The sequence below is a fragment of the Falsiroseomonas sp. genome (genome assembly GCF_041690465.1).
In the GTDB taxonomy this organism is placed as follows: domain Bacteria; phylum Pseudomonadota; class Alphaproteobacteria; order Acetobacterales; family Acetobacteraceae; genus Falsiroseomonas.
Genome location: NZ_JAWLHG010000006.1, coordinates 1 through 110,496 on the forward strand (window position 1 = coordinate 1; position 110,496 = coordinate 110,496).

The 110,496-nt window shown below is 71.4% G+C and carries 104 protein-coding genes and 2 tRNA genes (1 of these 106 only partly in view); 57 read left to right on the forward strand and 49 right to left on the reverse strand.

Going from position 1 to position 110,496, the window contains the following annotated elements:
• Positions 1-103: 103 nt before the first annotated feature.
• A complete protein-coding gene (locus ACESM1_RS08400; protein ID WP_372619259.1) occupies positions 104-361 on the reverse strand; it encodes a sulfurtransferase TusA family protein in 258 nt (85 codons plus the stop codon).
• A gap of 157 nt (positions 362-518) precedes the next feature.
• On the opposite strand from ACESM1_RS08400, the gene ACESM1_RS08405 reads away from it, so the two are divergent.
• The 5 genes from ACESM1_RS08405 to ACESM1_RS08425 all read left to right on the forward strand — a co-directional run bounded on the left by ACESM1_RS08405 (position 519) and on the right by ACESM1_RS08425 (position 3,526).
• The gene (locus ACESM1_RS08405; RefSeq protein ID WP_372619260.1) at positions 519-965 is read left to right on the forward strand and encodes a MucR family transcriptional regulator; all 447 of its coding nucleotides are present in this window, start codon (positions 519-521) and stop codon (positions 963-965) included.
• A 134-nt stretch (positions 966-1,099) separates the two neighbouring features.
• Positions 1,100-1,588, forward strand: coding sequence for a Fur family transcriptional regulator (locus tag ACESM1_RS08410; protein WP_372619261.1), 489 nt, complete (start codon positions 1,100-1,102; stop codon positions 1,586-1,588).
• 1 nt (position 1,589) lies between these two features.
• Entirely contained in the window at positions 1,590-2,438 is an 849-nt protein-coding gene (locus ACESM1_RS08415) for a GNAT family N-acetyltransferase (RefSeq protein WP_372619262.1), read from the forward strand.
• Positions 2,439-2,519: 81 nt separating this feature from the next.
• Positions 2,520-3,077, forward strand: a complete 558-nt coding sequence (locus ACESM1_RS08420) for an NUDIX domain-containing protein (RefSeq protein ID WP_372619263.1) — start codon at positions 2,520-2,522, stop codon at positions 3,075-3,077.
• Positions 3,074-3,526 (forward strand): hypothetical protein, encoded by a 453-nt coding sequence (locus ACESM1_RS08425; protein ID WP_372619264.1) that lies wholly within the window; start codon positions 3,074-3,076, stop codon positions 3,524-3,526. The genes ACESM1_RS08420 and ACESM1_RS08425 overlap by 4 nt, the downstream gene beginning before the upstream one ends.
• A 6-nt stretch (positions 3,527-3,532) precedes the next feature.
• Here ACESM1_RS08425 and ACESM1_RS08430 read toward each other — a convergent pair whose 3' ends face one another.
• Positions 3,533-4,255, reverse strand: a complete 723-nt coding sequence (locus ACESM1_RS08430) for a DUF5765 domain-containing protein (RefSeq protein WP_372619265.1) — start codon at positions 4,253-4,255, stop codon at positions 3,533-3,535.
• A gap of 63 nt (positions 4,256-4,318) precedes the next feature.
• Positions 4,319-5,161: a squalene/phytoene synthase family protein gene (locus tag ACESM1_RS08435; protein ID WP_372619266.1), complete on the reverse strand. Its 843-nt coding sequence runs from the start codon at positions 5,159-5,161 to the stop codon at positions 4,319-4,321.
• 106 nt (positions 5,162-5,267) lie between these two features.
• Here ACESM1_RS08435 and ACESM1_RS08440 point away from each other — a divergent pair, with 106 nt between their 5' ends.
• The 6 genes from ACESM1_RS08440 (at position 5,268) to ACESM1_RS08465 (ending at position 11,875) form a co-directional block, all read left to right on the forward strand.
• The gene (locus tag ACESM1_RS08440) at positions 5,268-5,906 is read left to right on the forward strand and encodes a superoxide dismutase (RefSeq protein ID WP_372619267.1); all 639 of its coding nucleotides are present in this window, start codon (positions 5,268-5,270) and stop codon (positions 5,904-5,906) included.
• Between the two features lie 282 nt (positions 5,907-6,188).
• Positions 6,189-7,175: an extracellular solute-binding protein gene (locus tag ACESM1_RS08445; RefSeq protein ID WP_372619268.1), complete on the forward strand. Its 987-nt coding sequence runs from the start codon at positions 6,189-6,191 to the stop codon at positions 7,173-7,175.
• On the forward strand, positions 7,162-8,274 hold the full coding sequence (locus ACESM1_RS08450) for an ABC transporter ATP-binding protein (protein ID WP_372619269.1): 1,113 nt from the start codon (positions 7,162-7,164) through the stop codon (positions 8,272-8,274). The genes ACESM1_RS08445 and ACESM1_RS08450 overlap by 14 nt, the downstream gene beginning before the upstream one ends.
• A complete protein-coding gene (locus ACESM1_RS08455; protein ID WP_372619270.1) occupies positions 8,271-9,977 on the forward strand; it encodes an ABC transporter permease in 1,707 nt (568 codons plus the stop codon). The genes ACESM1_RS08450 and ACESM1_RS08455 overlap by 4 nt, the downstream gene beginning before the upstream one ends.
• Positions 9,978-10,026: 49 nt before the next feature.
• Positions 10,027-10,467 (forward strand): PadR family transcriptional regulator, encoded by a 441-nt coding sequence (locus ACESM1_RS08460; protein ID WP_372619271.1) that lies wholly within the window; start codon positions 10,027-10,029, stop codon positions 10,465-10,467.
• Between the two features lie 61 nt (positions 10,468-10,528).
• Entirely contained in the window at positions 10,529-11,875 is a 1,347-nt protein-coding gene (locus ACESM1_RS08465; protein ID WP_372619272.1) for an FAD-dependent oxidoreductase, read from the forward strand.
• 90 nt (positions 11,876-11,965) lie between these two features.
• Here ACESM1_RS08465 and yajC read toward each other — a convergent pair whose 3' ends face one another.
• A complete protein-coding gene (yajC, locus tag ACESM1_RS08470; RefSeq protein WP_372619273.1) occupies positions 11,966-12,322 on the reverse strand; it encodes a preprotein translocase subunit YajC in 357 nt (118 codons plus the stop codon).
• A 112-nt stretch (positions 12,323-12,434) separates the two neighbouring features.
• Here yajC and ACESM1_RS08475 point away from each other — a divergent pair, with 112 nt between their 5' ends.
• Positions 12,435-13,307 (forward strand): ATP-binding protein, encoded by an 873-nt coding sequence (locus ACESM1_RS08475; protein WP_372619274.1) that lies wholly within the window; start codon positions 12,435-12,437, stop codon positions 13,305-13,307.
• A gap of 24 nt (positions 13,308-13,331) precedes the next feature.
• Here the strand turns inward: ACESM1_RS08475 and ACESM1_RS08480 are convergent, their stop codons facing one another.
• The 12 genes from ACESM1_RS08480 to argS form a co-directional block, all read right to left on the reverse strand.
• On the reverse strand, positions 13,332-15,131 hold the full coding sequence (locus tag ACESM1_RS08480) for a hypothetical protein (protein ID WP_372619275.1): 1,800 nt from the start codon (positions 15,129-15,131) through the stop codon (positions 13,332-13,334).
• A 139-nt stretch (positions 15,132-15,270) separates the two neighbouring features.
• Positions 15,271-16,551, reverse strand: coding sequence for a serine--tRNA ligase (gene serS / locus ACESM1_RS08485; RefSeq protein ID WP_372619276.1), 1,281 nt, complete (start codon positions 16,549-16,551; stop codon positions 15,271-15,273).
• Positions 16,552-16,601: 50 nt separating this feature from the next.
• Positions 16,602-16,823: a hypothetical protein gene (locus ACESM1_RS08490; RefSeq protein ID WP_372619277.1), complete on the reverse strand. Its 222-nt coding sequence runs from the start codon at positions 16,821-16,823 to the stop codon at positions 16,602-16,604.
• Positions 16,820-17,569: a twin-arginine translocase subunit TatC gene (gene tatC, locus ACESM1_RS08495; protein ID WP_372619504.1), complete on the reverse strand. Its 750-nt coding sequence runs from the start codon at positions 17,567-17,569 to the stop codon at positions 16,820-16,822. Before tatC ends, ACESM1_RS08490 begins: the two co-directional genes overlap by 4 nt.
• A gap of 57 nt (positions 17,570-17,626) precedes the next feature.
• Positions 17,627-18,250 carry a Sec-independent protein translocase protein TatB gene (gene tatB, locus ACESM1_RS08500; RefSeq protein ID WP_372619278.1) on the reverse strand — a complete coding sequence of 208 codons (624 nt, stop codon included), beginning with the start codon at positions 18,248-18,250 and terminating at the stop codon, positions 17,627-17,629.
• Between the two features lie 116 nt (positions 18,251-18,366).
• Positions 18,367-19,488, reverse strand: a complete 1,122-nt coding sequence (locus ACESM1_RS08505; RefSeq protein ID WP_372619279.1) for an ABC transporter ATP-binding protein — start codon at positions 19,486-19,488, stop codon at positions 18,367-18,369.
• Between the two features lie 147 nt (positions 19,489-19,635).
• The gene (gene scpB, locus ACESM1_RS08510; RefSeq protein ID WP_372619280.1) at positions 19,636-20,310 is read right to left on the reverse strand and encodes an SMC-Scp complex subunit ScpB; all 675 of its coding nucleotides are present in this window, start codon (positions 20,308-20,310) and stop codon (positions 19,636-19,638) included.
• A complete protein-coding gene (locus tag ACESM1_RS08515) occupies positions 20,294-21,112 on the reverse strand; it encodes a segregation and condensation protein A (protein ID WP_372619281.1) in 819 nt (272 codons plus the stop codon). Before ACESM1_RS08515 ends, scpB begins: the two co-directional genes overlap by 17 nt.
• Positions 21,109-21,807 (reverse strand): site-2 protease family protein, encoded by a 699-nt coding sequence (locus ACESM1_RS08520; RefSeq protein WP_372619282.1) that lies wholly within the window; start codon positions 21,805-21,807, stop codon positions 21,109-21,111. Before ACESM1_RS08520 ends, ACESM1_RS08515 begins: the two co-directional genes overlap by 4 nt.
• Positions 21,808-21,814: 7 nt before the next feature.
• A complete protein-coding gene (gene nagZ, locus ACESM1_RS08525) occupies positions 21,815-22,843 on the reverse strand; it encodes a beta-N-acetylhexosaminidase (RefSeq protein ID WP_372619506.1) in 1,029 nt (342 codons plus the stop codon).
• Positions 22,792-23,541: an SPOR domain-containing protein gene (locus ACESM1_RS08530; RefSeq protein WP_372619283.1), complete on the reverse strand. Its 750-nt coding sequence runs from the start codon at positions 23,539-23,541 to the stop codon at positions 22,792-22,794. Before ACESM1_RS08530 ends, nagZ begins: the two co-directional genes overlap by 52 nt.
• Positions 23,538-25,322, reverse strand: a complete 1,785-nt coding sequence (argS, locus tag ACESM1_RS08535; protein ID WP_372619284.1) for an arginine--tRNA ligase — start codon at positions 25,320-25,322, stop codon at positions 23,538-23,540. Before argS ends, ACESM1_RS08530 begins: the two co-directional genes overlap by 4 nt.
• A 90-nt stretch (positions 25,323-25,412) precedes the next feature.
• Between argS and ACESM1_RS08540 the strand changes: the two genes are divergently transcribed.
• From ACESM1_RS08540 to ACESM1_RS08550, 3 genes are all read left to right on the forward strand, one after another.
• Positions 25,413-26,546, forward strand: a complete 1,134-nt coding sequence (locus ACESM1_RS08540; RefSeq protein WP_372619285.1) for an FAD-dependent monooxygenase — start codon at positions 25,413-25,415, stop codon at positions 26,544-26,546.
• Positions 26,543-28,171: a benzoate-CoA ligase family protein gene (locus tag ACESM1_RS08545; protein ID WP_372619286.1), complete on the forward strand. Its 1,629-nt coding sequence runs from the start codon at positions 26,543-26,545 to the stop codon at positions 28,169-28,171. The genes ACESM1_RS08540 and ACESM1_RS08545 overlap by 4 nt, the downstream gene beginning before the upstream one ends.
• 259 nt (positions 28,172-28,430) lie before the next feature.
• Complete coding sequence (locus ACESM1_RS08550; protein ID WP_372619287.1) at positions 28,431-29,324, forward strand: P63C domain-containing protein; 894 nt, start codon at positions 28,431-28,433, stop codon at positions 29,322-29,324.
• Between the two features lie 15 nt (positions 29,325-29,339).
• Here the strand turns inward: ACESM1_RS08550 and ACESM1_RS08555 are convergent, their stop codons facing one another.
• Positions 29,340-30,500, reverse strand: a complete 1,161-nt coding sequence (locus tag ACESM1_RS08555; protein ID WP_372619288.1) for a deoxyguanosinetriphosphate triphosphohydrolase — start codon at positions 30,498-30,500, stop codon at positions 29,340-29,342.
• Positions 30,501-30,609: 109 nt separating this feature from the next.
• Here ACESM1_RS08555 and ACESM1_RS08560 point away from each other — a divergent pair, with 109 nt between their 5' ends.
• Both ACESM1_RS08560 and xth read left to right on the forward strand, forming a co-directional pair.
• On the forward strand, positions 30,610-30,966 hold the full coding sequence (locus tag ACESM1_RS08560) for a HesB/IscA family protein (RefSeq protein ID WP_372619289.1): 357 nt from the start codon (positions 30,610-30,612) through the stop codon (positions 30,964-30,966).
• A gap of 37 nt (positions 30,967-31,003) precedes the next feature.
• On the forward strand, positions 31,004-31,774 hold the full coding sequence (xth, locus tag ACESM1_RS08565) for an exodeoxyribonuclease III (protein WP_372619507.1): 771 nt from the start codon (positions 31,004-31,006) through the stop codon (positions 31,772-31,774).
• A 598-nt stretch (positions 31,775-32,372) separates the two neighbouring features.
• Here the strand turns inward: xth and ilvD are convergent.
• The gene (ilvD, locus tag ACESM1_RS08570) at positions 32,373-34,091 is read right to left on the reverse strand and encodes a dihydroxy-acid dehydratase (RefSeq protein ID WP_372619290.1); all 1,719 of its coding nucleotides are present in this window, start codon (positions 34,089-34,091) and stop codon (positions 32,373-32,375) included.
• Positions 34,092-34,146: 55 nt separating this feature from the next.
• A complete protein-coding gene (locus tag ACESM1_RS08575; RefSeq protein WP_372619291.1) occupies positions 34,147-35,055 on the reverse strand; it encodes a LysR family transcriptional regulator in 909 nt (302 codons plus the stop codon).
• 96 nt (positions 35,056-35,151) lie between these two features.
• Between ACESM1_RS08575 and ACESM1_RS08580 the strand changes: the two genes are divergently transcribed.
• Positions 35,152-35,754: a pyridoxamine 5'-phosphate oxidase family protein gene (locus tag ACESM1_RS08580; protein ID WP_372619292.1), complete on the forward strand. Its 603-nt coding sequence runs from the start codon at positions 35,152-35,154 to the stop codon at positions 35,752-35,754.
• A gap of 71 nt (positions 35,755-35,825) precedes the next feature.
• Here ACESM1_RS08580 and ACESM1_RS08585 read toward each other — a convergent pair whose 3' ends face one another.
• From ACESM1_RS08585 to ACESM1_RS08600, 4 genes are all read right to left on the reverse strand, one after another.
• Positions 35,826-38,516 (reverse strand): valine--tRNA ligase, encoded by a 2,691-nt coding sequence (locus ACESM1_RS08585; RefSeq protein ID WP_372619293.1) that lies wholly within the window; start codon positions 38,514-38,516, stop codon positions 35,826-35,828.
• 97 nt (positions 38,517-38,613) lie between these two features.
• Positions 38,614-39,186, reverse strand: a complete 573-nt coding sequence (locus ACESM1_RS08590; protein WP_372619294.1) for a DUF2497 domain-containing protein — start codon at positions 39,184-39,186, stop codon at positions 38,614-38,616.
• Between the two features lie 3 nt (positions 39,187-39,189).
• Complete coding sequence (locus ACESM1_RS08595) at positions 39,190-40,605, reverse strand: TolC family outer membrane protein (RefSeq protein WP_372619295.1); 1,416 nt, start codon at positions 40,603-40,605, stop codon at positions 39,190-39,192.
• A gap of 116 nt (positions 40,606-40,721) precedes the next feature.
• Positions 40,722-41,414 (reverse strand): protein-L-isoaspartate O-methyltransferase family protein, encoded by a 693-nt coding sequence (locus ACESM1_RS08600; RefSeq protein WP_372619296.1) that lies wholly within the window; start codon positions 41,412-41,414, stop codon positions 40,722-40,724.
• Between the two features lie 107 nt (positions 41,415-41,521).
• Here ACESM1_RS08600 and ACESM1_RS08605 point away from each other — a divergent pair.
• Positions 41,522-41,592 (forward strand) — tRNA-Cys (locus ACESM1_RS08605).
• A 226-nt stretch (positions 41,593-41,818) separates the two neighbouring features.
• Positions 41,819-41,893 (forward strand) — tRNA-Asn (locus ACESM1_RS08610).
• Here the strand turns inward: ACESM1_RS08610 and ACESM1_RS08615 are convergent.
• Positions 41,894-43,273, reverse strand: a complete 1,380-nt coding sequence (locus ACESM1_RS08615; protein WP_372619297.1) for a glycosyltransferase family 4 protein — start codon at positions 43,271-43,273, stop codon at positions 41,894-41,896. It abuts the tRNA gene before it with no gap.
• A gap of 210 nt (positions 43,274-43,483) precedes the next feature.
• Here ACESM1_RS08615 and ACESM1_RS08620 point away from each other — a divergent pair, with 210 nt between their 5' ends.
• The 8 genes from ACESM1_RS08620 to gmhA all read left to right on the forward strand — a co-directional run bounded on the left by ACESM1_RS08620 (position 43,484) and on the right by gmhA (position 53,971).
• Positions 43,484-44,797 (forward strand): hypothetical protein, encoded by a 1,314-nt coding sequence (locus tag ACESM1_RS08620; RefSeq protein WP_372619298.1) that lies wholly within the window; start codon positions 43,484-43,486, stop codon positions 44,795-44,797.
• The gene (locus tag ACESM1_RS08625) at positions 44,794-46,386 is read left to right on the forward strand and encodes an ABC transporter permease (protein WP_372619299.1); all 1,593 of its coding nucleotides are present in this window, start codon (positions 44,794-44,796) and stop codon (positions 46,384-46,386) included. The genes ACESM1_RS08620 and ACESM1_RS08625 overlap by 4 nt, the downstream gene beginning before the upstream one ends.
• Positions 46,379-47,059: an ABC transporter ATP-binding protein gene (locus tag ACESM1_RS08630; RefSeq protein ID WP_372619300.1), complete on the forward strand. Its 681-nt coding sequence runs from the start codon at positions 46,379-46,381 to the stop codon at positions 47,057-47,059. The genes ACESM1_RS08625 and ACESM1_RS08630 overlap by 8 nt, the downstream gene beginning before the upstream one ends.
• Positions 47,052-48,236 (forward strand): hypothetical protein, encoded by a 1,185-nt coding sequence (locus ACESM1_RS08635; RefSeq protein WP_372619301.1) that lies wholly within the window; start codon positions 47,052-47,054, stop codon positions 48,234-48,236. Before ACESM1_RS08630 ends, ACESM1_RS08635 begins: the two co-directional genes overlap by 8 nt.
• The gene (locus ACESM1_RS08640) at positions 48,233-49,186 is read left to right on the forward strand and encodes an FkbM family methyltransferase (RefSeq protein ID WP_372619302.1); all 954 of its coding nucleotides are present in this window, start codon (positions 48,233-48,235) and stop codon (positions 49,184-49,186) included. Before ACESM1_RS08635 ends, ACESM1_RS08640 begins: the two co-directional genes overlap by 4 nt.
• Positions 49,183-52,212: a methyltransferase domain-containing protein gene (locus tag ACESM1_RS08645; RefSeq protein WP_372619303.1), complete on the forward strand. Its 3,030-nt coding sequence runs from the start codon at positions 49,183-49,185 to the stop codon at positions 52,210-52,212. The genes ACESM1_RS08640 and ACESM1_RS08645 overlap by 4 nt, the downstream gene beginning before the upstream one ends.
• Before the next feature lie 62 nt (positions 52,213-52,274).
• On the forward strand, positions 52,275-53,291 hold the full coding sequence (locus tag ACESM1_RS08650; RefSeq protein WP_372619304.1) for a glycosyltransferase family 2 protein: 1,017 nt from the start codon (positions 52,275-52,277) through the stop codon (positions 53,289-53,291).
• 89 nt (positions 53,292-53,380) lie between these two features.
• Positions 53,381-53,971, forward strand: a complete 591-nt coding sequence (gene gmhA / locus ACESM1_RS08655; protein ID WP_372619305.1) for a D-sedoheptulose 7-phosphate isomerase — start codon at positions 53,381-53,383, stop codon at positions 53,969-53,971.
• A gap of 29 nt (positions 53,972-54,000) precedes the next feature.
• Here gmhA and ACESM1_RS08660 read toward each other — a convergent pair whose 3' ends face one another.
• Positions 54,001-55,167, reverse strand: a complete 1,167-nt coding sequence (locus tag ACESM1_RS08660) for an alpha-D-ribose 1-methylphosphonate 5-triphosphate diphosphatase (protein ID WP_372619306.1) — start codon at positions 55,165-55,167, stop codon at positions 54,001-54,003.
• 7 nt (positions 55,168-55,174) lie between these two features.
• The gene (gene phnF / locus ACESM1_RS08665) at positions 55,175-55,933 is read right to left on the reverse strand and encodes a phosphonate metabolism transcriptional regulator PhnF (protein WP_372619307.1); all 759 of its coding nucleotides are present in this window, start codon (positions 55,931-55,933) and stop codon (positions 55,175-55,177) included.
• Between the two features lie 92 nt (positions 55,934-56,025).
• Here phnF and phnG point away from each other — a divergent pair, with 92 nt between their 5' ends.
• The 8 genes from phnG to ACESM1_RS08705 are packed head-to-tail and all read left to right on the forward strand — an operon-like array spanning position 56,026 to position 62,329.
• On the forward strand, positions 56,026-56,484 hold the full coding sequence (phnG, locus tag ACESM1_RS08670) for a phosphonate C-P lyase system protein PhnG (protein ID WP_411278363.1): 459 nt from the start codon (positions 56,026-56,028) through the stop codon (positions 56,482-56,484).
• Positions 56,484-57,047, forward strand: a complete 564-nt coding sequence (gene phnH / locus ACESM1_RS08675) for a phosphonate C-P lyase system protein PhnH (RefSeq protein WP_372619308.1) — start codon at positions 56,484-56,486, stop codon at positions 57,045-57,047. Before phnG ends, phnH begins: the two co-directional genes overlap by 1 nt.
• A 3-nt stretch (positions 57,048-57,050) precedes the next feature.
• Positions 57,051-58,136, forward strand: a complete 1,086-nt coding sequence (locus ACESM1_RS08680; RefSeq protein ID WP_372619309.1) for a carbon-phosphorus lyase complex subunit PhnI — start codon at positions 57,051-57,053, stop codon at positions 58,134-58,136.
• A complete protein-coding gene (locus ACESM1_RS08685; protein ID WP_372619310.1) occupies positions 58,133-58,984 on the forward strand; it encodes an alpha-D-ribose 1-methylphosphonate 5-phosphate C-P-lyase PhnJ in 852 nt (283 codons plus the stop codon). The genes ACESM1_RS08680 and ACESM1_RS08685 overlap by 4 nt, the downstream gene beginning before the upstream one ends.
• Positions 58,981-59,739, forward strand: coding sequence for a phosphonate C-P lyase system protein PhnK (phnK, locus tag ACESM1_RS08690; protein ID WP_372619311.1), 759 nt, complete (start codon positions 58,981-58,983; stop codon positions 59,737-59,739). Before ACESM1_RS08685 ends, phnK begins: the two co-directional genes overlap by 4 nt.
• Entirely contained in the window at positions 59,736-60,434 is a 699-nt protein-coding gene (gene phnL / locus ACESM1_RS08695) for a phosphonate C-P lyase system protein PhnL (RefSeq protein WP_372619312.1), read from the forward strand. The genes phnK and phnL overlap by 4 nt, the downstream gene beginning before the upstream one ends.
• A 55-nt stretch (positions 60,435-60,489) precedes the next feature.
• Positions 60,490-61,632, forward strand: coding sequence for an alpha-D-ribose 1-methylphosphonate 5-triphosphate diphosphatase (locus ACESM1_RS08700; RefSeq protein WP_372619313.1), 1,143 nt, complete (start codon positions 60,490-60,492; stop codon positions 61,630-61,632).
• 25 nt (positions 61,633-61,657) lie between these two features.
• Positions 61,658-62,329, forward strand: coding sequence for a DUF1045 domain-containing protein (locus ACESM1_RS08705; RefSeq protein WP_372619314.1), 672 nt, complete (start codon positions 61,658-61,660; stop codon positions 62,327-62,329).
• Here the strand turns inward: ACESM1_RS08705 and phnN are convergent.
• The gene (gene phnN / locus ACESM1_RS08710) at positions 62,268-62,846 is read right to left on the reverse strand and encodes a phosphonate metabolism protein/1,5-bisphosphokinase (PRPP-forming) PhnN (RefSeq protein ID WP_372619315.1); all 579 of its coding nucleotides are present in this window, start codon (positions 62,844-62,846) and stop codon (positions 62,268-62,270) included. The two genes, ACESM1_RS08705 and phnN, sit on opposite strands and share 62 nt — an antisense overlap.
• Before the next feature lie 80 nt (positions 62,847-62,926).
• Between phnN and ACESM1_RS08715 the strand changes: the two genes are divergently transcribed.
• The 3 genes from ACESM1_RS08715 (at position 62,927) to ACESM1_RS08725 (ending at position 65,642) form a co-directional block, all read left to right on the forward strand.
• A complete protein-coding gene (locus ACESM1_RS08715) occupies positions 62,927-64,717 on the forward strand; it encodes a gamma-glutamyltransferase family protein (protein WP_372619316.1) in 1,791 nt (596 codons plus the stop codon).
• 154 nt (positions 64,718-64,871) lie between these two features.
• On the forward strand, positions 64,872-65,090 hold the full coding sequence (locus tag ACESM1_RS08720; RefSeq protein ID WP_372619317.1) for a hypothetical protein: 219 nt from the start codon (positions 64,872-64,874) through the stop codon (positions 65,088-65,090).
• A 129-nt stretch (positions 65,091-65,219) separates the two neighbouring features.
• The gene (locus tag ACESM1_RS08725; RefSeq protein ID WP_372619318.1) at positions 65,220-65,642 is read left to right on the forward strand and encodes a hypothetical protein; all 423 of its coding nucleotides are present in this window, start codon (positions 65,220-65,222) and stop codon (positions 65,640-65,642) included.
• Here ACESM1_RS08725 and ACESM1_RS08730 read toward each other — a convergent pair.
• From ACESM1_RS08730 to ACESM1_RS08745, 4 genes are all read right to left on the reverse strand, one after another.
• Entirely contained in the window at positions 65,557-67,242 is a 1,686-nt protein-coding gene (locus ACESM1_RS08730) for a thiamine pyrophosphate-dependent enzyme (protein WP_372619319.1), read from the reverse strand. The two genes, ACESM1_RS08725 and ACESM1_RS08730, sit on opposite strands and share 86 nt — an antisense overlap.
• A 73-nt stretch (positions 67,243-67,315) precedes the next feature.
• Complete coding sequence (locus tag ACESM1_RS08735) at positions 67,316-67,519, reverse strand: hypothetical protein (RefSeq protein ID WP_372619320.1); 204 nt, start codon at positions 67,517-67,519, stop codon at positions 67,316-67,318.
• Between the two features lie 115 nt (positions 67,520-67,634).
• Positions 67,635-70,799 carry an efflux RND transporter permease subunit gene (locus ACESM1_RS08740; protein ID WP_372619321.1) on the reverse strand — a complete coding sequence of 1,055 codons (3,165 nt, stop codon included), beginning with the start codon at positions 70,797-70,799 and terminating at the stop codon, positions 67,635-67,637.
• A gap of 24 nt (positions 70,800-70,823) precedes the next feature.
• The gene (locus ACESM1_RS08745; RefSeq protein ID WP_372619322.1) at positions 70,824-71,945 is read right to left on the reverse strand and encodes an efflux RND transporter periplasmic adaptor subunit; all 1,122 of its coding nucleotides are present in this window, start codon (positions 71,943-71,945) and stop codon (positions 70,824-70,826) included.
• Between the two features lie 328 nt (positions 71,946-72,273).
• On the opposite strand from ACESM1_RS08745, the gene ACESM1_RS08750 reads away from it, so the two are divergent.
• Both ACESM1_RS08750 and ACESM1_RS08755 read left to right on the forward strand, forming a co-directional pair.
• Positions 72,274-72,528: an Lrp/AsnC ligand binding domain-containing protein gene (locus tag ACESM1_RS08750; RefSeq protein WP_372619323.1), complete on the forward strand. Its 255-nt coding sequence runs from the start codon at positions 72,274-72,276 to the stop codon at positions 72,526-72,528.
• A 118-nt stretch (positions 72,529-72,646) separates the two neighbouring features.
• A complete protein-coding gene (locus tag ACESM1_RS08755; protein WP_372619324.1) occupies positions 72,647-72,916 on the forward strand; it encodes a hypothetical protein in 270 nt (89 codons plus the stop codon).
• Positions 72,917-72,920: 4 nt separating this feature from the next.
• Here ACESM1_RS08755 and ACESM1_RS08760 read toward each other — a convergent pair whose 3' ends face one another.
• The 3 genes from ACESM1_RS08760 to ACESM1_RS08770 all read right to left on the reverse strand — a co-directional run bounded on the left by ACESM1_RS08760 (position 72,921) and on the right by ACESM1_RS08770 (position 77,013).
• A complete protein-coding gene (locus ACESM1_RS08760) occupies positions 72,921-74,417 on the reverse strand; it encodes an amidase (protein WP_372619325.1) in 1,497 nt (498 codons plus the stop codon).
• A 49-nt stretch (positions 74,418-74,466) separates the two neighbouring features.
• Entirely contained in the window at positions 74,467-76,074 is a 1,608-nt protein-coding gene (gene ggt / locus ACESM1_RS08765; protein ID WP_372619326.1) for a gamma-glutamyltransferase, read from the reverse strand.
• Between the two features lie 174 nt (positions 76,075-76,248).
• Complete coding sequence (locus tag ACESM1_RS08770) at positions 76,249-77,013, reverse strand: SDR family NAD(P)-dependent oxidoreductase (protein ID WP_372619327.1); 765 nt, start codon at positions 77,011-77,013, stop codon at positions 76,249-76,251.
• Between the two features lie 113 nt (positions 77,014-77,126).
• On the opposite strand from ACESM1_RS08770, the gene ACESM1_RS08775 reads away from it, so the two are divergent.
• Both ACESM1_RS08775 and gpt read left to right on the forward strand, forming a co-directional pair.
• Positions 77,127-77,465: a tRNA-binding protein gene (locus tag ACESM1_RS08775; protein WP_372619328.1), complete on the forward strand. Its 339-nt coding sequence runs from the start codon at positions 77,127-77,129 to the stop codon at positions 77,463-77,465.
• A gap of 22 nt (positions 77,466-77,487) precedes the next feature.
• Positions 77,488-77,976 (forward strand): xanthine phosphoribosyltransferase, encoded by a 489-nt coding sequence (gene gpt, locus ACESM1_RS08780; RefSeq protein WP_372619329.1) that lies wholly within the window; start codon positions 77,488-77,490, stop codon positions 77,974-77,976.
• Positions 77,977-77,997: 21 nt separating this feature from the next.
• Here the strand turns inward: gpt and ACESM1_RS08785 are convergent, their stop codons facing one another.
• Together ACESM1_RS08785 and ACESM1_RS08790 are read right to left on the reverse strand one after the other, a co-directional pair.
• Positions 77,998-78,552, reverse strand: coding sequence for a DUF4142 domain-containing protein (locus ACESM1_RS08785; RefSeq protein ID WP_372619330.1), 555 nt, complete (start codon positions 78,550-78,552; stop codon positions 77,998-78,000).
• A gap of 77 nt (positions 78,553-78,629) precedes the next feature.
• Complete coding sequence (locus tag ACESM1_RS08790; protein ID WP_372619331.1) at positions 78,630-79,952, reverse strand: hemolysin family protein; 1,323 nt, start codon at positions 79,950-79,952, stop codon at positions 78,630-78,632.
• A gap of 120 nt (positions 79,953-80,072) precedes the next feature.
• On the opposite strand from ACESM1_RS08790, the gene ACESM1_RS08795 reads away from it, so the two are divergent.
• The 5 genes from ACESM1_RS08795 (at position 80,073) to ACESM1_RS08815 (ending at position 83,333) form a co-directional block, all read left to right on the forward strand.
• Positions 80,073-80,504 carry a DUF3429 domain-containing protein gene (locus ACESM1_RS08795; RefSeq protein WP_372619332.1) on the forward strand — a complete coding sequence of 144 codons (432 nt, stop codon included), beginning with the start codon at positions 80,073-80,075 and terminating at the stop codon, positions 80,502-80,504.
• A 67-nt stretch (positions 80,505-80,571) separates the two neighbouring features.
• Positions 80,572-80,877: a hypothetical protein gene (locus ACESM1_RS08800; protein ID WP_372619333.1), complete on the forward strand. Its 306-nt coding sequence runs from the start codon at positions 80,572-80,574 to the stop codon at positions 80,875-80,877.
• 49 nt (positions 80,878-80,926) lie between these two features.
• The gene (locus tag ACESM1_RS08805; RefSeq protein WP_372619334.1) at positions 80,927-81,772 is read left to right on the forward strand and encodes a MurR/RpiR family transcriptional regulator; all 846 of its coding nucleotides are present in this window, start codon (positions 80,927-80,929) and stop codon (positions 81,770-81,772) included.
• An 11-nt stretch (positions 81,773-81,783) separates the two neighbouring features.
• On the forward strand, positions 81,784-82,410 hold the full coding sequence (locus ACESM1_RS08810; protein ID WP_372619335.1) for a bifunctional 4-hydroxy-2-oxoglutarate aldolase/2-dehydro-3-deoxy-phosphogluconate aldolase: 627 nt from the start codon (positions 81,784-81,786) through the stop codon (positions 82,408-82,410).
• A complete protein-coding gene (locus ACESM1_RS08815; RefSeq protein ID WP_372619336.1) occupies positions 82,407-83,333 on the forward strand; it encodes a sugar kinase in 927 nt (308 codons plus the stop codon). The genes ACESM1_RS08810 and ACESM1_RS08815 overlap by 4 nt, the downstream gene beginning before the upstream one ends.
• On the opposite strand, the gene ACESM1_RS08820 is transcribed toward ACESM1_RS08815, so the two are convergent.
• The 4 genes from ACESM1_RS08820 to ACESM1_RS08835 form a co-directional block, all read right to left on the reverse strand.
• On the reverse strand, positions 83,305-83,808 hold the full coding sequence (locus tag ACESM1_RS08820) for a GNAT family N-acetyltransferase (RefSeq protein WP_372619337.1): 504 nt from the start codon (positions 83,806-83,808) through the stop codon (positions 83,305-83,307). The two genes, ACESM1_RS08815 and ACESM1_RS08820, sit on opposite strands and share 29 nt — an antisense overlap.
• On the reverse strand, positions 83,801-85,300 hold the full coding sequence (locus tag ACESM1_RS08825) for a M81 family metallopeptidase (RefSeq protein WP_372619338.1): 1,500 nt from the start codon (positions 85,298-85,300) through the stop codon (positions 83,801-83,803). The genes ACESM1_RS08820 and ACESM1_RS08825 overlap by 8 nt, the downstream gene beginning before the upstream one ends.
• A gap of 4 nt (positions 85,301-85,304) precedes the next feature.
• Positions 85,305-86,543, reverse strand: coding sequence for a Zn-dependent hydrolase (locus ACESM1_RS08830; protein ID WP_372619339.1), 1,239 nt, complete (start codon positions 86,541-86,543; stop codon positions 85,305-85,307).
• Between the two features lie 67 nt (positions 86,544-86,610).
• On the reverse strand, positions 86,611-87,906 hold the full coding sequence (locus ACESM1_RS08835; RefSeq protein WP_372619340.1) for an ArgE/DapE family deacylase: 1,296 nt from the start codon (positions 87,904-87,906) through the stop codon (positions 86,611-86,613).
• A 102-nt stretch (positions 87,907-88,008) separates the two neighbouring features.
• Between ACESM1_RS08835 and ACESM1_RS08840 the strand changes: the two genes are divergently transcribed.
• Positions 88,009-89,040: a histone deacetylase family protein gene (locus ACESM1_RS08840; protein ID WP_372619341.1), complete on the forward strand. Its 1,032-nt coding sequence runs from the start codon at positions 88,009-88,011 to the stop codon at positions 89,038-89,040.
• Here ACESM1_RS08840 and ACESM1_RS08845 read toward each other — a convergent pair.
• Together ACESM1_RS08845 and ACESM1_RS08850 are read right to left on the reverse strand one after the other, a co-directional pair.
• Positions 88,980-89,828 carry a sterol desaturase family protein gene (locus ACESM1_RS08845; protein WP_372619342.1) on the reverse strand — a complete coding sequence of 283 codons (849 nt, stop codon included), beginning with the start codon at positions 89,826-89,828 and terminating at the stop codon, positions 88,980-88,982. The two genes, ACESM1_RS08840 and ACESM1_RS08845, sit on opposite strands and share 61 nt — an antisense overlap.
• Before the next feature lie 17 nt (positions 89,829-89,845).
• The gene (locus ACESM1_RS08850; protein ID WP_372619343.1) at positions 89,846-90,484 is read right to left on the reverse strand and encodes a methyltransferase family protein; all 639 of its coding nucleotides are present in this window, start codon (positions 90,482-90,484) and stop codon (positions 89,846-89,848) included.
• A gap of 196 nt (positions 90,485-90,680) precedes the next feature.
• On the opposite strand from ACESM1_RS08850, the gene ACESM1_RS08855 reads away from it, so the two are divergent.
• A complete protein-coding gene (locus ACESM1_RS08855; protein ID WP_372619511.1) occupies positions 90,681-92,186 on the forward strand; it encodes a YifB family Mg chelatase-like AAA ATPase in 1,506 nt (501 codons plus the stop codon).
• Positions 92,187-92,192: 6 nt separating this feature from the next.
• Here ACESM1_RS08855 and ACESM1_RS08860 read toward each other — a convergent pair whose 3' ends face one another.
• The 7 genes from ACESM1_RS08860 to ACESM1_RS08890 form a co-directional block, all read right to left on the reverse strand.
• On the reverse strand, positions 92,193-93,857 hold the full coding sequence (locus ACESM1_RS08860) for a thiamine pyrophosphate-dependent enzyme (protein ID WP_372619344.1): 1,665 nt from the start codon (positions 93,855-93,857) through the stop codon (positions 92,193-92,195).
• 5 nt (positions 93,858-93,862) lie between these two features.
• Positions 93,863-94,816, reverse strand: coding sequence for a branched-chain amino acid transaminase (locus ACESM1_RS08865; RefSeq protein WP_372619345.1), 954 nt, complete (start codon positions 94,814-94,816; stop codon positions 93,863-93,865).
• Between the two features lie 5 nt (positions 94,817-94,821).
• Positions 94,822-96,897 carry a hydantoinase/oxoprolinase family protein gene (locus ACESM1_RS08870; protein WP_372619346.1) on the reverse strand — a complete coding sequence of 692 codons (2,076 nt, stop codon included), beginning with the start codon at positions 96,895-96,897 and terminating at the stop codon, positions 94,822-94,824.
• A complete protein-coding gene (locus tag ACESM1_RS08875; protein WP_372619347.1) occupies positions 96,894-97,859 on the reverse strand; it encodes a Bug family tripartite tricarboxylate transporter substrate binding protein in 966 nt (321 codons plus the stop codon). The genes ACESM1_RS08870 and ACESM1_RS08875 overlap by 4 nt, the downstream gene beginning before the upstream one ends.
• A 1-nt stretch (position 97,860) precedes the next feature.
• Entirely contained in the window at positions 97,861-99,510 is a 1,650-nt protein-coding gene (locus tag ACESM1_RS08880) for a hydantoinase B/oxoprolinase family protein (RefSeq protein ID WP_372619348.1), read from the reverse strand.
• Between the two features lie 82 nt (positions 99,511-99,592).
• Positions 99,593-101,197, reverse strand: coding sequence for a GMC family oxidoreductase (locus ACESM1_RS08885; RefSeq protein WP_372619349.1), 1,605 nt, complete (start codon positions 101,195-101,197; stop codon positions 99,593-99,595).
• Positions 101,197-103,215: an FAD-dependent oxidoreductase gene (locus ACESM1_RS08890; RefSeq protein WP_372619350.1), complete on the reverse strand. Its 2,019-nt coding sequence runs from the start codon at positions 103,213-103,215 to the stop codon at positions 101,197-101,199. Before ACESM1_RS08890 ends, ACESM1_RS08885 begins: the two co-directional genes overlap by 1 nt.
• Before the next feature lie 113 nt (positions 103,216-103,328).
• Here ACESM1_RS08890 and ACESM1_RS08895 point away from each other — a divergent pair, with 113 nt between their 5' ends.
• The 7 genes in view from ACESM1_RS08895 to ACESM1_RS08925 are tightly spaced (at most 44 nt apart) and all read left to right on the forward strand, a layout consistent with a single transcriptional unit that may run on beyond the window.
• On the forward strand, positions 103,329-104,915 hold the full coding sequence (locus tag ACESM1_RS08895; RefSeq protein WP_372619351.1) for an ABC transporter substrate-binding protein: 1,587 nt from the start codon (positions 103,329-103,331) through the stop codon (positions 104,913-104,915).
• A gap of 16 nt (positions 104,916-104,931) precedes the next feature.
• Positions 104,932-105,957, forward strand: coding sequence for an ABC transporter permease (locus tag ACESM1_RS08900; protein ID WP_372619352.1), 1,026 nt, complete (start codon positions 104,932-104,934; stop codon positions 105,955-105,957).
• Positions 105,954-106,856, forward strand: coding sequence for an ABC transporter permease (locus ACESM1_RS08905; protein WP_372619353.1), 903 nt, complete (start codon positions 105,954-105,956; stop codon positions 106,854-106,856). The genes ACESM1_RS08900 and ACESM1_RS08905 overlap by 4 nt, the downstream gene beginning before the upstream one ends.
• Entirely contained in the window at positions 106,853-107,866 is a 1,014-nt protein-coding gene (locus ACESM1_RS08910) for an ABC transporter ATP-binding protein (RefSeq protein ID WP_372619354.1), read from the forward strand. The genes ACESM1_RS08905 and ACESM1_RS08910 overlap by 4 nt, the downstream gene beginning before the upstream one ends.
• Positions 107,863-108,843, forward strand: coding sequence for an ABC transporter ATP-binding protein (locus tag ACESM1_RS08915; RefSeq protein WP_372619355.1), 981 nt, complete (start codon positions 107,863-107,865; stop codon positions 108,841-108,843). The genes ACESM1_RS08910 and ACESM1_RS08915 overlap by 4 nt, the downstream gene beginning before the upstream one ends.
• 18 nt (positions 108,844-108,861) lie before the next feature.
• Complete coding sequence (locus ACESM1_RS08920; RefSeq protein ID WP_372619356.1) at positions 108,862-109,299, forward strand: carboxymuconolactone decarboxylase family protein; 438 nt, start codon at positions 108,862-108,864, stop codon at positions 109,297-109,299.
• Between the two features lie 44 nt (positions 109,300-109,343).
• On the forward strand, positions 109,344-110,496 hold the 5' portion of the coding sequence (locus ACESM1_RS08925; RefSeq protein ID WP_372619357.1) for a GMC oxidoreductase. It continues 386 nt past the right edge of the window; 1,153 of the gene's 1,539 nt are visible here — the first part of the coding sequence; the start codon lies at positions 109,344-109,346; its stop codon lies beyond the right edge, outside the window.

The window sequence follows — 110,496 nt, forward strand, 5'->3', positions numbered from 1 at the left end:
ATCTCCGCCTCCAGCCAAAGCTGGACGCCTACGAATCACACCCTGCCGCGCCGCATCCAATCACAAGCCGATTCCAGCCTGGGCTACTCGGGTCTAGCGCCCCTCAGCCGCCCTTGCGGATCCAGAGCCGAACGGTGCCATCCGCGGCTGCGTCCTGCCGCAGCACGGCATGCCCCTGCTCCGCCGCCGTGCGCGGCACGTTGCGGCGTGGCTCCTCGCCTTTCAGCCTGACCAGCAACACTTGCCCCGGCGCCATGCGGTCCAGCGCCAGGCGCGTGCGCACGAAGGTCATCGGGCAAGTCTCGGCAGTGATGTCCAGCTCATGATCGGCGGTCTGTTCTTCGGCATCGTAGGATACCATACGATCAATCTCCGTAGCGTGACGTAACGGCCGTTGCGGCTTAACGCCACCTGATAGTATATGTCCCCGCGCGACACGGTGCGGAGCCCTTTCCCGCCGCTCGCATCGCGGCGCCGGGAATTCCAAGCGGCCTCGACCACAAGCGGAAAGCACAGCCATGGCCGAAAACGCGGCAAACCAGGACCTCCTCGGCCTTACGGCGGAGATCGTCTCCGCGCATGTGTCGAACAACCCGGTCTCGATCTCCGATCTGCCCTCGCTGATCCAGGAGGTCTACCGGACGCTCTCCACGATGGGGCAGCCGGTGGTGGTGCCCGCGGAAAAACCGCAGCCTGCGGTGCCGATCAAGAAGTCCATCACGCCGGAATACCTGATCTGCCTGGAAGATGGCCGCAAGCTGAAGATGTTGAAGCGTCACCTCAAGACCGCCTTCAACCTCACACCGGACCAGTACCGGGAGAAGTGGGGCCTCGGCTCCGACTATCCGATGGTGGCGCCCAACTACACCAAGCACCGCTCCTCGCTGGCCAAGCGCATCGGCCTCGGCACCAAGCCACGCCTCGGCAAGCCGGCTGGTCGCGGCCGCTCCTCCGCCAGCGCCTGAGCGAGGCACCGCCGCCCCGTGCCGGCCGCTGGCCCGGCCGGATGGTGGTGGTCGGCCATGGACGGGGCTATTGAGGACTGCGCGCCGGGACATGTGCCCGGCCGGAGGACGCACTGCCCCGTATGCCGCACGACATGCCGATAAGCGCCGCCGTACCGCCCGAAGCAGCCGCACGCCCCGATCCCTCGCGGATCGAGCGGCTCTGCGTTGAGCGCGGGCTGAAGATGACCGGCCAGCGCCGCCTCATCGCACGCGTGCTGAGCGAGGCGGAGGACCATCCGGATGTCGAGGAACTCTACCGCCGGGCCAGCGCGCTGGATGCGCGCATCTCCGTGGCAACGGTCTATCGCACCGTCCGCCTGCTGGAGGAGAAGGGCATCGTCGAGCGGCGAGATTTCGGCGGCGGTCGCGCCCGCTTTGACCCCACGGACCGCGGCCATCACCATCATCTGATCGACGTGGACACCGGCAAGGTGATCGAATTCGAGGATGCCGAATTCGAACGTGTCGCGCGCGCCATCGCCGAGCGGCTGGGCTTCGGTCTCATCGGCCAGCGGCTGGAACTCTTCGGCCGCCGCAGCGAAACCTCCCCGGCACGGCCAGGCCGCAAGGCGGGCAAGTGAGATGAGCGTCGATGGGCCGCTGCCCGACGACCCGCCCCCGCCGCTGGAACCTCCCCCGCCGGGCGCCTTCGAGGAGCTGCGCGCCGGCAACCTCGGACTGCGCCTTGCCGAGGGCGCGGGCGAGCTGGATGCCGCCCAGGAGCTGCGCTTCCGCGTCTTCTACGAGGAGATGGGCGCACGCGCCGACCCCGCCACCGCCGCCGCCCGCCGGGACGCCGACGCCTTCGATGCGGTGGCCGACCACCTGCTGGTGCTGGATCACGACCTCGGCTCCGGGCCGCAGGCGGTGGTCGGAACCTACCGGCTGATCCGCCGCGCCGGCGCAGCCCGCCTCGGCCGCTTCTACTCCGAGAGCGAATACGACATCTCCCGCCTGCTCGACTGGCCCGGTGAGGTGCTGGAGCTCGGCCGGTCCTGCGTCGCGCCGCCCTACCGCACGCGCGGCACGCTGCAGTTGCTCTGGCGCGGCATCGCAGCCTACGTCTTTCGTCACCGCATCGACCTGATGTTCGGCTGCGCTTCGCTGCACGGCACCGACCTCGACGCGCTGGCGCCACAACTGACTTACCTCCACGCGAATCACCTGGCGCCGCCGGCGCTCTGCCCGCGCGCGGTGCCTGGGCGCTACGTGGCGATGGACCGTCTCCCGCTCGGCGCCGTGGACATGAAGGCCGCGCTCGTCGCGCTGCCGCCGCTGATCAAGGGCTATCTCCGCCTCGGCGGCTTCATCGGCGATGGCGCGGTGCTCGACGAGCAGTTCAACACCACCGATGTCTGCGTGGTGGTGAAGACCGACCTGATCACCGACAAATACTTCCGCCACTACGAGCGTACCGCCGGCGGCGGGTGAGCTGCGCGCACGAAGGGGACGGATCGTTCCCACGCCACGGCGCGGCTTGCCGCCAGCCGCCGGCCGGCCCACTTTCCCCCCATGTCTGCTGGCGCCCTGAACTTCGTCCGCCGCATTCCCGAAGGCGAGGACCGCGAGCGGCTCACCTGCGCCGATTGCGGATTCGTCGCCTACGAGAACCCGAAGATCGTCACCGGCTCGGTCGTGGTTCAGGATGGCAAGGTGCTGCTCTGCCGCCGCGCCATCGAGCCGCGCCGCGGCTTCTGGACCATCCCCGCCGGCTACATGGAGCTGAATGAGACGGTGGAGGAAGCCGCCCGCCGCGAGGCGCGCGAGGAAGCCTGCGCCGAGATCGCGATCGAGGGAATTCTGGCGCTCTATTCCATCGCGCGGATCGGCCAGGTGCAGGTGCTGTTCCGCGCGCATCTGGCCATGCCGGGCTTTGCCGCCGGGCCGGAAAGCCTGGAGGTGCGGCTGTTCGACTGGGACGAGATCCCCTGGCCGGACCTCGCCTTTCCCTCGGTGCACTGGGTGCTGAAGGCATGGCGCGAGCTGGGCGACCGTCCGCTCGGCGCGCCGGTCACCAACCCGCCCGAGGATCCACGCGGCACCAGCCGGATGCGGGAGCAGGGCGCATGAGGCGCGTGCCCGCGGTCCTGCCGTTGCTGGTGATCCCCGTGCTGGCGCTCGCAGCCTGTGCGCATCCCGAGCCGGAAGCGCCCCCCCGGGTGGCGGCAGCCCGCCCCGCGGTCGTCCTGCCGGCCAGCACCGCCGCCGCGGCAGCGACCGGCAAGCCGACGCGCATCCGCCCGACGCTCGACACGCCACTTGGACTGCTGCCGCTCTCCGGCGCGCCGCGGGCAGCCGAGCCGGCGCCCGTGCCGGATCGCAGCATCGAGCCGCCACGCGACGACTTCGCCTCGAGCCTCGACCCGAGCATCGAGCCGATGATGCTGCCGCCCGAGCGGCGCCTGGGCGCGACCTTCGGCCGCGAGCACCTGCGCGAGACCGGGCCGGACCGCCCGTTGGACAACATCCTGCCCGGCGCGCGGCTGCGGATCCCGTTCGAGAGCGAGGTGCGGCGCTGACCGGCCTCAGGCCAGCACCGGCCGCGCCGGTCGTCCGAAGATCAGCCGCCGCAGCGGCGGGACCACGCCCGAGGCGACGAGCCCGATCGAGAACAGGCACCAGATGGCGGGGATCTCGTTCGGGTTGCCGGTCAGCAACGAGGCGAGGATCGGCCCGGCCAGCGCGTGGAACACCACGAAGCGCCAGGCGCCGTAGAACAGCGGCACGATGAACACCGCGACCATGTAGGTCGGGAACGTCCAGACCGTGCCCGGCAGCAGGTCAATCGCCGGCACCAGCGCATTGTAGGGGATGTTCCAGGCGATGTGCCAATCGCCCGAGACGGTGCACAGCGCCGCCGCGCAGAGCGCCGTGCCCTCGCGGCAGGTGCCGGCCCAGTCGAAGGGGTAGAGTTGCAGCAGCATGGTCGTGGCCGAGGCACCGCCGGCCAGGTGGACGCCCGTGCGCATCCAGGCGGAGACGCCGCCGGCCAGCAGGGTCATGGCAAAGGCGTTGATGAACAGCGGCTGGAAGGCGATGTGCAGGTAGGAGAGCAGGGTGATCGCCTGGTTCGCCCCGCTGCCGCACTGGTCCACCACGCCGTAGCCGGCGACCTGCAGCCCCTCCATGAAGGTGAACCAGGCCACGGCGGCGGGCACGGCCGGCGGGTCGCCGCGACGCAAGGTCAGGACTGTCGCCGCGCTGCCGAGCGCAACCATTCCCGCCGAAACACCCATGGACCAGCACATGGCTGACCCTCCCCCCAATGCCCGACGACGCTAGAGGGAAAGGCCCCGGGCCGGAAGGCAGGCTCAGGCGCGCCCGCGCAGCCCAGCGAGCGTCACCGCCATCCGGTCGCCGAGGCCGCGCGGCGCCGGCACCTCCCGCCCCGCCGCGAGCCGCCGCAGGTCACGCGCCGCCAGCACCGCCGGCAACGCGGCTGCCACCGCGCCGCGCGGCACGCCGCCCGCGGCGGCACGTGCGGCCGCCAGGTCGCCGAGCCCCGCCTCGGCCAACCGGCGGATCACCGGCGCGGCCGACTCGGGCGCCTGGATCACCGCCGCGGCATCCAGCCCGGCTTCGGCCAGCGCGTCGCCGGGCAGCAGGCAGCGGCCCTGCGCGGCATGGGCCGCGACGCTGCGCAGCACGCCGGCCAGCCCATACGCCGCGCCAAGGGCCTGCAGCGCCACCAGTGCCTCGCCGGCCGCGCCGAGCAGCCGGCCCGCCGCCACCGCCACGCCGCCCGCCGTGCCGCGCAGATGCGCGGCGAAGGCGACGCGGGTCGGCAGGCCCTCCTCGGCGGCCTCGGCCTCCCGCGCATCGGCCAGCGCCGAGAGGTCGGCGGGATCGAGCAGCCCTGCCGCGATCGCGGCATGCAGCGGCGTTGCCACCTCGTGCCGGCGCGCCGGCCGGCCCTCCGCCGCCTCAGCCACCGCCTCGCGCCACCACTGCAGGCGGATCAGCGCCGCGATCGGGTTGCTCGCCGCCTCCCGTGCGCGGGCGAGTTCGTGATTGTAGGCCAGCAGGGCGAACAGCGCCGGGCGCCGCTCGGCGGGCGCGAAGAGCGCGCAGAGGAAGCGGTCCGGATCGTGCAGGCGGACGAAACCGGCCAGGTCGCCAGCCGTCTCGCCAGCGGGTGCGGAGGTATCGGGCATCCCGGGCCAGATGACGGTCCCGCGCAGTGGTTGCAAGCGCGGTTGACGCTCCCCCGGCCCAAGCCTAGGTCAACGACCGGCCAACTGTGCCAAACGGGAGAAATCCATGCCCTTCAGCCTGCCCCCCCTGCCCTATTCGACCAATGCGCTCGCCGCCAACGGTATGTGCCAGGAGACGCTGGAGTTGCACCACGGCAAGCACCACAACGCCTATGTCACCGCGCTCAACGGCCTGATCGAGAGCAAGGGCCTCGGCGGCAAGACGCTGGAGCAGATCTGCGCCGAAGCCGGCAAGGCCAGCGCCGACGGCCTGCCGGTGCTGAACCAGGCCGGCCAGCACTACAACCACGTCCTGTTCTGGCAGGTGATGCAGCCCGGCGGCGGCGGCGACAAGCTGCCCGGCGCGCTGCAAGCCAAGATCGACAGCGACCTCGGCGGACTGGCGAAGTTCAAGGAGGACTTCAAGCAGGCCGGCGTGACGCAGTTCGGTTCGGGCTGGGCCTGGCTGGTCATCGGTGGCGACGGCAAGCTCAAGGTGACCAAGACGCCGAACGGCGCCAACCCGGTCTCGACCGGCGAAGGCCAGCCGATCCTCGGCGTGGATGTGTGGGAGCACGCCTACTACCTCGATTTCCGCAACGTGCGCCCGAACTACCTGCAGAACTTCCTGGACAAGCTGGTGAACTGGGAAGTCGTCGCCGACCTGATGAACAAGGGCGGCCTGAAGTCCGGCCAGAGCGCCTGACACCGCCCGCCGGGAGGGACTCCGTCCCTCCCGGCGCCATGACGCCGCGGCGGAACCCGCGAGCGCGGTGCGCCGCCGCCGATCTCCCCCCATGCCACCGCATCATCATGATCGCGCCGCTATCGCTCTGCGCGGGCGATGCCATACAATGCGGAACGTCCAGACCCTGGGATGCCGACGGGTCTGCGATGCGGAGGCTGGCCAGCATCCTTTGCCCTCCCCGCGATCGCCGGGACGCGAACGGGCGGAGGCGCCGGGCCGCCGCCGGATGAGGAGAGACCGATGATGCTTGGGCGCCGAACCGCCTGCCTGTCCGCCATCGCCGCGGCCTTCGCGGCCACGCGTCCCGCGCTGGCGCAAGCGCGCGCCGTGGTGGCGTACACGGCCTTCTCCGATGGCGTGACGGCGCTGGCGCCGGGCTTCAAGGCGCGCAGCGGCGCCGATGTGCAGATCGTCGCCGCCGGCTCCGGTGAGCTGGTGCGGCGGCTGCTGGCCGAACGCACGCGCCCGCTGGCCGATTGCATCGTCTCGGTCGGCGGCGAGCCGATCGATGCCAATCCAGGCGTCTTCGCGCGATACACGGTGCAGGGCGACGCAGCCATACTGCCGGCGGTGAAGGTGAGCCCGAACTGGATCCCCTTCTCCGTCACCATCCCGAACGTGCTGGCGGTCAACACCCGCCTAGTGCCGGAAGCCGAGATCCCCTCCACCTGGGCGGAGCTCGCCGACCCGAAGTGGAAGGGCAAGATCGCTTTCGCCGGCGCCGATCGCTCCGGTTCGGCGCTGCAGCAGATGCTGCAGATCCTCTACAATTTCGGCGAGGACGAGGGCTGGCGCCTGTTCGAGCGCATGCTCGAGAACTTCGTCATCACCGGCAGCTCCGGCGCGGTGCCGCGCGGCGTGGCGCAGGGCGAATACGCGCTCGGCCTGACGCTCGAGGATTTCGCGGGCCGCTACATCGCCGGCGGTGCGCCGGTGCGTGTGGTTTATCCGCGCGAGGGCATCACGCTCGGCGCCGATGCGATGGCGCTGGTCGCCGGCGGTCCGAACCCGGACGGCGGGCGCGCGCTGCTCGACTACATCGCCTCGGTCGAGGCGCAGACGCTGATCGTGCAGCGCTTCGGCCGCCGGCCGATCCGCACCGATGTGGCGCCGCCGGCGGGCGCGGCCGATCCCTCGACGCTGCCGATCAAGAACATCCCCGTCGAGTGGTCGAACGCGCGCCAGCGCGAGGCACTGGCCCGCTACCTCCGCCTTGTCCGCCGCTGATCCGGCTTCCGGCCCGGCGCCGCATCTCGCAATCGCCGGGCTGGTCAAGCGATTCGGCGCCTTCACGGCGCTGGACCGCGTGGACCTCACGGCGACACGGGGCGAACTGCTGACGCTGCTCGGCCCTTCGGGCTGCGGCAAGACCACGCTGCTGCGCGTCGTCGCGGGCTTCCTGCAGCAGGAGGAAGGCTCGCTGCGCCTCGCCGGCCGCAGCCTGGAGGGCACGCCGCCGGAGGCGCGCAACTTCGGCATGGTGTTCCAGAGCTACGCCGTCTTCCCGCATCTCTCGGTGGCCGAGAACGTCGCCTACGGGCTGCGCGCGCGGCGCGTGCCGCGCGAGGCGGCTTCGCGGCGCGTCGCGGCGGCGCTGGAGCGCGTGCGGCTCGGCGGGCTCGCCGAGCGCTTCCCGGATGCGCTCTCCGGCGGGCAGAAGCAGCGCGTCGGCCTGGCGCGGGCGATGGTGATCGAGCCCGACCTGCTGCTGATGGACGAGCCGCTCTCCAACCTCGACGCCAAGCTGCGGATCGAGATGCGTGACGAGATCCGCCACATGCAGCGCGAGATGGGCATCACCACGCTCTACGTCACGCATGACCAGGAGGAGGCGCTGGCGATCTCCGACCGCATCGCGGTGATGGAGCGCGGGCGCATCCGCCAGCTGGGCCCGCCGAGAGAGGTGTTCGAATCCCCCGCCCATGCCTTCGTCGCGGAATTCGTGGGCGGCTGCAACTGGCTGGACGCGACGCTGCTGCGCGATGGTGCGGGCGCGGCCGCGCGCATCGGCGGCGGCGCGGCCTTCCCGCTGCCTTCCGCCGTGGCACGGCCGGAAGGTGCCGCGCGGGCGGCGCTGCGCAACGAGGATCTCCGACTCGCCACGGCGGAGGACCCGCCGGCCTGCTGCCTCACCGGCCTCGTGGCGAGCCTCGCTTATCTCGGCCCGCGCTCGCGCCTGCGGCTGCACCTGCCGGGCGGCGCGGCGCTGGAGGCGGACCTGCCGAGCGCGCTGCCGCTGCCGGCGGAAGGCGCCGAGGTGCGGCTCGCTTTCGATCCCGCAAGGCTGCTGCTGTTCTCCGCCGCCGACGGCAGCCGCATCGCATGAGCGCAACGCTCGCCGCGCCAGCCTGGCCCAAGCGCCTGCTGCGCGGCGTGCGGGATGACCCCTGGACGGCGATCGCCTGGGCGACCGTGGCCTTCATGCTGGTCTTCGTCGCGCTGCCGCTGGCCGAGCTCGCGCGGCAGAGCCTGATCGGGCAGGAGAGCGGCCGCTTCGGGCTGGAGAACTACCGCGCCTTCTTCGGCTCCGGCTATTTCCGGCGCGCGCTGTTCAACAGCCTGAAGGTCGGCGCGCTCGGCACGCTGATCGCGCTGGCCATCGGGCTGCCGCTGGCGCTGGCCTTCGCGCGCTACGATTTCCGCGGCAAGGCGTGGATCGAGATCGCGATCCTGCTTTCCATGCTCTCGCCCCCCTTCGTCGGCGCCTATGCCTGGATCATGCTGTTCGGCCGCAGCGGGCTGGTGACGCAGGCGGCGCGCGGCATCGGCATCGAGCTGCCGCCGATCTACGGCACTTTCGGCATCGCGCTGGCCAGCGCCTTCGCGCTCTACCCGATCGTGTTCCTGGTGGTGCGCGGCGGCCTGGCGCGGGTGAACCGCACGCTTGAGGATGCGGGCGCCAGCCTCGGCCGCGGGCGGCTCGGCGTGATCCGCACGGTGACGCTGCCGCTGGTGCTGCCCTCGGTGCTGACCGGCGCGCTGCTGGTCTTCCTCGGCATCATCTCGGATTTCGGCACGCCCTCCATCCTCGGCGAGGGCGAGCGCTTCCCGGTGCTGGCGACACTGGCCTTCTCGCTCTACCTCTCGGAGATCGGCGCGGAGCCGGGCATGGCGGCGACCACCTCCGCGGTGCTGGTGGCGATCGCGCTGCTGCTGGTGGTGGCGCTGCGCATCTTTTCCGGCCGGCGATCCGTGGCGGACGACACCGGCGGTGGCGCGGCGCCGACGCGACTCGCAGGCCCTGCGGGCGCGCTGCTCGCCTTCGGCGCCGGCGCGCTGGTGGCGCTGGCCAGCACGCCGCAGATCGTGGTGACGGTCTGCTCCTTCCTCGAGGTGCGCGGCGTGGTGTTCCAGCCGGTGCCGACGCTCGACAACTACGCGCGCGCGATCGCGGCGATGGGCGATGCGCTGTGGAACAGCCTGCTCTTCGCCGGCCTCGCGCTGCTGATGATCGTGGTGGTCGGCGCGGCGGTCGGCTACGTCATCGCGCGCCGCAGTGGCCCGCTGCCGCGCCTGCTCGACCTGCTGATCATGGTGCCCTACGTGGTGCCGGGCACGGTGCTCGGCATCGGCTACGCCACCGTGTTCAACGAGCCGCCGCTGCTGCTGACCGGCACGGCGACGATCATCGTCACCGTCTATTTCGTCCGCCGCCTGCCCTACATGACGCGCGCCGCGGCCGGCATTGTCTACCAGGTGGATCGCGGGCTGGAGGATGCGGCGCGCAGCCTGGGCGACCCGCCGCTGACCGGCTTCCGCCGCGTGATGGTACCGCTGATGCGGCCGGGCATCCTGGCAGGTGCCGCGATCGCCTGGGTGGAGGTGTTCTCCGAGCTGTCGGCCTCGATCGTGCTCTACACCGGCACCACGCGCACGCTGCCGATTGCCGCCTACCAGCAGGCGCTGTCGGGCGATGTCGGCATGGCGGCGGCCTATGCGACGATGCTGGTGGGGGTGGCGGCCGCGGGGCTTGGGCTGTTCGTCGTCGCCCGAGGGTCGGAGCGGGAGCGGAGCCTCGGCTGGCTGTAGCCCCGATTTGGTGCTTGATGCATTGGTCATTGAGGTATAAGAAGGGGCCATGGAACCGCTCCGCCGCGCCGCCCCGCCCCGCGTGAACTACGCTTCGCGCGAATACTGGGCGGGCACCATCAAGATGGGCCTGTCCAAGTTCTTCATCCTGCGCGTGCTGCATGACGGGCCGCTGCATGGCTATGACATCGCCCGCCTGGTCGCGCGCACCACCGGCGGCTGCTGCTCGCCGACCGAGGGCACCATCTACCCGGTGCTGCGCGAGTTCGAGACCGGCGGCTTCGTCACCGCCACCGAGGAGGTGGTGCAGGGCCGCCAGCGCCGCGTCTATGAATTGACCGAGGCCGGCCGCGCCGCCTTCCGTGTCGCCCTCGACGCCTGGATGGAGGCGACCACGGCGCTGCAGGACACCGGCCGCGCCTTCGCCGCCGCCGACCACGCCCGTGCCGAACGGGCCGCAAGCGGCGACAACAGCGAGTGCTGCGCATGACGCGCAGCCCGTTTTCCTGTGCCCCTATACCTCAATCATCTATGCATCGAGGAGAATGCCCATGAGCCAGACCAACCTGCCGATCGCCGTCATCGGCGCCGGCCCCATCGGCCTCGCCGCCGCCGCGCAGCTGCTTGCCCGCGGTCTCGATCCCATCGTGCTCGAAGCCGGGCCGGAGATCGGCCACGCGGTCCGCGCCTGGGGCCATGTGCGGATGTTCTCGCCCTGGGAGTTCAACACCGATGCCGCCGCGCGGGCGCTGCTCGCGACCGAGGGCTGGCAGGCGCCCGATCCCGCCATCTATCCCACCGGCGCCGAGCTGGTGGCGCGCTACCTCGCCCCGCTTGCCGCGACGAAGGCGCTGCGCGGGCGCATCCGCACCGGAGCGAAGGTGCTGGGCATCGCCCGCCGCGACCTCGGCCGCCTGCATGATGGCGCCGCCCGCGACGCCGCACCCTTCGTGATCCAGGTCGAGACCAACCAGGGCATCGAGACGCTGGAAGCGCGCGCGGTGGTGGATTGCTCCGGCACCTGGCATGCACCGAACCCCGCCGGCAGCCATGGACTGCCCGCCCCCGGCGAGACGGCGCTCGCCGACCGCATCGCCTACGGCATCCCCGACATAAGCGGCACGGAACGCGCGACCTATGCCGGCAGGACGACGCTGGTGGTCGGCGCCGGCCATTCGGCAATGAACGCGGTGCTGGACCTGGTCGAGCTGGCGAAGGAGGAACCGGGCACCCGCATCCTCTGGGCCTTCCGCCGTCCGCTCGGCGCGGTGAATTTCGGCGGCGGCGCGAAGGACGGCCTGGCCGAGCGCGGCGCACTCGGCGCGCGGGCGCAGGCGCTGGTGGAGCAGGGCGCGGTGACCGCCCTCGCCCCCTTCCTGATCGACCGCATCGCCGATCAGGACGGCGCGCTGGCCGTCACCGGCCGGCAGGAGGCGCGGGTGACGACGGTGCGGGCCGACCGGATGATCGTCGCCACCGGCTTCCGCCCGGACCTCTCCTGCCTGCGCGAGGTGCGTCTCGGCCTCGACCCGGCGGTGGAGGCGACGCCGGCACTGGCGCCGCTGATCGACCCCAACCAGCATTCCTGCGGCACGGTGCGTCCGCATGGCGAGGCCGAGTTGCGCCACCCGGAAGCCGGCTTCTGGATCGCCGGCATGAAGAGCTATGGCCGCGCGCCGACCTTCCTGCTGGCCACCGGCCATGAGCAGGTGCGCTCCATCGCCGCCTTCCTTGCCGGCGACATCGCCGCGGCGCGACGGGTGGAGCTGGTGCTGCCCGAAACCGGCGTCTGCTCGACCGAACGCGCGCCAGCGCTGGCGCCGGTTGCGGCAGCGATCGGCGGGTGCTGCGGCCCGGCGAAGGCGCCGGCACCCAAGGCCGGCGGATGCTGCGGCTGACGACGCCGCGATACGCCCCGGATCAGGCGCCCGCCGGGTCCGCCGCGACGACGAACCCGATGCCCGGCGGAGGGCGGCGCCCTCCCCGGCTCAGCCCTTCGCCGCGTCGGCGGCCTTGGCGTCGTTCGCCGCGGCCGGCGGGCGCACCACGCTGGTGATCGTCCCGCGCAGCACGGTCACCCGCATGTTGGGCGCCAGCTCCACCTCGATCTCGTCGCTGTCGTCGCGCACCTTGGTGATGGTGCCGAGGATGCCGCCGCCGGTGATGACCTTGTCGTTGCGCTTCAGCGAGCCGAGCATCGCGCGATGCTCCTTCATCTTCTTCTGCTGCGGTCGGATCAGCAGGAAGTAGAAGACCGCGAAGATCAGGATCAGCGGCAGCAGCTGCATGACCACGGCGCCGGTGCCACCGGCGGCATCCTGGGCGTAGGCGGGGGAGATCCACATGGGCGGTCCGGCGTCCGTCTTGTTCGATGGGAAGGGAGGTAGGATTGCGGCGTGTCGGGCCGCAACCTAGCTTCCGCCCCCCTGCCGTCAACCCGTCCTCCGGAACTGCCCCGTGCCCGATCCCGCTGCCCATGCCCTGCTGCCCACGCTGACCCGGATCGCCGAGGCGCTCGAACGGCTTGCCCCCGCCCCGCCGGCACGCCCGGACCTCGGTGCCGCGGATGGCTTCGTGTGGCACCCCGCGCCGCTGCCGCACCTCGCCCCGGTGCCCCGCATCGCCGCGGTGGAGGTGGTGCTGCTGAAGGGCGTGGAGCAGCAGAAGAAGATCCTGCTGGAGAACACGTTGCGCTTCGCCCGCGGCCTGCCGGCCAACAACGCGATGCTCTGGGGCGCACGCGGGATGGGCAAGTCCTCGCTGGTCAAGGCCGCGCATGCCGCGGCCAATGCCGAAGTGGCGGGCGCGCTGGCCCTGATCGAGATCCACCGCGAGGACATCCGAACCCTGCCCGACCTGCTGAACATCCTCCGCGGGCAGGAGCGTCGCTGCCTGGTGTTCTGCGACGACCTCTCCTTCGAGCGCGAGGACGCCGACTACAAGGCGCTGAAATCCGTGCTCGACGGCGGCATCGAGGGCCGCCCGGCCAATGTCCTGTTCTACGCCACCTCCAACCGCCGCCACTTGATGCCGCGCGACATGATCGAGAACGAGAGCCGCGGCGCCATCCACGGCCAGGAAGCGGTGGAGGAGAAGGTCAGCCTGTCCGACCGCTTCGGCCTGTGGATCGGCTTCCACAATTGCGACCAGGAGACCTTCTTCGCGATGATCGAGGGCTACGCCGAGAGCTTCGCCCTGCCGATCGGGACGGAGGAGTTGCGCAAGGCCGCCGTCGAGTGGTCCATCACCCGCGGCGGCCGCTCCGGCCGCGTGGCCTGGCAGTTCGTGCAGGATATGGCCGGCCGGCTCGGCGTGCGCATCGCCGCCTGAGCCGGCCGGCCCGGGTCACACGCCTCAGCCCAGCAGGCTGTCTCCGCCGAAGGCCGGAGCGAGGGCATCCAGGAAGCCCTGCAGCCCGATCTCCTCGCCGGAGAGCCCGGCCTGGATGACATAGCCCACCCCCGCGGCGAGCGCGCCGGACACGCCCTCGACCGGCAGCAGCGCACCGGAAGCGACGGAAAGCCCCGGCTGGTACCCGGCCTCCCCGTTCACCTCGCCCCCGGTCCCCTCGCCCTGGGCCGCGGTGGTGGTCAGGCCATGCACCTCGATCTGCCGCCCGGCGAAGCGGTCCTGGAACTCCTCGAAGATCTGCGCCTCGCCCGGATCCGACAGGTCGAAATCGTAGGTCTGCTCAAGGCTGACCCGTCCGTCCGCATCGGCAACGGGGAAGTCGCCGATGAGGGTCGCGTCGCTGACCTCGCCATCGGTGGTGAAGCCGAGCAGCACCGGGCCGATCACGCCCATCGCCTCGCTCGCCTCCAGGAACCCGTCGGTATCCGTGTCGAGCTGCAGGTTCGGCACCAGCGAGGCCCGGTCATCGGCGAAGCCATGGATGTGCATCGGGTGCTCGGCGCCCGGCGTCAGCCCGTCGAGCTCCAGATCCACCGCGACCGTCCCGGCCGCCTCGTCGAAGGTCACGACCGCGGCGCCGAACACGCCGGAGTTGTTGGCGGGCTGGATCAGGCTGACGAAGCGCGTCGCATCCGTCCCGGCCACGTCCGGATCCTCCGCTGAAATCGGGCCGCTGCCGTCCGGCGCCAGGGTGTAGGGGGCCTGCGCATCCAGCAGCCCGCGGAAGACGTCGCCGGCGAGATCCGGCGAGAGCGCCGTCAGCACGTTCAGCACCGTCCCGAGCTGCCCCGGCACGTCGTGGGTCAGGCCACCGGCGGCAGGGATATCGGCCTGGTAGCCGGTGTCCGGACCGGCCTCGTCCAGCCCCTCGATGGCGAGCAGGCGGCCATCCAGCCGGGTCTCCAATGCGGCAAGCGTCGCGGCATCCGGCGTGACGGTGCCGGAGAAGCTGATGTTGCCCTCCGCATCGGCCACCGGGTTGCCGAGTTCGAGCAGAACGGGCCCGGCGGCGCTCGCCGCCTCGGTCGCGTCCAGCGTGCCATCGCCGTCGGCGTCGTCCGCCACGGTCGGCAGGCGGCTGGCCTGGCCGCCCCCGAGGCCGGAGAGCGCGATGGCATGCGCCTCGCCCGGCGTGAAGCCGCTGCCCTCGATCGTGACGCGCAGCGCATCGCCGTCGAGCCTCAGCTGCGCGAGCGCCTGGGCACCGGAGTTGTTGACCGGCGTGACCCAGGCAAGCACCGACCCGGCACCGGCGCCGGTGACGTCTTCGGGGAGGTCGTCCAACTCATCCTCGGCCTCGTCTATCGCCTGCTCGACGTCCTCGGCGAGGTCGTCCAGTGGTTCGTCGGCATCATCCGCCGCCTGCCCGAACTCATCGGCGAGGTCGTCCAGCTGCTCGCCGGCGTCGTCGGCCGCCCGCTCTGCGTCATCGGCGAGATCATCCACCGGCTCGTCGGCATCATCGGCCGCCTGCGCCGCGTCGTCGGCGAGATCTTCCAGCGGCTCGTCCGCGTCGTCGGCGGCCCGCTCTGCGTCATCGGCGAGATCATCCACCGGCTCGTCGGCATCATCGGCCGCCTGCGCCGCGTCGTCGGCGAGATCGTCCAGCGGCTGGTCCGCGTCGTCCAATGTCTCCCCGACATCTGTCAGCGCCTCGTTGACGCCTTCGGTCTCGCGGTCGCCGAGAATGTCGTCGCCAAGGATGTCTTCAATACGGAACAATGGGCTGCTGGTGCCTGACATGCGCTCGCTCCATGGCCCCGGAGGTGATCGGGCGGGGCACTGGCGCGGCGAACGCAAGAAAAAGCTGCCGGGTTTCTAACTGCCTCGAAATCGCCCTATTTCAAATGGTGCGAAACCAAAGTCATCGCAGCTGCAACAACTACGCAGTCGCTGAACTGATCCGAGTAATTCCACCCATCCAGGGCCTCAGGACTTCCGGAACAGTCACGGACCCGCTTTCATCCTGCAAAGTCTCCAGCACGGCGATCAGTGCCCGCCCTACCGCGACGCCCGAGCCGTTCAGCGTGTGCACGAACTCCGTCCCCTTCGCACCCGCCGTCCGGAAGCGTGCGTCCATCCGCCGCGCCTGGAAGTCGCGGCAGTTGGAGCAGGAGGAGATCTCGCGCCATGCCTGCTGGCCAGGCAGCCAGACCTCCAGATCGTAGGTCCTCGCGGCGCCAAAGCCAGTGTCGCCGGCGCAGAGCAGAACGCGCCGCCAGGTCAGGCCGAGTTCGGTCAGCACCCGCTCGGCGCAGCGCGTCATGCGCTCATGCTCGGCATCGGATTCACCTGGTGCAGTGACGGAGACGAGCTCCACCTTGGCGAACTGGTGCTGGCGCAGCATCCCGCGCGTGTCGCGTCCGGCCGAGCCCGCCTCCGAGCGGAAGCACGGCGTAAGCGCCGTCAGCCGCAACGGCAGCGCGGCCTCGGCCAGGATCTCCCTGGCCACGAAATTCGTCAGCGGCACTTCGGCGGTCGGGATCAGCCATCGCCCATCGGTGGTGCGGAACAAGTCCTCGGCGAATTTCGGCAACTGGCCGGTGCCGTACATCGTGGCGTCGTTGACCAGGTAGGGCACGGTCGCCTCGGTGTAGCCGTGTTCCTCCGTATGCAGCGTGATCATCCACTGGCCAAGCGCACGCTCGAGCCGCGCCAGCGCGCCCTTCAGCACGGTGAAGCGGGCCCCGGCGAGCTTGGCGGCGGTGCCAAACTCCATCAGCCCGAGCGCCTCGCCGATCTCGAAGTGCTGCTTTGGCGCAAAGGGGAACTCGCGCGGCGTGCCGTGGACGTGCAGGACGACGTTGGCCGATTCGTCGGCGCCGTCCGGCACGTCGGGGTCGAGGCGGTTGGGGAGGGTTGCGAGGAGCGCCCGCAACGACTGCTCGTGGGCCTGGACCTCCGTCTCAAACTCCCCGATCTCGTTGCGGATGCGGAGCGCCTCAGCCTCCTCTCGCTCGGTGGGAATGCCCTTCCGCTTGGACTCGCCAATCGCTTTCGCCAGCGCATTGCGCTGTTGCTGACGCTGCTCGATGCCCTGCTTGCGCTCGCGGTGGGCGCGGTCGATGCCAAGGATCGCGTCTGCCGCAGACGGCAAGCCTCGCCGCGCCAGCGCCGCGTCGAAGGCAGCGGGGTCGGCGCGCAGCGCCTTGATGTCATGCATGGTCGGGAACCCGTTGCGTCATGCGCCGCGGAACGCGGCACACGCTCCGGCTAGGGAAGCTTGCGCAACCCGTCAAGAAAGGCACCATGCTCTTCCTCGGTCCAGCGAGGCCCATGCTGGCCCTGGGCAGTCGAAGCGTCGATGACGCCGCCGAGGCCAATGCGACGTGCCGAGATGTTCGTCGCGTCGTACATGTCCTCATCAAAGACGGCGCCCTCGACCACGGCCTGGTCCGCGCGCATTCGATTCGGTGCCGCGGCCTCCGCCGTCACGTCGCCCCCTTGTCCGGCTTCGGCGCCATCCAGCCCGCCGCCAGGATCGAGATCTCGTAGAGAAGGATCAGCGGCAGGGCGAGGCCGATCTGGCTGATCACGTCGGGCGGCGTGATGATTGCTGCCACGACGAACATCCCGACGATCGCGTAGCGCCGACCCTTCTTCAGCCCCTCCACGCTGACGATGCCGACGCGCGCGAGCAGCGTCAGCAGCACCGGCAGCTGGAAGGCGATGCCGAAGGCCAGGATCATGTGCATCACCAGCGAGAGATACTCGCTGACCTTCGCCTCGAGCTGGATCGCCACCGTGCCCGCCTCGGCCGGCGTCTCGAAGGAGATGAAGAAGCTCCAGGCCATCGGGAAGATCGCGTAATACGCCAGCGCCGCGCCGAAGATGAACAGGAAGGGCGAGGCGACCAGGAACGGGGTGATCGCCCGCTTCTCCGACCGGTAGAGGCCCGGCGCGATGAACAGCCAGAGCTGCGTCGCCCACATGGGGAAGGAGAAGAATACCGCGCCGAAGAAGGCCACCTTCAGATAGGTGAAGAAGGCTTCGTACAGTGCGGTGAAGATCATCCGCCGCTCCGTCCCGCTCTGCGCCGCAAGGATGTCGGCCAGCGGCGCGGCGAGGAATCCGTAGATCTGCCGCGAGAAGTAATAGCAGATCGCAAACGCGATGATGAAGGCGCCGATCGACCACATGAGCCGCGTGCGCAGCTCCATGAGATGCTCGATCAACGGCATCGGCTTGTCGTCAATCGTATCGTTGTCTTCGCGCGGCAAGGTTGGGGCGTCCAGGTCTCAGGCCGCGGAGCCGGGGCCGCCACCGGGCGGCCCTCCGGCGCGTGCGGGCGCGGGTTGGGCGACGGGCGTGGCAGCGGGCGGCGGCACGAAGGCTGGCGGCGCCTCCGGCGCGACGGCCGGCGGCGCCTCCGCGGTGACGGTCGGCACGGCGGCGGGCGGGGACATGGGCGGCGGCGGCATCGCCGCGGCAACGCCCGGTGGCACGAAGGCCGGCGCCGCGGAGACCGCGGGCGGCGGCGCGCCGTCGGCTCCAGGCTGCGGCGGCGGGGTCACGGTGGCGCCGTGCTCGGGCTCCGGGGTCTTGTCCCAGGCGTCTTTCAGCGGATTGCCGATCGGGTCCTCGGTGAAGGTCTTGCGAAGATTCCCGTCCCGGTCGATCTCGCGCTCCACCGCGCTGCGGAAGTCGAAGCTGCGGATCTCGTTGATCTGGTTCCGCACATCCTCGAGCTTCGCCTCGCGCACCACCTCGTCAAGCTGGCCCTGGAACTGCCCGGCCATGGCGCGCAGCTTCTGGATGCCCTTGGCGATCCCGCGCACTGCCTCCGGCAGGTCCTTGGGGCCGATAATGACCACCGCGACCACCGCGATCAGCGCGAGTTCCGTCCAGTCGAGACCGAGCATGCCACCCCTTCTCCGCTCCCGGTTGTCCGCCCGGGCCGCGGGGCGTTTCCGTTAGCAGGAAGACCGCGCCCCGCCAATGAGGCCCCGGCAGGTCGGGACCCTGGCTTCGGACTTACTTAGGGTGCCTCGGGCGGGAATACGAAGGCCCGCTCGGCATCCATCGCAACCGACACCTTCTCTCCACGGCTCAGCCAGATTCCGGGCGGCAGCCTGGCATGGAGATGCAGCAGCCCGCCCTGCCCGTCCGGCACCGCGAGATGTACCAGGGTTGTGGCGCCGAGCAGGCGGCAGGCCTCAACCTCCGCCACCGCGCCGCAGCCGGCGAGATGCCCGGCCAGCGGCGCCGGCGGGCCGTCGGGCGTGGGCGCCTCCAGCACGCGCAGCCCCTCCGGGCGCAGCAGCACCTCCAGCGCCGCGCCGTCCTCGCCAGGCAGCCCGCCCGGGGGCAAGCGGTTGCCGAGGTCGATGGTGCCGATCGGCGTCTCCGCCCGGCCCGCGTGCAACCTGGCGGGCAGCCGGTTGACCTCGCCGAGGAAGGTGGCGACGAAACGGCTGGCCGGGCCGAGGTAGAGGTCGGCCGGCGTGCCGAGCTGCTCGATCCGCCCCTCGTTCATCAGCGCGATGCGGTCGGCCATGAACATCGCCTCCTCCGCATCGTGGGTGACGATCAAGGTGGCGATGCCGGCTTCCTGCAGCACATGCAGCGTGTCGTCGCGCACCTGCTCGCGCAGCCGGGCATCGAGGCTGGCGAAGGCCTCGTCGAGCAACAGCACGGCGGGGCGTGGCGCGAGCGCGCGGGCGAGCGCCACGCGCTGCTGCTGCCCGCCCGAGAGCATGTGCGGCCAGGCCTTGGCGTAGGCTTCGAGCCCGACGCGGGCCAGCGCATCCATGATCCGCCACTTCCGCTGCCCGCGGGGGACGAAGCGCAGGCCGAAGGCGACGTTGTCCTCCACCGTCAGATGCGGGAACAGCGCGTAGTCCTGGAACACGAAGCCGACGCCGCGGGCCTCGGGCGGCACCTCGCGCCCCGGCTCGGCGATGGTCTCCCCGCCCAGGCTGATCCGCCCGGCCTGCAACGGCTCCAGCCCGGCGGCGAGGCGCAACAGCGTGGTCTTGCCGCAGCCGGAGGGGCCTAGCAGGCAGACGATCTCGCCCGGCTTCGCGGCAAGCGAGAGGCCGCGCAGCACCTCGCCGCGTTCGGGGTAGCTGTGGCGGATATCCTGGAAGGCGATGGACAAGTTACCGAGCCCTCAGGCGCCGGGCGGCGCCTCCGGCCTCGACGCAGTGCGCCGGGGGGCTTCCGCGCCTAGGCGCGGCTGCGCGCGGGGGCGAGGTTGCGCTGCGCGCAGGCCGCTGACGCGGCCGGGGGCTGCCCGACACAGACATCACACATCAGATCGAGCCGGCCCGGATTCGTCGGCCGGCGCATCCGCCGCCTCCCCCGGTTCCTGCACCAACGGCGCTGCCGAGAGCAGCGGCGCCGCGGCCTCGGCACTGACCAGTTCCTCGCGCTTCGGCAGGTCGCGCAGCGAGCCGAGGCCGAACTGTTCCAGGAAGCGCCCGGTGGTGCCCCACAGCGTCGGGCGTCCCGGCACTTCCTTGTGGCCCTTCGGCGCGATCAGCCCGTTCTCCAGCAGCGCCTCAAGCGTCGCCTGGGAAAGCCCCGCGCCACGGATCTCCTCGATCTCCGCCCGCGTCACCGGCTGGTGCCAGGCGATCACCGCGAGCGTCTCCATCGCCACCCGCGGCAGGCGGCGCGGCACCTCCACCACCCGGGTCAGCGCCGGCGCCAGGTCGGGCGCGGTGCGCAGCGCGAAGCCGCCGGCGGCCTCGGCCAGCACCACGCCGCGGCCCTCCAGCACGCCGCGCAGCGCCGCCAGCACCGCCTCGGCGGATTGCCCCTCAGGCAGCACCTGCTGCAGCCGCGCCGGCGTCACCGGCCGGTCGGACGCGAAGAGCAGCGCCTCGGCGAGCCGCACGGCCTCCGGGGTCGCGACGAAGGCGACCTCGGTGGTGCCGATTGCTGCGTCTTCCGCCGGCTCCTCAGGCGGCGCGGACATCCTGGCTCTCCTCCACGCGCTCGGCACGGCGGAGCATGATGGGGCCGAAGGCCCGCTCCTGGCGAAGCTCCAACGCACCGCCGCGAGCCATCTCCAAGCTTGCCACGAGCGTGCTGGCAAGAGCCGCCCGGCGCTCCACGGTATCGAGCATCGCGCCGACGTCGTCATCAGGCAGGAATCGCTGGAGAACCGCCCAGGAGGGGAACTCGCCGATCACGCGCGAAAGCCTGCCGATGGCCTCCTGCACCGACCACAGCCGGCGGGGCTTCGGCCGGTAGGGCCGCTTCGCCAGTGCCCGGCGCCGCCCCGCCACATAGGCCTGGCAGAGAGCCGAAAGGTCGGCGCGGATGCCGGAGCGATCCTCGACGCGCAGATCCTCCGGCGCGCCGCGCGGGAACACGTCCCGGTTCAGCTGCGGACGGGCGCCGAGCCAGGCGGCGCCGGCGCGCATCCGCTCCAGCTCGGCAAGGCGGTCGGTCAGCCGGCCGGCGAGTGCGTCCGGGTCCTCGCCGGCGGTCTCCTCCTTCGGCAGCAGCAGGCGGGATTTCAGCCAGGCGAGCCAGGCGGCCATCACCAGCCACTCGGCCCGCACCTCCAGCCGGAGGCCGCGTGCCTGCTCGATCACCGCGAGGTACTGGTCCACCAGCGCGACGATCGAGATGGTGCCGAGATCGAGTTTCTGGCTCCGCGCCAGTTCCAGCAGCAGGTCGAGCGGGCCTTCGAAGCCGTCGAGTTGCAGATGCAGCACATGCGTGCCCGCATCGCCGAGCGGCGCCGGAAAGGCGGGTGCGGTCGCGGTCATGCGGGCCCCCCATGGCCGGAGAGGATGAAGATCAGGCGCAGCACCGGCAGCGCGACGTTGCGCAGCAGCCAGCCGAGCGGATCGAGCCCGGGGATCGCCATGGGCAGCAGGAAGACGACGCCGATGACCAGCAGCAGCCCCACCCGCTCCAGCTGGGCGACGCCGGCCGCAAGCGGCGCCGGCAGGACCCCCACCAGGATGCGGCCGCCATCGAGCGGAGGGATCGGCAGCAGGTTGAAACAGGCGAGGATCACATTCACCAGCATGCTCAACGCGATGAAGCGCAGCAGCCATTCCACCGCGCCGATCGGCAGCGACTCGGCCCCCGCCTCCACACCATGGGCGGCGATGCCGAAGCCCCAGGCAAGCGCGAAGTTGATCCCTGGCCCGGCCGCCGCCACCAGGACCATGCCCCATCGCGGGTTGCGCAGCCGCCAGATATCCACCGGCACCGGCTTGGCCCAGCCGAACATCGCCTGCACCGAGCCCATGGTCAGCAACTGCCCGGCCAGCAGGATGCCCGGCACGATCAGCGTGCCGACCGGGTCCACATGGCGGATCGGGTTGAGGCTGAGCCGCCCGAGCCGCGCGGCGGTGTCGTCGCCCAGCCATTTGGCGGCATAGCCATGCGCCGCCTCGTGCAGCGTGATGGCCAGGATGGCGGCGAGCGCGACCGCGGCGATCTCGCCGATCATCGGTGCGTCACGCGACGACCTGGGCCGGCAGGCGAGCACGCTCCGTCGCGGCACGCGCGGCATCGAGCCGGCGGGCGGCCTGGTCGGACAGAACCGGGCAGGCTTCGAGGATCGCCGCCGTCTCGGCCAGCACGCCGGTGCAGTGCAGCACCAGGTCGCAGCCGGCGCCGATCGCCGCGCCGGCCAGGTCGTCGGACAGGCCGCCCATCGCCCCCATCGCCAGATCGTCGGAAACCAGCACGCCGTCGAAGCCGATCTCGCCGCGGATCACCCGCTCGATCACCACGGGAGAAAGCGTGGCGGGACGCTGCGCGTCCCAGGCGGCGTAGAGGATATGCGCCGTCATCGCCCAAAGGGAGGCCGGATCGCCGCATCCCGCAAGGTCACGGAAGGGCGCGATGTCGGCGGCCAGGTCGGCCGCCGGGGCGTCCACCCGCGGCAGGCTCTCGTGGCTGTCCACCAGGGCGCGGCCGTGGCCGGGGATGTGCTTGATCACCGGGATGCAGCCGGCCGACTGCAGGCCGCGCACCCAGGCGGCGCCGATCCGGGCAATCTCCGCCGGATCGGCCGAGAAGGCGCGGTCGCCGATCACCTGGTGCTGGCCGGGCAGCCGCAGGTCGAGACAGGGCGCGCAGACCACGTCGAGGCCGAACGCGGCACATTCCGCCCCGAGCAGCGCGGCATTGGCCTCGGCTGCCGCGGCCGGGCCACCTTCGAAGCTGGCGGGCGTGGGATAGGCGGCCCAGTGGGGCGGCCGCAGCCGCGCGACACGGCCGCCTTCCTGGTCCACCAGGATGGGCGCGTCCCCGCCGAGTTCCTCGCGCAGCGCGGCGGTGAGCGCCGCCAGCTGCGCCGGCGCCTCCACATTGCGGCGGAACAGGATGGCGCCGAGCGGGCGGCGGCGCCGGAACAGCGCCACCTCCTCGGCCGTGAGTGTCGTGCCCGCGATGCCGACGATGGCGGCGCGCGGCGCCGTGGCGGTGCTCAGCTGCGCACCATCATGCAGGCGCCGCGCCTGGCCTTGATCTGCTCGCAGAACTCCGCGGCGGTGTCGGCGTCCGGCAGACCGCCGGTCCGCAGGCGGAACAGAGGCGAGCGGCCCTCGCGCTCGAAGCGGACGATCTGCGGCGTGCGGCCCTCCAGCAGCTCCGGCACCAGCCGATTGAGCCGCGCCCATTCGGCGCGCGCGGCCTCCACGCTGGTCAGCGCGCCGAGCTGCACCTGGACGGACCCGGTGGCGGCGCGCGCCGGGGCGGGTGCCGCAGCCGGCTGCGGTGCGGGCTCAGGCGCGGGTGGCGCGGCGGCAGCCACTTCGGGCGCCGCGGCGGGTTCCGGCGCCGGCTGCGGCGGGGCCGCTGCCACGGAGACCGGCGGCGGCGCCACGGCGGCGCGCAGCATGTTGAGGTCTGGCGTCTCCGCCTCCGGCGCCAGCGCGGAGGCCCGGCCCGCCTGGGCCGGCCCCTGGCTCCGGGCAGCCGGGCGTTCGAGGATCAGCTCGGCCTGGTTGGGCACGCGCAGCCCGCCCGGATCGTCCGGGCGGACCTTGTAGGGACGCGGATCGGCCTCCACCACCGGGATGGTCTGCGGCCCGCCGAAGCGCTGGAACGCCCACCAGCCACCGGCGCCGCCGGCGACCAGCGCCAGAAGCACGCCGGCGACAGCCAGCATGCGCCAGGGGAGGGCGGAAGCCTCCCGCTGCACCCGATAGGATGGCACCATCGCATCCGTCGTCATCGCATCTCCTCGACCGGCTCGACCCCCATCACGGCGAGGCCCGAGCGGAGCACCACCGCCGTGGCCGCCACCAGCGCCAGCCGCGCGCGCGTGGCCTCCGGCTCCTCTGCGCGGATGAAGCGCAGCGTAGCGTCCTCTCGCCCCTTGTTCCACAATACATGAAAGTCGCTGGCCAAGTCTTGGAGAAAGAACGCGATTCGGTGTGGCTCCCGTGCCACCGCCGCGGCCTCCACGGTGCGCGGCCAAGCGGCCATGCGGCGGATCAGGGCCATCTCGGCCGGGTCGGCCAGGGCGTCGAGCGGCGCGGCCGCCAGCTCGGCCGCCGGGGGATCACCAGCACCGCGCAGCACGCTGCGGCAGCGGGCATGGGCGTACTGCACGTAGAAGACCGGGTTGTCGCGCGACTGCTCCACCACCTTGTCGAGGTCGAATTCCATCTGCGCATCCGCCTTGCGCGTCAGCATGGTGAAGCGCACGGCGTCCTTGCCGACCTCCTCGATCAGGTCGCGCAGCGTGACATAGGTGCCGGCGCGCTTGGACATGCGCACCGGCTGGCCGCCCTTCATCACATGCACGATCTGCGTCAGCACCACGTCGAGCTTCACGCGCCCGTCGGACAGCGCCGCGACGGCGGCATTCATGCGCTTGACGTAGCCGCCATGGTCCGCACCCCAGACATGCACCAGCTCGGGGAAGCCGCGCTCGATCTTGTCGAGGTGGTTGGCGACATCGTTCGCGAAATAGGTGCCGGAGCCGTCGGACTTGCGCAGCGGCCGGTCCACGTCGTCGCCGAACTGCGTGGCGCGGAACAGCGTCTGCTCGCGCGGCTCCCAGTCGTCCGGCGTCTTGCCCTTCGGCGGTTCCAGCACGCCGCGATAGATCAGGCCCTTGGCCTCGAGCAGCTTCTCCGCCTGATCGAGCCTGCCGGCGGCGACGATCGCACGCTCGCTGATGAAGACGTCGTGCCGCACGCCGAGGGCGGCGAGATCCTCGCGGATCGCCTCCATCATCACATGCACGGTGCTGTCGCGGACGATGTCGAGCCAGACATCCGGGCCGGCGGCGGCATAGTCGAAGACGCCGTCGGCGACAGCCAGCGCGTCGCCGTGGCGTTCCTTCAGCGCCGCGCCCACCGGAATCAGGTATTCGCCGCGGTACTGCAGCCCGCCGGGGACGGATTGCGCGTAATGGTCCTCGGTCATGGTGGTACCGAGCTCTTGCAGGTATCGCCAATACGCCGCGTAGGCGAGCGCCAGGACCTGCGCGCCGGCGTCGTTGATGTAGTATTCGCGCGTGACCTCGTAGCCCGCCTTGTGCAGCAGCCCGGCCAGCGCATCGCCCACGACGGCGCCGCGGCAATGGCCGACATGCATCGGCCCGGTCGGGTTGGCGGAGACGTACTCAACATCCACCCGCACCCCCTGCCCCAGCCGGCTGTCGCCATAGGCCTCGCCGGTGCGCAGGATTTCCGGGACCTGGCACCGAAGAAAATCCTCCTTCAGGCGCAGGTTCACGAATCCGGGACCGGCCGGGGTGGCCTCCGCCACTTCCGGCAGGGCGGCGAGGCGTTCGGCCAGCGCGGTGGCGATCTTCTGCGGCGGCTGGCGGGCGGCCTTGGCGACCACCATCGCCCCGTTGGTCGCCATGTCGCCATGCGCCGCATCGCGCGGCGGCTCGGTCTGCACGCGCGCGAAGGCCTCCTCCGGCAGGTCCGGCAGGATCTCGCGGAGTGCGGCGACGATACGGGCGCGCATCGTGGCGAAGATGTCGTGGCTGGTCATGGCCCGGTCGCTTTAGCCCAGCGGGGGCGACCTCGCCATGCCCGCGCCGCCACGGCTACCCTGCCCGGCGACGGAGGAGGGAAGCTCAGGATGCGAATCGCCATCGCCGGAGCGGGCCCTGCCGGCCTGCACCTCGCCGCCCTGCTCCGCGCCCGGCGGCCGGAGGCCGGGATTCGCCTGGTGGAGCAGAACCCGGAGGGCGCGACCTTCGGCTTCGGCGTGGTGTTCTCCGACAAGGCGCTGGACTTCCTGGCCGCTGACGACCCCGGCCTGCATGCGGCGCTGACGGCGCGGCTTGAATCCTGGCAGGCCATCACGCTCAACCACCCCGAGGGCCAGGTGCTGATCGACGGCATCGGCTTCACCGCCATCGCCCGCCTCGAATTGCTGCGCCTGCTGACGGATCGCTGCCGCGCGCTCGGCGTGGAGCCAGAGTTCAACACCGCCATCCGCGGCCCCGAGGCCTTCGCCGACCACGACCTGATCGTCGCCGCCGACGGCGTGAACTCCACCCTGCGCAACTCGGGAAAATTCGGCACGGAAATCCGCGAACTCACCAACCGCTTCGCCTGGTTCGGCACGACGCAGCGCTTCGACACGCTGACCCAGACCTTCCGCCGCACGCCGCTCGGCGTCTTCAACGCGCACCACTACCGCTATGCGCCGGGGATGAGCACCTTCATCGTCGAGTGCGACGCCGCCACCTTCGCCGCCGCCGGCTTCCAGACCATGGACCCCGACCGCACGCGCGCGCTGCTGGAGGAGGTGTTCGCACCCGAACTCGACGGGCACGGGCTGATCTCCAACCGCTCCGTCTGGCGGCGCTTCCCGGTGCTGCGCAATGCGCGGTGGCACGACGGCAACATTGTGCTGATCGGCGATGCCTTGCGCACCGCGCATTTCTCCATCGGCTCCGGCACGCGGCTCGCGCTCGAAGATGCGATCGCGCTGGCCAAGGCGTTGGACGCGCATTGGGGCGACATCCCCGCCGCCCTCGCCGCCTTCGAGGCCGCCCGCCGCCCGGTGGTGGAGACGCTGACCGAGGCCGCCGACGCCTCCGCCGCCTGGTACGAGGAGTTCGCGCGGCACATGGAGCTGGCGCCGATCGACTTCGCGCTCTCCTACATCCAGCGGTCCGGCCGGGTGAAGCTGGACCGGCTGGCGCGCATCGCCCCCGCCTTCGTCGCGCGGGTCCGCGCCGAGCGACCGGAGCCTGCCGCATGAGCGCCGAACTCCCCCCCGACACCTGCCCCGACGACGCCCCCGGCGCGCGCGAGATCGCCTTCAGCCTCCCGGCCCGCTTCAACGCCGCGTCCGTGCTGTTCGACAACCTCGCGCGAGGCCATGCCGACCGCCCGGCGATCCACCATGAAGGCGGCATGCTGACCTATGCCGCGCTCTGCGCCACCGCCGCGCGCTTCGGGCATGGGTTGCTGTCGCTCGGCCTGCGGCGGTCGGAGCGCGTGCTGCTGCTGCTGGACGACACGCCCGCGATGCCCATCGCCTTCTTCGGCGCGCTGCGCGCCGGCCTGGTGCCGGTGCTGGTCAACACGCTGACGCCGCCCGACCTGCTGAACTTCTACCTGACCCACACCGGGGCGCGCGTCGCGGTGATCGAGGCCGGGCTGGCCGGCACCACGCTCTCGCAGGACGCGGTCGCCGACACCGCGCTCACCACCGCCATCATCGCTGGCGGCGTCGCCCCCGCCGCGCCGCCCGGCCTCGCCGTGACCACGCTCGACGCCCTCTCCGCCGGCCGCCGCGACACCCTGCCCGCCGCTGAAACGCACCGCGACGACATGGCCTTCTGGCTCTACAGCTCCGGCTCCACCGGCCGGCCGAAGGGCGTGGTGCATCTGCACCACGACATGGCCTACACCGCCGCAAGCTATGCCGACCACATCCTGAAGCTGACGCCCGACGACATCTGCTTCTCGGTGCCCAAGGTCTTCTTCGCCTACGGCCTTGGCAACAGCCTGACCTTCCCCTTCGCCGCCGGCGCCTCTTCCGTGCTGCTGTCCGGCCGGCCCGACGCTGCGCGGGTGTTTGCCGCGATCGGGACGCATCGCCCGACGGTCTTCTTCGGCCTGCCGACGCTCTACACCGCGCTCGCCCATGCGCCGGAGGCCGCCGGCGCCGACACGTCCAGCCTCCGGCTCTGCATCTCCGCTGCCGAGGTGCTGTCGGAGGAAGTCGCTGCGCTGTGGCAGCGCCAAACCGGGCTGCCGATCGTCGAGGGCCTCGGCAGCACGGAGGTGCTGCACATCTATCTCTCCAACAGCGCCGATGCGCGCCGCCCCGGCGCAGCCGGCCGCCGCGTGCCGGGCTACGAGGTCAGCCTGCGCGATCCGGACGGCGTGGCGGAGGTGGCGGAGGGTGCCGAAGGCATCCTCTGGGTGCGCGGCCATTCCAACGCGCCCGGCTACTGGAACCGCTTCGACAAGACCGCCGAGACCATGCGCGGATCCGGCTGGATCTGCACCGGCGACCGCTTCGTGCGCGACGCCGAGGGCTTCCACTACTTCCGCGGCCGCGCCGACGACCTGGTGAAGGTCAGCGGCCAGTGGGTGCACCCGATGGAAGTGGAGCTGTGCCTGGCCAACCACCCGGCGGTGCGGGAGGTCGCGGTGCTTGCCATGGCGCTGCCGGACCGGCGGATGACGCTGAAGGCATATGTGGTGCCGGCCGATCCGGCGGCGGATGCGGCGGCGCTGGCGGCAGCCTTGCAGGCGCACGCGAAGCAGACGCTGCTGCCCTACAAGTACCCGCGGGTGGTGGACATCGTGGCGGAGATGCCGAAGACGGGGACGGGGAAGATCGACCGGGTGGCGCTGAAGGGTAGGGGCTGAGCGGCCGCGCATGCGTGGGCATGCAGCCTCGTGCACGGCCAAGCACGCCGTTTCGCAATCACGGGGGCCGGATAATGCTTGCATTCGATGGAAGCATGCATATGCTTGCAACGCGGATTGCAGGCATGGAGCAGCAATGAGTGATCCTGGGAAGCGGCGCGCGGCTGGCGGACACGCACGAGCGGAGCGCCTTTCGCCTGAACGGCGTCAGCAAATAGCGCAACGGGCTGCCGCAACACGGTGGGGTAAGCTACCAACTGTGAGAGAAGCGATCAGCCGTGAAGGTGTTTTGCGGATCGCCGATCAGGAATTGCAGTGCTACGTGCTTGAAGATGAAACCCGTGTCTTGGCGCGTGCTGGATTTGTGAGGGCAATTGGACGTACTGGAAAGGTGAAGGGCGGTCGCCGATTTGACGACGAGTTTCAGACCCCTGTGTTCCTGACCGCAGAGAATCTTAGACCCTTCTGGCCCGACGGCTTGACGGAGAATTCAGCGCCAATTCCGTTCAGCTATGGTGGCCAAGAAATGATCGGCTATCGAGCAGAATTGCTTCCTGACGTATGTGACGTCTTTGCCGATGCAGAGCGCGCTGGAGTGCTTCGTAGGAACCAGGAGCACATCGCTGCGGCCTGCCGGCTGCTCGCGCGCGGTCTGACTCGGGTCGGCATCATCGGTCTAGTAGACGAAGCAACAGGATTTCAGCGTGAGCGAGCTGCCAATGCCCTTGCCGAAATACTCGAAGCTTTTATTGCAAAAGAAATTCGCCCATGGGTTCGAACATTTCCAGACGAATTCTATGGGCATCTTTTTCGGTTGCGGGGCCTTGAGTTCCCTCGCGATACCGTTAAGCGACCTCAATATTTTGGTCACCTCACAAACGACATCATTTACAGGCGGCTCGCGCCTAGGGTTCTCGAAGAACTGCAGGCTGCTGTCCCGAAGACGCCAAGTGGCAGGCGTCGCCATGCGCTATTTCAGCGCCTGACGGATGATGTAGGCCACCCAAGGTTGCGGGAGCATTTGTCTGCAGTAATCACCGTTATGAAGCTTAGTGGCGACTATAATGACTTCATCAAAAAACTCGACCTGACACACCCTCGATTCGGGGACAACTACGAGCTGCCGTTCGATGAAAACCGACCAGGCTTGTGAACTGCACAATGCGCCCTATCCCGGCACACTCGGATCGGTCATCCGCTTGTGCTCCTCCAGCGCATAGCGGTCCGTCATCCCCGCCAGGTAGTCGCACACCGCCGCCGCCGCGGCCGGGCTGCCGGCGTCGCCCGCCTTGGCCTGCCACCAGGGGGGCAATTGCCGCGGCTCGCCATGCAGCAGCGTGAACAGCATCTGCAGCGCCCGCTTGCATTTCTGCGTCGTGCGGTTGACCCGCCAGTGCCGGTACATCCGCTGGAAGAGAAAGGCGCGCAGCGCGTTGTTCGCCTCCATCATCGCCTCGGAGAAGCCCACCACCGGGCGGTCGGCGGCGCGGATGTCGTCCGCGCTCCCCGGCGCCAGCACGGCGATGCGGCGGCGCGTCTCGGCGACGACGTCGTTGACCATCAGGTTGATCACGCGCCGCACCGTCTCGCTCACCGCACGGTCGCGCGGCAGGGTCGGGTTGGCGGTGCGCGCCTCCTCCCAGGCCTGGGCGACCAGGGCGAGGCTGCCGGCATCCTCCAGCGTGAACATCCCCGCCCGCACGCCGTCATCCAGATCGTGGTTGTTGTAGGCGATGTCGTCGGCAATCGCGGCGACCTGCGCCTCGGCGCTGGCATGGCTGGTCAGCTCCAGCGCGTGCCGGCGGTCATATTCGGCGATGTAGGGCGGCGGACGGCGCAGCGGGCCGTTGTGCTTGGCCAGGCCCTCCAGCGTCTCCCAGGTCAGGTTGAGCCCATCGAAGCCGGCATAGCGCGTCTCCAGCAGCGTCACCGCCTTCAGCGACTGCGCGTTGTGGTCGAAGCCTCCATGGGGCTTCATCATCGCATCCAGCGCATCCTCCCCACCATGGCCGAAGGGCGGGTGGCCGAGGTCGTGGGCGAGCGCCAGCGCCTCCGCCAGATCCTCGTCCAGCGCCAACTCGCGGGCGATGGAGCGGGCGATCTGCGCGACCTCCAGGCTGTGGGTCAGGCGGGTGCGGAAATGGTCGCCCTCGTGGTAGACGAAGACCTGCGTCTTGTATTGCAGGCGGCGGAACGCCGTGCAGTGGATGATGCGGTCGCGGTCGCGCTGATAGGGGGAGCGGGCGCCGCCGCCCGGCTCCGGATGCAGCCGGCCGCGAGACTCGGCGGCGCGCACCGCCCAGGGGGCAAGCCCATCGGGCAACCGCATGGGATCCATGCCGACGGGCCTAGCATCACGCGCCGCGCCGCCGCAACGGGAAGAGGTGGCAACGCCGGAACGCCCGCCCTATCTTCCGGGCCAAGGAGATCGCCTCGCCATGGATGCCGCCACGACTGAAGCCCCCACCGCCTTCCGCGTGACCCCGCGCGCCGCCGAGCAGGTGGCCGAGATCGCCGCGCGGGAGGGCAAGCCCGCCGGCGGGCTGCGGCTGGCCGTGGATGCCGGTGGCTGCTCCGGCTTCCAGTACCGCTTTGGGATCGAGGACGCCCCGGCGGCCGAGGACCTGGTGATCGAGCAGGGGCCGGCCCGCGTCTTCGTGGACCCGGTGAGCCTGGAACTGCTCGCCGGCTCCGAGCTGGACTGGAACGAGGCGCTGATCGGCGCGCATTTCGCGGTGAAGAACCCCCAGGCGGTCAGCGCCTGCGGCTGCGGGACCAGCTTCAGCGTCGGTTGATGCTCACCGCGCCAGGGGGCACTCTCCCGGGCGCATGATCCGCCTGGCCACCTTCAACGTGAACTCGATCCGGAAGCGCGCCGCACATGTGCGCCGCTTCCTCGAGCGCAAGCAGCCCGACCTGCTGTTCCTGCAGGAGCTGAAATGCCGCACCGAGGAATGCCCCGGCCTGGAATTCGAGGGTACCGGCTACCGCCTGCATGCCGTCGGCCAGCCGGGCGGGCGCAACGGCGTGGCAGTGCTCGGCCGCATTCCCTTCGAGGTGGTGGCCGAGTCCCTTCCGGGCGATGCGGCCGATGCCCAGGTCCGCTACATCGAGGTTGCGGCCGCCGGCACGCGGGTGGCCGGCATCTACCTGCCGAACGGCAATTCCGGCGGCGATGAGGGATATGGCTACAAGCTGGCCTGGATGGCGCGGCTGCGCAGCCTGGCGGCGGCGCGGCTCGATGCCTTCACGCCCTTCGCGGTGCTCGGTGACTTCAACGTCTGCCCGACCGAACTCGATCTCGCCCCCGGCGTGCTGAAGCCGAGCGATGCGCTGGTCCGCCCGGAGACGCGTGCGGCCTGGCGGGCATTGGAGCATCTCGGCCTGACCGACGCGCTGCGCGCGCTGCATCCAGGCGAGCGGATCTACACCTACTGGGACTACGGCGCCTCCTTCGACGCCAATGCCGGCCTGCGCATCGACCACGCGCTGCTGAGCCCGGAGTTGGCGGAACGGCTGGTCGCGGCGGAGGTGGATGTCACGCCGCGAACCGAGGAAAGCCCGTCCGATCACACGCCGGTGATCGTCACGCTCGACGCCTGAGGCGTGGCGCGACCGACGCGTCTGCTCCTATTGCTCCTGCCGATACGGATTCCGCATCTCGCGTCGGGCGTTGCCGGATCCGGGGCCGAACTGCTCGCCGCGCCTGCCGCCATCGTGCCGACGCACCTCACCCCGCTGCTCGCGATCGCGATGCACCCAACCGGGCCGGGACGGCGCCGGGCGATGGACAGGTGCGGGAGCATAGTGTGGGCGATAGACAGGTGCGGGAGCATAGCGCGGGCGATAGACAGGTGCGGGTGCGTAGTATGGCCGATAGACCGGGAACGGCCGATAGACCGGCGCCGGCGCGTAATACGGCCGGGAATAGCCGCTGCTTCCGTAGCCGTACCCATAGCCGTAGTCGGGACCGGTGCTGCCGGCGACAACACAGCCCGGGGTGACGGCCAACAGGGCGAACAGGAAAGCCAGGCGAAGCGATCGCATCTTGCCCTCCGGGGCGGGCGAAGGCAGCGGAAGCACTACCCTGCCAGCCCATACAACGCCTGCCAGACGCCGAAGTGCAGGCGGCTTCGCGGCGGATCGGGGGCGGATGAGGCGGGACCAAGGCGCCCCGCCCTTCCCTCCCCCGGCCTGTGTTCTACTGGTCGGCGTAGATATGGCTCTCCTCGGCGGCGCCGGGATGCGTCACCGCGCCGTTCACCGCCGGGCCCACGAGCTGGGCGTATTTCCACAGCGCGCCGGAGTTGTAGTCGGTCTTGCGCGGTGTCCAGGCGGCGCGGCGCCTGGCCAGCGTGGCCTCGTCCACCATCAGGTCGATGGTGCCCTTCTCGGCGTCGATCACGATCCTGTCACCGTTCTCGATCAGGGCGATCGGGCCGCCGACCGCGGCCTCCGGCCCGACATGGCCGATGCAGAAGCCGCGCGTCGCGCCGCTGAACCGGCCATCGGTGATCAACGCAACCTTGTCGCCCATGCCCTGGCCGTAGATCGCGCTGGTGGTGGAGAGCATCTCCCGCATCCCCGGCCCGCCCTTCGGCCCCTCGTAGCGGATGATGATCACGTCGCCCGCCTTGTAGGCGCGCATGTCCACCGCCCTGAAGGCGTCCTCCTCGCAGTCGAAGCAGAGCGCGGCGCCCTCGAAGCGCAGCGCCTTCATCCCTGCGATCTTCACGATCGCGCCCTCGGGCGCGAGCGTGCCCTTCAGCGAGACCACGCCGCCGATCGGCGAGATCGGGTCGGAGGCCGGGCGCACCACGTCCTGGTCCTTCGGCACGATCACCTCGCGATGGTTCTCCGCCAGCGTCCTGCCGGTGACGGTCAGCGCGTCGCCGCGCAGGTAGCCGCCATCGAGCAGCGCCTTGATGATCACCGGCACGCCGCCGATGTTGAACACGTCGAGCGCGACATACTTCCCGCCCGGCTTCAGGTCGGCGATGTGCGGCGTGGCGCGCATGATCTCGGCCACGTCGTGCAGGTCGAACTTGATGCCGGCCTCGTGCGCGATCGCCGGCAGGTGCAGCGCGGCGTTGGTGGACCCACCCGTTGCGCCGACGACGGCTGCGGCGTTGAACAGCGCGTCGCGGGTGACGATGTCGCGCGGGCGGATGTTGCGGCGGATCAGCTCCACCACGGCCTCGCCCGACTTGACCGCCCAGTGGTCGCGGCTCTCATCGGGCGCCGGGGCGCCGGCAGAGCCGGGCAGCGCGAGGCCGATCACCTCGGAGACGCAGGCCATGGTGTTGGCGGTGAACTGCCCGCCGCAGGCGCCGGCGCCGGGGCAGGCATGCTGCTCCAGCTCGAACAGCTCCTCGTCGGTCATGTTGCCGGCGGCGTGCTGGCCGACCGCCTCGAACACGTCGAGCACGGTCACGTCGCGGTTGTTGTGCCGGCCCGGCATGATCGAGCCGCCATACATGAACACGGACGGCACGTTCAGGCGGACCATCGCCATCATCAGCCCGGGCAGCGTCTTGTCGCAGCCGCCGAGGCCCACCATCGCGTCGTAGCAGTGCCCGCGCATGGTGAGCTCGACGGAATCCGCGATGATGTCGCGGCTGGCGAGGCTCGCCTTCATGGACTGGTGGCCCATCGCGATGCCGTCGGTGACGGTGATGGTGGTGAACTCACGCGGCGTGGCGCCGGCGGCCTTCACGCCGACCTTCACGCTCTGCGCCTGGCGGGAGAGCGCGATGTTGCAGGGTGCCGCCTCGTTCCAGCAGGTGGCAACGCCGACGAAGGGCTGCTCGATCTCCTCCTTCGTCAGGCCCATCGCGTAGTAGTAGCTGCGATGCGGTGCGCGCTCCGGCCCCACGGTGGTGTGGCGGCTGGGCAGCTTGGACTTGTCCCACTTGGTCATGCTGGCCGGTTCCCTGGCGTATGCCCGCCGGCCATCCTTCCGCGGGCGGGCGAAGTCAAGCCTCCCGCAGCACCGGCAGTGCCGCAAGCAGCGGGATCGCGGCATCGAGGAACGCGCGCAGACGCGCCGGCATGAAGCGCCCGGCTGGCCAGACCAGCTGCACCGGGATCGGCGGCGGCTCCGCTCCGCGCAGCAGGCGCAACAGGCGGCCCTGCGCGATCTCCTCCGCTGGCTGGTAGGAAAGGGTCTGCAGGATGCCCCTGCCCTGCACCGCCGCGGCGACCGCCGCCTCCGCCTCGTTCACGGAGAACCGCGCCTGCGGGCGGAGCACGACCTCCCTCCCCGCCGCGTCGGCGAAACGCCATTCCGTCGGCGCCGCGTGCGGGGCGAAGACCACCAGGTCGTGCCGCGCCAGCGCCTCGGGGCTGTCAGGCACGCCGCGGCGCGCCAGATAGTCCGGGCTGGCAACCAGGATGCGCCGCACCTCGCCCAGCCGGCGCGACCGCAGCGAGCTTGCGGGCAACCGGCCGATGCGGAGCGCGGCATCCATCCCCTCCTCCAGCAGGTCCACGACGCGGTTGGCGAGGAGCAGGTCCACCGCCACCGCCGGATGCGCATCCTGGAAGGCGGCGACCACGGGGGCGACGTGGCGGCGGCCGAACACCAGCGGTGCCGCGAGGCGGAGCCGCCCGCGCGGCTCGCGCGCCTGGCCGGCGGCTTCGCGCAGTGCGTCGTCGAGTTCGGCCAGCGCGTGGCGGGCCTGTTCGGCAAGGCGGCGGCCCGCCTCCGTCAGCGCGAACCGGCGTGTGCTGCGTTCCGCCAGGCGCACGCCAAGCCGCGCCTCCAGGTCCGCCAGCGCGCGGCTCATCGCCGGCGGCGAGCGGCCGAGCCGGCGCCCCGCCGCCGCCAGGCTGCCGGCCTCGGCGATGGCGAGGAAGAGGCCGAGCTGGTCCAGGCGGTCCATTGTTTCCCTGAATGGAAGAATGTCGTTCCACGCGGATGACTACTGCCTCCGGGCGCACGATGCCAGATCGGCGGCCACCGCAGCGGGAGCAGGTCCATGGGTCGCCACTTCGCCTCGATCGCATTCACCGGCGCCGTCCGCGCCGAGCAGGCGGCGATCGGCTCGCGCGCCGGCTACGCCCGTGTCGAGGAAGCCGGCGCCGAGGACAGCCGGCTCGGCGTGCGGGAATCGGCCTATCTCGGCGCCGCGCGCACGTTGTTCATCGCCTCGGTGAACGAGGCCGGCTGGCCCTACATCCAGCACCGCGGCGGGCCGGCGGGCTTCGTGCAGGTGGTGGAGGCGGGCGCGGCGCTGGCCTTCGCCGATCTGGCCGGCAACCGCCAGAACGTCACGCTCGGCAATCTGCGGGGCGAGGAGCGGGTTTCCCTGATCGTACCGGATTACCTGGAACGGCGTCGCCTCAAGCTGTTCGGCCGTGCCCGGCTGGTGACCCGCGCCGAAGATACGGCGCTGGTGGATCGTCTGGCCGAGGCCGCCGGCGCGCCGGCCGCGCGGGCCCTGGTGGTTCGCGTGGCCGGCTTCGACTGGAACTGCCCGCAGCACATCCCGCGACTGGTGCCGGAGGAGATGGTGGCGGCCGCGCTCGGCGAGGCCGCGACGCGCATTGCCGCGCTGGAAGCCGAGCGGGCCGCGCGCTGAGGCGGCTGAGGGGGCGATCGAGCGGCAACCGCCCCCACCCAGCCCCCGCCGGGGAGCGAGTCCGGGCGAAGCTAGTCCGCTATGCGCGCCAGCGCGGCATCCAGCCGTGCCATCTCGGCCTGTGCCGCTGCAAGCCTCTCGCGGTTCTCCTCCACCACCTCCTCGGGCGCGCGGGCGACGAAATCGGCGTTGCCGAGCTTGGCCGAGATCTTCTTCGCCTCGGCCTCCGCCGCCGCCCGCGACTTGGCCAGGCGTGCGCGCTCGGCATTCAGATCGATGACATCGGCCAGTGGCAGCATCACCGTCGCCTCGCCGACGACGACCTGCGCCACGCCCTTCGGCGCGGCGCCTTCCAGCGCGCGCACCTCGGTGGCGCGGCCGAGGCGGCGGATCGCCTCGATCCAGGCTTCGGCGCGGGCCAGCGTGGCGCCGGAGGCCCCCTGCAGCAGCAGCGGCACGGTGACGGAGGGCGGCACGTTCATCTCGGCCCGCGCGCCGCGCACCTCGCCGATCAGCGTGACCACCCAATCGAGTTCCGCGCGCGCGGCCTCCGCCTCCTGCACCGGCGCAGCTTCCGGCCAGGCGCTGCGGATCAGGCTGCCTTCCGGACCATAGCCGAAGCGGTGCCACAACTCCTCGGTCACGAAGGGCATGACGGGGTGCAGCAGGCGCAGGATGGTGCCGAAGACATGCTGCGCGGCGCCCTTCACCTCGGCCTTCTCGGCGCTGTCGGGGCCGTACAGCACCGGCTTGGCGAATTCGATGAACCAGTCGCAGTAGCTGCCCCAGACGAAGCGGTAGGCGGCGGCGGCGTATTCGTCGAAGCGGTAGGCCTCGAGCGCCGCGGTGCACTCCGCCACCGCACGGTTGGCGCCGTCCAGGATCCACCGCGCCAGCGGCGTCGTCGCGCTCGCCGGATCGAGGGAGGCATCCGCTGCTATCCCGTTCATCTCCAGGAAGCGCGCGGCGTTCCAGATTTTGGTGACGAAGGCGCGGTGGTCCTCCACGCGCTTGCGGCCGAGCTTCACGTCGCGGCCCGGGCCGGTCAGCGCGGCAATGGTGAAGCGCAGCGCGTCCGAGCCATAGGCCTCGATCAGCTCCAGGGGGTCCATCACGTTCCCCTTGGACTTCGACATCTTCTGGCCCTTCTCGTCGCGGACCAGGCCATGGATGTAGACGTGGCGGAACGGCACCTCGCCCATGAAGTGGATGCCCATCATCATCATGCGGGCGACCCAGAAGAAGATGATGTCGAAGCCCGTCACCAGGACCGAACCGGGGTAGTATTTCGCCAGCTCCGGCGTCTTCTCCGGCCAGCCGAGCGTGGAGAACGGCCAGAGCGCGGAGCTGAACCAGGTATCCAGCACGTCCGGGTCGCGGATCAGCGTGACGTCGTGCCCGAACTTCGCGCGCGCAGCCTCTGACGCCTCCTCCTCCGTCTTTGCGACGAAGACCGCGCCATCCGGCGCGTACCAGGCGGGGATCTGGTGGCCCCACCACAACTGGCGGCTGACGCACCAGGGCTGGATGTCGCGCAGCCAGGCGAAGAAGGTGTTCTCCCACTGGCGCGGCACGAAGACGGTCTGGCCGGTCTCCACCGCCTTGATCGCGGGCTGCGCCAGCGTCTTGGCGTCCACGTACCACTGCATGGTCAGCCGCGGCTCGATCGGCACGCCGGAGCGGTCGCCATGCGGCACTTGGTGGGTGTGCGGCTCGATCTTCTCGACGAGGTCGAGCTCCTGCAGCCGCGCCACGATGCGCTTTCGCGCCTCGAAGCGGTCCAGGCCCTCCAGGCTGTGCACGAAATTCGGGTCCCCGCCCTCGGCCGAGAGCGCGGCGCCGATCTCGGCGACCATCACCTTCGCATCGGCGTCGAGCACCGAGGGCATTGCCAGACCGTGCCGCTTGCCGACCTCGAAATCGTTGAAGTCGTGGCCGGGGGTGATCTTCACCGCGCCGGTGCCCTTCTCCGGGTCGGAATAGGCATCGGCCACGATCGGGATGCGGCGGCCCACCAGCGGCAGGATCAGGTGCCGGCCGACCAGGTCCCTGAATCGCTCATCGTCGGGATGCACCGCCACCGCGGTGTCGCCCAGCATCGTCTCCGGCCGCGTGGTGGCGACCGTCAGGTAGCGGCCCGGCTCGCCCTCCACCGGATAGCGCAGATGCCAGAGCGATCCCTTGACCTCCCTGCTCTCCACCTCGAGATCGGAGATCGCGGTCTGGAACACCGGATCCCAGTTCACCAGACGCCGGTCGCGGTAGAGCAGGCCCTGCGCGTGCAGCGTGACGAAGACCTCGATGACCGCCCTGGAGAGGCCCGCATCCATGGTGAAGCGCTCGCGCGGCCAGTCCAGGCTGGCGCCGAGCCGGCGCAGTTGGCGCGTGATGGCGCCGCCCGACTGCGCCTTCCACTCCCACACATGCTGCAGGAAGGCCTCGCGCCCCATCTGGCGCCGGTCCTGGCCCTGCGAGGCGAGCAGCCGCTCCACCACCATCTGGGTGGCGATGCCGGCATGGTCGGTGCCCGGCTGCCACAGCGCATCCCGGCCCTGCATGCGGCGCCAGCGCGTCAGCATGTCCTGCACCGACATGGTCAGCGCGTGGCCGATATGCAGGCTGCCCGTGACGTTGGGCGGCGGGATCATGATGGTGAAGGGCCGTGCCGGCGAGGCGGGATCGGCCGCGAAGGCACCCGCCTTCTCCCAGAGGGCGTAGAGGCGCGGCTCCACCGAGGCGGGGTCGAAGGTCTTGTCCAGCATGCCGGCATCCCTTCCGCGCCGGCCGCGCGCAGTCAAGGGCTGCGCGCGCCGCCTTGGTCGCGCGGCCAGCCGATTGCCGGCAGTGCCCTTGTCCGGGCTAGAGGTTCCGGCCCACCACGCGCTCGATCTCGGCGCGGACCAGGCGCTCGACCAGCGGGGGAAGGTGCTGGTCGAGCCAGTCCTTCAGCAGGGGGCGGATCTCCTCGCGCACCACATCCTCAATGCTGGGGCCGCCGCGGCTGACCGTGGCGGCGCGTTCCTGCACCACCGCGCGCAGCAGCCTGCCGACCGCCGCCGTGGTCGCCGCCGCCACCGCGGGCGCGACCAGCACCTCGGCCGGCATCGCACCGGGCGAGGGCGCCTCCGGCTCGGCCGGCTCGACCGCTGGCGCTGGCTGGGGGGGCTCGGCGGCGCGTGGCGGCTCCGGGGCGGCGGGCTCCGGTGCCCGGGCCTGCGCGGCGGGCGGCGCCGCGGCGGGCTGCACCATCATGGATTCGGTCAGGTCCAGCGGCTCCGAGGCAGGCTCGCCGGAAGCGGCCGCGCCGCCGGCACCGGGGGGCGTAGCGCCGGCGCCGTCATCCTCGTTCAGGATGCGACGGATCGAGGCAAGGATATCGTCCATCGCCGGATCGCCGGGGCCCGGCTTCGGGGCGTCGGTGTTGCCACTCATCAATCAGCGTCCCTGCACGGCAGCGTCTTCGGTATAGTCGCCGAAGCCGACCCAGCGGTTCCGGACCGCATTGTAGTAGGCTTCCACATCGTAGAGCGGCACCGGCAGGTTCAGGTCGCGCGCCGTCAGCCGGCCGACCGCCGCCGCCAGGTTGTGCGAGGCGGTGATCACCGCCGCCAGCGCACGCACCAGGCTCACACGGGCGTTGAGCAGTTCCTGCTCGGCGTTCAGCACATCCAGCGTGGTGCGGCTGCCGACCACCGCCTCGCGCTGCACCCCGTCCAGCGCGATCTCGGCGGCGCGGATCTGCGAGCGGACGCTGTCCACCGTGGCGCGGGCAGCCACCAGGGTCTCATAGGCCTGGGTGGCCTGCTGCGCCGCGCCGCGCCGCTGGTCCTCAACCACGTTGCGGGACTGCTGCGCCTGCTGGCGCGCCTGGCGCACCGCGGCGTGCTCGGCACCGCCCTGGAACAGCGGCACGACGAGGTTGGCGGTGACCGAGGTGCCGTCCTGCCGCACGCCGTCCAGCGCGGCGCCGCCCGCCTGCTGGCCGGTGTTGCGGAAGACGCTGCCGTTCACGCTGATCTGCGGCAGCAGGGCGGCGAACTGCACGTCGATCTGGTCGCGCGCCGCGGCCTCGTCGAACAGGGCGGCCACCACGTTGGGATTGTTGCGGGCGGCCATCACCGCTGCCTCGCGGGCATTCGGCGCCGGCGGACGAAGCGGCTGCGGCGGCGTCAGACGCTGCGGCGCCTGGCCGACGAGGCGGGTGAAGGTGGCGCGCGAGGTCTGCAGCCGCCCCTCCGCATCGGCGCGCGAGGCGCGGGCACCGGCCAGCCGGCTTTCCGCCTGCGCCACGTCCGTGCGGGTGATCTCGCCCACCCGGAACCGCTCGTTGGTGGCCTGGAGTTGGCGCAACAGCACCTGCTCGTTGTTGGTGTTGAGCCGCACCTCCTCCTGGTCGCGGATCATCGCGACATAGGCGTTCACCACGTCGAGCAGCACCTGCTGCTCGGTGGCGTAGAGCCGTGCGCGCTGCGCCAGCACCTGATTTTCCGCCCGGCGGGTCTGCGCAACGGTCCTGCCGCCGCGATAGAGCGGCTGCGCCACGCTGGCCTGGACCTGGGTGGTGTCCCGGGAGCGCCAGTTGCCCGAGGGCCCGATCGGGTTCGGCCGAGTGCCCGTGGTGGTCTGCCCCGCCGCACCGGTGATCTGCACCGTCGGCCGCCAGCCGGCAAGCGCCTGGGGCACGTTCTCATCCACCGCGCGCAGCTGCGCGCGCGCGGCCTGCAGGGTCGGGTTGTTGGAATAGGCGAGCGCCATGGCCTCCTGCAGGGTTTGGCCGGAGGCAGGGCGCGGACCCACCGCCGCGGCCGAAGCCAGCAGCAGGGCGGCGAAGGCGAAACGGGATGGCGTCATGCGGATCTACTCCCCGGATGCGGCGATCCTAGCGCGCAACGGGTGGCGCTGGAAACTGCGCGAAGCAGGCGCCGCTGCGACCCGCACCGACAAGGCGCGTGCCCTATCGCATACGATCAGAAGACGAAGCCGGGCTTCGCCCGGAACGACGGCAGGGCGAGCGTGGCACAATCGAAGGCATCGGTCAGGCTGAAGCTGCCCGCCACCCGCCGGCAGAGCACCGCGCGGGACGAGACACCCCGCGCCGCCCCCGAGAGCACGGTGACCAGCCGCCCGCCCTCGGCGAGCTGACCGGCGATCGCCTCCGGCACTTCGGGCACTTCGCCCTCGATCAGGATCGCGTCATAGGGCGCCGCGCTGGCGTGGCCCATGGTGAGCGGCCCCTTCACCAGCCGCAGCGCCTGCGGCTCGACCAGCCCCTGCAGGGCGCGGCGGGCGATGGCAAGCATCTCCGCATCCTCCTCCAGCGCAACCACGCGGGCGCCGCAGCGCGCGGCGGCGGCGGCGGCGTAGCCGGTGCCGGCGCCCACCACCAGCACGCGGTCGCCATCGCGAAGGCTGAGCAGCTGCAGCATGCGGGCGATCATCATCGGCTGGATCAGGCCGCGGCCATTGGGCAGCCGCACATCCTCATCGGCGTAGGCGCGGGCGGCGAGGCCGGGCGGCAGGAAACGCTCGCGCGGTAGCTCGCCCATGGCGGCGAGGAGCCGCGGATCGGTGACCCGGTTCGGACGGAGCTGCCCGTCCACCATGTGCCGCCGGGCCTCCGCCAGGCGGGTCTCCGTGTCGAGGGTTGTTTCGCCTTGCATCGCAGCAGCCTGTTGCATGCCCGCGCTTATAGGGTCCGGCCGGTTGCCGGCCAAGCCGAGCCCGTGCTTGACCCGCGCCGGCGGCTGCCGGATAGAAGCGCGCAGATGGCCGCGTGGCAGAGTGGTGATGCACCGGACTGCAAATCCGTGAATGCCGGTTCGATTCCGGCCGCGGCCTTTTTTCCCTCGCACTCGGATGCCGTCCGCTCCGCGGCGCCGTCGCACTGCGGGCCAGGGTCCCGACAAGCACCCGGACACCCTGCCGCCCAGCCCCGGCACGGGGAGCGCGAGCGTTCAGCCATGATCGTCCCGGCATTGCATTCTCCTGGAGGTCAGGAGCACGGAGCGGGGGGATGAGGTTGCCGCCGGTGGATGAGGTTGCTATAGGCGCCCCCCACGGCTGATCCGGCGTGGCGCAGCGGTAGCGCAGCGGACTGTTAATCCGTTGGTCGTTGGTTCGAATCCAACCGCCGGAGCCATCATTCCCTGACATGTGACACGTACACACCGGGCGCTTCATCCTGCGCGCTCAACGCCTGCTGCTGCACGAGGGCGGACCCGCCCACCTCGATCGCCGCCAGGAAGGACAGCACATCGTCCATGTGACGCGTCCAGTCCTGGCCGGCCCAACTGCGCAGTGCGGCCAGTTGGCGGGCCCGGCGCATGCTGCCGGGGCGCGCGTAATCGGCCACCATCGCCTGCCAGCCCGGCAGGTCGCAGGCGTCGAGGTACTCCGGCACGTCCCGCCCGACCTCGCGATGCGCAGGGATGTCGCTGGCCAGCACCGGCGCGCCGAGCGCCAGCGCCTCGGCCACCGGGAGGCTGAAACCCTCGGCGAAGCTCGGCACCAGCACGGCGCGGGCGGCGCAAGCCAGGCCAGCCACCACCGAATCCGACACCGCACCCAACTCCAGCAGATGCGGTCGCAGCACGGCGCAGCGCTCCAGCAGGTCGTGCACCTGCGGGTTCCGGGGCCCGCGGCTGCCGACGATCACCAGCCTCGGCACCGCGCCGCCCGCTGCCGCCAGCCGGCGCCAGAGATGCAGCAGCAACAGGTGGTTCTTGCGGGCGACGATGGTGCCGACCACCAGGAAGAACGGCCGCCCATCCGCAACCTGCGGCGGCAGCGGCGCCGGGCACACCGGCGCCACGCCGAGCGGCGCGGCCAGCACCGGCAGCGTCCGCGGCAGGTGGCGGCGCAGTTCCACGGCGGTGGCCTCGGAATTGGCGATCACCCCATCGGCTAGCGTGCGGACCGTGTCCAGCCGCCGCGCATGCCGCAGCGTCTCGGCGGGAGAAACGTATTCCGGCCAGTCCAGCGGGATCAGGTCGTGGATCAGCGGGACGAATCGCGCGCCGCTCCGCCGGACGAGGCGCTGCACCGCGGTGCCGCGGTGCAGCGGATGATGCGAGACGTTGAGGTAGATGACGCCCCGGCTCGCCCCGCCCGGCGGTCGGCGCCAGGCGGCCAGGCTGCCGGCGAACAGCGCCAGCGCGAGCGGTGAAAGCCGGCGCAGCGTGCCGTCACGCCAGGCCGGGCCGACACGGCGGACCAACGACTCGGTGAGGGCCTGCGGCAACAGGGCGAAGCCGCCGCGATAGTCATGCGCGACGAAGCGCAGCCTTTCGCCGCAGCGCGCGAGCAAGTGCTCGGCATAGGCCAGCTCGACCCGGTCCACGCCTGAGAGCGTGCCGCGATGCACCCGCCAGAGCATGCGGGAGATGTCGAGCCAGAGCTCCGAGCGCGGCTGCGCGGGAACCGTGCCCGCCAGCACGGGAAGGAGCGGCGCTGCATCGCGCGACGCACCAGTGCGGACGAGCCGTGCGCTCGTCTCCGGCCAATCGAGATCTGCAACCATCAGTCGGTAGCCCGAAGGCTGAATGACAGGATATGCCTCGATATTGCGCCACTCTCTGCAATTTTGTGCAAAGCATCTCGCCCCAATGCGCACGCTCTGGTATCATTTCGGCTGGCATGATACAAGCTGCAGTTGAATACTCCAGAAGCGAGAAGCGCAATGGATGTCGGCGTCCAAAACGGTGGGCCTAGTCACCGACCCAGGGTTGCGGTGATCAGTTCCTACGACGAACTCTGCGGCATCGCGGCCTACACGCGTGCGCTGGAGCGCCAGATCGGTCCCCTCATGGATGTCGAGGTGTTCGATCTCGACCAGTTCCTGCTGCGGCATCCGCATCGGAGGGTCCAGGCGCTCGGCGATCGCCACGTCCAAGATATCGCATCGCGTCTCGCAGAATTCGACTTCGTCAATATCCAGCTTGAATATGGCACGCTCGGTCTCACCACGGGACGGATCCTGCGCCGCGCACGGATCCTGATGGAGGCGGCCAACGCCGTCAGCGTCACCTTCCACACCATGCTCGCCTCGGAGGCGGTGCCGTGGGAGGCGGTGGGACAGGCGCTGAACCGGATGCGCCTACTCCGGGCGGCAATGCTGGTGGCCGACACATACCGATCGGGCACGCTGGGCACGCGCTTCTATGCCCTGCTGCGCCGCATGCAGGAGCGCAAGCCGGTGCGCGTGATCGCCCACACGCGGCGCGACGCAAGGCTGCTGCGCGACCTGCACGGCATCCGGGAGGTCGCCCACCATCCGCTGACGTTCGTGCGGCCGGTCGAGGCGGCGACCATCCGCGCCAATGCGCGGCGCGACGCCTTCCCGCTGCTGCGCCGGCTGCCGCCGCAGGCGAAGCTGATCGGTACCTTCGGCTTCCTTTCGCCGTACAAAGGCTTCGAGACCGCAATCCGCGCACTGCGATTGCTGCCGGACGACCACCACCTGCTGGTGTTCGGCGGCGTTCACCCGAACACCATCGCCCGCCACCAGCCGATCGACCCCTATGTCGAGCGCCTGTTGCAGGCCGGCCGTATCGGCCAGAGCGTGCTGGATGAGCTGCGCGAACCCGGTAGCGCGCCGGCCGCGCTCAACCTGGATGGCGGCGCCGCGGCGCTGCTTGGTGCGCATCCGCAGGACCTGCGCGGGCGCATCCACTTCATGGGCGTGCTGGACGATGCGGAGTTCTGCACGGCCATGGCGATCTGCGCCTCGGTGGTGCTGCCCTATCTCGAAGTCGGGCAGACCAGCAGCGGCCCGGTCTGCATGGCGCTCGACATGGGCTGCCGGGTGATCGCCTCGCGCAACCGCGCCTTCCTCCAGATGGCACGCTACCACCCCGGCGAGATTGAGTTCTTCGATGTCGGCAACTACGCCGAGCTCGCCGCCCGCATCGCTGCGGATCCACCCTTCGATCGGCGTGACCGCGTGCTGGCCTACAACACCGACACCAACGCCGCGCTCTACCTGGGCCTGCACCAGCGTAGCGACGCGCGGAGCCTGGCGGCGAGCCGCGCCCCCGCGCGATGAGTGCCGGCGACATCCTTTCCGCGCTGCGCGCCGGGGCACGGCCGCGGGCCGCGTCGCTGTGGCAGACGCGGCCCGTTGCCGAACCCGCTGCGGCGCTGCTGCTCGCGCTGCTGCTCGACGACCAACCGCGCGCAGCGGCGCTGCTGCCGCACGTGACGGCCGAGGCCGTGAGCGATGCCGCAGCGCGGCTCGGCCTGCCCGCGGCGGTGGCCGCACCCGACTTCGCCTCGGCGATGCTGTGCTTCGCCGAGCGGCCGGATGCGGAGGCGCTGCGGGTGGATGTCGCCGCGCGCCTGCTGGTGGCGCAGGAGCCTGCGCTTGGCGAGGCGGTGCTGCTGCCGGCCTGGCGCGGCGCGGCCAGCTCGGTGCTGATTGCCCGCGCCCTCTCGGGTACCTGGATGCTGCTCGGCCGTCCGGGCCAGGCGTTGGAGGCCGCGCGCATCGCCGGCGAAGCGGCGCCGCAGGCGCCGGAGATCCAGGCGCATCTCGCCGGGCTGCTGCTGCAGGCGGGCCAACCGGCGGCGGCGCTGCTCGCCTGCGGCCGCGCGCTCGGCGCCGACCCGCAGGCGCATCAGGCATTGCGGCTGGCGAGCAGCGCGCTGCTCGAACTCGGCCAGCCGGCGGAGGCGATCGCCACCGCCAACCGTGCGGCGCAGCTCGCGCCGGTGCACGCGCCCCATGCCGAGCTGATCCGCGTGGCGCATGCAGCCGAGATCGCGCAGCCGCGCACCAATGCGTCCGCCCTCGGGGCATCGGCCGAATGGGCGCGGCCGCCCTCGCGCCTGCCGCGGCGCCGCCCGCCGCCGCTGTTCGCGGCACTGCGCGCGCGTCTGCGCGTGGTGGAGGCGTTGCTGCTGCGCGAGGCGCGCACGCAGTTCAGCAACAGCCGGCTCGGCTATGCCTGGGCGCTGGTCGAGCCGATGTCGCATGTGATCCTGCTGTCGGTGGTGTTCACCCTGCTCGGCCGCGACAGCCGGCCGCCGATCGGCGACAGCATGCTCGAATTCTACATGACCGGCGTGCTCTCCTTCCTGTTCTTCGCGCATGTGACGGAACGCGCCATGGATCTGGCGCATGCCAACCGGCACATGCTGGCGGTCCCGGCGATCGGCGTGTTCGACCTGCTGGCGGCGCGCGCGGTGCTCTCGGCCAGCACGGACCTCGTCGTCGCGGCGCTGACGGTCGGGCTGCTGATCGCGCTCGGCGTCGGCGGGCTTCCGGCGGACGCGGCCGGGATCGTCAGCGGCTATGCGCTGCTGTTCGGCCTCGGGCTCGGCGTCGCGCTGGTGAATGTCGTGGCCTCGGCCTACAGCACGGCGTGGGAGAAGCTGTGGCCGTCCTTCCTGCGCGTGCAGTACTTCACCTGCGGCGTCTTCTATCATCCGCTCGACATGCCGGAGGAGGTGCGCGGCTTCGTGCTGCTGAACCCGCTGGTGCATGTCACCGAGTGGATGCGGCAGGCCTACTTCCCGCATTACGTCAGCCCGTTCCTGGACCCGGAGTACCTGCTCCGCTGGGTGGTGGTCATGCTGCTGGCGGGATCGCTGCTGTTCGTCGCGGCGCAACGCAGGCTGCGCCGCCATGGCTGAGCCGATCGTGCTGCTCGAAGGCGTCGCGAAGCACTACCCGCAGGCCGGCGGCGGGACGCGCAGCATCCTGGAGGCGACGACGCTCGCCTTCCCCGCTGGCGTGCGCGTCGGCATCCTCGGGCCGAACGGCACCGGCAAGTCCACGCTGCTGCGGCTGATCGCCGGCAGCGAAGAGCCGGATTCCGGCAGGGTGCACCGGTTCGGCCGCGTCTCCTTCCCGCTCGGCTTCTCCGGCACCTTCCATCCCGACCTGTCGGGGCGCGAGAACCTGCTGTTCCTGGCGCGCGTCTATGGCGCCGATCCCTGGGCGATGGTCGCGGAGGTGATGGAATTCACCGAGCTCGGCCCCGACATCGACGCACCGGTGCGGCAGTATTCCTCGGGCATGGCGGCGAAGCTGGCCTTCGGCGCCTCGCTCGCACTGGATTTCGACGCCTACCTCGTGGACGAGGCGACGGAAGTGGGCGATGCGCGCTTCCGCGCCCGCTCGCAAGCCGCGTTCCAAGAGAAGCTGCGCGGTGCCGCGCTGATCCTCGTCTCGCACAACAGCCACACCATCCGCCGCCTCTGCGAGTGCTGCGCCATCCTGCACGGAGGGCGCCTGGTGCCCTTCCCGACGGTGGACGAGGCGCTGGCGGCCTATGCCGATCTCATGGGGGTCGCCGATGCTTGAGACCGTAACCGCCGCGCCCGCGCGCAGCTGGGCGGAAGCCGCGGCCGCGCCGCCGCCAATCCCGATGCGGGCGCGCACCCCGCGCCGGCGTTCGGGCGCGCTGCTCGGCTTCCTGCTGCTGGTGCTGCTGCCGACGGCGCTGTTCGCCGGCTACCAGTGGCGCATCGCGGCGGACCAGTATGCAGTGGAGCTGCGCTTCGCGGTGCGCAACGCCGATCCGATGCGCGCGATGCCCGCCGGCGGCATGCTCTCGCAATTCGGGCCGACCAACACCGACGCCTACGCCGTCGTGCAACACCTGCAGAGCCGCGAGGCGCTGCTCGCCGTCGGCCGCCACGCGCAGGTGCGGACGATCCTCGGCAGCGCCGCGGCGGACCCACTCGCGCGGCTCGATCCGGCGGCACCGCTGGAACAGGCCCTGCGTGCCTGGAAGCGGCAGGTGCGGCCGTACTACGACCGCGCGAGCGGCATCGTGACGGTGGAGGTGCGTGCCTTCTCCGCCGCCGAGGCGCTCTCGCTGGCGCAGGGTGTCGAGCAGGCGGCGGAGGAGTTGGTGAACGCCATGTCGGAACGCAGCCGCGCCGGCCTGCTCGCCGCCGCCGAACGCGAGACGCGAGCCGCCGAGGCCCGCTTCGCCGCGGCGCGGGATGCAATGCGCCAGTTCCAGGAGGGTCGCCGCAGCGTCGATCCGCGGCGCGAGGCGCAGGGGATGTCGGAACACCTGGTGAAGCTGCAGGGCGAGCGCATCGCCATGCAGGCGGAGCTTGCCCGGCTGCTCGGCGTGATGAGCGAGGCGGCGCCGCAGGTGATGCAGCATCGCGCCGCACTGCAGGCGATGGAGGCGCAGGTCGCGGCCGTGCAGCAGCAGCTCACCAGCAGCGGCGCGCCGGACGCCGAGGGCGCGCTCGCCGCCTCCATGCAGGACTTCGCCGGGGTGGAGACCGAGGCGCTGATCGCCCAGCGCGCCCTCGAAGCGGCGATGGCCGGGCTCGACCGCGCGCGCGCGGAAGCGGCGCGCCAGCAGGTCTATCTGGCGCCGGTGGTGCGCCCGGTGCTGCCGGAGGAGGCGCTTTACCCCGCGCGGCTGGTCAGCACGGCAAGCGCCTTCGCCGCGCTGCTGCTGGCCTGGTTCGTCGGGCTGGTCGCCCTGCGCGCCTTGCGGGAGCACATCGCGTGAGGGCGGGCACGATGCGGCGCCTGCTGCCGCTCGGCCCCGGCGAGCTGCTGGCCGAGGCGGAATGGGGCGGCATGCTGGTGGTGCCGGCATGGAACGTGGACGTTGCCATCGGCGTCGCGCGCGATGGGCTGCACGAGCCCTGGACCACGCGCCTGGTGCAGGAGCTGCTGCGGCCGGGCGACCGCTACCTGAACGCAGGTGCCAATTTCGGCTATTTCGTCTGCCTGGCGGGGCGGCTGGTCGGCGCGCGCGGGCGGGTCATCGGTGTGGAGCCGAACCCGCATATCGTGCCGTTCCTCATGAAATCGCTCTACTGGAACGGCAGCATCGGCAACACCGAGGTCATCGTCCGCGCGCTGGCCGACGTGCCGGAGCAGGCGCTGACCTTCCATTTCGATCCGCAATATCTCGGCGGCGGCGCGCCGCGCAGCGTCTCCGGCCTTGCCGGCAGCGACGAGCGCGACTTCGCCACGCCGGAGGCGGCGATGTGGGGCCCGGCGACGCTGCCGCAGATGCTCGATGCGCAGGGGCGCTGGATCAAGGGCATCGGCCTGATGGTGCCCTTCGAGGCGCGCACCGCCACCATCGACGGCATCATCGCACAATGCGGGCTGGACGGGCTCGACCTCCTGCATCTCGACATCGAGGGGTCGGAAGCGCCGGCGCTTGTCGGCGCGCGCACCCTCATCGCTGCCTCGCCGCGGCTGAAGCTGATCACCGAATGGAGCGCGGGGCATTATGCCAACGCTTCCGCTACGCTGCGCGCCGCCTTCGACGCGATGTGGGAGATGCTGACCGGCCTTGGCTACCGCGTGCGTCATCTCGAGCCGCGGCTGGCGGGCGATGGCGGCATCTTCGTCTCGCCGCCGCTGGACCGCGCAGCGATGACCGAGACCGCGCCGCATGGTGACTACGTCTGGAGCCGCGTCGAGGAGGACCCCTTCGCATGAATATCCATGTCCCCGCGCCCGTCGCGGTGCGCGAGGCGGGTGAGCGCTTCGGTCATGCGCACGGCCGGCGCCTGGCCTTCCTGCACATCCCGAAGACCGCCGGCACGGCGTTCGGCGCAGCGCTGTCGCAGCGTTTCGCGCTGGCCGAGACGCAGGCGGGCATCCGCCTCGGCATGACTGCGGGCGCCAGCCATCCGCAGCTCGCCGAAAGCGCGCCGCATTGCCGGCTCATCGGCGTCGGCGCGCATCTCGACCGCGACAAGCTGGACGCCATCGAGGCCGCGCTGCCGCAGGGCGAGCGGCTGTTCACGGTGACGCTGCTGCGCGAGCCCCGCGCGCGGCTGATCAGCCAGTACCGCCACTGGCGGCGCAGCGTGGACAGCAGCCTGGCCTCGGTGCCGGAGGCGCATCGCGAGGCCTTTCTCGCGGCGCGGAACCTGCCGCTGGGCGAGTTCCTCACCACCGGCCTGGCCTTCGTGGACCGCCACTTCCGCAACCTGCAATGCTGCATGCTGACCGGCATGAGCACCGCCGAGATGCTCGACGAGGCAGCGCTGCTGGAGGCTGCCCGCGCGAGCATGGCGGAGATCGACGTGGTCGGCACCACCGCAGCAGTGGACGATGCGCTCGCGCGCATCGCCAACGCCTATGGCTGGGCGCCGCCAGAGCGGATCGTGCGGCTGAACGTGGCCCCCGATGCCCCGCCGCCGCCCTTCGACGACGCGACCGAGGCGGCGATCGAGGCATTCATCGGCGCCGATCTCGCGCTCTACCGCGAAGCGGCTACCGGCGAGGCGACGGCGCCGCCGCCGCGCCGCCTGCACGCCTTCTTCCGCCCCGGCCGCGCGCTGATGGACAGCCTGGTGGATGGCAGCGCGACCCACTTCACCATGGCCGACGCTTTGCACGGCCGCGGCTGGCATGTGCGCGAGGGCGAGGCCCCCGGCTTCGCCCGCTGGACCGGGCCGGGCCTGGTCAGCGACATCCGCCTGCCGGCGCCGGCGGCGCAGCGCGTGGAACTCGCGCTTCAGCTCGTCTCGGTGCTCGACTGGGCTGTCGTGGAGGGCGCGAAGCTGACGCTGGACGGAGTCGTGCCTGCCGCGCCGCCGAGGATCCAGCAACGGGAGGGCTCGCCCTGGCTCGTCGCCGGATTCGACCTGCCGGATGCCGGCAATGGTCTTCGCGATCTGCGCATCGAGGTGCCCTTCACCCGGTCGCATGCCGAGATCGACCCGGCGATCCACGACGAGCGGCAGAAGGGCATCGCCATCGGCGACATCACCGTGCTCGCCGCCGGGGCCATGCGGCCACCGACGCTCGGCGCGCTGTTCTGGCCCGGCGGAGACTGGGCGGAGGCGGCGCCGGAAACGCTTGTGGACCGGCTCGCCTTGGCCCGGCACGAGGGCGAGCCGCCGGTCGTTGAGCGCCATCTCGGCTTCGACCTGCCGCTGATGGCGGCGATCCTGGACCTGGTCGCGCCCGACCATGTCTGGGCGGCGGCGTTGCAGACGCAGCTTTCGGTGCTCGAGCGCGGCATGCCGACCGCCCGGCCATCGCCCGGCGGCCGGCTGGCGGTGGTCGCCACGCTGTTCGAGCTGCCGGCGCGCGGCGCCGCCATTGCCAGCCTCGCCGCCCGCCACGAGGAGGCGGTGCTGCTGCTCGGATGCGCCGAGGATCATCGGCTGCGCGCGCTGCTCGCCAACCCGCTGCTGGTGCCGCATGTGCATCTCGTCGGCTGCACCAATGCAGTGCTGGTGGCGAACCTTGCCGCCATGCGGCGTGCCGGCGGCCCCGAACTGGTGAATGGCTTCCTGCTGCTGCTCGAACGCATCGCCAGCACCACGCCGGAGCTGGTCAAGCCACTGCGGCGGGAGACGGGCACGCGCTTCCTGATGCGACTGCTCGATCATAGCCTGGCGATGTTGGAACGCTTGGCCAGGGGCCGCCTCGCCGGCACGGCGTTACTGCAGCCGCTGCTGCCGGAACGCGCACCGGGCGCCGAGGTCCGGGCCGAGGCCGTGCAGGCGCGCTTCGCCACCCTGCAGGGACAGGCCGATACGCCGCTACGGCTGGTTGATCCGCCGATGCTCGCCTCCATCACCACGCTGCTCGGCCTGCTGGCCGAGCGCGGGCCGGAGAGCGAGGCCGGCTGGGAAGCGGCACAGGCGGCGTATGACCGGCTGTTCCGCATGGTCGGGATGCTCGCAAGCTGGGAGGCCTTCGGGCTGGAGGCCAATGGCACCGCCGGCCTCGCGCGGCGCCTGGCGTGGCAGGGCGGCGCCCCGGCAATCCTGCCGAAGCCTCTCAAGCCGTTTTCCGAATACATCGACTTCTACCGCGCCGAGTCGCGCATCATGCAGCGCAGCGGCTTCGCGCCGGGCATCACGCTGACGCTCGATTCGCTCGGCGGCGGGCTGGACCACGTGGTGCGGCTGAACCAGGCGGCGCGCGAGATCGAACTCGCGCTGCGCCTGCTGGCGAAGCGCTTCCCGGAGGAGGAGATCCTCTGGGTCGATGCTGGCTGTTCCTATGGCGTGCTGCTGAACACCGTGGAGCCGCCGCCGGCACTGCGCGGGCGCTGCCGATTCCTGGGCTTCGACTTCAACGCGCCGGGCATCGCCGTGGCGCGCGCGGCCGCGGCCAATGCCGGACGCGACCACTGCCGCTTCGAGGTGGGCGACGTGGCGCAGGCGCGCGAGATCGCCGGCGGCGCCCGCATCCACCTCATCACCGCCTTCGAGGTGCTGGAGCACTGCCCAGATCCCCTGGCGGTGCTGCGCGACTACCGCGCGATGGAGCCCGGCATGCTCATCGCCGGCTCGCCGCTCGGCGAACCGCAGGGCGTGCTGCCAGGCGAGCAGCATCTTTGGTCCTTTGCGGCGGAGGGCTATGCGGCAATGGTGGCGGAGGCCGGCTTCGCCCTGCTCGGGGTGAACCGGCGCGAGGTCGGCCGCTTCATCGGCGGGCATGATTGGGTGACGGTGACGGCGACGACCGGCGATCCGGCCGCGCAGGCGGTTATCTGAGGGCTGCGCTGTCGCTATGCTCCGCCGCTGCGGCCGCAGCAGGGAGATCGGCGGACAGCCCGATGATCGAGGTGGTGATCCCGGCGCACAACGCCGCGGCGTATCTGCGCGAGACGCTGGAGAGCATCGCCGCGCAGACCAGGCCGCCCGCACGCGTGACCGTGGTAGACGACCGCAGCACGGATGGCACGCCGGCGCTGGTCGAGGCCGCGGCGCGCGAGCTGGCGCCGCGGGTGGAGATCCGGTTGCTGCCCAATGCAGGCCCGCCCGGCCCGGCGGCGGCACGCAACACGGCGATCCGCGCCGCCACTGCCCAATGGATCGCCCTGTGTGACGCGGACGACCTGCTGCTGCCGGAGCATCACGCCGCCCTCGCCGCCATCGTGGGGACGCCCGGCACGGTGCTCGGGTTCGGCGATTGCAGCCTGTTCGAGAGCGACGGCGGCGAGGTGCTGGTGCCGAGCCACCACGCCAAGAGCGGCCTGCCGGCCCTGCCCTCCCGCCCGGCCGCGGCTGGCGGCCGCACGCTCGAGGGAACGGATTTCGCCGCGATGCTGCGCGGCCCGCGGATTGCCACCTCCGCCTGCCTGATACGGCGCGAGGCCGTGCTGGCGGCCGGGCTGTTCGACGAGGCGATGCGATTCGCCGAGGATTACGACCTGTTCCTCCGCCTCGCCTGGCTGGGGCGCTTCGCCTTCACCACGATGCAGGTGGCGCGCAAGCGCGTGCATGCGGCGAACCTGTCGCAGGAGAGGAACCGGGCACGTTTCTCGCTCGGCAATCTGCGCTCGGCGGTGAAGCTGCGCGGCATTGCGCGCGCGGCCGATCCGGCGCCCTTCCGCCCCGGCCCCGAGGACCGCGCGCTCTGCGAGGCGATGGCGCCGCGTTTCGCCGAAACCGCCCTCTACGACGCGTCGCGCGGCGGGTTCGCTGCCTATGCGGTGGCGGCGCGGCTGGCGGCCGGCGCAGGCTTCGCCGGCAAGGTGCTGCACCCGCGCCACCTGGCCCGCCTGCTCGCCGGGCGGCTCGGCCTGCTGGACCGCGGAAGGGCGGCTCACACGCCGCCGGCCGGCGTGTAGAGTGTGAGGATGATCCCCGCTTCCGACGCAACGTCGACCCATGCGCAGGATGAACGCCGACGGCAGCCGTCGGGCGCGGAGTAGTGAACATGCCATCCGTGAAAGGGGCCGCCGAGGCCCTGCGTGCCTCCGCCCGCCTGCTTGAAGCCATGGCCGCGAATGCCGCGCTCTGCGCCACCGTGGAGGGGGTCGCAACGCTGGTCGCCGATCGCCTGCGCCAGGGGCGCAAGCTGCTGCTCTGCGGCAATGGCGGCAGCGCGGCGGATGCGCAGCACTGGGCGGGCGAGTTGGTCTCGCGCTTCCACTACGACCGGCCGGGCCTGCCGGCGATCGCGCTCACCACCGACAGCTCGATCCTGACCGCCATCGGCAACGACTATGGCTATGATCGGGTCTTCTCCCGGCAGGTGGAGGCGCTGGGCATGGCGGGCGATGTGCTGTTCGCCATCTCCACCTCCGGCAATTCGCGCAACGTGATCGCTGCGCTGGAGGCGGCGCGGGCGCGGGGCATCGCGACCGTCGGCTTCACCGGACGCAGCGGCGGCGCGATGGCCGCGCTCTGCGACCACTGCGTGCGGGTGCCGAGCGACAGCACGCCTTCCATCCAGGAAGGGCATGAGGTGCTCGGTCACGCCATCTGCGCCATGGTCGAAGCTGCGCTGTTCCCCCGCGCGCCCTGAGGCCGCCTGGGCAGGCGACGCACAGGGAACTACGCGGCCAGCCGCGCGCCGCCCGCCGGCGAGAGCCAGGCCAGCCGCCCGGCTGCGAATGTCGCCACCGGCGTGCGCGTCGCCGGATCCACCACCACCACGTCGCCGCGCAGGCCAGGGGCGATCCGCCCGCGGTCTCCAAGGCCCGCGGCGGCCGCCGGATTGGCGGAGACCAGCGCCCAGGCACGCGCCAGGTCCAGCACGCCGCGGCCGGCCATCACGAAGGCGGCTTCCAGCATCGCCGGCCAGACATAATCGGAGGCGAGCACCGTCACCAGGCCGCGCTCGGCCAGCGGCGCGGCGGCGGACCAGCCCATGTGGCTGCCGCCGCGCACCACGTTCGGCGCGCCCATCACCACATGCTCGCCGGCGGCGCGCGCCGCCTCGGCAACCGCCTCCGCCATCGGGAACTCGCAGATGGATGCGCCGAGCGCGCGGAAGGTGGCGCGCATCTCCGGGGTCGCGTCGTCATGGCTGAGCATCGGGATGCCGGCGGCACGCGCGGCGGCGGCAAGGCGCGCCTGCGCCTCTGGCACATCCGGCCGTCGCGACCAGGCGCGTTCGGCCAGCGCCACGAACTCGGCCGCCGGCAGGCCGGCGCGGGCCGCATATTTCGCGGCCTGCGCCGGATCGGCAATGCGCTTCACGATGGCCGGTGTGTGGTCGTTGTAGGCAAGGAGTTGCACGCGGCCGGCCGCAATGTCGGCCAGCACCTCCTCCAGCGCGTCCAGGTTGTCGGCCTCGAAGCGGCAATGGATGCGCAGGTCCACGCCGGCGCCGGCACGCGCCGCTTCCACGGCGGCCAAGGTGGAGCGCCAGGACTCGATGCCGCGCAGGCCTGGCTCCCAGGACAGGGTGACGCCGAGGAAGGCGGTCGTGATGCCGCAGGCCAGCAACTGCGCGGCGGAATCGCGCACCGCGATCGCCGGCGGGATGCCGATGCCCGGCCGCGGCTGGAACTGCCGTTCATGCGCATCGCCATGGATATCCACGAGGCCCGGCAGCACCAGCAGCCCGCGCGCGTCGAAGCGGCGCGCGCCTGATGCCGGCCGCGCCGCCACCATGCCATCCGACAGCGCGACATCCCCGCGCGCCAATAGCGCGACATCCCCGCGCGCCGGCCCATCCTCCAGCAGCGCTTGGCCGCCCGTGATCACCCAATCCATGGAACGCCTAGGACTCCACCACCAGCTGCACGCGGCCGGCGGCATAGCGGGCATGGGTGACATCCACCACCGTGCCGGCCGGATCGGTGTTCACCGCTTCCGTCACCAGCACCGGGCGGGAGCGCGACTGCTGCAGCAGGTCGGATTCCTCCGGCGTCGGCAGGCGGGCGGTGATGCGGGTGACCTGGCGGCGATAATCCGGCACGCCGCAGGCCGCGAGCGCCGCGGTGATCGAGGGATTGGCCGCGAGCAGCGCCGGCAGCTGCTGGAAGCGCGCGGCGGGGAAGTGGTGCGTGCCGATCACCATCGGGCGTCCATCGGCCAGCGCCAGGCGCTCCACCAGCACCACGGCGCGGCCACGGCGGATGCCGAGCGCCTCGGCGAGCGCGGCCTCGGCCGGTACCTCCGTGATGCGCAGGATGCGACCTTCGGGCTCGCGATTCTGGCGACGGATGATCTCGCTGAAGCGGGTGCGCGGGCCAAGGCGGTAATCCAGCACGTCCTCGGCCACGAAGCTGCCGCGGCCCTGCTCGATGCGCACCAGGCCGCGGCCTTCCAGCTCCTCCATGGCGCGCCGCACGGTGTGGCGGTTCACCTCGAAGCGGGAGGAGAGCTCGGCCTCGGTCGGCAGGCGGGCGCCGGGGCGATGGCGGCCGCCGGCGATCTCCGCCTCGATCGCCTGCTGGATCTGCCGCCACAGCGCGACACCCTGCCGGCGGGAAAGGCCGGCGGGCGCGGGAAGCGGCGGAGAGGCACCATCCGTCATCGAAACTTCAACCTCCGGTCTGCCGCGGGGTGGCAGTTTCGGCTTGACCTTAACCGGGCGGACAACTAGTCGTCTAGATGAATTTGGGCTCGATGATGTCCGACGGTACCACTCCCCACGCACCGCGCCGCCGCTGGATGGGCATCCTCGCCCGCGCCAGCGCCGCGGAGATCGAGCGCCATCTCGCCGGCCTGCCGCCGCCGCCGCGGCATGCAAGGCTGCGCGGACCGGAGACCGGGCTGGTCATGGTGCGCGGTCGCGCCGGCGGCGATGGCGCGCCGTTCAACCTCGGCGAGATGACCGTCACGCGCTGCGCCGTGCGGCTGCCGGATGGCCGCGTCGGCCATGCCTACGTCGCCGGGCGCGACGCACGGCAGGCGGAGCTCGCGGCGCTGGTCGATGCGCTGCTGCTGGACGAGGCCGCCCGCCCCGCGGTGGAGGCGGCGGTGATCGCCCCGCTGGCCGCCGCGCAGCAGGCACGGCGCGAGGAACAGGCGCGCCGCGCCGCCGCGACGCGCGTGCAGTTCTTCACCATGACGCAGATGCGCTGATGGACACGCGCTTTCCCGGCTTCGCCGAACCCGTGCTGGATGCGCAGGCCAGCTTCCGCGCCGTGCTGGAGGCGATGAGCAGGCCGGGCCGTGTGCAGGCCGTCGTGCCGCCGCCCGAGATTCCGTCGGGCCTCTCGCCCGCCGCCGCGGCGGTGCTGCTGACCCTGGTCGATTCCGCGACACCGTTGCGGCTTGCCGCCGGGGCCGAGGCGGAAGCATGGGTGCGCTTCCATTGCGGCTGTCCGCTGGTCTCCGGTGGCGCCGCCTTCGTGCTCGATCCGGCCACCGCGCTGCTGTCACTCGATGCCGGCACCGAAGAGGAGCCGGAACGCGGCGCGACGATGATCCTGGAGGTCGCGGCGCTGCAGGAAGGCGCCGGCTGGCGCCTCACCGGCCCCGGAATCCGGGAGGTGCACCGCCTGCGCGTGTCCGGCGCGCCTGCCGGCTTCGTCGCCGACTGGGCCCGCAACCGTGCGCGCTTCCCGCGCGGGGTGGACGCCATCCTCTGCGCCGGGACGAGCATCGCGGCTTTGCCGCGCAGCGTCCGCATCGAGGAAGGCTGAGCGATGTATGTCGCGACCAAGGGCGGCGAGCAGGCGATCGATGCCGCACACGCCTGGCTCGCCGAAACTCGCCGCGGCGACGCCGCGCAGCCGGAGATCGCCGCCGCACAGATCGAGGAACAGCTCGGCCTGGCGGTGGACCGGGTGATGGCGGAAGGCTCCTGCCACGATCGCGGCCTCGCCGCGCTGGCGGTGAAGCAGGCGAAGGGCGACCTGATCGAGGCCGCCTTCCTGCTGCGCGCCTATCGCACCACCCTGCCCCGCTTCGGCGCCAGCGCGCCGCTGGACACCGGCGCGATGGCAATCCGCCGGCGGATCAGCGCCACCTACAAGGACCTCCCCGGCGGCCAGGTGCTGGGCCCGACCTTCGACTACACGCATCGGCTGCTGGATTTCTCGTTGGCTGCCGTGGGACAGCCGCCGCCGCGCGTGCCGGAAGCCGAGCCCGATACGACACCGGCGCCCCGGGTGACGGAACTTCTCGCGCAGGAAGGGCTGATGCAGCGCGAGGCGCCCTCCGAGGCCGAGCCGGGCGACCTGACGCGCGAGCCCCTCGCCTTCCCCGCCGACCGGCCGCTGCGGCTGCAGGCGCTGGCGCGCGGCGATGAGGGGTTTCTCCTGGGCCTCGGCTATTCCACGCAACGCGGCTACGGCAATGCGCACCCCTTCGTCGGCGAGATCCGCGTGGGCGACGTCGCCGTCTGCTTCACGCCGCCGGAACTCGGCTTCGAGATCGAACTCGGCGACATCGGCGTGACCGAATGCCAGATGGTCAACCAGTTCAAGGGCAGCCGCACCGAGAAGCCGCAATTCACCCGCGGCTACGGCCTGGTGTTCGGCCATGGCGAGCGCAAGGCGATGGCGATGGCGCTCGTGGACCGCGGCCTTCGCGCCGCCGAGCTGGGCGAGGAGGTGACGGCGCCGGCGCAGCAGCAGGAATTCGTATTGTACCACTGCGACAACGTGGAGGCGACCGGCTTCGTGGAGCACCTCAAGCTGCCGCACTACGTGGACTTCCAGTCGGAGCTGGAGAATGTGCGTACCATGCGCGCAAGCGTGGACGCGGCGCTGAAGGCGGCGGCGGAATGACCCGAGATACCGGCTACAACTTCGCCTATCTCGACGAGAGCACGAAGCGGATGATCCGCCGTGCCATCCTGAAGGGCGTCGCGATCCCCGGCCACCAGGTGCCCTTCGGCTCGCGTGAGATGCCGCTGCCCTATGGCTGGGGGACCGGCGGCATCCAGGTGACGGCGGCGATCCTCGGGCCGACGGACGTGCTGAAGGTGATCGACCAGGGCGCCGACGATACCACCAACGCCGTCTCGATCCGCGCCTTCTTCCGCCGCGTCGCCGGGGTGGCCACCACGGAGCGCACGGCGGAGGCCACCATCATCCAGACGCGGCACCGCATCCCCGAGCGCGCGCTGACCGAAAAGCAGATCCTGGTCTACCAGGTGCCGATCCCCGAGCCGCTGATGCGCCTCGAGCCGCGCATCGCCGAGACGCGGCGCATGCATGCGCTCGCCGACTACGGGCTGATGCATGTGAAGCTCTACGAAGACATCGCGCGTCACGGCCATATCGCGACCAGCTACAACTACCCGGTGATGGTGGATGGGCGCTACCTGATGTCGCCCTCCCCGATCCCGGCCTTCGACAACCCGAAGATGGACCGCATGCCCGCGCTGCAATTGTTCGGCGCCGGGCGCGAGAAGCGGATCTACGCAGTGCCGCCCTACACCAGCGTGCGCAGCCTGGATTTCGACGACCATCCCTTCCGGCCCATCCGCGCCCCGCATGCCTGCGCGATCTGTGGTGCGCGCGAAAGCTACCTGGACGAGGTGATCACCGACGACCGCGGCGGCAGGATGTTCGTCTGCTCCGATACCGATTACTGCGCGGAACGGCAGACTGCGCGGGAGGCGGCCGAATGAGCGACGCCCTGTTGCAGGCGCGCGGCCTGGAGCTGCGCTTCGGCCGCATCGCAGCGTTGGACGGCGTGGATCTCGACATCTGGCCGGGCGAAGTGGTGGCGATCGTCGGCGAATCCGGCAGCGGCAAGACCACGCTGCTGCGCGTCCTCTCGGGCCTCATGCCACCCGATGCCGGCAGCGTGACGTTCGATGGGCGCGACGTGCTGAACATGGGCGAGGCGGCACGGCGCAACCTGATGCGCACCGAATGGGGCTTCGTCCACCAGAATCCGCGCGACGGCTTGCGCATGGGCGTCTCCGCCGGCGGCAACATCGGCGAGCGGCTGATGGCCGTGGGCGCGCGGCACTACGGCAACATCCGCGCCGAGGCTGCGGAATGGCTGCGGCGTGTCGAGGTGGATGCCGAGCGACTGGACGAGATGCCCCGGAATTTTTCCGGCGGCATGCAGCAGCGCCTGCAGATCGCGCGCACGCTGGTGACCCGGCCGCGGCTGGTGTTCATGGACGAGCCGACCGGCGGCCTCGACGTCTCCGTGCAGGCGCGGCTGCTCGACCTGATCCGTGCGCTGGTGGCGGAGCTTGGCCTGGCGGTGCTGATCGTCACCCATGACATCGCCGCGGCGCGGCTGCTGGCGCATCGCATCCTGGTGATGCGGCACGGCAAGGTGGTTGAGCAGGGGCTGACCGACCGCGTGCTGGACGACCCGCAGCATCCCTACACGCAACTGCTCGTCGCCTCGGTGCTCGCCGCATGAGCTGGGCGCTGAAAGCCGAAGGATTGGCAAAGTCCTTCACGCTGCACCTGCAGGGTGGCGTCACGCTGTCGGTGCTGCACGGGCTCGACCTGTCGGTGGAAGCCGGCGAATGCGTCGCGCTCGCCGGGGCGTCGGGCGCGGGCAAGTCCACGCTGATGCGCTGCCTCTACGGCAATTACGGCGCCGGCCAGGGGCGCATCCTGCTGCGCCACCGCGGCGCCACCGTGGACCTCGCCACCGCCGACGCACGGCTGACGCGCGAGGTGCGGCGCGAGACGCTCGGCTATGTCTCGCAATTCCTGCGCGTCATCCCGCGCGTCCCCGCCATCGAGATCGTCGCCGAGCCGCTGATCGCCCGCGGCCTCGCTCGGGACGCCGCGCTGGCGCGGGCCGAGGCGCTGCTCGCGCGCCTCAACCTGCCCGCGCGCCTGCACCACCTGCCGCCGGCCACCTTCTCCGGCGGCGAGCAGCAGCGGGTGAACCTGGCGCGCGGCTTCGCGCCGGATTATCCGGTGCTGCTGCTCGACGAACCCACCGCCAGCCTCGACGCCGCCAACCGCGAGGTGGTGATCGCGCTCATCGCCGAGGCCAAGGCGCGCGGCGCCGCCATTGTCGGGATCTTCCACGATTCCGAGGTGCGCGACCGCGTCGCCGACCGGCTGTTCGACGTCACCCCCCTGCCCGAGTATGTTTGATGGCCACCGATTCATGGTTCCGCGCGCTGCGCACGCTCCACCGATCGGAGGCCCGATGACCCCCGAGACGATCCTGACCAACGCCCTGCTGGTCCTGCCGGACGAGGTGCTGCCGGGCTCGGTGGTGATCCGCGGCGGGCGCATCGCCGAGGTGCAGCCCGGCCGCAGCCATGCCGCCGGGGGGCTCGACCTCGATGGCGACCATCTGATCCCCGGCATCGTGGACGTCCACACCGACAACCTCGAACGCCAGGTGCAGCCGCGCGCCACTGCGCGCTGGCCCTCGCGCTCCGCCATGCTGGCGCATGACCAGCAGACCGCGGGCGCCGGCGTCACGACCGTGCTGGATGCACTCTGCCTCGGCGACCTCGGCTTCGATGTCGGCCGCACCCAGACCTTCCGCGACGGTGTGACCGACCTCGACGCGCTGGCGCATACCGGCCTGCTGAAGAGCGAGCACTTCCTGCATCTGCGCTGCGAGTTGCCAGCAAAGGACATGCCCGAACTGGTGGAGACCGTCGCCGATCATCCGCTGGTGCGCATGGTGAGCCTGATGGACCACTCGCCCGGCGTCGGCCAGTACCGCGACATCGAGCGCTACCGCCAGATGCGCATCCGCCAGCAGCACAAGACCGCGGAGCAGGTGGACCGCCGCATCGCCGAATTGCTGGAGCAGCGCGGCCGGCTGCGGGAGAAGCAGCGCCGCTGGCTGCTCGACCGCGTCGCGCATCGCCGCCTGCCGCTCGCCAGCCATGACGACGACACGCCCGAAGGCGTGGCGCAGAATGCCGCCGACGGCATCATGATCAGCGAGTTCCCGGTGGCGATGGAAGCCGCGCGGGAGGCCAGGCGGCTGGGCGTGGCGGTGATTGCCGGCGCGCCGAACATCGTCCGTGGCGGCAGCCATTCCGGCAATGTCGCCGCCGCCGATCTCATCCGCGCCGGTGCGGTGGATGTGCTGGCCAGCGATTACGTGCCGCCGGCGATGATCGAGGCCGCCTGGGCCTCCGCCGCCGCCGGCGACCTCACCCTGCCGCAGGCGGTGGCGATGATCACGGATCGCGCGGCGCGGATGGTCGGGCTGCATGACCGCGGTCGCATCATGGCCGATCTCCGCGCCGACCTGGTGCAGGTCCGCCCGCATGAGGGCCACGCGATCGTGCGCCGGGTGTGGCGCGGCGGCGAGCGGGTCGCGTGATGCGTCGCTGCGAAGGAGCGCGGCGATGAGGGTCGGCGTGTACTGGGCGCCACGGGTGGATGATCCGCTGCACCGGCTCGGCTCGCACTGGCTCGGCCGCGATGCGGAGACCGGCGCGAGCATCCCGCAACCGGCACTGCCCGGCCTCGACATGGCGGAGCTGACTGCCGACGCCCGCGGCTACGGGCTGCACGCCACGCTGAAGCCCCCCTTCCGGCTGGCGACCGGCTGGCACGAGCTGCGCGCGGCCGCCATGGACCTCGCCGCCCGCACCAGCCCCTTCGCCCTGCCGCCGCTGGTGCTGGCGGAGCATCATGGCTTCCTGGCGCTGGTGGAGTCAGCCAGATCGGCGGAGCTTCAGGCGCTCTGCGATGCCTGCGTCACCACGCTTGACGAGCATCGCGCACCGCCCGGCGAAGCCGAGATCGCCCGCCGGCGACCGGAGCGAATGACCGAACGCCAGCGCGGCTACCTGCAACGCTGGGGCTACCATTATGTGCTGGACGAATGGTGGTTCCACGTCACGCTGAGCCGGCGCCTGACAGAGACGGAGCGCACCGTGGTGCAGCCGGCGCTGGCCGCGCACCTGGGCGAGGCGCCCGCCCTGCCCCGCCGCGTGACCGAACTCTGCCTGTTCACCCAGGCGGCGCCTGGGGCGCCCTTCCTGGTCGCGGAGCGTCTGCCGCTGCTCGGCTGAGCGCGGCCAGCACGCACGCCACGGCCGCTTCCGGCGTGGCATCGTTCATCACCGTCTCTAGATCGAGCCCGGGCGGGAGCGGCGCCTCGCGCGCAAGGCGCGCGGCGATGTCGGCCACGTCCTCGCGCCCTCGGGCGGCGAGCCGCGCGGCACGGAGCGCGACCGGCGCGGTGATCTCCAGCACGCGCAACGGAAAACGAATGGCGGCCTCGGCCAGAACGCCGCGTGAGAGGTTCGCCACGACGACGCGACCGGCGGCGATCTCCGCGTGGATGCCGGCCGGGATGCCGTAGTGCAGCCCGTGCGCCTGCCACCACAGCGCCAGCGCGCCCCGGCTGCGCAGGTCGGAAAAGGCCTCGGGGGTGATGGCCTCATGCTCCTCGGCGCCGGCCTCGGCAGGGCGGGTGATCAGGCGCCGGGCGAAGACGAATCGCGCATCGCCCGCCAGGGCGGCACGCGCGCCATTCATCAGCGTGTCCTTGCCCGCCCCGGAAGGTCCGACCACGCCGACCAGCACGCCACTTCTCCGTATTGACCAGCACGCTTCTGCCTGCGCCTATCGCCAGCCTCAAGCGGACGACCCCGAAGGTTCATCGCATGTTCACGACACGCCCCGAGATCGCCGGCAGCTTCGGCGTCGTCGCTTCGACGCATTGGATCGCCTCGCAGGTCGGCATGGCCGTGCTGGAGCGCGGCGGCAACGCCTTCGACGCCGCCGCCGCTGCCGGCTTCACCCTCCAGGTCGCGGAGCCGCACCTGAACGGGCCGGGCGGCGACGCGCCGATCATCGTGCACGATGCGAAATCCGGCGCGCAGCGCGTGATCTGCGGCCAGGGCGTCGCGCCGGCCGGCCTCAGCGTCGCGCATGTGAAGGGCGAGCTCGGCCTCGACCTGGTTCCCGGCACCGGCCTGCTGCCCGCGATGGTGCCGGGTGCCTTCGACGCCTGGGCACTCATGCTGCGCGACTGGGGCACCTGGTCGCTGCGCGACGTGCTCTCCTATGCCATCGGCTATGCGCGGCGTGGGATCCACTACGTGCCGCGCATCATCGCCACTCTCAACACCGTCCGCCCGATGTTCGAGGCGGAGTGGAGAACCTCCGCCGCGCTCTGGCTGCGCGATGGCGGCCCGCAGCCCGGCCAGCTCTGGGCCAACCCGACCCTGGCCGAGACCTGGGAACGCCTGCTGCGCGAGGCCGAGAGCGCCGGCCGCGACCGCGTGGCGCAGATCGATGCCGCCCGCAATGCCTGGTACGGCGGCTTCGTCGCCGAGGCGATCGACAGGTTCTGCCGTTCCAACGAGATCCTCGACGCCTCCGGCCGTCGCCATCGCGGCGTGCTGACCGGCGAGGACATGGCGCGCTGGCGCGCCCCGGTGGAGGCGCCGCTGCGACGCGACTACCGCGGCACCACGCTGCTGAAATGCGGCGTCTGGAGCCAGGGACCGGCCATGCTGCAGACCATGGCGCTGCTGGAAGGCTTCAACATGGCGGGCATGGACCCGCTCGGCGAGCGCTTCATCCACACCGTCGTCGAATGCCTGAAGCTCGCCTTCGCCGACCGCGAGGCCTTCTACGGCGATCCGGATTTCGTGGACGTGCCGGTGCAGACGCTGCTCTCGGCTGAATACGCTGCGGAGCGCCGCAAGCTGGTGGGCGAGGATGCCTCGATGGAACTCCGCCCCGGCAGCATCCCGGGCTTCGGCCAGGGCGTGCCCGGCCTGGCCGAGGCCGTGGCGCGCGCCGATATGCTGAGCCGAGCGCCGGGCGTGGGCGAGCCCACGGTGGCGCGGCTCGGTGTCTCGGGCGCGGATACCTGCCACCTCGACATCATCGACAGGCAGGGGAACATGGTCAGCGCGACCCCGTCGGGTGGCTGGCTGCAATCCTCGCCGGCGATCCCGGAGCTCGGCTTCTGCCTGGGCACGCGCGGGCAGATGTTCTGGCTGGACGAATCGCTGCCGAACGGTCTCAAGCCCGGCAAACGGCCGCGCACCACCCTCTCGCCGGCGATGGCGCTGAAGGACGGCCGCCCCTGGATGAGCTTCGGCACGCCGGGCGGCGAGCAGCAGGACCAGTGGCAGCCGATCATGTTCGCCCGCATGGTGGACCATGCCATGACCATCCAGCAGGCGATCGACGCGCCGGCCTTCCACACCGAGCATTGGCCGTCGAGCTTCTGGCCGCGCGCGGCAAAGCCCGGGAAGGTGGTGGTGGAGGGCCGCTACCCCGCCGAGATTGCCGAGGCGCTACGCGCCCGCGGCCATCTGGTGGACATCAATGGCGAATGGTCCGAGGGGCGGCTGAGCGCCGCGCGGCAGGAGAGCGACGGGCAGCTGTTCGCCGGCGCCAATCCGCGCGGCATGCAGGGCTACGCCGTGGGGCGCTGACGCGCCCTTGTCTTGACCGCGAAGAGGCTTGCATCGCATCGGTGGCGGGATGTTCCGTCGCACGTTCTGTCTTCTGCCCCTGCTGGCCGCAGGTTGCGCCGCGCCACGGCATTCATCCCTCCGGTCCGCACGCCCGGCGCGGCGGCCCAGGTCCATGACGCTCACCGAGCGCGTGCGGCAGGAAGCCTGGATGACGCGCTTCTGGGAGCAGCTGAACGCATCGCAGCGGCGCCGCGTGCTGTCCCGGCTCCGCCGGGGCGAGACGCCGCTGGCCACCACCGAGGAGGCAGCCGCGCCGGTCTGGGACGCACTCGGCCTGCCCGACCGGAACGCGCTGGTCTTCGGGCCGGGCCTGCCGCGCCCGGACAGCTGAACGCGGCCGCACTGCGGCCGGGCGGCCACACAGGGTCGCCGCCGGGCGAAACGACCGACGGATCACGGCCGCGTGCGTTGCCGCCGATGTCCGGGAACGTTCAGCCTGCGCCGCATGAGGCACGGGGGGGTGTCCATCCTGATCGCCGCGGCGCTGCTGGCCGGCTGCGCGGCGAACATCGCGCCGGTCGCGCAGGCGCCGCCAATCGAGGCGACCGCGGTTGCGCAGCTTCCGCCGGAACCGGCACCGCCGCCCGGCATCACGCTGGTCGAGCGCATCCGGCAGGAAGCCTGGATTACCCGGTTCTGGGAGCAGCTCAACGCCGCGCAGCGCCGCCGGGTGACCAAGCAGCTGCGCAACAACGTGCCACGCCTGGCAGCCGACGAGGCCGAGGCTGCGCCAATCTGGGATGCGCTCGGCCTGCCCGAGCGCGATGCGCTGGTCTTCGGCCCCGGCCTGCGCGGGTTCAGGCCCGCGCCGACGCCTGCGCGCGAAGCTGCGATATGGTCGCGCGGTTCGTCACCTGCTCCGGGTTGGTCCGCACCTCGATGATGGCGGGCTTGCCGCTGGCGCGGGCGCGCTCGAAGGCGGGCACCAGCTCCTCCGTGCGGGTCACCACCTCGCCGTGGCCGCCGAAGCTCTCGATGAAGCGGGCGAAGTCCGGATTGGTGAGCGCGGTGCCGGAGACCCGGCCGGGATAGGTGCGCTCCTGGTACATCCGGATCGTGCCGTACATGCCGTTGTTGAACACCATGATGATCGGCGCCGCGCCGTGGTGGAAGGCGGTGGCGAGTTCCTGCCCGGTCATCAGCGCGCCGCCATCGCCGACGAAGCACAGCACGCAACGTCCGGGATGGGTGATCGCCGCGCCGATCGCCGCCGGCACGCCGTAGCCCATGGCGCCGTTCGTCGGCCCGAGGAAGTCCTGCTTCTCCCGCACATGCATGAAGCGGTTCGGCCAGGTGGCGAAGTTGCCGGCGTCGGAGGTGAAGATGGTGTCCGCCGGCAGCACCTTCTCCAGCAGCTGCAGCGCGACGGCAAGGTTCAGCTGCCCCTCGTACTCCGGCGCGGCCGCCTGCTTCTCGCGCGCCGCGCGCACCTCCGCGCGCCAGCCGCTCCAGCGCGGCGTGGCGATGCGCTTCGTCGCCGCCGCAGCGAGGGCAAAGGCGTTGACGTCGGCGGTGATGCCGAGGACCACGCGATGCACCCGGCCGATCTCGGCCTGGTCGGGATAGACATGGACGATGGGCTTGCCGCCGGCCAGGTCGAACAGCGTGTAGCCCTGGCTGACGGGCTCGCCGATGCGGGTGCCGATGGCCAGGATGAGGTCCGATTCGCGTGCCTTCTGCACCAGCCCTGCATCGGCGCCGACCCCGAGATCGCCGGCGTAGTGCGCGCTGGTGCCGTCGAACAGGCCCATGCGGCGGAAGGCGACAGCAACGGGGATGTCGTTGCCGACGAGGAAGTCGCGGATCGCGGCCTTGCCCTCCGGCGACCAGCGGCTGCCGCCGAGGATGGCGAGCGGCCGCTCCGCCTTCTCCAGCATCGCCATCAGCCGCGGCAGCGCCTCGGGGCCGGGATGCGGCGGCAGCACGGGCTGCGGGCCGACATCGGGCACGGCGGCGACATGCTTCTGCATCTCCTCGCTCAAGGCCACCACCACCGGCCCGGGCCGGCCGCTGACCGCCACGTCGAAGGCATGCGCCATCAGTTCGGGGATCCGCGCGGCCTCGTCGATCTGGGTCACCCATTTCGCGATGGGCGAGAAGAAGCGGCGGTAATCCACTTCCTGGAAGCTCTCGCGGTCGGTCTCGGAGAGCGGGATCTGGCCGACCAGCAGCACCAGCGGCGTGCTGTCCTGCTGCGCCACATGCACGCCGATCGCGGCATGGCAGGCGCCGGGACCGCGCGTGACGACAGCAACGCCGGGCTGCCCGGTCAGCTTGCCCTGCGCCTCCGCCATGTGCACCGCGCCGGCTTCGAAGCGGCAGGTGACCAGCTCGATCCGGTTGCGCTGGTTGTAGAGCCCGTCGAGCAGGTCGAGGTAGCTCTCGCCGGGCACGGCGAAGACATGCGTTGCGCCGTTCGCCACCAGCGCATCGGCCAGCAGCTGGCCTCCCGTGCGCCCCTCCGGCATCGCCCCCTGCGCCATCACCTGTCCTCCGACCCTTGCGTCGGGCCGGTTTAGCCCGCGTCGAAGCGTCCCGCTACTCGCCGGCCCCGGTTCAGTCCGGACGAATGTCGGGATCGAGTACGCCCTGGTCGAACAGGTCGTTGCCCGTCGCGAGGGCGGCGGCATAGGAGCCGGTGGGCAGGCCAACGGCATAGGGCTCCGGCAGGCTCGCCTCGCCCGGGGTGACGCGCGGGCCGCAGGCCGCGGGCAGCAGTACCGACAGCGTAGCAACAACGAGCAGGCGACGGCCTCGCATGCTGGACATCCTCCGGGTCACGCCCGTGCGAACGCCAGCGCGCCGGCCGAGGTTCGTTGCGGCACGCACCCGGCGGTCACGGTGGATGCCGAAGGTCCGCCCGGCCGGCTGCGGCCTACTCGGCGGGGGCCGGTTGGCCGTGCCGCAGGGGGGCGCGGTTCTCGAGTTCGGTGAGGCGCGCGGCGATCGCGCCGATCGGCCTGGTATAGCCAGCAAGCAACAGGTAGAGCGCCGGCACGGCGTAGAGGGTAAGGAAGGTCGAGAGCGTCACGCCGCCGACGATCACCACGCCGATCGCCTGCCGGCTCTCGGCGCCGGCGCCGGTGGCCATCGCCAGCGGCACGGCGCCGAACACGGTGGCGATGGAGGTCATCAGGATCGGCCGCAGCCGCACCACCGACGCCTCCAGCACCGCGTCATGGACGGAATGCCCGCGGTCGCGCAGCTGGTTGGCGAATTCGACCACCAGGATGCCGTTCTTGGCCATCAGTCCGATCAGCAGGATCATGCCGATCTGGCTGAACACATTAAGCGAATTACCCGTCAGGTGCAGCGCCAGCAGCCCGCCGGTCACCGCCAGCGGCGTCGAGAGCAGAATGATGAAGGGGTGGATGAAGCTCTCGAACTGCGCCGCCAGCACCAGGAACACCACGAGCAGCGCCAGCAGGAAGGTCACGTAGAGCGCGCCGGAGCTTTCCTTGAACTCCAGGCTCTGGCCCCGGTAGCTGATGCGCGCCTCGGGCGGCAGCACCTCGCGCGCCACGCTCTCCATGAAGGCCAGCGCATCGGCCAGCGAGTAGCCGGGCGCAAGCGAGGCGGTGATGGTGATGGCGCGCACCCGGTCCTCCCGCGCCAGCGACTGCGGACGGGCGCGCTCGGTGAGCGTCACGACGTTGGAGAGCGGCACCAGCCCACCCTGCTGTGCGCCGGTGCCGATCAGGCCGAGCGAGCCGCCGCCGGTGGTGCGGACGAACATGTTCTGCAGGTCGTACGGGGTCGCGCGATCCTCCTCGCGCGCCTGCAGGAGCACGCGGTATTCCTCGCCCCCCTGGACATAGGTGCCGACCTCGCGCGAGCCGAGCATGGTCTCGATGGTGCGGCCCACGGCCTGGATCGAGACGCCGAGCTCCGCCGCCTTGCGACGGTCGATGTCCACCCGGATTTCCGGCTTGGTCTCGCGGTAGTTGCTGTCCATGTTGAGCAGGCGCGGATTCTCCCGGGCGCGTGCCAGGAAACGGTCGCGCCACGCAACCAGCGTCTCGTAGTCGTTGCCGCCGATGACGAACTGCACGGCCGGCTGGAAGCCGCGCTGGCCGAGCGATGGCGGGTTGAGCGCGAAGGCGCGGGTGCCGGGAATGGCAAGCAGCTGCGGCATGATCTCGGCAGTGACCGCCTGCTGCTTGCGCTCCCGCTCGTGCCAGGGCGCCAGCCGGATGAACACGTTCGCCAGGTTGCTCTGCGCGGGCCGGCCGAAGCCACCGATGCTGGCGAAGACCGAGCCCACCTCCCCGCTGTCGAGATAGGGCTGCACGATCCGCTCGATCGCCAGCACCTGCTCGCGGGTATAGGCGAAGCTCGCGCCTTCGGGGGCGGTGGTCGGGATGATGACCACGCCCCGGTCCTCGGTGGGCGCGAATTCCTTCGGCAGCGCCTGGAACAGCGCCACCGCCAGCGCCGAGACCAGGCCCATCACGCCGAGCGTCAGCAGCGGCGCCGCCAGCGCGCGCCTGAGCGTGACGCGCAGCAGCCAGTTCATCCCGAGGAAGACCGGCTCGGTCCAGCGCACCAGCCGGGTCTCCCCCTGATGCGCCTTGAGTAGCTTGGAGCACATCATCGGCGTCAGTGTGAGCGCGATGAGGCCGGAAAACACCACGGAGGCCGCCAGCGCGAAGCCGAATTCGGTGAACAGCCGCCCGGTGTTGCCGCCCATGAAGGACAGCGGCAGGAACACGGAAACCAGCACCAGCGTGGTCGCGATCACCGCGAAGGCGATCTCGCGCGAGCCGCGGAGCGAGGCGAGCAGCGGGTGCTCGCCCTCCTCGATCCGGCGGTGCACGTTCTCCAGAACCACGATGGCGTCGTCCACGACGAGGCCGATCGCCAGCACCAGGCCCAGCAGCGTCAGCACGTTGATCGAGAAGCCGAGCGCCGCGAGCGCGATGAAGGAGCCGGTGATGGAGACCGGGATCGCGACCGCAGGGATGATGGTGGCGCGCCAGGAGCGCAGGAAGAAGAAAATCACGATCACCACCAGCCCGAGCGCGATCATCAGCGCGTGCTCGACCTCGTAGATGGACTGGCTGATGAACAGGCTCTCGTCATAGCCGATCACCACCTCCACGCCCTCGGGCACGGTGCCGCGGATCCGCTCCACCTCGTCCTTCACGCCATTGGCGACGGAGAGCGTGTTCGCCGTGGACTGGCGCTGGATGCCGAGGCCGACCGCGGGCTTGCCGTTGATGCGGTATTCGCCGCGGGTTTCCTCCGGCGCCACCTCTACCTGCGCGACATCGCCGAGCAGCACCTGCGCGCCGCCCGAGCGGCTCAGCACCACCTGCCGGAACTGCTCGGGCCGGCTCATCCGCGTATCGGTGCGCACTGTAAGCTCGCGCGCCTCGCTCTCGATGCGACCGCCCGGGAGTTCGACGTTCTCGCGCCGGATCGCGTCCTCGACATCCTGCACGGTGAGGCCGCGCGCGGCGAGCGACTGGCGGTCGAGCCAGATGCGCATGGATGGCTTGCGCTCGCCGAACACCAGCACCTGCGCCACGCCGTCCACCACCGCCAGCCGGTCGGCGAAGCGGCGGCGGGCGATCTCGGTCAGCTCCATCCCGGAGAGCTGGTCCGAGACCAGCGCGATCCAGAGGATCGGCCGCGCATCGCCATCCACCTTGGCGACAATCGGCGTGTCCGCCTGTTCAGGCAGCCTGGCGAGGGTGCGCGCGACGCGGTCGCGCACGTCGTTGGAGGCGGCGTCCACGTCGCGCGTCAGGCGGAACTCGATCGTCACCTGGCTGCGCTCGTCGCGCGAGGTGGAGGTGATGAACTTGATGCCCTCGATGCCCGCGACCGCGGCTTCGATCAGCTCGGTGATCTGGGTGTCCACCACCGCCGCGGAGGCGCCGCGGTACTGGGTGGTCACCGAGATCACCGGCGGGTCGATCTTCGGGTATTCGCGGATCGGCAGCCGCGACAGCGAGGCAAGGCCGAGCACGATGAGCAGCAGGCTGACCACGGTCGCGAAGACCGGGCGCTTGATCGAGATGTCCGAAAGGACCATGGCGTGTGCCTTCCCCGCCCCCGGTCAGGAGGTCGGCCGCGTCACTGTTTCCACCACGCGCACCGGCGCGTCGTTGCGTAGTCTCTGGATGCCGCGGACCACCACCGGCTCCCCTGCAGCGACGCCGGAAAGCACCTCCACCTCGCCCTGCCGCCGCTGGCCGAGCCGGACCTCCACACGCCGCGCACGGCCGTCGCGGATCACGTAGACGTAGTTGCGGTCGCCGATCGGGTCGAGCGCCTCCTCGGCGATCAGCAGGGCGTCGTCGCGGCGTTCCAGCTCGATCTCGACCGTCATGAACAGACCGGGCTTCAGCACCTCGTCCGAATTGTCGAACTCGCTGATCACGCGAACGGTCCGGGTGGCGGTGTCGATGCGGGTGTCCACCACCGCAACCCGGCCGTGGAACCGGCGGTCGCCGAAGGCGGCGGAGCGGGCAGTCACCGGGCTGCCCTGCTGCACCCGCGCGAGGTAGACCTCGGGCACCGCGAACTCGACCCGCACGCGGGAGATGTCGTCGAGGGTGGTGACCACCGTGCCAGGCTGGATCAGCGCGCCGACGCTCACCTGCCGCAGCCCGACGCGGCCGCCGAAGGGAGCGGCGATGCGCATCTCCTCCAACCGCGCCTGGGTCTGGCGCACCCGGCCCTCGGCCTGGCGGGCAACGGCTTCCAGTGTCTCGAGGCGCTGGGCGGCGATGGTCTGGCCGGCCTGCAGGCCGCGGGCGCGGTTGAGCTGGCTGCGTGCGTCGTCGGCGAGGGCGCGTGCCTGGTCGAATTCGGCCCGTAGGGCCGCGGCGTCGAGGCTCAGCAGCTGGTCCCCCGCCTGCACGCGCTGGCCTTCCTGGAAGCCGAGCTCCTGCACGATGCCGGCGACCTTGGCAGTGATGGTCACGGCGTCGCGGGCACGCACGGTGCCGACGCTCTCGGCGCGGTCCACCACGGTCGCGGTGCGCACCGGGGAAACGACGACGCCGACCGGCGCACCCGCGGCGCCACGGCCGCGTTGCTGCCCCGACGGCGCGGCCGCCTCAAGACCGACCAGCGCAAGCGGACGCGGCAACCCGACCTGGTCACCGTACAGGTGCCACGCCGCACCCAACCCCCCGACGAGGGCCAGAACGGCGAGCTGTGGAAGTGTTCGCATGCGACGAGGATCCTGTCCTCTCTGTTCTGGCGCTTCAACAAACGGCCGGCAAGTATTCCGCAATCCACATCCCGGGCCGGCGGCGCAAAAATGGCCGTTCCGCCGCCGCGGCACGCGTGACAAAATGCAACCTCGTCCACGCCGCCGTCATTCCACGCCCGGAAAGCAAGGGCTTGACCCCTGCGCGTCCGGGACGGCGTCCGGGTCGCTGTCGTTCAGGCGACCTGGTCCATGCAAGCGTCGCGCCAGGACCGGCTGCCCTGCGGGGCTAGGCGGTCCGGGTGCTACACGGCTATGTGGGGCGGTCGAACTCCAGGGGTAGGGTGCCATGCGCGCGATCTTCGTGATGATCAAGTGCGAGATGGGGCAGGCCTATCGCGTGGCGCGCGAGATGGCCGACACCATCGCCGAGTTGTCCGAGATGCACTCGATCAGCGGCCAGTATGACCTTCTCGGGAAGTTCTACCTGGAGGCGGACCAGGATATCGGCCTGTTCGTGGTCGAGCGGGTGCAGGGCGTGGCTGGCGTGAAGGACACCTACACGCTGCAGACCTTCAACGCGTTCTCCGGCGCGCGGGGATAGGCCGCGCCGCCGGGCGCGGGCGTCACGGCTTCGCCACGATCCGCCCCGGAACGCCACAGATCGGCCGGATGCCGGCCGCAGCGCCGGATGAGCCTTCGATCCGTGGAGGAACCCCCCGATGCGCCTTCTGCCCGTCCTCGCCCTGTCAGCCGCCCTGCTGACGGGTGCCTGCACCAACCCGGATGGCACGCTGAATGTGCCGGGTACCGTGGCGCTCGGCGCCGGCGCGGCGATCGCCGGCCTGGCCATCGCCTCGGCCAATGACCGCCCGAGGCGCAGCCATTATCGCCACCGGGACTACGGCTATGGGCGGCCGGCCTACGGCTACGGTTACGGGCGGCCGGCCTATGGCTATGGCTACGGCCGCCCGCACTACCGCCGCTGGTAGGCGCTCAGCCCCAGGTCCGGAACTCCGGCATCGCCGAGATCGGCCCGGCCGCGGCCAGCGCGGCGATGTCGGGCACCGGCCGGGCGAGGTCCGCATCGCCCGCCACCGCCGCCTCGATCGCCGCGGCGGCGGCCAGCACCAGCGCATCGCCGCCGCGCGGGCCGACGATCTGCAGCCCGAAAGGCATCCCGGCACGGTCGCGGCCGAGCGGGATGCTGATCGCCGGGTGGCCGACCAGCGTCACCGCATAGGCCAGCGCCAGCCAGTGGAAATAGGTGCGCGTCTTCTGCCCGTCGATCTCGGCCGGGTAGAGCTCCCGCCAGTCGCGCGGGCTGACAGTGATTGCCGGTGAGATGAGCAGGTCGTGCCCATCGAAGAAGCGCTGCCAGACCCGGTAGAGCCGCGTCTGCTCGGCCGCCGCGCGGGCGTAGTCGGCCAGGCTGTAGCGCAGCCCTTCCTCGACATTGGCGCGGACATTGGGGCCGACCTTGTCCGGGGTGTTGCGGACCTTCTCCAGGTGGCTCTGCAGGAAGCTCGCGGCGCGCAGCACCTCGAAGGCCTCGTCGCTGCCGCGGCAGTCCGGAGTCGCGTGCTCGATCCGGGCGAAGAGCGGGGCGAGCTTCGCCACGCGGTCGGCGAAGACCTCCCGGATGTGTTTCTCGGTGGGTGCGAAGCCGAAATCCGGCGTCGCCGCGACCTTCAGCGAGGCGAGATCCAGGCGCATCGGCGGGAACAGCGCCGGATCGCCCTTTCGCACCGGCCGGCCCGGCAGGGTGTAGGAAAGCGGGTCCAGCGCGTCGTCATCGGCCATGGCGGAGAGCAGCAGCGCGCAATCCTCGGCGCTGCGCGCCATCGGGCCGAGCACCGGCAGGTTCGACCAGCCGAGCCCGCGCCGCTCGCTCGGCACCATGCCCGGCGAGGGCCGGAAGCCGACGATGCCGTTGAAGGCCGCAGGGTTGCGCAACGAGCCGCCGGTGTCGCTGCCCGAGGCGATCGGCACCATCCCGCAGGCCAGCGCCACCGCCGACCCGCCGGAGGAGCCGGCGGCGGATTTCGTGGGATCGAACGGATTGCCGGTCGCGCCATAGACCAGGTTGCGGGTGTTCGCCCCGGCGCCGAATTCCGGCGTGTTGGTCTTGCCCACCACGACGGCGCCGGCGGCGCGCAGGTTGGCGACCATCGCCTCGTCCTTGACCGGGACATGGTCGGCGAAGAGCGGGCTGCCCCAGGTGGTGCGCAGGCCCTTGGTCTCCTCCAGGTCCTTGATGCCGACCGGCAGGCCGTGCAGCGGGCCGAGCTTCGCGCCGGCCATGACCGACGCCTCGGCCTGCTTCGCGGTGGCGCGGGCGCGCTCCTCGTCCAGCGCGACCATGGCGTTGACCGCATGGTTGACCGCGCCGATGCGGCGCAGGCAGCTCTCGAGCAGTTCGACCGGGCTGAGACGGCGCGCCCCGATCATGCGGCGGGCAGTGACGGCAGAGAGGTCACAGGGTTCGGACATCAGGCGTGGCTCCCTTGGATGCGCGGATCGGGGCGATGGGCGGCTGGGTTCAATAGCCCAGCGCGCAGCCGTCCTTGCGCGGATCGGATCCGCCGACCAGGCACCCCTTCGCGCGGTCGATCAGGATCGCCTGGCCGCCGCCATGCGGCTTGTCGATCAGTTCGCATTCGTGGCCGAGCCGGTTCAGCCGGTCCACCACCGCGTTCGGGATGCCACGCTCGACCTGCACCTTGCCGAGACGCGGGAACAGGCGCGGCGCGTCCAGCGCCTCCTGCACGCCAAGGCCGTATTCGAAATGGTTGGCCAGGAACATGGTCTGGCCCATCGGCTGGAAATGCCCGCCCATCACGCCAAAGGGCATGATCGCCTCACCGTCCTTCATCACCATGCCGGGGATGATGGTGTGCATCGGGCGCTTGTCCGGGGCGATGCAGTTCGGGTGCCCTTCCTGCAGGCGGAAGCCGAAGCCGCGGTTCTGCAGCATCACGCCGGACTTCTCCGCCAGGATGCCGCTGCCGAACCCTTCGAACAGCGAGTTGATGAAGCTGCATGCATTGCCGTCACGGTCCACCACGCAGAGGTAGACGGTGTCCTTGTGCTTCGCCCAATCCGCCTCGCCGGCGGCCGGCATCTCCTTCATCGCCGCCTGGTCGCTGATCAGCTTCGCCAGCTTCTCCAGATAGGCGTCGGAGGTCAGGCGCCCGACCGGCACCTCCACCTGCGAAGGGTCGGCCAGGAAGGCGTCGCGGTCCCGATAGGCAAGCCGCGCGGCCTCGATGTGGCGGTGGAGACGTTCGGTCGAGAGGAAGCCCTGCTCTGCCGTGCCCAGCCGCTCGATCATGCCGAGGATCATCAGCACGATCAGGCCGGAGCCGTTGGGCGGGCACTGGAACACCTCCATGTCGCGCCAGGCGCGGCGGATGGGGGTGACGAACTCGGCCACGGTAGCGCCGCGGGCGAAATCCTCCTCGGTATGGGTGCCGCCGGCGGCGCGCAGCGTGGCGACGATGTCGGCCGCGACCTCGCCCTCGTAGAACGCCGCCGCCCCGCCCTTGGCGATGGCGCGCAACGTGCGGCCGAGTTCCGGCTGCACGAAGCGGTCACCCAGCGCGAAGGCCAGACCATCCTCCAGGAAGCGCCGCTGCGCCGCCGGATGCTTCGACAGCTTGCCGACCGAAGCCTCCCAGTCATGCGCCACGCGGTCGGACAGGTGAAAGCCTTCCTCGGCGAAGCGGATGGCCGGCTGCAACAGCTCGTCGAGGCCCTTGCGGCCATGCGCCTTGTTCAGCGCCGCCCAGGCGGAGACCGCGCCGGGGACGGTGACGGAATGCGCCGAGAGCGGCTCCATCTGGGTGAGGCCGGCGGCGCGCAGCGCCTCCGGCGTGGCGCCCCGCGGGGCGCGGCCCGAGCCGTTGATCGCGATCACCTGGCCGGTGCCGGCGGGCGCGTAGAGGCAGAAGCAGTCGCCGCCGATGCCGGTGCTCTGCGGCTCCACCACCGCCTGCACGGCGGCCGCGGCGATCGCGGCATCGAGCGCATTCCCGCCGGCGCGCAGGATGTCGAGCGCGGCGAGCGTCGCCTGCGGCATGGAGGTCGCCGCCATCCCGTTCGCGGCATAGACGGCGCTGCGGCCAGGGGCGTGGAAATCGCGCTTCATCGGGGAGGTCCGTGGGTTAAACTGTCGAGGAAAAGAAGTTCCGGCGGCCGGCAAGGCCGGCCGAGGCCGCGACTGCGGCCCGCCGCAAGTGCGTCATGCGGAACGCATGCCTGCGGCATGACGAAGCCAAGCGGCCGGAGGCCGCGCCCGGCGTCTGAGGGCACCGAAGACTCATCAGTGCGTGAGGTGGCCGCCATCGACCACCAGGCTGAGGCCGGTCACCATCCGGCTGGCGTCGGAGGCGAGGAAGACGATCGCGCCCATCACATCCTCCACCGTCATCACCCGGCCAAGCGGCATGGCACGCACGACGCGGGAACGGAATTTCTCGTCAACCAGCACCGGACGGGTCAGCGGCGTCTCGACGAAGCCGGGGGCGAGGGTGTTCACGCGAATGCCGTGCTGGCCGAGTTCGAACGCCATCGCCTTGGTCATCCCCTCCACCGCGTGCTTGGTCGCCGAATAGACGCTGCGATTGGAGCCGGCGACATGGCCGTTGACGGAGGAGAGATTGATGATCGCGCCGCCCTTCCCCGCCGCCACCATCCCCTGCGCGACCGCCTGCGCGGTGATGAACATCGCACGGATGTTGAGGTCGAGCAGCGCATCCAGCGAGGCGTCCTGCACCTCCAGGAACGGCTCGCGGATGTTGGTGCCGGCGTTGTTGAGCAGCACGCCGAAGGGCCCCTCGGCGGCGATCGTGGCGCGCAGCGCGGCGCGGTCCGTCACGTCGAGCCGCACCGCCTTGGCCCGGTGGCCGGCGGCGGCGAGTTCGGCCACCGTCTCCTCCATCTCCGGCAGGGTGCGGGCGGCGAGCACCACCTCGGCGCCGGCCGCCGCCAGCGCCACCGCGCCCGCCCGGCCGATGCCCTTGCTGGCGCCGGTGACGAAGGCGCGCTGGCCGTCCAGGCGGAAGCTGGGGGTGATCGGCAAGGTCATGGGCGTCCTCCCGGCGGTTTCCGGCCGGCGGTGAATGAACCGCCCCCGTCGGCGGCGCAAGCCACCCCCGCCCGACCCCTTCCCGCCGCATCACCGAAGCGCTAGGACGCGCCATGGCACAGATCGACATCGCCCATTTCGAGCAGGTGGATGTGCGGACCGGCACCGTGGTGGACGCGCAACCCTTCCCCGAGGCGCGGAAGGCCTCCATCAAGCTCTGGGTGGATTTCGGCGGCGAGATCGGGGTGCGGCAATCCTCCGCCCAGCTCACGGTGCACTACACGCCGGACCGGCTGATCGGCCGCCAGGTGATCGCGGTGGTCAATTTCCCGCCCCGACGGATCGGCGGCTTCGAGAGCCAGGTGCTGGTGCTCGGCGTGCCGGACGAGAACGGCGCGGTCGTGCTGCTCCGCCCGGACATCAAGGTGCCCGACGGCGGGAAGATGTTTTGAGTAGCGACGGAGATCGGCCGCCATGGCGGTGAAGTACTACACGGTCACCTGGGACCAGCTTCACCGCGACGCCAAGGCGCTCGCCTGGCGGCTGGTCGAGAAGGGCCCCTGGACCGGCATCGTGGCGATCACGCGCGGCGGGCTGATCCCCTCGGCAGTAATCGCGCGCGAGTTGGAATGCCGGCTGATCGAGGCAGTCTCCATCGTCACCTATGACGAGGAGCATCGCGGCGAGCCGCGGGTGGTGAAGCCGCCGGTCGCGGCGCTCGAGGCGCAGGGCGCCGGCTGGCTGATCGTGGACGACCTGGTGGACACCGGCACCACCGCCCGCGTGATCCGCGCGCTGCTGCCCAGGGCGCATTTCGCCACCGTCTACGCCAAGCCCGCGGGCAAGCCGCAGGTGGACACCTTCATCACCGAGGTGAGCCAGGACACGTGGATCCTGTTCCCCTGGGACACCGAGCCGCAATTCGTGGCGCCGATCGCCAAGTCGCACGCCAACGGGGGCTGAGCGCGACGCGCTCGTCACGGGTCAGCCGCCCAGCGAGCGCTCCAGCCCGTCCAGCATCAGCAGATGCGTGCGCACCGCCGGGAGCGCGACGGTGGAGAGCATTGCCTCGCCCAGGCTGGTCGGATTCTGCGCCACCTGATCGTGCAACCTGAGCAGATCCTCATGCGCCGCGATCTGGGCGCGGGTGAAGGCACGATCGAATTCCGGGCCGCGCAGGCCGCGCATGCGGATCATCGCCTGGCGTCGCCGCTCGGTCATCAGTTCCACCGTCGGCACCCGCAGCCGGGCCATCTGCCGGGCGGTGCTGAAGGCGGTCTGCTCCTGCACCTCCAGCTGGCCGAAGGTGCGGACGGAGCGCGACTCGCCGATGCGCTCGGCGAGTTGGGCGGTGGCCATGGCAAAGGCCATCGCGCCGAGCAGGTCGGCCTGCGCCTGCGTCTCCGGCAACGCCTGGGTCGAGGCGAAGCCCCGGCCGGCACGGTTCTCCATCCGCTCCTGCGCCGCGGTGGCACGCGGCAGCAGGGGCGAGGCCAGCGCGGCGAGCGCCAGGCCTCGGCGCACGATGCGTGGGTTCATGTGGGTTTCCTCCGGCTGTTGCGGCAGCGGCCGCTTGCCAGAGGAAAGCCCGCGGGCCGTCCGGGTTGCGTGGCGGATCAGCCCGGCGGTGGTATGGTGCCCGCCTCCGCCACCACGTCGCGCACCGCCAGCACCTTGTCCACGCGGCGGCCATCCATGTCCACGATCTCGAAGCGCCAGCCGGCCCAGACGATGCGGTCGCCCTCCTTCGGCACGCGCTGCAGCAGTGCCAGCATGAGCCCGGCGACGGTGTGGTAGGTGCCCTCGCGCGGCAGGTCGGGCAGGTCCAGCCTTGCCTTGAGCTCGTCGCTGGCCATCATCCCGTCCAGCAGCAGGCTGCCGTCATGGCGGGTGACCGCCGGCTCTGATTCCGTGGCCGGCGCCGGGCCGAGTTCGCCGACGATCGCCTCCAGCAGGTCCGACGCGGTCACCACCCCCTCGAAGCTGCCGTATTCGTCGAGCACCAGCGCCATGCCGATCGGGTCGCCGCGCAGCCGCTCCAGCGCATCCAGCGCCGAGAGCGTGTCGGGCAGCACCAGGGGCTGACGCATGGCGCCCGGCACGGAAAGCGGCGCACCTTCCAGCAGCTGGTCCAGCAGGTCCTTCGCCGCCACCACGCCCACCACATTGTCCACCCGCCCATCCGCCACAACGAAGCGCGTGACGTTGGAGGCGCGCAGGCGCGCCGAAACATCCTCGGGCGGCGCGGTGCGGTCGATCCATTCGAGTTCGGTGCGCGGCGTCATGAGCGCGCGCACCGGCTTGTCGGCGAGGCGGAGCACGCGCTCGATCATCTCGCGCTCCTCGGTCTCGATGGCGCCGGACGTGGCACCCTCGGCGACCATCGCCTTCACCTCCTCCTCGGTCACCGCCTGGTCCGAAGGGTCGTATTTGCCGAACAGCCGCAGCACGATGGCCGAGGAGTTGGAGAGCAGCCAGACCACCGGACCGGTGGAGCGCGACAGCCAGGAGAGCGGCCGCGCCACAACCAGCGCAATCGGCTCCGGGTGGCGCAGCGCCAGCTGCTTCGGCACCAGCTCGCCCAGGATCAGCGAGAGATAGGTGATCATCACGACGATCATGGTGAAGGCGATCTCGGTGGCCGCCGGCGCTAGGCCGGGGACGACGGCGATCACCTCCGCCAGCACGCCCGAGAGGCGCGCGCCACCGAAGGCGCCGGCCAGGATGCCGACCAGGGTGATGCCCACCTGCACGGTCGGCAGGAAGCGCTGCGGATCGTCGGCCAGCGCCAGCGCCGCGGCGGCGGCGGCGCTGCCCTTGCGCTGCATCGCCATCAGCCGCGACCGCCGCGCGGAGACGATCGCCAACTCGCTCATCGCAAAGGCGCCGTTGAGCAGGACGAGGAGCAGGATCAGCAGGATCTCGAGCCCGGTGGCCATGGCCAGGCAATCTCCCAGGGTTCAAGGCGTTCGCGCGAATGCAGGGGGATGTAGCGGTCCGGGCGTCACGGGCCAATGTCGGGGGTTGCGCAGCGCCACGGCGAGGAAAGATCTGCCGGCATGGACGACACCCTCCCCGCCCCTGCCCGGCTGCTCGGCCCGGCGGGGCTGATCCCCTTCTTCGGCCTGGCGATCGGCGTCTGGGCCGGCTGGCCGGGCGCCGGTCCGGCGCTGGCAGCCTATGGCGCGACCATCCTCGCGTTCCTGGGCGCCGTGCACTGGGGCTTGGCGATCCGCGCGCCGGCGGCCGAGCGGCGGGGGGAGTGGGCGCGCCTCGGCTTCGGCGTGGCGCCGGCGCTGCTCGGCTGGGCGGCGTTGCTGCTGCCGCTGCGGTTGGGGCTCGGCCTGCTGGCTCTGGCGATCCTGGCGACGGCGATGGTGGAGAGCCTGGCCGCCCGCGCCGGCTTCGTGCCCCGCAGCTACCTACGGTTGCGTTGGCTACTTTCTCTGGGCGCTGCCATCTCCTTGATTACAGCCGTGGTTGGTATCTGACATTGTCGTCCCTTGTCTCAAAAACCGTCTTCTGCTAACGGTTGCTTAACAGCGACAGAGGCCGGACATGAGCATCCAGGACGACGCCGCCGATCCGGCAGCACGGCTGCTCTCCTATCCCGACACCACCGAACGGCGGCTGCGCCGGGCTTTGCGGCAACTGGATGCGGCGCTCTCCGACCAGCGGCGGGCGGTGACGGAGTTCCGCAGCCGGATCAGCGAGTTGAACGGCGCGGTCGCGCGCCTCGGCGAGCGCACGGAGGCGCTGCGCGGCACGCTGGCTGATGCCTCGGCCGATACCGCCCGGGCGCAGGCCGCCTCGCGCGAGTTGCTCGCCACCGCCGAGAAGATGGAGGCGCTGGCCGGCCGCTGAGCCGGTCGCGCTTGCCGCCGGGCCCACCGCATGGTCTAGCCTGCCCGTCATGAGGGAGGCCCCGCTGCGCGATCGGATCGCCGCGATCCTCGGCCGGCTCACCCCGGCCGAGCGCAAGGTGGCCGAATTGGTTGCCGCCGATCCGGCGGCCATCCCCGCCAGCACCCTTGCCGCGCTGGCGCGCGGTGCGGGCGTTTCCGAGCCCACTGTCATCCGCTTCTGCCGCGCCCTCGGGCTGGAGGGCTTCGCCGAGTTGCGCCTGGTCGTGGTGCGCGCCGAGGCTGGAGGCGCCGCGCCGGCGCCACGCCCCATCGCGCCCGGCATGCCCGCCGGCGAGGCTGCCGCCGCCGTGCTGGAAGGCGCGATTGCCACCCTGGATGCCGCCCGCCGGACGCTGGATGGCGAACTGGTCGCCCGCGCCGCGCTTGCCCTGCTTCGTGCGGCGCGGGTGGAGATCTGGGCCTGCGGTGCCTCCTTCCCGGCCGCGCGGCACCTGGAAGGGGCACTGCTCGGCCTTTGCCGCGGCGTGGCCGCGCGCGACGACGGCGCCATGCAGGGGTTGGCGGCAGCGACGCTCGAGGGCGATGCGGTGGCGCTCTGCCTCTCGCGCTCCGGCGCCGACCGGGACGTGGTGGAGGCCGCACGGATCGCCGCCGACGGCGGTGCGACGGTGCTGGCGATCACCCGCCCGCGCTCGCCATTGGCCGCGCTCGCCACGCTCACCCTGCCCTGCGAGGCGCAGGAGGGCGGTGCGCCGGGCAATCCGGCCGCGCTGCTGCAACTCGCCCTGGCCGAAGGGCTGGCGAGTGCCGCCTCGCTTCTCGCCCCGCCCGCGACGCCGGCGCGCCTGCAGCGCCTGCTTGCCGCACGGCGTGCGCGCCGCATCGAAGCGTGACAGAGGACGCCATGCACGATCTGATCCCCCGCCTCTCCGCCGCCCGTGTGGTGCCGGTGGTACGCACCACCAGGCCGGAGCTGGCCGAACGCGCGGTGGAGTGGCTGCGCGGCGCCGGCCTGACCGTCTTCGAGATCACCATGACAGTGCCCGACGCGCCCGGCCTGATCCGCCGCCTGGCCGCGGATCCGGCGCTGCTGGTGGGCGCCGGGACGGTGCCGGACCGCGCGGCGGCGGAGGCGTGCCTGGCAGCCGGCGCGCGCTTCCTGGTGGCGCCCTGGGTGGATCCGGCCGTCGCGGCGGCGGCGCGCGCGGTGGGGGCCTGCGCGCTGCTCGGCGCGATGACGCCGACCGAGGTACGCGCGGCGCTGGCGGCAGGTGCCGATGCGGTGAAGATCTTCCCCGCCTCCTCGGCCGGCGGGCCGGGCCACATCAGGGCGTTGCGCGCGGTGTTCCCCGATGTCGCCTTCTGCCCGACCGGCGGCGTGGATGCGCGCAACGCGCCCGACTACCTGGCCGCCGGCGCCGCCTTCGTCGGCATCGGCGGCAAGCTGGTGGATGAGGGGCTGCTGGCGCGCGGCGACCGCGCGGCGGTGGAGCAGGCGGCACGCGAGGTGCAGGGGATCATGCAGGCATGACCGACCTCCTCTGCATGGGCGAGCCCATGCTGGAGTTCAACCAGATGCCGCTCGGCGCCGATGGCCGCCGGCTGTACCTGGAAGGGCATGGTGGCGACGCCTCCAACGCCGCCATCGCGGCGGCGCGCAGCGGCGCGCGCGTGGGCATGCTGACCGCGCTCGGCGACGACCGGCCGGGGGAGGCCTTCCGCGCGCTGTGGCGGGCGGAAGGCGTGGATGACAGCGCGGTGCACACCGATCCGCGCGCGCCGACCGGCATCTACTTCGTCACGCACGACGAGGTGGGGCACCATTTCACCTTCCATCGCAAGGGCAGCGCCGCCGCCCAGCTCGGCCCGGCCGACCTGCCGGAGGCGGCGATCCGGGGCGCGCGCGTGCTGCACCTGTCCGGCATCACCCTCGGCATCTCCGAGAGCAGCTGCGATGCGGCGTTCCGCGCGATGGAGATCGCGAAGCAGGCGGGCGGGCTGGTCTCCTTCGACACCAATCTCCGCCTGCGGCTCTGGCCGTTGCGGCGCGCGGCGGCCCTCACCCATGCGGCGGCAGCGATGGCCGACATCCTGTTCCCATCGCTCGAGGATGCGCGGATGCTGACCGGGCTGGACGACGTGGAGGAGATCGTCGCCTTCTACCTCCGCCTGTGCCCGCTGGTGCTGCTGAAGCTCGGTCGCGACGGGCTGCTGGTGGCGACGCGCGAGGGGAGCATGCGCATCGCCGGGCATAGCGTGGCAGCGGTGGATGCGACCGGCGCCGGCGACACGCTGGCCGGCGCCTTCCTCGCCCGCCGGCTGGCAGGCGACGACGTCGCCGCTGCCGCAACCTACGCCAATGCTGCCGCCGCGCTCTCCACCACCGGCTACGGCGCCGTCGCGCCCATCCCGCGCGAGGCGGAGGTCAAGGGCTGGCTGGCATCGCAGCGGTAAGGCGCACGGCCTCGACCGCCACCCGCACATGCGTCGCGGACGATTCGCCGACCGCGCGCAGGAAGCCGCAGCGCTCGTAGAAGGCGAAGGCCGAGACCGGGGCGCGCACGCGCAGCCGCGGCCAGCCGGCGGCGGTCGCCCCCGAGGCGACAGCGGCCAGCAAGGCGCGCCCCGCCCCGTGCCGCCGCGCCGCGCGCCGCACGTAGAGCCGCCGCACCCGCCCCACCGCCTCGGCCTTGAGATAGGGATCGCGCGACAGACCGCAGAGGCCGAGCAGCGCATCGCCGGCATAGGCGGCGAACAGCGCCTCGCCCGGCGCATCGAAGCGCACCAGTCCGGCGTTCCAATCCTCGCGCAGCACCTCGAGCATGCGCTCGCCACCGGCAAGCGCGTCGGCCGCCAGTTCCTCGAATCCGTCCGGCGGCGCGGCGAGCCGCGCGATGCGGACGGGGTGGACCAGGCGGATCTCAGCCAACACGGCGATTGTCACCCGGTCGCAGGCGCAGGCCGGGCCGCAGCTGCCGGAAGGGAAGTTGCGCCGGATCGGCCACCACCGGGCCCGGCGCCGCGGCCACCAGCACCGCCTCGGCGATCGGCTGGAAATCGGCGCGGAAATGCACCGAGGACTTCAGCACCAGGATCTTCTGCATCGAGGGCTCGATGCCGAGATGGCGGAACAGCGCCTGGTCGTACGCCTGCATCTTGCGCGAGGTGACGATCACCGCGACGCCGCCGATGGCGATCAGCGCCGAGGGTCCGAGATCGGCGTTGTTGCCGCCGGCCATCGGCCCGGTGCAGGTGAAGCGCCCATCCGACAGGCGCAGCACCCGCGCGGTGACCTTCAGCGGCGCACCATCCGACTTGCCGCCGAGATCGAGCGTCACCTCCGCCGAGGGGCCGGCGCGATGGCAGGCCATGGCGCTCTCGGCATCGTTGATCAAGGCGAGCACGGCGCCTGTTGCACCTTGCGCGATCAGCTCGGCCAGCATGCCGGTGGTGTCGCCATGGCCGCCGCCGCCGGGATTGTCCTGCGTGTCGGCGATCACCACGGGCTTCGTCGCGCTGCTCCCGCGCCGGATCGCCTCGGCCACCGCCTCGCCGGCGGGCAGCACCGGCTCGGCGAAGTCGGTCTCACGCTGCCTGAGTTCGCGCAGCAGCGCATCGGCGGCGGCGTCGGCGGCGTCCTGTGTCTCGGCGTAGGCCGCCAATGCGCATCCGCAATCGGCGAAGTCGGCATAGGGGAAGCCGAAGCAGAGCCCGAGTTCCGCCACGTCATGCTTCGCCGCGATCGCCTCGCGCGCCGCCATGACATCGGCCATCGGCGGCACCAGCGTGCACTGGCTGGTGATGGGGATCAGGTAGTCCAGCTGGCGGAAGGCGCGGGCGAAGGGCCGGCCGCGCCGGATGCGCTCCAGGAGCAGCGCCATGGCGCGGGCGCCGGCGTCGCGCATGTCCACATGCGGATAGGTGCGGAAGGGCGAGAGCGCATCGGCACGCTCCACCATCGCCGCGGTCAGGTTGCAATGCGGATCGAGGCTGGCGGTGATCGGCACGGAGGGGCCGAGAATCGCGCGCGTGCGGCGCAGCAGCTCGCCCTCCGCATCCGGGAAATGCTCGGCCACCATCGCGCCGTGCAGGTCGAGGTAGAGGCCGTCCAGCGGGCCTTCATCGAGCGCCGCCTGCAGGTCGGCGAAGATCAACGCGGCCAGGCGCTCGAAGGCTTCGGCGGTGACCGGGCCGGCGGGCATGGCGAAGCCCCATGACAGCGGCGCGATGGTCGCGCCCGCCGCCTCCGCCGCGCGGATCGCGCCGGCGGCGGGCACGGCGGTGTCGCGCAGGCCGGCGATCAGCCCGGCGGGGCGCTGCACCGGCGGGAAGCTGCCGGGTGCGAGGAAATCCGCCCAGCCCGTCGGGCGGGTGACGAAGGAATGGCTCTCATGCATGAAGCCGCCGATAGCGATGCGCATTGCCCTAATCCCTCGCCACGCCCGCCGCGGCGAGCACCGCATCGGCCAATACCACGAGACCCGCCTCCGCCCATTGCGGCGTGATGCTCTCGGCCTCGTTGTGGCTGAGGCCGCCATGGCAGGGGCAGAACAGCATCACCGCCGGCAGGCGGCGCGCGACATAGACGGCGTCATGGCCGATTGCGGTCGGCATCTCCTTGTGCGGGATGCCGCGCGCGCGGGCGGCATCCCGCAGATGGCCGACCAGGGCGGGATCAAAGGGCGTGGCCGGCGAGATCCAGAAATCCTCGATGGCGATCTGCACGCCGCGCCGCGCCGAGATCGCCGCCGCCTCGCCGCGCATGGCGGCGGCCAGCGCCGCGAGCTGGTCCTCGTGGTCGTGGCGGGTGTCGAGGCTGAACCAGACGCGGCCGGGCACGACGTTGCGGCTGTCCGGGTGCAGCGTCATCCGGCCGATGGTGGCGCGTGCGCCGGCAGCCAGCGCGCAGCGCTCGATCATCGTCGCGGTCTCGGCGGCGGCCATCAGCGCGTCCTTGCGACCGGCCATGCCGCTGCCGCCATGCGCATCGGCGCCGGTGACATGCACGTCGAACCAGTGCTGCGCGAGGGCATGGGTGACGATGCCGACATCCAGCCCCTCGCGCTCCAGCACCGGGCCCTGCTCGATGTGCAGTTCGAAATAGGCGCCGAGATCCTGCAGCGCGTGCGGGTCGCGATCGCCGGCCCAGCCGATGCGGGCGAGCTCCTGCCCGAACACCGCGCCGGCGCTGTCGGTCTTGGCCAGCACCTCGGCCTCGGGGAAGATGCCCATGGCGGCGCCGCTGCCCATCATGGGCGGGGAGAAGCGCGCGCCTTCCTCGTTGGTCCAGTTGACGAGAACGACCGGCGCCTCGGTCTCGATGCCCGCCTCGTGCAGGGCGCGCAGGATCTCGAGGCCGGCCAGCACGCCGAGCACGCCGTCGAACTTTCCGCCGGTCGGCTGCGTGTCGAGATGGCTGCCGATCGCCACCGCCTTGCGCATGGGATCGCGGCCCGGACGCGTGAGGATCATGTTGCCGACACGGTCCACCGCGAGCGTCACACCAACGGCCTCGGCCTGGCGGCGCAGCAGATGGCGACCTTCGCTGTCCAGGTCGGTTAGCGTCTGCCGGTTGCAGCCGCCCTTCGGCGTTGCGCCGATGCGGGCGAATTCCATCAGGCTGTCCCAGAGGCGCGCGCCCGAGGCCGGAAGATTTCCCCTCATCGGGTGTCTCCTGCCATCCGATTCAGACCTCCGGTGCTCGCCGCCTTGCGGCGTCTGTGCCCTGCGGTCATCGGATGGCCTCCAACCCGCACCATTCGGCGATGCAGAGCGCGATGCTGCGCGTGATGTCGTGGATGCTGTCGAGGCCCACGCTCTCGTCGATGCCGTGGATCTCCTGCGCATCCGGCCCGAAGCAGGCCACTGGCGTGCCCTGGTAGAGCTGGAAGAAGCGCCCATCCGTCAGCCCCGTCGCCGGATAGTGGCGCAGTTCGCCGCCGGTCACCTCGGCATAGCTCCGCATCGCCAGTCGGACGATCGGCGCCTGCGTGTCGAACACGCAGGGGTCCGCATGGAACCCCCGGAACTCCACCTTCACCTTCGCCCCCCTCAGCGCCGGATCGCCGCGCGCCTCCTCGACGATGCGCACGATGTCGGCGCGCACCCGGTCGGCGGTGTTGCCCATCATCACGCCGACGCGCAGGCCGAGCTTCGCGCGCGTGGCGACCGAGCTGTTCCACTCCCCGCCGTCGAATGTTCCGAGATTCACGTTCACCGGATGGTTAACGCCGCGGAAGCTCACATGGATGTGTTCGGCGCGGTTCATCTCCCGTTCATAGGCCTCGAAGCGGGACCAGACCGCCATCGCCGCCTCCACCGCGTTCACCCCGGCCTGCTTGTCGCGTACATGCGCGGGGCGGCCGGTGACGGTGACGAAGGCCCAGACCACGCCGACCTCGGCAGAGTAGAGCGCCGGCAGGCCGGGGCCGGGTTCGGGAATGATCACCGCATCGGCCTTCGGCATCGCCACCATGCAGGCCAGCGCGCCGTTGCCGCTGCATTCCTCCTCGATCACCGACTGCATCTGCACTTCGGCCGCCGGTTGCAGGCCGGCTTCCTTCAGCGCACGGAAGGCCGTGACATAGCTCACGATGCCGGCCTTCATGTCACCGGCGCCACGGCCATACATGCGCCCCGACCGGATCGCGGGCTCGAAGGGGGGCGTGGTCCACTCGTCCTCGGCGCCCTCCGGCACCACGTCCACATGGCCCTGCAGCACCAGCGAGCGCCCCTTCGCCGCGCGCGGGCGATGCACGGCCACCACGTTGTCGCGACCGTCATACGGGATCAGCGGCGGGGAGAAGCCTGGATGGGCCGCCAGCGCGGCAGCATCCACCGGAACGCGCCGCGGCGCGAGGCCGATGCCCTCGTAGATGCGCGTCATCTCGTTCAGCGCCGAGTGCTCGTTGCCGAGCGTCGAGGGGCAGCGCACCAGCCGTTCGAGCATGCGCAGGCTGTCCTCGCGCAGCGCGTCGCAGGCCTCGAGGATGGCGCGCCGCGCGCCCTGGTCCATGCCGTCCGTCATGCCGCCCCAACCGGTTCCCTTGGCCGACTGCCTAACGCCGCCGGCCCCGCGGCGGAAGGCCCCTCGGTTCCGTGCGCTCGCCGGGCGGTCTAGCGTGAAAGGATGAAGGCCTTCGCCCATCCCGACCAGGCGCGGCACGACCCGCGCTTCTTCCTCATGCGCGGCCGGCAGCGGCCGAATTTCGAGGTGCCGGCTCGTGCCGCCGCGCTGGAGGCCGGGCTCGCCCGGCTCGGCATCGTGCCAGCGATCCCGCCGCCCGCGCGCCGCGCCGCGATCGAGGCGGTGCATGCGCCGGCCTATCTCGACTTCCTGCGCGACGCGCCGGCCGCTTGGGCGGCCCTGCCGGATCCCGGCCCGGAGGTGGTCGGCAACATGCACCCGACGCCGGAGATGCTCGCGCAGGGCGCGCGCCTGCCGGCGGGATTGGTCGGCCAGGTCGGCTGGTACACCGCCGACACCGCCTGCCCGATCGGGGCGGCGACCCATGCGGCCGCGCTCGGCGCCGCCGCCTGCGCGCTGGCCGCGGCGGGCGAGGCCGCGCAGGGACGCAGCGCCTATGCGCTGTGCCGGCCGCCGGGGCACCACGCCTATGCCGCCCGTGCCGGGGGCCATTGCTACCTGAACAACGCCGCCATCGCCGCCGAGGCGCTGCGCCGGGCCGGCGCGGCGCGGGTGGCGGTGCTCGACATCGACAGCCATCACGGCAACGGCACGCAGGGCATCTTCTGGACGCGCGGCGACGTGCTGACCGTCTCGGTCCATGGCGATCCCAACGCCTATTACCCCTGGTTCGTCGGCCATGCCTCGGAGCGCGGCGGCGGCGTGGGCGAAGGGTGCAACCTGAACCTGCCGATGGCCTATGGGACGGGCGACGCCGAATGGCTGGCGGCGATTGCCGCCGGGCTCGACGCCATCCGCGCGTTCCGGGCGGAGGCGCTGGTGCTCTCCCTCGGCTTCGACGCCAGCGAGGCGGAGCCGCTCGGCTTCCTGCGCGTCACTGCCGATGGCTTCGCCCGCGCCGCGGCGGCGATCTCCGCCGCCGGCCTGCCCACCACCATCGTGCAGGAGGGCGGCTACGCAGTGGAGGTGATCGGCTCGCTGCTGGAAGACTTCCTCGGCGGCTGGTCCGGCTGAGGCCGCGCCGCCTCGGCCGGTGCGCGGCGGAAGGGATAGATCAGCTGCGCCACGAAGCGCCGCGGGACCGGATCCTCGATTCCATAGCTGGTGGGGGCCTCGCCTTGCGGCATGTAGGCGGTGCCGAAGATGCGGTCGAGGAAGGAAAGCTGGCCGGCGAAGTTCCTGTCCCACGCCTTGCGCTCAGTGCTGTGGTGCCAGTGGTGGAAGGCGGGCGTGGCGATCACGCCCTCCAGCGCCCGCAGCTTCAGGCGGATGTTCGAATGCAGCAGCACGGAGTGCCAGCCGTAGAGCATCGCCGCCGCCGCCATCGCCCACTCGTCGAAGCCGAGAAGGATCAGGGGCAGCAAGCCGGAGCCCTTGGTCAGCACCTGGTCCAGCGGATGCACGCGATGGCCGGCGAGCCAGTCCATATGCTCGATGCTGTGATGAATGGCATGGAAGCGCCACAGCGCCGGCACGGTGTGGAACAGCCGGTGCACCCAGTAGAAGCACAGGTCGGAGATCAGGATGACGGCGATGATCTGCACCCAGATCGGCAGGCCGCCGACCGCCTGCGTGACCGCCTCCGGCATCGTCGCGTCGCGGAGCGCGAAGGCGATCAGCAGGACAGCCAGGAAGCCGAGCCTCACCAGGCAGCCGCCGAGCACGGCGTAGGCGAGGTCGAGCGAAAGCTCGGGCCGGGCAAGCGGCCGGCGATGCAGGGAAACCAGCCGCTCGAGCGGGACGAACACGGCTGCCAGCAGCAGCAGCCGCGGCAGCCCCAGGAACTCGACCAGCGCCTCCATCGCCGTCGCCGCGGCCCTCAGTAGACGCCGGGGATCAGGCGGTGGCGCACCTGGGCCGACAGCGCCAGATAGGCCGGATCCTCGCGCAGCACCCGCTCCTCCGCCCTGATGCGCAGCAGCTGGAAGCACCAGAGGGCGGCATAGACCGCGACGTTCCACAGTGCCGGCGCAGCCAGCAGGAAGCCGATATGGGTCAGCAGGTAGCCGGCATACATGGGGTGGCGGACCAGGCGGTATGGCCCGGAGGCCTTCACGCCCCGATTGGCGGCGACCACGCCGAAGCTCCGCCGCAGCACCAGCTTCGCCCAGAACTGCAGCAGGAAGCCCGCGGTCATCAGCCCCACCACGAGGCCCGCGGGCGCCAGCGCGCCCTCCCCGCCCGGCACCGCCAGCAGCGCCAGCCCGGTGCCGGCGAAGCCGTACAGCCAGTCGGAGGAATTCCGGCTGATGGTCTTCGCCGGGCGACGGAAGACGATGAAGCCGACCACCACCGCCTCCGAGACGAACAGCAGCAGATTCACGACATTGCCGTCGTTTACGATCGAGGGGATGAAGCGCATTGCCAGGAAGCCGAGCAGTAGGCTGACGATCACCCGCTCGGCGAGGTCGAGCGCCATCGCGCGCGGATCGGACTGGACGTTCGTGGCAACCGACATGGAACCCCCGCGGCCGGCGCGGATGCGCGCGTAACGGCGGCAAGTGTTACGGGCGGCCCGATGGCGCAGCAATCAAGCTTTCAGAAGGAATTGCCTGCCGGAACTCCGACGGTTCCTGACATTGTGCCGCGGTCGCGGCGCGACACTCCCAAGGGCCGGGTTGCGCCCGGCCGCGGAAACCTCAACCTTGGGTTCCGTGACCGCGATCGCCCGGATCCCGACCTTCGCCTTCAGCGGCATCGAGGCCGTGCCCGTCGAGGTGCAGGTGCAGATCGCGCCCGGCCTGCCGGCCTTCCTCGTCGTCGGCCTGCCCGACAAGGCAGTGGGTGAATCGCGCGAACGAGTGCGGGCGGCGCTGACCGCCATCGGCCTCTCGCTGCCGCCGAAGCGCGTGCTGGTGAACCTGGCGCCGGCCGACATCGCGAAAGAGGGCAGCCATTTCGACCTGCCGATCGCGCTCGGCGTGCTGGCGGCGATGGAGGTAATCCCGCGCGACGCGGTGGCGGAATTCGCCGCGCTCGGCGAGTTGGCGCTGGACGGCACGCTGGCGCCGGTCGCCGGCGTGCTGCCGGCCGCCATCGCCGCCGGCGCGCGGGAGCTTGGACTGGTCTGCCCGGGGCTGCAGGGGCCGGAAGCCGCCTGGGCCGGCACGGTGGAGGTGCTGGCCCCGCCCGACCTGCCGGCGCTGATCAACCATTTCCTGGGCCGCCAACTGCTCACTGCGCCCGAGCCGCCGGCGCTGGAGGCCGAGCCCTGGCGCGGGCCGGACCTCACGGAGGTGCGCGGCCAGGAAAGCGCCAAGCGTGCGCTGGAGATCGCGGCGGCCGGCGCGTTGAACCTGTTGATGCTCGGCCCGCCCGGCTCCGGCAAGTCGATGCTCGCCGCGCGGCTGCCGGGGCTGCTGCCCGACCTGACGCCCGCCGAGGCGCTGGAGGTCTCCCTGGTGCACTCGGTCGCCGGGATGCTGCACGGAGGCAAACTGCTGCGCCGCCCGCCCTTCCGCGACCCGCACCACTCGGCCAGCGTGCCGGCGCTGGTCGGCGGTGGGCATCGCGCCAAGCCGGGCGAGATCAGCCTGGCGCATCTCGGCGTGCTGTTCCTCGACGAGTGGCCGGAATTCCCGAGGCCCGCGCTGGAGGCGCTGCGCCAGCCGATGGAGACCGGGCGCACTACGATCAGCCGGGCGAATGCGCATGTCTCCTACCCCGCGCGCTTCCAGTGCGTTGCCGCGATGAACCCCTGCCGCTGCGGCTATCTCGGCGATCCGTCACGGGAATGCGCGCGCGCGCCGGGCTGCGGGCAGGACTACCAGATGCGACTCAGCGGGCCCCTGCTGGACCGGATGGACATCGTGATCGAGGTGCAGCCCATCGCCGCATCGGAGCTCGCTCGCGCCCCGGCTGGCGAGACCACCGCGGCTGTCGCCGCCCGCGTCGCCGCGGCGCGGGAGCGCACACGGGCACGCGGCGGCGCGCGCTGCAATGCGGAGGCTGGCTGGGAGGAGCTGCAACCAACGCTCGACGCCGACGCGCTGGCGCTGTTGGAGACGGCGGCCGCGCGACTGCGGCTGTCCACCCGCGGCCAGGTGCGGGCGCTGCGTGTGGCGCGCACCATCGCCGACCTCGCAGGCGCGGCGCGCGTGGCGCGGGCGCATGTGGCGGAGGCGCTGGCCTTCCGCCACCGCGTGCCGGGCCGCGGATAGGCCTCGCTACGCCTCGCGTCGCCGCCAGGCCGTGACCTGCAACGCCGAGGCGTGCACATGCACCACCGCCGGTACGCGCCGCGGCGCGAGGGCGGCGTCCAACGCCGATGCGATCTCCGCCTCGTCGCGGATGGTGAAGCCCTCCGCACCGAAGGCGCGGGCCCAGGCCGCGTAATCCGGGTTCACCAGATCCGCCGCCGCGGCCACGGGTCGGCCGGGATAGCGGTTCTGGTGATGCATGCCGATCGAGCCGTAGGTACGGTTGTCTGCGACGATCACCACTGGTGCAACGCCGTGTCGCATGGCGGTGGCGATCTCGTTGCCGGTCATCAGCGCGCCGCCATCGCCGACCACCGCAATGGCCTGCCGACCGGGATGACGCAATGCAGCAGCGACGGCCATCGGCACGCCCGCGCCCATGCCGCCCACCGCTGAGCCGAGGAAGATGTTGGACGGGCCGAACGGGATGTGGCGATGCACGAAGGAGGTGAAGTTGCCGGCATCCGTGGTCAGCACTGCATCGGCCGCCATCCGCTCCGCCAGTGCGACGCAGATTGCAGCGAAGTTCACCCCGTCCGGCGCCTTCTCGTGCACCGGTGCCGTGAGCTCGCGATGGATGCCATGCAGCTTCGCGACCCAGGCCGGGCGTCCGGGGGGCGGCGCGGGCGGCGTGCGGGCGAGCAGCCCTGCAACGACCGCATGCGGATCGGCGACGACCGGCAGTTCCGCGCGGAAGACGCGGTTGATCTCGGCGGCGTCGGGCCAGACATGGACGAAGGGCAGCTGCGGATCGGGTGCGGCTGGCCAGGTGTAGGACTGGCTCACCACATCCGTCATGCGCTCGCCGAGCGCGACGAGCAGGTCGGCCTCCTTCATCGCCGCCATCAGCCTCGGCTGCACGCGGTTGCCGACATAGCCGGCGTAGTGCGGATGGCGGCTGTCGAACAGGTGCGGCCAGCGATGCGTCGGCGAGACCGGCAGCATCCAGGCCTCGGCCAGCCGCGCGATGGCGGCGAGCTGCTCGGGCGTACCGTCCGCGAGGCTGCCGACATGCACCAGCGGCCGCTCCGCCGCGGCCAGCCGCCTCGCGAGTTCGTCGAGCTGCGCGGCCGATGGAAGCGGTGCGGTGCGCGGGCGCGGCGCGGCGAGCGGCAGGCCCTCCGCGTCGTCGTCCAACAGATCCTCCGGCAGGATCACCGCGACCGGGCCGGGCGTGCCGGATTCCGCCAGATGATAGGCGCGCGCGATCGCCTCGCTGGCCTGCGAGGCCTGCGACACCTCGATCACCGACTTGGTCGTGTCGCCGAGCAGCTTCGCGTAGTTCTGCTCCTGCAGCGCGCCGCGGCCCATGTCGCGCCGTTCGATCTGGCCGACCAGCAGCAGCATAGGCACCGCGTCGTGGAAGGCGGTGTGCAGGCCGATCATCGCGTTCGCCACGCCCGGCCCGCGCGAGACCAGGCAGAGCCCCGCGCGCCCACCACGCATACGCCCATCGGCCGCCGCCATGTAGGAGGCGCCGCCCTCGTGCCGGCAGACGATCAGCTTGAGCGCCGGCGCATCCGTCATCGCGTCCGTCAGGCCGAGGAAGCTCTCGCCCGGCACGCAGTAGATCAGGTCCGCGCCATGCGCGGCGAGGCTTTCCGCGACCAGGCGGCCGACGCTGCGCTTCACGCCGCTCATTCCGCCGCGGCGCGGGAGGCGCCGCCCCAAACCGGCGTCAGCCAGTGGCGGTATTTCGGCACGGCGCCGCAGACCACGTCGAAATAGAGCTTCTGGATCCGGCGGGTGATCGCGCCCGGCTTCCCTTCGCCGACGGGGTAGTGATCCACCGAGTTGATCGGCGTGATCTCGTGCCCGCTGCCGCAGAAGAAGGCCTCGTCACAGATGTAGAGCTCGGTGCGGTCGATCTCGCGCTCGATCACCTCCAGGCCGAGCTCGGCCTGCACCAGCCCGATCAGCGTCTCGCGGGTGATGCTTTCCAGGATATCGGCGGTCACCGGCGGCGTGATGATCTTGCCGTTGCGCACCATCATGAAGCAGGCGCCGGGCCCTTCCGCCACCTTTCCCGCAGCGTTCAGCAGGATCGGAATCTGGAAGCCGTTCAGCCGTGCTTCGATGTACGCGAGACGGGAGTTGTGGTAGTTCGCGCCCGACTTGACCCGCGATGGCGAGGCAAGATCGGAGTTGCGCCGCCAGGTGGAGACGCAGGTGGTGACACCCTCATGCACCTGCTTCGTGGTCGGCGTGGAGAAGGCGAGGATGAACATGCCGGTGCGGATCTCGCTCGGCAGGTAGTCCGTCAGGTTGCCCATGTCGAAATAGGCGACCGGGCGGTAGTGCACCTGGCCGCGATAGCCGCAGGCGCGGATCAGCTCGAGGCTCGCCGCCTCGATCTGCGCGTCGGTGTAGGGGATCGTCATGCGCATGATCTTGGCGCCCTGGCGCAGCCGCGCGATGTGCTCGGCGTGCTTGAACAGGAACAGCTCCTGCTCGGCCTCCGACCAGTAGGCGCGGATGCCTTCGAACACATTCTCGCCGCGCAGGACGCATTCGGTGGCGACATGCATCGTCGCCTGCTCCCAGGGGACCAGCTTGCCGTCCAGCCAGACGAAGGGCGCGCTCTTGGCCATGCGTTTCAACTCCCCTGGTCGATGTCGATGACGAGGTTGCCGTGCTCGTCGAGCATGAAGCTGGCGTCGGGACCGACGACGGTGGTGGATTCCCGCTCCTCCACCACGGCGGGACCGCGCAGCCTCTCGCCGGGTGCGAGGCGATAGCGGTCATACACGGCGCAGGGTGCGAGGCCGGTCTGCGGGAACCAGACCGGCCGCGTGCCCTTCAGCGCCGTCCCGCCGATGCTGCGGCCGAGCGCGGCCGGGACTTCGGGGCGGCTGGCGGTGGCGTGCAGGCGCCAGCTGAGCACCTCCATCGGCAAGCCCTCGATGCGGCGGTCGAACAGGCGTTCGTAGGCGTCGAGGAAGGCGCGCTCCACGCCGGCGGCGTCCAGCGCATCGGGCAGCGGCACGGGTATGTCGAAGCCCTGGCCGACATAGCGCATGTCCGCGCTGCGGCGGAACGTCACGTCGCCCGCCGCGGCACCGGCTTCCACCAGCAGGGCGCGCGCTTCCTGTTCCATCTCCGCGCAGAGCCTCGCCACCTCCGCCCAGTCCACGCCGGAAAGGCGGCGCACGCCGCTGCGCACCAGGTCGATCGCCGGCGCGGCCACCAGGAAGCCGAGCGCCGAAGCAACGCCGGCACCGGCCGGCACCACGATGCGCGAGAGCTTCAGCAGCTTCGCCAGGCCATAGGCATGCACCGGCCCCGCGCCGCCGAAGGCCATCAGCGCATAGCGCCGCGGATCCCTGCCCTTCTCCGCGATGTACATGCGCGTCGCCGCGGCCATGTTCTCGTTGACGACGGCGTGGATGCCGGCGGCGACCTCCAGCACCGACATGCCCAGCGGGCCGGCCAGCTCCTCCTGCACCGCGCGCTCCACGGCGGCGCGGTCGAGGCCCATCTCGCCGCCCAGGAAGTACTCGGGCGAGAGATAGCCGAGCAGCAGGTCTGCATCCGTGACCGTCGGGTGCCGCCCGCCGCGGCCGTAGCAGACCGGGCCGGGCACGCTGCCCGCGCTTTCCGGCCCCACGGTCAGCAGGCCCATGGCGCTGACCGCCGCGATGGAGCCGCCGCCGGCACCGATCTCGATGAGGTCGATCACCGGCACCTTGAGCGGCAGGCCCGAGCCCTTGCGGAACCGCTTCACGCGCGCGGCTTCGAAGGTGGAGGAATGCTCCGCCTCGCCGCCCTCGATGAGGCACATCTTCGCGGTGGTGCCGCCCATGTCGAAGCTGATCATGTCGGCAAGGCCGCAGGCCTGGCCGACATGCATCGCCGCCATCGCGCCCGCGGCCGGGCCGCTCTCGATCAGCTGCACCGGGTTGGCGCGGGCATGCCGCACGGTCGCGATGCCGCCTGCCGAGAGCATGAGGTGCAGCGGGCCTTCCAGGCCGCGCCGCTTCAGCTCCGCCTCCAGCTTTGCCAGATAGCGGTCCATCAACGGCATGACATAGGCGTTCACGCAGGCGGTGTTGGCCCGCTCATACTCGCGGATCTCCGGCGCGACCTCGCAGGAAAGCGTGACCGGCACGCCCGGCAGTTCCTCCCGCAGGATGGCGCCGACGCGGCGCTCATGCGTGGCGTCGAGATAGCTGTGCAGCAGGCAGACCGCGACGGCCTCCACGCCCTGCGCCTTGAGCGCGCGCGCGGCCTCCCGCACCTCGCCCTCATCGAGCGGCTTCAGCACGCGCCCCTGCGCATCGAGCCGTTCCGTCACCGCATGCCGACGCGGCCTCGGTACCAGTGGTTCCGGCTTCTCGAGCGCAAGGTCGTAGAGATCGTAGCGCATCTCCCGCCCCATCTCGAGGTTGTCGCGGAAGCCACGCGTGGTGACCAGGCCGATGCGCGCGCCCTTGCGCTCGATCACCGTGTTGGTGACCAGCGTGGTGCCGTGCACCACCTGTCGCACCTCGCCGATGCCGTTGCCGGCTTCGTCGAGAAGGCGGGCGATGCCGTCCAGGATGGCGCGGCCCGGATCCTCGGGCGTGGTCAGGCGCTTGCCGGTGAGCACGCGGCCGGCGGCCTCATCCACCAGGACGAAATCGGTGAAGGTGCCGCCGACGTCAACACCAATGCGAAGAGTAGCTGTCGTCATTCCGGCCTGATGCCTGCTGCCTGTACAACCTCGCGCCAGCGCGCCGTCTCGCTCGCCAGCATCTCCTTGAACGCCGCCGGGCCGAGACGCAGCCGATCGAGCCCCAGCGCCGGCAGACGCGCGGCCACCGCCTCGGAGCCCATCGCGGCCTGCGTCGCGACGTGCATCCGCTCCGCCATCTCGTCGGGAATGCCGACCGGGCCCAGGATGCCCCACCAGAAGGACGCCAGCAGGTCCACGCCCTGTTCGCGCAGCGTCGGCACGTCCGGCAGCGCGGCCATGCGGCGCTCCGCGGCCACGCCGATGGCGCGCATCTGGCCGTTGGCGATCATCGGTCCGCCGGTGGCGAGTGCCTGGATCATCGCCTGCACCTGGCCGGCGAGCAGGTCGGGGATCGCCGCGCCGGTGCCACGATAGGGCACATGCGTGAGCTGCACATTCGCCTTCAGCCGCAGCAGCTCGATCATCAGATGCGTGCTGGTGGCGACACCGCCGGAGGCGACGTTGAGCGTGCCCGGCCGTTCGCGGGCTGCCGCGAGGAACTGCCGCAGGTCCTGCCAGGGCGAGGCAGCCCCCACCACCACGATGGCCGGCGCCGCGGCAATGGCCGAGATCGGCGTGAAATCCTTCGCGGCCTCGAACGGCGCCTGTCGCCCGGCGGCGACCTGCAGCGCCGGGATGGTCGCCAGCGGCGTGTCGCCGAACAGCAGCGTGGTGCCGTCCGGCGGGCTGCGCATCACCATCTCCGCGCCGATCTGGCTGCCGGCGCCGGCGCGGTTCTCGACCACGATCGAGGTGTTCAGCTGCTTGCCGAGTTCCGGCGCCAGCAGGCGTGCCAGCGTGTCCGAACCGCCGCCAGGGGCGAAGGGCACGATCAGCCGTATCGGGCGCTGCTGCGCATGGGCAAGCGCAGGCATCGCGAGAGTGGTGGCAACGAGCGCACGGCGTGACAAGCTCCGCATCTCAGGCCTCCTGTCCGTAATCCCGTCTCGCGCCGTTGCGCGTGACGTAGCCATCCTCCACGTCGCGCCGAACCGCTTCCGGGTCACGGTCGCGGGGGTCACCGTAACCCCCGCCGCCGCCGTAATGCATCACCAGTCTGTCGCCGGGCTGCAGCATGGAGCGGCCCTTGGGATGCGGCCGCGTGCCGTCCTGCTTCGCCACCAGCGCCGGCGCGCCGGCGCCGCCGCCCCCCTGGCCGCCCGCCGGGTGCTTCATGCGGTCGGCGATCAGCGACAGCCGCACCGGCTCGTCGGACATCACCTCGAGCTCGACCTCCTGCCCGAGGCCGCCGCGCCACCTGCCGGGGCCGCCGCTATCCGCAAGCAGGTCCTTGCGCCAGATCAGCACCGGGCAGCTCGCCTCGAACGCCTCGATGGAGCCGGAGCCGGAGTTGGTGGGGAAGGCGGTGGCGTTCAGCCCGTCGCGCCCCTCGCCCGCGCCCATGCCACCGCTGCCGAACAGCACCTGGGAGAAGCGGTCGCCGCGGCGGTCGCGGCCCGTCACCACCGGCCGGGGCGAGGGAGAGGCGCTGTCGGCGATTATCCTGCCCGGCACCACCTGCGCCAGCGCGCCATAGATCGCGCCGGAGAGGAACAGCCCCGTCAGGTGCCGCGCATTCACTGCCGCCGGATAGCGCGGGTTCAGGATCGAGCCCTCCGGCGCCGTCACCGTCACCGCGCGATAGCTGCCCTCGTTGCGCGGCGTGTCGGGATCGAGCGCGCATTTCAGCGGATAGACGGTGTAGGCGTAGGTGTAGTTCATCACGCTGTTCAGCCCGCGCGCGACCTGCGGCGAGGTGCCGGCATAGTCCACCGTCAACGTGTCGCCCTTCACCCTGACGGCGCATTCGATGCGCGTCTCGGCATCCTCGTAGCCGTCGGCGTGGATCACGTGGCGCCAGGTGCCGTCCGGCAGGGCAGCGATCGCCTTGCGCATCGCCTGGTCGGCGCGCGACTGCAACTCGGCGGAGAGGTCCGTCAGGTCTTCCAGACCCGTGTCGTCCAGGAACTCCAGCAGCCGGCGGGCGCAGACGGTCTGCGCGGTGACCTGCGCCGCGATGTCCCCCATCACCTGGTCGGCGACGCGCACATTGGCGCGGATCATCTTGGTGAGCTCGCGGTTCTCCCTGCCCTCCATCATCAGCTTGGTGGGTAGGATGCGGATGCCTTCCTCGTACACCTCCTGGCAGTCGGCGGACCACAGAACGCCGCCGATGTCGGGCATGTGCGAGGTGGCGCCCGCGAAGGCGACCAGCTTGCCGTTCCGGAACACCGGCGAGACGGTGGTGATGTCGAGCAGGTGTCCCGTCGCCATCCAGGGGTCGTTCGTGATCAGCACGTCGCCCGGACGCAGCTCCTCCACCAGGATCTCGGCCAGCATGTGCTTCAGCGTACGCGGCAGCAGGCCGACGAAGCTCGGGATGCCGGTGGAGTTCTCGGCGAGACTTGCGCCTGAGGCATCCATCAGCACCGTCGCGTAGTCGTTGGATTCGCGCACGATGGTGGAGAAGGACGTACGCAGCAGCGCGGCCGCCGCCTCGTCGGCGATGGAGATCAGCCGGCTCCAGAGGATCTGGAGCGTCACAGGGTCGAAGCGGCCAGCGTCTCGCATGCGGGTCCTGTCGTGCTTGTCCGTACCACTTTGCCAGCTCCTCGCGCGGCGTCGAGCCCCTCAGGCGCCGCAAGGCCCGCGCTCATTGCATGCCGGCGCCGCGCCTGGCCAGGATGTGGTCGGCGCTGCGCAGCGCCAGCGCCTGGATCGTGTGGGCCGGGTTGACGGCCGCCGCCGTCACGAAGGTGCTGCCATCGGCGAGGTAGAGATTCGGCACCGCATGCGCGCGGCCCCAGCGGTCCACCACGGATGCTGCCGGGTCATCCCCCATCCGCGCGGTGCCCATCAGGTGGAATCCGGCATCGGCGACCAGCGGCGTCGCCTGGGTCTGCTCGGCGCCGATCGCCGCCATGAGCTCCGCCGCGCGGGCCAGGCCGTGGTCGAGGATTGCGCGGCTGTTCTCGCCGACACGGTAGATCATGCGCACGCCCGGCAGTCCCTGCGCATCGGCGCGGTCGGGCGCCAGCTCGACGCGGTTCGCCTCTTCCGGCAGGTCGTCGGCGCAGATCGAGATCGCCAGCGTGTGGCCGAAGCTGCGCGCGAAGGCGGCGTGGTGAGCGCTGCCCCAGGGCAGCCGTCCGAGACCGCCGCCGGCCAATGCCATGCCGGTCGGACCGGTGCCGCGCAGCACCTGCATCTTGAAGCCGCGCACGAAGCCGCGACGGAGATCCGTCTCGTAGAACTGGCGGGAGACGATGCCGCCGGCGGCGATGCCCCGATGCCCGCCGACCTGCTCGGCGAAGCGGCCGCCTAGGCGCGCCAGCGGATGCAGCATCAACCGCCGCCCGACGAGGCCGCTGTCATTCGCCAGGCCCTCCGGAAAGCGCGCGCTCCGCGAGAGCAGCAGCAGCCGCGGCGTGCCGAGCCCGTTCGCCGCCACCACCACCACATCGGCCGCCACGCGGTGCCGCGCACCGCGGGCATCCAGCCACACCGCGCCGGTCGCGCGCTCGCCTGCCGCATCGGTCAGGATGCGCTCCACGCGTGCGCCGGCGACCAGCCGCGCGCCGGCGGCCAGCGCAGCGGGCCAATAGGTTATGTCGGCCGAGGCCTTGGCGCGTCTGTGACAGCCGATCTCGCAGGGGCCGCAATGGTTGCAGGCGGACCGGCCGACGAGGTCGCGCGTCGTCACCGCGATGTCAGCCGGCCACCAGTGCCAGCCCAGCCGCTCGAAACCGGCGACGACGCGGTCTCGCTCGAAGGGCAGCAGCGATGCGGGCGGCAGGCGCTCGCCCTGCCCGGGCGGATAGGCGGGGTTGCCGGGCGCGCCGGCGCAGCCGCTCATCCGCTCGTTCAGCGCGTAATAGGGCGCGAGTTCGTCATAGGTCAGCGGCCAGTCGTCGCCGACAGCATCGAGCGTGCGCATGCGGTAATCGGAGGGGTGGAAGCGCGGCAGATGCGCCGACCACATCACCGTGGAGCCGCCGACGCCGGCGAACATCAGCGGGCGGATCGGGCAGGCGGAATCGTCCACCGGATAGTCCGCGAAGGCAGCGCGGCGATTCGGGTTGGGATGCCAGTCGCGCATCCGCCGCCGCTCCCAATCCGGCTGATCGGCGGGGCCTGTCTCGGGCGGCGCCCAGCCGCCGGCCTCCAGGCAGAGCACGCGCACGCCCTGCGTCGCGAGCCGCCAGCTCAGCGCCGCGCCGCCGGCGCCGGCGCCGATGACGAGGACCTCGGTTTCCATCAGAGCGCGCGGCCGATCTCGTGGCCTTCGAACACCGCCTCGATCGCAGAGCGCGGCGATGCGCAGTCGCCAGCCAGGTGCAGCGCAGGCGGCGCGTTGCGGCCGGCGAGCCGCGTGCGCAGTTCCGCGGCGAGCCCGTCGCGCGGCAGGCCGTGCGCTGGCGCGATCACCGCGTCAAATCCGGACACCTCCTCCAATTCGCCGGTCGAGAGATCGGCCAGCACCGCCTCGCCCGGCCCGCGCCAGGCATGGAGGGTGTGCAACGCCAGGATCCTCACGCCGGCCCGCTTCAGGCGTTGCCGCCATGCGAAGGAGGAGTAGATGTTCACCTGCCAGCCAGGCGTGCCGGTCGGCGCAATGAGCGTGACCTCGCGCCCGGTGCCGGCGAGCCATTCGACGAAGCCGGCGATCGCAAAGCTCCCGAGGTTGTCCTGCACCGCAACACGGCGCGGCAGCGCCTCTGGCACGGCCAGCGCCTGCTCCATGGTCAGGCCGGTGCCGCCGCCGGGGAAGGTGCTGCCGGCCGGCTCGACGCCCAGCGCCAGCACCACCGCATCCACTCCGGCGGCGAGCACCAGCCCGGCATCGGCACGATGGTTGAGCCGCACAAGTACGCCGGCACGTTGCAGCGCCGCGCGCTGGAAGTCGAGAAGCTGCGCCATCTCGCCGCGCAGCGCCGGCTGCCGCTCGGTCCAGGCGAGCGCCCCGCCGAGCCGGTCGAAGGCTTCCCACAGTTCCACCTGATGGCCGCGGCGCGCGGCGATGGCCGCGGCTTCCATCCCGGCCGGGCCGCCGCCCACCACCAGCACGCGGCGCGGCGTGGCAACTGGCGGCGGCGGCTCCGGCCATTCCGCCTCGCGCCCGGCGCGCGGATTGGCGAGGCAGGTGATGGCCAGCGACTGCGCCAGGAAGCCGGCGCAGCCCTGATTGCAGGAGAGGCAGGGCCGCCCCTCCGCCGCCCGCCCCTCCGCCGCGAGGCGCACCAGCGCCGGCTCGGCGATGTGCGCGCGCGCCATGCCGACCATCGCGATGTCGCCATCCGCCAGCATGGCGTCGGCTGCGGCGATGCTGCGGAAGCGGCAGACGGCGAAGACCGGCACATCCTGCCCCGCCTCGCGCAGCGCCGCGGCGATGCCGCGCGGCAGGTGGTGGAAGCTGTCGGGCGCGAAGGCCATGTCGGCCATCTGCGTCGAGATGGTGGCGCTGCCGTGATAGGCGCTGTGGCTGACATTGACGAAGTCCACCGCCACCTCGCCGCAGAGCCGCGCAACGATGCGCTGCATGTCCGGCAGCGTCAGCCCGCCTTCGAGGAACTCGTCCGCCGAGACGCGCAGCCCGACCGCGACGCCGGCACCGACCGAAGCGCGCACGCGGCGCAGGCATTCCAGCGCGAGCCGCATGCGGTTCTCCTCGCTGCCGCCCCAGTCATCGGTGCGCCGGTTCACCGCCGGCGAGAGGAACTGCTGCAGCAGGTGGCCATGCGCCATGGTCAGTTCGATGCCGTCCAGCCCGGCCTCGACCAGGTTCGAGGCGACCTCGCCATGGGCGGCGATCACCTGCGCGATCTCCTCCTCCGTCATCGGGTGCGGCGGCGGCGCGGTGGCGGTCCATGGTACCGCGGAGGCCGACCAGGATGGCGTCCGCGCGAAGTTGCCGTCGATGTGCCGGCCGAGATGGATCACCTGGCCGAACAGCCGCGCGCCTTCCTCCTGCACCGCGCGCGCGATCTTCGCGAAGCGCGGGATGGCGTTGCGCTCATAGCCATTGACGCCCTGGCGCCGGCCGAGCGAGGAGCGGTGGACGCGGATACCCTCGAATACGATCAGCGCCGCACCGCCGCGCGCCCTTTCCCGATGGTAAGCCAGATGACGGTCGGAAGGCAGGTTGTCCTCGCCGTAATTCGTGGTATGGGCGGGCACCAGGATGCGGTTGCGCAACTCGACGCCACCGATGCGCAGCGGGCGGAAGACATTCGGATGACGCCGGGCGCCGGCCATCTCCCACGGTCCATCCGGCATCGTTCACCTCCCCTGCCACATCCCCAGCGCTTGCAGTCTTGACGCGAAGAGGCTGCGAGGCAACCGTAGATGTCCGGACAAGGTGCGTCACAGGACGAACGGGAGAGGCAATGATGAAGCGCAGGGATCTCATGCTGGCGGGCGCCGGGACGCTGGCGCTTCCGGCCTACCTTTCGTTGACAAGTTCCGGCGCGCTGGCACAGGGCGCCGGCCGTACCTTGCTGCTCGCTGCGCCTGGCACGCCCGAGGGCTTCGACGGCGACGCGCTGCGCCCCGGCACGCAGGAGACGGTGGTGCAGGTCTATGAAGGCCTGACACGCTATGGCCGCACCGAGCGCAACGGCCGTACCTACCTGAACCCCGAGGTCGTGGAAGGCCATCTCGCCGAGAAATGGGCGGTCTCCTCCGACGGCCTCAAATACGTGTTCACCCTGCGCCAAGGCGTGAAGAGCGCCTATGGCAACGAGCTGACGGCCGCCGATGTCGAGTGGTCCTGGGCGAAGTCCTTCGCGCAGCGCCGCACCGGCAATTTCATCGCCAACGTCTCCAACGTCACCGGCGTGAAGGCGCTGTCGCAGCGGGAGGTGGAGTTCACCCTCAACGCGCCGTCCTCGATCTTCCTCTCAGCGCTGACGCTCTACGTGCCGGGCATCTACGACAGCACCGAGGTGAAGAAGCACGCCACTGCCGAGGACCCCTGGGGACTCCGCTGGATGGAGACCAACACCGCGGGCTTCGGCGCCTATCACCTGCAGAGCGTGCGGTCCGGCGAGCAGGCGGTGTTCGTCGCCAACCCGAACTACTTCGGCCGCAAGCCCCATTTCGAGCGCATCATCTACCGCGCCGTGCCCTCCGGCGCATCGCGCATGACGCTGCTGCGCAGCGGGCAGGTGCATTGGATCGATCGGCCGACCGTGCAGCAGGTGCTGGACATGCAGCGCGACCGCCGCGTGAAGGTGGAGGACCAGGCCGGTCGCGCCATGGCCAGCGTGCGCATGAACTGCGCCATGCGGCCCTTCGACGACGTGCGCGTGCGCCGTGCGATGAACTACGCGGTCAACAAGGACGCGATCAAGCAGGGCGTGATGCTCGGCACCGGCGAGATTGCGCGCAGCATCATCCCGCCGATCGTCGGCGGCTACGATCCCTCGTTCTTCGTCTACGACCACAACCCCGAACGCGCCCGCGCGCTGCTGGCCGAGGCCGGCTTCCCCAACGGGTTCGAGGTGGAGTTGCTGTTCTCCAACATCTGGTGGTGGGAAGAGCCGATGGCGGTGCAGCTGGCCGACCAGCTCAAGGCGGTCGGCATCAACTGCAAGCCGCAGCGCATCACCGGCTCCGACCTGCGCGCGCGCGGCGCCCCGGCGCGGCAGGACATGGCGCTGTTCACCTTCGAGGACGGGCCGATCGTGCTCGACCCCGTCTACACCATCTCGCTGCTGGCGCGCTCCACGGGCGTGTCCAATCGCGCGAAGTACAACAACCCCGCCTTCGACGCGCTGGTGGACCGCGCGCGCACCAATCCGGACAAGGCCGTGCAGGCCGCCGCGGTGAAGGAAGCGCAGCGCGTGTGGATGGAGGATGCACCGTGGATCTGCACCGTCTATCCGCAGACCTTCGAGGCGATGGCGCCCAACGTCGCCGGCTGGGTTCCGCACCCGGACGAGCATGAGCGCTGGGTGGATCTGAAGGCAGGCTGAGGAGGGCGCAGGGGCGATGTCGGCGGCAACGATCGGGCGGTTCCTCGCGCGACGTGCATTGCTGCTCGTGCCGCTGCTGATCATCGTCTCCTTCCTCTGCTTCATGCTGGTAAGGATCAGCGGGCAGGACCCGGTGGCGATGCTCGCCGGGCCTACCGCGACCGCCGCCGAGATCGAGCTGGTGCGCACCTCCCTCGCGCTCGACCAACCGCTATGGGCGCAGTTCCTGGTATGGCTGGGGAACGTGCTGCAGGGCGATCTCGGCCGTTCCTGGCTCAGCAACCGCCCGGTGCTGGCGGAGTTGCTGGACCGCGCGCCGGCGACTCTGGAACTGCTGCTGTATGGCGTCGGGCTTGGTGCGCTGATCGGGATCCCGGTCGGGCTGAAGGCGGCGCAGCGCCCGGACGGCACCTTCGACCAGGTCAGCCGCTTCCTCTCGCTGCTCGGCTTCTCGACGCCGACCTACTGGCTCGGCCTGGTGATGCTGTTCGTCTTCTTCTACCTGCTGGACTGGGCGCCGCCGGGCATGGGGCGGATCAGCCTGATGGTAGACCCGCCACCGCACATCACCGGCAGCTATCTCTGGGATTCGCTGCTGCAGGGAAGACAGGAGGCCGCGGCCTCGGCCGCCGCGCAGCTGGTGCTGCCGGTGATCTGCATCGCCATCATCTCCGCCGCGCCGATCATCAAGCAGACCCGCGCCATCGCGCTGGAGGTGCTGTCGAGCGACTTCATCCGCTATGCCCGCGGCCAGGGCCTGCCGGCGCGCGACGTGAGGCGGATGGTGCTGCGCAACAGCATGGTGCCGGTGGTCACCTTTGTAGGGACCGAACTGGCCGGCCTGGTCGGCACCACCGCGCTGATCGAATACGTCTTCGCCTGGGGTGGCGTCGGCCAGTACGGGTTGACCGCAATCATCCAGGGCGACTTCGCCGCGGTGCAGGGCTACGTGCTGATGCTTGCCGTCTTCTCGGTGCTGGTGTTCCTGGTGGTGGACCTCGCGGTGATGATGCTCGAACCCCGGGCGGGAGCGCGCGCATGAGCGACCTTGCCCTGCCAGGCGCCGCTGCCGCCGCGCCCTCCTGGCCGTCCCGGGCGGCAGCGCGGCTGGCCGGAATCTCACGCCGGTCGCCGACGCTCGCGATCGGCGCGGCGATCATCCTGGGCTTTGCGGTGCTGGCGCTGTTCGCCACCTGGATCGCGCCGGAGAACCCCGTCGCCTCCAACCCTGCGCGCGTGCTGCAGCCGCCCGGGCCGGGCATCTGGTTCGGCACCGACGGCAACGGCATGGACGTGCTCAGCCGGGTGATTCATGGCTCGCTCTATGCCTTCGGCATCGCCATCCCGGTGGTGATCGTGGCGCTGCTGCTGGGCGTGCCGGTCGGGCTGTGGACCGGCTGGAGCGGCGGCTGGCCGGATGAGATCGTCATGCGTGGCTCGGACGCGCTGCGCGTGTTTCCTTCCATCATCCTCGCACTCGCCGTCGTGGCCGCGGCGGGGCCATCGCTGCTGAACGTCGTGCTGGTGCTCGGCTTGCTCGACGCGCCGATCTTCGCGCGTGTGGTGCGCGCCGAGGTGCTGGCGCTGCGCGGCGGCACCTTCGTGGAAGCCGCCGTCGCGGCCGGCAATCCGACTCGGCGTATCCTGTTCCGCCACATCCTGCCCAATGCGCTGCGCGGCGCGATGGCGCAGACTGCGGTGCGCGCCGCCTGGGCGGTGCGCATCAGCGCCACGCTCGCCTTCCTCGGCGTCGGCATCCAGCCGCCGACGCCGGAATGGGGTGCGATGATACGCCAAGGTGCGGAGTACATGGTCACCGGCGAGTGGTGGGTTGCGGTCTTCCCCGGTGCGGCGCTGATCCTGATGGTCCTGGGGCTGAACATGCTGGGCGATGGCCTGGCCGACTTGCTCGATCCGCGGCGAAAGGCAGCGACCAGATGACGGCGCCGCATGGCGGCGACACGTTGACGGCGCTTCTCGACGTTCGCGACCTGCACACGCATTTCATCGCCCGCGACCTCGACAACAAGGTGCGCACGGCGCGCGCGCTGAACGGCGTCTCCTTCTCCCTGGCGCCAGGGCGGATCCTCGGCCTGGTGGGCGAGACCGGCGCCGGCAAGTCGCTGACCGCGCTCTCCGTGCTCGGCCTGCTCAAGCCGCCGGCGCGCATCGTCGGCGGCCAGGCCTTCTTCGAGGGACGTGACCTGCTGGCGCTGCCCCCGGACGAGCTGAACGCGCTGCGCGGCAGCCGCATCGGGCTGGTGGTGCAATCGCCCAAGACCTCGCTTGATCCGCTGGCGCGCATCGGCGCGCAGCTGGTGCGACTGCAGCGGGCGCACCGTCCTGCTCTCTCCGCCGCAGAGGCGGAGGCGCGCGCGGTGGAGATCCTCGCCTCCGTCGGCATCCCCGATCCGCAGCGCCGCCTGCGCGCCTGGCCGCATGAGCTTTCCGGTGGCATGGCGCAGCGCGTGCTGATCGCGATGGCGCTGGTGAACGAGCCGGCGCTGCTCATCGCCGACGAGCCGACCACCGGCCTCGACGTCACCGTGCAGGCGCAGATCCTCGACCTGCTGCGCGCGATGGCGCTGGCGCGCGGCATCGGCGCGGTGATCATCACCCATGACCTCGGCGTTGTCGCGCACTACTGCGACGAGGCGGCCGTGATGTTCGCCGGGCAGGTGGTCGAACAGGGGCCGGTCGGTCCGCTCTTCGCCCGACCTGCGCATCCCTATACGCGCGGGCTGATCGCCGCGACGCCGGAGCGGCTGACGCTGCGGGCGCAGCGTCCCACCGGCTCGCCGCCCAACCTCTACGCGCTGCCGGAGGGATGTCTGTATCGCGACCGCTGCCCGATCGCCGAGGCGCGCTGCGCCACGCCGCCGCCGCTGGTGGCGCTGCCCGAGGGGCATGTTGCGAGCTGCCATTTCGCCAGCACGGATGCCGCGGCATGAGCGCCCCCATCCTGCAAGTGACCGGCCTGGCCAAGCGCTTCCCGACACCCGGCGGCGTGGTGAACGCGGTGAACGACGTCTCCTTCACCCTCTCGGGCGGCGAGACGCTGGGCCTGGTGGGCGAGAGCGGCTCCGGCAAGTCCACGCTGGGGCGCTGCGTGCTGCGGCTGGTCGCGCCCTCGGCCGGGCGCATCGTCTTCGCCGGGCAGGACATCACCACCGCGCCGGAATCGCGCTGTCGTGCCCTGCGCGGTTCGATGCAGATGGTGTTCCAGGATCCCTGGGCCGCGCTCAACCCGCGGATGACCGCGCGCGACCTGATCGAGGAGATGCTGCTGCTGCACACGCGCCTCTCCCGCGCCGAGCGGCGCGACGAGGCGGAGCGGCTCGGCCTGCGCGTGCGGCTGCCTTCGGCGATGCTCGACCGCTATCCCGGCGAACTGTCCGGCGGCCAGCAGCAGCGCGTCTGCATCGCGCGCGCCATCGCGACGAAGCCGGCGCTGATCGTGCTGGACGAGCCGACCTCCTCCCTCGACCTCTCGGTTCGCGCCGGCATCCTCGATCTGCTCGCGGAGTTGAAGGAGGAGACCGGCGCGGCGATGCTGTTCATCACCCACGATCTCGGAACGCTGCGGCTGATGGCTGACCGGGTGATGGTGATGTATCTCGGCCGCGTGGTGGAGCAGGCGCCGGCTGCCGAGATCTACGAGCGCCCCGCGCATCCCTACACCCAGGCGCTGATGAGCGCGCATCTGCCCGCCGACCCGACCGCGAAGCTCGCACGCCATGTGCTCACGGGCGAGATCCCGAGCCCGATCAACCTGCCACCCGGCTGCGCCTTCGCCAGCCGCTGCCCGGTCGCGCTGCCGAACTGCCGGGAGCGGGCGACGAACCTCGAAGCGGTGCCCGGCGCGCAGGCGACCCACCGTGCCGCCTGCCTGCGGCTGGCGGATGGCGGCAACCGCATCCCCGGCTGAGCCACGGAGACGACAGACATGCCCATGACCCCCGAAGGCGAAGCGGAGCTCGCGAAGATCCGCGCGGTGCGGGGCTACACCCTGCCGCTGCACGAGATGCTGGCGGAGTGCAATCCGGAATTCCTCCGCCGCTACGGCGAGCTGGCGAGCCATGTGATCTTCGGCCCGGCGGATGGCCGCGCGCTCGATCTCAAGACGCGTTTCCTGGTCATGGTCGGCATCACCACCGCGGTGAAGGGCGATCGCGAGGGGATCGAGTGGGCCTCCAAGCGCGCCATGCAGTACGGCGCAAGCTTCGAGGAGGTGGTGGAAGCCGCCTTCCTCGCCGGGCTGCCCGCCGGCATGCCCGCCTTCGAGGGCTTCTGCCGCGCAATGCAGGAGATGCGCGAGGGCAAGGGCTGGGTGCCTCAGGGTGACGCTGCGGCCGGCGAGGCGAAGGAAGGCAGCAGGAGCTGAGCACGCATCGCCTGGCGCCGGTCGAGGATGCCGCCTGCGACGCGGTGATCGTCGGTGCCGGCGCCTCCGGCGCGGCGGCGGCGCTGGTGCTGGCCGAGGCGGGGCTGCGTGTCGTCTGCCTGGAGCAGGGCGGCTGGTTGGATCAGCGGGCGGCCCCCTCGCTCGAAGCGGGGTGGGAACGCGCGCTGCAGACGACGTTCCACATCAACCCGAACATTCGTCGGCTGCCTTCCGACTACCCGGTGGTGGAGGCGGACACGCCGATCCATCCGGCGCTCTACACCGGCGTCGGCGGCTCCACGCTGCGCTGGGGCGCGCATTTCCCGCGCATGCGGCCGGCCGATTTCCGCGCCCGGACGCTGGATGGCGTCGGCGAGGACTGGCCGCTGGCCTATCAGGACCTCGAGCCCTTCTACGATCGCGTCGACGAGATCACCGGCGTCGCCGGGCTTCATGGCGACCCCGCCAATCCGCCACGGCAAGCGGCGCGTCAAAGGCCGCTGCCGCTCGGCCCCGGCCCGACACGGCTGGCGGCCGCCTTCGACCGGCTGGGTTGGCACTGGTGGCCCTCCGACGCGGCGGTGCTCACTGAGGCGCGCGCGGCGGACCAGCGCAGCGCCTGCAATCTCTGCGGACCCTGCGGCGTCGGCTGCCCGCTTCATGCGCGCGCCTCGGCTGACACCGCCTGGTGGCCCCGCGCGCTTGCGGCCGGCGCGGAACTTCGCACCCATGCGCGGGTGCTGCGCATCGAGCGGGGACGCGTGCTCTACATGCGCGGTGCCGAGCTTCGCGCGCAGCCGGCGCGCGCCATCGTGCTGGCGGCCAGCGGGCTCGGAACGCCGCGGCTGTTGCTCGCCTCCGGCCTCGGCGGCTGGGCCACGGGGCGTCACCTCATGCACCATCCGACGGCCGTCATCACCGGCCTGTTCGAGGAAAGCCTCGACGGCCACAAGGGCCCCTTCGCCTGCGCGCTCTACAGCCAGGAGTTCATCGAGGACGATCCCGCGCGTGGCTTCCGGCGTGGCTACCAGATGCAGGCGCTGCGCGGCGGCGGGCCGGTGCAGACCGCGCTCGGCGGCTACATGGCCAGGCTGCCCTGGGGGCGAGGCCATCACGCCGCCTTCAAAGCCACGTTCGGCCATTCCGTGAGCCTCACCGTCACCGCCGAGGACCCGCCGGACGCCGAGAACCGCGTTA

Coding starts and splice junctions, on each gene's coding strand:
- ACESM1_RS08865 (WP_372619345.1), bottom strand. CDS start 94,816: ATGGCCAAGAGCGCGCCCTTCGTCTGGCTGGACGGCAAGCTGGTCCCC.
- ACESM1_RS08420 (WP_372619263.1), top strand. CDS start 2,520: ATGTCTGCTGGCGCCCTGAACTTCGTCCGCCGCATTCCCGAAGGCGAG.
- ACESM1_RS08890 (WP_372619350.1), bottom strand. CDS start 103,215: ATGCCGGATGGACCGTGGGAGATGGCCGGCGCCCGGCGTCATCCGAAT.
- ACESM1_RS08630 (WP_372619300.1), top strand. CDS start 46,379: ATGGCTGAGCCGATCGTGCTGCTCGAAGGCGTCGCGAAGCACTACCCG.
- ACESM1_RS08835 (WP_372619340.1), bottom strand. CDS start 87,906: ATGACGGACGGCATGGACCAGGGCGCGCGGCGCGCCATCCTCGAGGCC.
- ACESM1_RS08885 (WP_372619349.1), bottom strand. CDS start 101,197: ATGGAAACCGAGGTCCTCGTCATCGGCGCCGGCGCCGGCGGCGCGGCG.
- ACESM1_RS08600 (WP_372619296.1), bottom strand. CDS start 41,414: ATGCAAGGCGAAACAACCCTCGACACGGAGACCCGCCTGGCGGAGGCC.
- ACESM1_RS08915 (WP_372619355.1), top strand. CDS start 107,863: ATGAGCGCCCCCATCCTGCAAGTGACCGGCCTGGCCAAGCGCTTCCCG.
- ACESM1_RS08700 (WP_372619313.1), top strand. CDS start 60,490: ATGACCCCCGAGACGATCCTGACCAACGCCCTGCTGGTCCTGCCGGAC.
- ACESM1_RS08715 (WP_372619316.1), top strand. CDS start 62,927: ATGTTCACGACACGCCCCGAGATCGCCGGCAGCTTCGGCGTCGTCGCT.
- ACESM1_RS08895 (WP_372619351.1), top strand. CDS start 103,329: ATGAAGCGCAGGGATCTCATGCTGGCGGGCGCCGGGACGCTGGCGCTT.
- ACESM1_RS08755 (WP_372619324.1), top strand. CDS start 72,647: ATGCGCCTTCTGCCCGTCCTCGCCCTGTCAGCCGCCCTGCTGACGGGT.
- ACESM1_RS08575 (WP_372619291.1), bottom strand. CDS start 35,055: ATGGACCGCCTGGACCAGCTCGGCCTCTTCCTCGCCATCGCCGAGGCC.
- scpB (WP_372619280.1), bottom strand. CDS start 20,310: ATGTCCGCGCCGCCTGAGGAGCCGGCGGAAGACGCAGCAATCGGCACC.
- gpt (WP_372619329.1), top strand. CDS start 77,488: ATGGCGGTGAAGTACTACACGGTCACCTGGGACCAGCTTCACCGCGAC.
- ACESM1_RS08730 (WP_372619319.1), bottom strand. CDS start 67,242: ATGGCGCAGGGGGCGATGCCGGAGGGGCGCACGGGAGGCCAGCTGCTG.
- ACESM1_RS08410 (WP_372619261.1), top strand. CDS start 1,100: ATGCCGATAAGCGCCGCCGTACCGCCCGAAGCAGCCGCACGCCCCGAT.
- ACESM1_RS08705 (WP_372619314.1), top strand. CDS start 61,658: ATGAGGGTCGGCGTGTACTGGGCGCCACGGGTGGATGATCCGCTGCAC.
- tatB (WP_372619278.1), bottom strand. CDS start 18,250: ATGCTCGGTCTCGACTGGACGGAACTCGCGCTGATCGCGGTGGTCGCG.
- ACESM1_RS08775 (WP_372619328.1), top strand. CDS start 77,127: ATGGCACAGATCGACATCGCCCATTTCGAGCAGGTGGATGTGCGGACC.
- ACESM1_RS08545 (WP_372619286.1), top strand. CDS start 26,543: ATGAGCGCCGAACTCCCCCCCGACACCTGCCCCGACGACGCCCCCGGC.
- ACESM1_RS08810 (WP_372619335.1), top strand. CDS start 81,784: ATGCACGATCTGATCCCCCGCCTCTCCGCCGCCCGTGTGGTGCCGGTG.
- ACESM1_RS08480 (WP_372619275.1), bottom strand. CDS start 15,131: ATGTCAGGCACCAGCAGCCCATTGTTCCGTATTGAAGACATCCTTGGC.
- ACESM1_RS08585 (WP_372619293.1), bottom strand. CDS start 38,516: ATGCTGGACAAGACCTTCGACCCCGCCTCGGTGGAGCCGCGCCTCTAC.
- ilvD (WP_372619290.1), bottom strand. CDS start 34,091: ATGACCAAGTGGGACAAGTCCAAGCTGCCCAGCCGCCACACCACCGTG.
- ACESM1_RS08790 (WP_372619331.1), bottom strand. CDS start 79,952: ATGGCCACCGGGCTCGAGATCCTGCTGATCCTGCTCCTCGTCCTGCTC.
- ACESM1_RS08435 (WP_372619266.1), bottom strand. CDS start 5,161: ATGCCCGATACCTCCGCACCCGCTGGCGAGACGGCTGGCGACCTGGCC.
- phnH (WP_372619308.1), top strand. CDS start 56,484: ATGGACACGCGCTTTCCCGGCTTCGCCGAACCCGTGCTGGATGCGCAG.
- ACESM1_RS08555 (WP_372619288.1), bottom strand. CDS start 30,500: ATGCGGTTGCCCGATGGGCTTGCCCCCTGGGCGGTGCGCGCCGCCGAG.
- ACESM1_RS08905 (WP_372619353.1), top strand. CDS start 105,954: ATGAGCGACCTTGCCCTGCCAGGCGCCGCTGCCGCCGCGCCCTCCTGG.
- ACESM1_RS08425 (WP_372619264.1), top strand. CDS start 3,074: ATGAGGCGCGTGCCCGCGGTCCTGCCGTTGCTGGTGATCCCCGTGCTG.
- yajC (WP_372619273.1), bottom strand. CDS start 12,322: ATGTGGATCTCCCCCGCCTACGCCCAGGATGCCGCCGGTGGCACCGGC.
- ACESM1_RS08685 (WP_372619310.1), top strand. CDS start 58,133: ATGACCCGAGATACCGGCTACAACTTCGCCTATCTCGACGAGAGCACG.
- ACESM1_RS08830 (WP_372619339.1), bottom strand. CDS start 86,543: ATGAGGGGAAATCTTCCGGCCTCGGGCGCGCGCCTCTGGGACAGCCTG.
- ACESM1_RS08805 (WP_372619334.1), top strand. CDS start 80,927: ATGAGGGAGGCCCCGCTGCGCGATCGGATCGCCGCGATCCTCGGCCGG.
- ACESM1_RS08430 (WP_372619265.1), bottom strand. CDS start 4,255: ATGTGCTGGTCCATGGGTGTTTCGGCGGGAATGGTTGCGCTCGGCAGC.
- ACESM1_RS08465 (WP_372619272.1), top strand. CDS start 10,529: ATGAGCCAGACCAACCTGCCGATCGCCGTCATCGGCGCCGGCCCCATC.
- serS (WP_372619276.1), bottom strand. CDS start 16,551: ATGCATGACATCAAGGCGCTGCGCGCCGACCCCGCTGCCTTCGACGCG.
- ACESM1_RS08850 (WP_372619343.1), bottom strand. CDS start 90,484: ATGTCGGTTGCCACGAACGTCCAGTCCGATCCGCGCGCGATGGCGCTC.
- ACESM1_RS08845 (WP_372619342.1), bottom strand. CDS start 89,828: ATGGAGGCGCTGGTCGAGTTCCTGGGGCTGCCGCGGCTGCTGCTGCTG.
- ACESM1_RS08825 (WP_372619338.1), bottom strand. CDS start 85,300: ATGCGCATCGCTATCGGCGGCTTCATGCATGAGAGCCATTCCTTCGTC.
- ACESM1_RS08400 (WP_372619259.1), bottom strand. CDS start 361: ATGGTATCCTACGATGCCGAAGAACAGACCGCCGATCATGAGCTGGAC.
- ggt (WP_372619326.1), bottom strand. CDS start 76,074: ATGAAGCGCGATTTCCACGCCCCTGGCCGCAGCGCCGTCTATGCCGCG.
- ACESM1_RS08680 (WP_372619309.1), top strand. CDS start 57,051: ATGTATGTCGCGACCAAGGGCGGCGAGCAGGCGATCGATGCCGCACAC.
- ACESM1_RS08650 (WP_372619304.1), top strand. CDS start 52,275: ATGATCGAGGTGGTGATCCCGGCGCACAACGCCGCGGCGTATCTGCGC.
- ACESM1_RS08795 (WP_372619332.1), top strand. CDS start 80,073: ATGGACGACACCCTCCCCGCCCCTGCCCGGCTGCTCGGCCCGGCGGGG.
- phnG (WP_411278363.1), top strand. CDS start 56,026: ATGATGTCCGACGGTACCACTCCCCACGCACCGCGCCGCCGCTGGATG.
- ACESM1_RS08760 (WP_372619325.1), bottom strand. CDS start 74,417: ATGTCCGAACCCTGTGACCTCTCTGCCGTCACTGCCCGCCGCATGATC.
- ACESM1_RS08745 (WP_372619322.1), bottom strand. CDS start 71,945: ATGCGAACACTTCCACAGCTCGCCGTTCTGGCCCTCGTCGGGGGGTTG.
- ACESM1_RS08440 (WP_372619267.1), top strand. CDS start 5,268: ATGCCCTTCAGCCTGCCCCCCCTGCCCTATTCGACCAATGCGCTCGCC.
- ACESM1_RS08635 (WP_372619301.1), top strand. CDS start 47,052: ATGCTTGAGACCGTAACCGCCGCGCCCGCGCGCAGCTGGGCGGAAGCC.
- ACESM1_RS08615 (WP_372619297.1), bottom strand. CDS start 43,273: ATGGTTGCAGATCTCGATTGGCCGGAGACGAGCGCACGGCTCGTCCGC.
- ACESM1_RS08595 (WP_372619295.1), bottom strand. CDS start 40,605: ATGACGCCATCCCGTTTCGCCTTCGCCGCCCTGCTGCTGGCTTCGGCC.
- ACESM1_RS08415 (WP_372619262.1), top strand. CDS start 1,590: ATGAGCGTCGATGGGCCGCTGCCCGACGACCCGCCCCCGCCGCTGGAA.
- argS (WP_372619284.1), bottom strand. CDS start 25,322: ATGACCAGCCACGACATCTTCGCCACGATGCGCGCCCGTATCGTCGCC.
- ACESM1_RS08880 (WP_372619348.1), bottom strand. CDS start 99,510: ATGCGAGACGCTGGCCGCTTCGACCCTGTGACGCTCCAGATCCTCTGG.
- ACESM1_RS08540 (WP_372619285.1), top strand. CDS start 25,413: ATGCGAATCGCCATCGCCGGAGCGGGCCCTGCCGGCCTGCACCTCGCC.
- ACESM1_RS08590 (WP_372619294.1), bottom strand. CDS start 39,186: ATGAGTGGCAACACCGACGCCCCGAAGCCGGGCCCCGGCGATCCGGCG.
- ACESM1_RS08815 (WP_372619336.1), top strand. CDS start 82,407: ATGACCGACCTCCTCTGCATGGGCGAGCCCATGCTGGAGTTCAACCAG.
- phnL (WP_372619312.1), top strand. CDS start 59,736: ATGAGCTGGGCGCTGAAAGCCGAAGGATTGGCAAAGTCCTTCACGCTG.
- phnF (WP_372619307.1), bottom strand. CDS start 55,933: ATGACGGATGGTGCCTCTCCGCCGCTTCCCGCGCCCGCCGGCCTTTCC.
- ACESM1_RS08455 (WP_372619270.1), top strand. CDS start 8,271: ATGAGCGCAACGCTCGCCGCGCCAGCCTGGCCCAAGCGCCTGCTGCGC.
- ACESM1_RS08840 (WP_372619341.1), top strand. CDS start 88,009: ATGAAGGCCTTCGCCCATCCCGACCAGGCGCGGCACGACCCGCGCTTC.
- ACESM1_RS08580 (WP_372619292.1), top strand. CDS start 35,152: ATGGGTCGCCACTTCGCCTCGATCGCATTCACCGGCGCCGTCCGCGCC.
- ACESM1_RS08920 (WP_372619356.1), top strand. CDS start 108,862: ATGCCCATGACCCCCGAAGGCGAAGCGGAGCTCGCGAAGATCCGCGCG.
- ACESM1_RS08910 (WP_372619354.1), top strand. CDS start 106,853: ATGACGGCGCCGCATGGCGGCGACACGTTGACGGCGCTTCTCGACGTT.
- ACESM1_RS08520 (WP_372619282.1), bottom strand. CDS start 21,807: ATGATCGGCGAGATCGCCGCGGTCGCGCTCGCCGCCATCCTGGCCATC.
- ACESM1_RS08770 (WP_372619327.1), bottom strand. CDS start 77,013: ATGACCTTGCCGATCACCCCCAGCTTCCGCCTGGACGGCCAGCGCGCC.
- ACESM1_RS08870 (WP_372619346.1), bottom strand. CDS start 96,897: ATGACGACAGCTACTCTTCGCATTGGTGTTGACGTCGGCGGCACCTTC.
- ACESM1_RS08735 (WP_372619320.1), bottom strand. CDS start 67,519: ATGCGAGGCCGTCGCCTGCTCGTTGTTGCTACGCTGTCGGTACTGCTG.
- ACESM1_RS08405 (WP_372619260.1), top strand. CDS start 519: ATGGCCGAAAACGCGGCAAACCAGGACCTCCTCGGCCTTACGGCGGAG.
- ACESM1_RS08660 (WP_372619306.1), bottom strand. CDS start 55,167: ATGGATTGGGTGATCACGGGCGGCCAAGCGCTGCTGGAGGATGGGCCG.
- ACESM1_RS08515 (WP_372619281.1), bottom strand. CDS start 21,112: ATGACCGCGACCGCACCCGCCTTTCCGGCGCCGCTCGGCGATGCGGGC.
- ACESM1_RS08560 (WP_372619289.1), top strand. CDS start 30,610: ATGGATGCCGCCACGACTGAAGCCCCCACCGCCTTCCGCGTGACCCCG.
- phnK (WP_372619311.1), top strand. CDS start 58,981: ATGAGCGACGCCCTGTTGCAGGCGCGCGGCCTGGAGCTGCGCTTCGGC.
- tatC (WP_372619504.1), bottom strand. CDS start 17,569: ATGCCGTTGATCGAGCATCTCATGGAGCTGCGCACGCGGCTCATGTGG.
- ACESM1_RS08800 (WP_372619333.1), top strand. CDS start 80,572: ATGAGCATCCAGGACGACGCCGCCGATCCGGCAGCACGGCTGCTCTCC.
- ACESM1_RS08645 (WP_372619303.1), top strand. CDS start 49,183: ATGAATATCCATGTCCCCGCGCCCGTCGCGGTGCGCGAGGCGGGTGAG.
- gmhA (WP_372619305.1), top strand. CDS start 53,381: ATGCCATCCGTGAAAGGGGCCGCCGAGGCCCTGCGTGCCTCCGCCCGC.
- ACESM1_RS08740 (WP_372619321.1), bottom strand. CDS start 70,799: ATGGTCCTTTCGGACATCTCGATCAAGCGCCCGGTCTTCGCGACCGTG.
- ACESM1_RS08530 (WP_372619283.1), bottom strand. CDS start 23,541: ATGACGACGGATGCGATGGTGCCATCCTATCGGGTGCAGCGGGAGGCT.
- ACESM1_RS08625 (WP_372619299.1), top strand. CDS start 44,794: ATGAGTGCCGGCGACATCCTTTCCGCGCTGCGCGCCGGGGCACGGCCG.
- ACESM1_RS08785 (WP_372619330.1), bottom strand. CDS start 78,552: ATGAACCCACGCATCGTGCGCCGAGGCCTGGCGCTCGCCGCGCTGGCC.
- ACESM1_RS08875 (WP_372619347.1), bottom strand. CDS start 97,859: ATGCGGAGCTTGTCACGCCGTGCGCTCGTTGCCACCACTCTCGCGATG.
- ACESM1_RS08720 (WP_372619317.1), top strand. CDS start 64,872: ATGACGCTCACCGAGCGCGTGCGGCAGGAAGCCTGGATGACGCGCTTC.
- ACESM1_RS08445 (WP_372619268.1), top strand. CDS start 6,189: ATGATGCTTGGGCGCCGAACCGCCTGCCTGTCCGCCATCGCCGCGGCC.
- ACESM1_RS08750 (WP_372619323.1), top strand. CDS start 72,274: ATGCGCGCGATCTTCGTGATGATCAAGTGCGAGATGGGGCAGGCCTAT.
- ACESM1_RS08460 (WP_372619271.1), top strand. CDS start 10,027: ATGGAACCGCTCCGCCGCGCCGCCCCGCCCCGCGTGAACTACGCTTCG.
- ACESM1_RS08900 (WP_372619352.1), top strand. CDS start 104,932: ATGTCGGCGGCAACGATCGGGCGGTTCCTCGCGCGACGTGCATTGCTG.